Here is a 115343-nt window from a genome sequence, read left to right on the forward strand (position 1 = left end):
ATAATATTTGATTTTCTTCGACATTTTTGTCTCCTAAAAAGGAGCTTTTTAATGTCCGTTTTTTGGTAGGAACTCCAAAAATCCCCCACCCGAGTTAGGGTGGAGGGGAGTGGCTCGTGGGCAGTCCCCCTTTCCCCTTAGCAGATTCCTTCGTTTAGGGCAATTCGGTTTGTTAGCTTCGAAAAAAAATTTCTTTTTCTTTCACCTTTTTGCCAAATCAAGCCACTTCTCCACCGCAACTAGAGCCGGCACCAGCAGTGCATCCGAAGCAGTGGTTGGCAGTGACGATGGTTCGATTCAAAAAGGTTTCGTAATCGAAGTTGTCAATATGCGAAATAGGTTTTGCTTCCAATTCCAACATTTGGTTGAAATCGCAATCGTAGATTTTTCCGTCATATCCTACTGAAATTTGGTGCCTACACATCAAACCCTCTAAGGTCATAGGATTGTATGCGTTCACCAAAGTTTCCATATACGTTTCAAACTTTCCTGCCCGCACCAAAGCACCTAAGTATCTGTTGATGGGCATATTATTGATGCAAAATAAATTATTGAAAACAATCCCAAACTTTCTTTCTAAGTTTTCCTTAAATTCCCTTTCCAACTGCTTTTGACCGGAACTTAGAAAAATTCCGACAGGATTATAAACTAAGTTTAATGTAAGTTTGGTTCCATAACCGAGCTTGTTTAATTTTTGCAATGCAGCGATGGATTTTTTAAAAACACCATCTCCTCTTTGCTGATCTGTTCGGCTTTCTGCAAAATAAGGAAGAGAAGAACAAATCTCTATTTCGTTATCCGCTAAAAACTTATATAGGTAATCGTTTCCTTCCTCTTCCAAAATAGTAAGATTACAACGATCGATCACTTTTTTGCCAAGTTTTTTAGATTCTTCTACCAAATAACGAAAATTAGTGTTCCCTTCGGGAGCCCCTCCAGTGATGTCCACCGTTTGGATGGATGGAAGGGACCGAATGATATTCAAACACTTATCGATCGTCTCGCGGCTCATCATCTCCTTTCGGATAGGAGAAGCATCCACATGACAATGTTTACATGCTTGATTGCACCATTTTCCCACATTGATTTGGAAAGTGGTTAATGTTAATCCGGTTAAAGGATTTTTCCCTCCGTATCCCAATCCGATTTGTTTTCCAAAGGAATCGGGATAGGCTCTAAGGACATTGATCTGTTCTTGAATTAACATAACTTTTTCTCCTAACCGAAAGGTCTTCTATTAAATAGACAATGAATCGATTTTGTTATTCATTTGTATGCTGTGAACCAAGTTGATTCCTGCTGCCATCGCTGCGGCAACATGAACTGCTTCATTCAATTGTGCTTCATCTGCACCTTTTTCCAAACTAGTGGAAGTATAAGCATCGATACAATAAGGACATTTTAATGCATGGGATACAGCCAAAGCAATGAGAGCCTTTTCTCTTTCACTCAAAGCTCCTTCCGCCATAACGGCACCGTAGTAAGCGAAAAATTTATCCGCCAAGTCTTTGTTAACTCTTCCAATTTGCGGAAATTTTGCAAGATCACTTGCATTGTAATAATGGTTTTTTTCACTCATATCTCACCTCTGAAATTCAGTCGTTTTAGTTTCCTTTGCCCAATTTCTTATTCGAATCTTTTCCTTCAACGCTAAGATAACAGAAGAGATGATCGCAATATTAAATATTTTCAGACATACAAAAAATACTGTCCAAATGATACAATATTTTAGATCAATATTCGACTCAAAAAAACCGTATAACAAGGATTTTAAAATATTCTGTATGTATCCTTCCTGTCTCCCTCGCAAAGATTCTAAAGCACATGCTTTAGAAGTATCAGTTCATGAACTGGTACGACAAACCCCTTCCTTTCCCTTACAATTTTAAGAATTCAAATGTCACTTGGTTGGATTGATTTCGAATCCATCGATCGAAATCGAATGATCAGGACAGGAGACAAAGGGAGCAATATGACAAAATTCAGCCAAATCACACGAATCATAAGTTTATACCTTCTAGGCGTATTCTTTTCTTTCTCATGCAAATCCTCTTCGGACAAACTCGATCCTATTTTAGCTATCGGTTTATTTTTAAGCACACAGGTAGGAGCTTCTGGGATCGTTCAAATCGACAATACGGGCACCAAAGAATGGACCAAACTTTTAGGAGTAACAGGACAAGCTACTTTGTCATCTGCCATTGCCAGTGATTCTTCTGGAAATATATATACTTCCGGTAATACGGCGGGTAATTTAGACGGGCAAACTAAAACAGGATCGCAAGATATGTTTGTAGCCAAATACGACAACAACGGTAATAAACAATGGGTTCGTCTTTTGGGAGCGGCAAGTGCTTCCTCCTTAGGAAAAGGAATTACCGTTGATTCTTCGGGGAATGCATATATTTCCGGTTATACGACAGGAAACATGGACGGACAAACTAAAACAGGAACAAACGATTTGTTCGTAGTCAAATACGATAGCAGCGGAAATAAACAATGGACTCGTCTCTTAGGAGTCACTGGAGTAAACACACAAGCTTTGGCAATTACAAGTGATTCTTCTGGAAATATATATGCTTCTGGTTATACGGAAGGCAATTTAGACGGACAAACTAAAACGGGAGCTAGCGATTTGTTCGTAGTCAAATACGATAGCAACGGCAATAAACAATGGACTAAGCTGGTAGGGGTGACTGGCGGCGGTGCCCTTACTAGGGCCATTACAAGCGATCGTTCAGGGAATTTGTATCTCACCGGAGAAACGAATGGCAATTTAGGCGGGCAAACCAAAACAGGATCGCAAGATATGTTCGCGATCAAATTAGGCGGCGACGGCAATGTACAATGGACTCAACTTTTAGGAGGAAATGCAAGTGCAACAACCCAAGGATTAGGAATTACAAGAGATCTTTCAAATAACGTATATATTACGGGGATTACCACTAACAGTTTGGACGGACAGACTGTTACAGGAGGAAAGGATCTATTCGTTGTTAAATATGACACCAACGGAAACAAACAATGGACCAAACTGACGGGCATAACCGGAGGACATTTTACGGAAGGATTCGCAATCACAAGTGATAATTACGGGAATTCGTACGCGGCAGGAAGCACTACAGGCAATTTAGACGGACAATCCGGTTCTGGAGGTAAAGACCTAGTAGTTATTAAATACGATACCAACGGCAGTAAACAATGGACCCGCCTTTTAGGAGTGTCCGGTTCAGCCTCAATCATCTACGGAATCGTCAGTGATATTTTTGGAAATTTATATGCCACAGGGGAAACATCCGGCAATTTAGATGGAGTTACAAAAACCGGCGGACAAGATGCATTCTTAATCAAATACAAATAAATAAGGTATCCTCCTCTCGTTGTTTCGAGGGGAGGAAAGATTTTGTTCCATCAGTTCGATTGTGTTTTGAATTCAGCTTTTTCCTCAGGTATTCGAGGAATCTCTCCTATGGCCACACCCAAAGCGATACGGTTTAACAATCGTTGGTAGTGAACCTTTTTAAAAGTAATCTCAGCATTCAAGGTACTCAACCGGGTGGCAATCACATCCACCCAACTGGTTCGTCCGATCCGATAGCCGGACTCCTGACTCGCAAGAGTGTCTTTGGCGTATTGGTATGCCTTTTCATAAATGGAATACATCTTTTCGGAATTCTGCAAACTTTGGGTCGCATTTTGAATTTCTTGAATTGCCGCCCTTCTCGTCTGGGAAGCCGTCAACTTCGCCTGTTTGGTGGCAGATTCCGCAGCCTGTAGATCTGCGATTTGAGTCAAAGGAGTCAAAGGCATGGTGATAGCCAACTGAGCGACAACATCCTTGTTTCTCGCCTGGCCGGCAGTAGGAAACGTATAATATGTGTTTACTGCGACATTAGGAGCAAATCCGAACATAGCTTTGCTTTCATTCGCTTTCGCAACTTCAATGCTTTTTTCCGTAGAGATGACATCGTATCGTTTCGCTAAAAATTCATCCGCCTTTCCGGAGTTAATCGAATCCAAATTTTCGGAAAAAGAAGCAAGTTTGATTTTCGATTCTGCTCCGATCATGGTTGATAGAGTAATTTTAACTTGTTCCAATTGGAATTGAGTGTCTTCCAAAACGGCTTGCGCATTGGCAAGGCTCGTTTCCGCATTGAGAAGTTCGGAACGCATGATTCTTCCCAAGGAATACAATCTTTTTCTTTCTTTCACTGACTCAGCATTCACTTCCAAAGCTTCTTTCGCATACTTCAAACTCTCTTCCAATTGCAGCACATTGAAGTATCCTTGCGCTAATTCTAAGTACATTCTGCCCGCTTCGAATTTAGCTTCCATCCTTCTTTGATCCGCAAGACTTCTGTATGCCTTATAATCTTGGTAAGCAGTGAGTCCCCCCGTAATCGGAAAACTGAGAAGAAGACGAGAACCGGCTCCCACGGTTGGAGGCAAAGAAGATGTTGTCGTTGTAGGAACCAAAGAAAGATAATTCCCGCTTTCGACTGCCTGATATGTTTTATAGTTATCGATTAAACTCGGTTCGTTGGTATGTCCTGGAATGGAATAAAACTTATTGTAAACGTAGGATAAAGTAGGAAGAAAACCGGCAAAAGCCCGATCCTTCCCGGCTAATGCCTGATTCGTGGCCTCTTCTTTCAGTGCGATCCTTTCCGTTCTTTCCACTGCCAACACGAACAAATCGTCCAAAGAAAGAGCTTCTTTGCCGAGAGCCTTTTCCAAATCTTTCGTGGTCACACCGGTGATTTTTTTCAAACTTTCTTCAACAACACCGTCGCTCAGTTTCACCTCCGGAGAGGACGAACAAGTTTGGAAAATCAGTGAAAACAAAAAGACGATAAAATGAAATTTCAAAAAGATTTTGGTTTTGGATCGGGACACATTCATTTTTCTTTTTCCATCAGATAATAGGCGGCGGGAACGACAACAAATGTCACCAAAGTAGAAAGAATGAGTCCCCCCAAAATGGTGACTGCCATCGGCACTCTCGTTTCCGCACCTGGCCCGAGGGCGAGTGCGGGAGGAATGGCGGCGGCGATGGATGCAAAAGAAGTCATAAGAACGGGCCGCAATCGAACAGGGCATCCTTCTCGAATTGCATCCGTTACATTCCTTCCTTGCGTCCTCACATGGTTCACAAACTCAACAAGCAAAATCGAATTTTTTTTCACAAGACCTAGAAGCATAATCAAACCGATAAAACTGTACATATTGAAGGACTGACCGGTGATAAACAAAGCGATCAATGCCCCGGAAAAACTGAAAGGCATGGATAAAAGAACATACAAAGGTTGTTTCAAACTGTCGAACTGACTTGCTAAGATCATATAAGAAACGACGATTCCCATCACCAAAGCGAATAGAAGTCCGTTCGTCGATTCGTTCGCAGTTTTGGCGGAACCGGAAACCTGAACGGAGTAACCTTCAGGTAACATTCCTTTTGCGATTTGAAGCGATTTTTCCATACTCACATTCTGACCCATTTTTACGGGAGGATTTCCGAAAACCTTAATGGCACGATCCCGATTTACTCTTGTTATGCTCTTCAAAGTTTTTTTCGTCTCCAGAATGAGGATGTCTTTCAACCTTACGAATTCTCCGTAAACATTCCGAACCTTTATATTCGGAATCACATCCGCACTTCCTCCCTGGTCTTTATTGATTTTAACTCGAATGTCGTAACTTCTTCCGTTTTCCGTAAAACGACTTACTTTTTTTCCACCCATCAAAGGACCGATCGTATTTCCGATATTGGCCATACTCACTCCCCTTGCCGCAGCGGCTTCCCGGTCAGGTAAGATTCTCAGCTCTTCCTGACCCAGTACATAGTCCGTGTCGATATCCTGCAGAACTCCTTCCTCTTCCAACTTTTCCCGAATGCGGTCGGAAGCATCTGCTAAAATATCCCAATTCGGACCGGTTAATACGAGTTCAACGGGATATCCTCTTCCTGCACTGAATCCTCTTTGGGAAATATCTATGATCGAGAATTTAGCTTCGGGAACGATACCTTTCAGATCTTTTCTTAAATCGGCAAACACTTCCGCCTGAGTGATTTCCTTTCCTGTGGCTTGCCGGATGGGTCGTTTTCCCATTTCCTTGATGGAAACGAAAAACATAGCCCCGTTCGATTCAGTTCCGTCGAAACCTCCCACCGTTCCCATATATTTTTCAATCTCTGGGCGGGTCATAAGATAGGATTCCACCTTTTTCATAGCATCGTTCGTTGCAAAAATGGAAGCACTGACAGGCATCTTTGCCCGCAGAACGAAACGACCCAAATCTTGAGGTGGAATGAATTCTTTTTTCAAACCGAAAAAGAACGCCAAAGAAAACACGAATATGGAAGTGGAAAGTAAAAGAATGGATTTCGGATAACGAATCACATATTCCAAAACCATAGAATAAAGGGATTCTGATTTTCGAAGGAATCTTTCCACCAAAGGATCTAACACCTTAAAGACGGAAAACGGAGCTAAAATGCGAAGTGCCAGATCTTTCCAAGGGGATTTTTTTTCTTCGACAGGTTTCTCTTTATACCTAGAAGCTCTCATAGGAGTGAAACTAAGGGCTTCAAACAAAGATAAGGCGACAGCCACAGCGACAGTAATTCCGAATTCAAGAAAGTATCTTCCTATGACTCCCGACATAAAGGCAACCGGAAGAAAGATAGCGATGATGGCCAAGGTGGCAGCTAACGCAGCAAAACGAATTTCGGATGCACCTTCCAAAGCGGCATCGTACCAGGTTTTTCCCATTTCCCTATGCCTGCTGATATTCTCCAAAACCATAATGGCATCGTCCACGACGATCCCGACTGCCAAGGATAAACCCAATAGAGTGAAGGTATTTAAGGTGAATCCTGCCGCATAAAGAACAAGAAAAGTTCCGATGATGGAAGTAGGAATGGCTAACAATACATTGGCGGTGCTCCCCCAACTTCCCAAAAACAATCTACATACGAATCCGGTAAGAAGGATGGAAAGAAAAAGAGTGAACATCAACTCGTCCACGGATTCCTTGATAAAAGTGGTATTGTCATTCGCAATGGAAAGATTATAACCGTTCGGCAAAGAAGGTCTTAACTCCTCCATTTTTTGTTTCACTTTGTCCGCAACTTCTACTGCATCCGTGCCTTTGATCTTTTTGATCCCCAAACCCACGGAAGGAGTCTGATTGAACCTTCCTATTTTTTTGATTTCATCTAATCCATCTTCTACGGTTGCGACTTCTTTCAATTTTACGGGACGGAACATGGCCGCACCGCTTCTGGAATTGATGTAAATCTCTGAAAGTTGGTCAACCGTGGGAACGTCTCCTACCGCTCGGAGTGAAATTTCATTCTTTTGATTCTGAAGTTTTCCGGAAGGAACTTCTATGTTTTGTTCCTGAAGAGTATTCGTAATATCATCTACGGTAAGTTCTGCTCTGGCCAAACGGATAGGATCCAAATATACGTTGATTACCCTTTCTACGAATCCTCCTAAGATGATCTCTCCTACTCCCGGTATCTCTTGGAATTTATCCTTCAAAACAGATTTCACATAAATCATCTTCTCCTGTTCCGTTTTTCCTTCCACGGTCAAAGCCACCCAAATGATGGGGTTATCGTCCGGATTGGATTTCAAAAGGATAGGAGGTTCGAGAGCGAGAGGAAGTTTGTTCTGAACTTGGGCGATTTTAGTCTGGATTTCCTGAAGCGCCACATCCACATCTCGATCTAACTCAAGTTCAACGGTGATTGTGGCGGAGCTATCCGTAGATGTGGAACGGACTTCCGCAATCCCTTCCACTGTGAGAAGAACTTCTTCGATAGGATCGACCACATCCGTCTCCATAACGGATGCATTGGCTCCTTGCAGAGTCAGAACGATATTGACAACGGGAAAATCCACATTGGGCATCTGAGACAATCCCAAACGGGAAAGTCCGATGCAGCCGAGCAGGATGATTCCGATCATCATCATCCACGAAAAAACAGGGTTACGGATGGAAACTTCGGATAATTGCAAATGACCTCATGGGCGGTTCACCCACTGTCAATTAGACCCAAGAAAAAGGGTCAGGGTTCCCGGGGAAGTACCGCCTAAGTCGAAAAATTAGGTCTTCTCTTTTCGATCAAAGATAAAAACCCTTCCTGCCCATCGGGAGAAAGGATGGTTCTGGTAAAACACTCCACATCCGAAGCAAAAACATGTTGTTCCGTAGATCTATAATGTTCTCGAAGAGCCGTTTTCATCCCTCTTGCGGAGTTATACGTAAGTTTCGAAAGAGTTTTAGCAAGTTTCATTCCTTCGCTAAACAAGGATTCTGCGGAAAAAAGTTCATCCACAAGTCCGATCTCTTTGGCATCCGGACCCTTTAATTGTTTTCCAGTGTACAAAAGATCTCTGGATGCGGAAACACCCACTAAATCTTTCAAAACCATAGTAGGAAAAGAAGGAAAGTTGAGACCGACGATCGCTTCCGAAAAACCGATACGGGCACCTTTGTCCACCATATAACGGTAGTCAGAGAATAGAGCGAATACCGCACCTGCTGCCATACAATGTCCGTTGAGAAGAGCGATTGTAGGAACAGGGAAATGGAAGTAAACTCCTGCCGCACGAAGGATCAATGTGACCGCTTCTCGAACTTCCGCTTCCGTTTTTCCATACATCAAACTGGGTTCGATCCCGTTGGAAAAAAACTGAGTCTGAGCGGAAGTGAAAAGCAGAGCCTTTATTTTTTCGCTCTTTGCATGTTTCAGAAGCAATTGTTCAAAACCGGCAAAGGCTTCGAAGTTGAATGTGTTTTTTTCATTGGATTGCATCTTGATTTCCAAGATGCAATCGTCATGAATGATTTCAGCGAAAGGAGCAGTCATTAGCTGTTTTTATACAAATCGAGAATGCGGTCTTTGTATTTTTCAGTAATAACGTGACGTTTCATCTTCATCAAGTTGGTCAATTCGTCCCCTACCTCGAAAGGTTTTGTGACTAAGGTTACGTATTGAACTTGTTCGAAGTTTTTGAATCCTGTTTTTACGCTGTTGAAGTTTCTCACTTCTTTCTTATAGAATTCAAGAACCTTAGGGTTGGTGATGAGTTTTTCGGGTTTGGATTCGGAAACTCCGTTGTCCGCAGCCCAAGCGCTCAAAGCGTCGAAATCGGGAACGATAATGGCACCTAATACTTTCTGATCCTGACCGACTACCATCGATTGTTTGATGTAAGGTGATTCGTCGATTTTGTTTTCGATCGGAACCGGCTCCACGTTTTCTCCGCCTAACAGTACGATGGTATCTTTCGCTCTTCCCGTCAGAGTCAGAGTTCTTTTGAAGTTGATCATACCGATGTCTCCGGTATTCATCCAACCGTCTACGATCGTTTTGGCGGTAGTTTCCGGATTTTTATAGTATCCTTTCATCACTTGAGGGCCGGAAAGATGAACCACTCCCTTCACTCCCATTTTGCCGGAAATGATGTTTCGTTTATCGTCTATATGGCAGAGAACCTTTCCAGAATCGTCACGAATTTGAACTTGAGTCAAAGGAACGATGTCTCCTACGGAACCCATGATCGGTCTTTCAAAGGAACGTACGGAAATCACAGGACCTGTTTCCGTCATACCGTAACCTTCCAAAACGGTGATCCCGATATCCATAAAGAAAGCATCTACGTGTTTCTGAAGAGCCCCTCCACCGGATAAAGTCGCTCTCAAATGCCCGCCTGTCGCTTGGCGGATTTTAGCAAGAACCACTCTGTCCAAAGTAAAGGAATTGAAAAGAAGTCCCAAACCGGAAACTACATAGGCAACCGTGGAAAGAGGATTTCCTAAAGTTCCCAGATAATATCCCAAAGCTCCGAATAAAACGGTCAAAGTGAACGGTCCGGTGATCAAAAGTTTCACTAGAGAAACAACTCCACCTAATAAAGACTGTATGATATTTCTGGATTCGTAATCCACTTCTAAACCTTTCAAGAAACGAGTTGAAGCATGGTAATGTTTCGAGAAGAAATAAGCGATGTTGAACAATCCCCTTCTGAGAGGAGGAGTTTGTTTCGGATCGTTGATCTTCGTATAGATGCCGTTATAAATACTTTCCCAAACTCTAGGCGCAGATGCCATAAAGGTAGGACGTGCTTTTTGGATATCGTTTCTAAGATCGGTCACCTTAGTATAGTAAGTGGCTCCTCCGTTTACGATCGCGAAATATTCCACAACTCTTTCGAAGATGTGCCATACCGGCAGGATCGACAACATACGATCGTTAGGAGATACGTTTGCCACTCTTGTAACTACGTAATGCAACTGGTGGATCATATTGGAGTGCATAAGCATCACTCCCTTAGGCATACCTGTGGTACCTGATGTGTAGATAAGAGTGAAAAGATCGTCGGGTTTGATGTCTGCGATTCTTTTCTCGGCTTCTTTTTTGCCTTTTGCTCTAAGCTCTTTTCCCTTTTGAATCAAATCGTGGAAAAGAAGGATGCCCGCACCTGATTTCAGCTTGGTTTCCTTATCCATGATGATGACGGTTTTCACGCCTTTGATTTGGGATTTATTATTTTTGTACTTTTCGTACACTTTATCGTTTTCAATAAAAACGATCTGAGCACCCGAGTGATTGAGGATGTATACGATTTCAGAATCCGTAATATCGGAACCACGAGGGACATTGGCAGATCCCGTCAAAAGAACGGCACAGTCCGCAATGATCCACTCAACGCGATTGTCTGCAAGAACTCCTATGTGGTCTCTTGCTTTGACTCCTAAATCAATCAGGGCTTCCGCCAAGGCCAATCCGTCTTCATAGAGTTCTTTGTAAGTGATGGCTTGGTATTCTTTGGCAGCATTCTTATACCAGAATGCGGGATAGGATCCGAATTTCTCCGATGATTCTCTGTAAACTTCTGCTAGGTTATTTGCCATATCTCTCCATCTAAAAGCGGTCTTTATGATAGACCAGACTTTCAGATGGTCAAGAGATTTTTAGACTTAGTCCCAATTGAACTTTTGGAGTTGGTGACCTTTTTTCAGATGTCTCTTTCTGATTTCCGCCAATTTCGCCATTTGTTGGGAATTGAGCAGATTTCGGGCTTTTAGCCCCAATTGAGGAAGAAGAGATTCGCTCTCCATGCTGGAAAGGAAGTGATTTTCTCTAATAAAAGAGCTTTTGAGCTCAGTGCTCATTTCTGGGTAGAAATCCATGTCGGCCTCCGTGCGTCCTGGTTTCCGGGGTTTTTTATTTCTTGAAGGGCTCACCATCCGTGGCGAGTAGCCTTCCCCCAATATTTATATCGCTCGAAAAAGAAAATCCTGAAGCAAAAAATTTCGCTTGTACTTTTTTTTTTGAAAGTTTTTCTGGTACTCGTTTATGACGATTCGGATGATCAACTCTACTGGAAAACGAAACGGGCGTTTCGTTGCCTACGAATACGGGGAAGATTTGTTCGGAACTATCTATTTGGACAAATTCTCCGGAAGAGACAGAAGCAAACTCATCGACAAATGGAGATTAAATGATCTAGGAAGCCTCATTCGGGTTTTAGATCTGGAAATCAGCAGAAGAGAAGAAGAAAATTACGAACGACCCATCTTCGCTTAAATTCCCCTTTTCCTTTTTATCTTTTCGCAAAAAAAGATATGCCTCTCTCATTCCTAAGAAGAAATCCCAGTTACGCAGACTTTCTTTATACAGACTTGCATCCTTTACATCCGTTTTTGTTCTCTATTTTTCCCTTTATTTAAGCAGAGTTTCCCTCACAGGATATCTATGGCTGCTGCTTCCTATTCTCGTTTTTGCGGTTCTTGTTTCTCTCTATCAAAAAAGAAAAAAGAACTTAGAAAAATTAGAAAATACTGAATTTCTAATTTCTAGGGAACTGTTCCGCCAAGAGGGAGATCTAAAAAAAATCAAAACCAGGGAAACTTGGGAATACCCGGAATGGGTGAAAAACCATCCTCTTTCCATCGATTTGGATCTGACAACAAAACACGGGCTCATTGCTTATCTAGACACAACAGTTTCTCAGGAAGCTTGGGATTTATTTTTAAACAGACTTCTGAGAACCAAACAAGAAAATCCTAAGATACTTCAAAACGAAGTACTTTCTATTTTAAAAAACAGGACTTTAGGATACCATCTGCTTCGAAAATCCATGAGATCTGGCGACGATAGGGATCTCAAAACGGAAATCTATGAAAGCAAAACCGAATTTCGATTCTGGGAAAAAAGAAAATTCTTAAAACTAATCTATAGATTGTTGGGAATCTTCACTCCTCTTTGGCTTTTGGTCAGCACGGTTTTTAATTTCCCACTGGCGGCCTCTCTTCTATTTCTAAATATTCTAATATTTATAACTTATAGAAAAGAATCTCTCAAACATTGGAATCAAATCCGCAAATTAAAGAACAATTTGGATCATCTCGAATCCGCCTGGAAAAGGCTTCATCCTGGCCGCAGAAAAGAGATTTTTTCTCTCGCAAAGCCGATCCATAGTTTGGGAGACTCTTCCGAATTTTTAGTTTCTCCGATCCCTCATTTTTTTCTGAACGCAATTTGTCTTTGGGATCTTTGGAAGTTGGATACATACGGCCATTGGTTAAAACAATGGGAATCCGTATGGAATGAACTGAGAGATTCTTGGATTCGAACGGATTCCCTTTTGCCCTTGGCTCATTTCTCTTTTTTGCATCCTGAATTTGCTTTTCCGAAATGGAACGAGACGGGAGAAATTTCCGCCAACGACCTCGGCCATCCTTTGATCAAAGAATCAGCAAGAGTGACGAATCCCTTGGCGAATCTCCAACGGGGAGATCTATTCATCATCACCGGCTCCAATATGTCCGGTAAAACCACTTATCTTAGAGCGATTGCCGTATCAATTTTGTTAGCTGGATCCGGAGGACCGATTGTAGGATCGTCGATGAATCTTCCCGAATTCAAAATCCACACACTCATTCGTTCGCAAGATTCCCTCGAAGACGGAGTTTCCTTTTTTTATTCGGAAGTAAGAAGACTTTCCCAAATCATCAGAGAATCGGACTCGGATTCTGCAGTTTCCATACTGTTTCTGGACGAAATATTGAAAGGAACGAATTCCAAAGAAAGACAAATCGCAACTAGGGAAATTTTGGAAGCGTTGAGAGATAAAGGCGCCATCGTATTTCTAACCACTCACGATCTGCAACTTGCGGAAATTCCGAACGCAAAACTATTTCACTTCACCGAACTGGAAAAAGACGGAGAGATGATTTTCGATTATAAAATCAGAGAAGGAATTTCCAAAACTACGAACGCTCTTCGCATTCTAAAAAAAGAAGGAATCCCCATTCGAGGGGAAGTTTAATCATTTATTAGGATTAGGCGATTTAGGAGGAGGTTCCTGTTCGGAAGAAAACAATCCTTTTAAGGATTTCCATCCGGACTGCACAGTATCTGTCACATTGTCCACCGCCTTACCTACATATTCCGAAACGGCGGATCCTGCGATCCCTCCCACAGTGGCCCCTGCGGGGCCTGCTAAAAGTAAAGTGCCCGCATAAACGGAACCGAGCCAAATCGGATCAATCAGAGGTGCGGAAACTCCATACGTCCCTTTGTAAATGATGGGAAGTTTCAGAACTTTACCGGCAACTCCCGGCAAGGCGATCGTGAATTTCATATCTATCTTTTTATCCAAATTGATGTTCCCACCGCCGGATCCTGCGATGCCGTCCGCTTTGAGAGAAAAATTAGAGAATTGAAACATTCGATTATAATAATGCATATCGACATTGATTTCCGTATAAGGAGTCGCTCTGTTGAAATCGAATTTTTTCAAAGAGATCAAACTTCCTATCGAACTGATCGGTTTCAAAATGTTCGTGTAACTGAGAAGTTCTCCGTTTTGGGATTTGAAACTTGCGTTGATTTTCATGTTTCGAATCAACTCATCTTCATCTGCGCCGGGAGAAGAAACTTCGAAATTGGTTTCCAAAGTGCCCGTGATGGGAGAATTGCCGAAACGATCGTCGATCAAATCTCTCAAAGATACATCGGTGGATTTTCCGGACAAAAACAATTGAGGGTTCTTTCCCCATTGGTAAGAACCTGTGGCATTCAAAATTCCACGATAAAACAATAAATGCAATTTGCGGATCTTCATCACAGACTTATTATAATGAAGAGAGAAATTCATTTGATCCGCAAACACTCCTCTCAAATTTACCCTTCTCAAATTAAAATCCAGATATACGTTCATTCTGTTCACATAACCAGTACTGGGCATATTTCTCGTAATCAGTGATTTTTCCAGATCTGCATCAATCCATAGTTTGGTGACATTGATCGTGGTATCTGCGTCCAAATAGTCGGATCTACCTTCGAAATAAATGGTGGGCGATAAAGGAGGAGGAACGAAGGTAATGAATCCCGATCCGGCAATACGGATTCTCCCTTTCCATTCGGCGCTGATGTCCGTAAAACTAAGTTTAGTTTCTTTCGTATCGTAAGAAATATTTGCGCTGATGTAAGCATCTCCGAAAGGAGTGCCTCCTTTTTTCGCCAAATCCCTGATATTAACCCTTTCCACTTTCGCATAAATAACATTAGATGTTCTTTTGTAAAAAGGAATCACTCCAGTCAAATGCCCGTATTTGAATTCTGCATTGGGAAATATTACCAGGATATCTTTTAAGTTTTCCCCTCCGAAATGATCGAAATGAGCGGAACCTTCCAAACGCATATTCTCATAACTCAATTCGTCCTCGAGAAACAAAACATCCGTATAAAGCTGAAAAGTTTCCTCGTTGATTTTTCCATAAAGAGAAAGATATAAGCTGTGTAAGGCTTTATCCAATTCGATTTTACTTTCCCAAACATAAAAATTGATTTTTCTATTATAAAGTTTATCTTGAAACTCGATCATGATATTATTCAGATCGAGTCCGTTGGGGATAGGAGCGAACACTTCGGAGAACAACAATTTATCGACAATCGTATTCTCATCCTTGCCCGGAACTTCCGGCTGTGTATCTTTACCGATGAACTTTTCCAACAAAGGAAAAGATTCGTCCTTTTCCCGAACCAGTTCTATCTTTCCGGTGTTCAGGTAAATTTTCCTGATTTCCAAAGCTTTGCCTAAGAAAATTCCGAAATAAATTTCGATCTTCAGCTTTTGAACCCGAATCAACTGCTCTTCATTTTTAGAAACGGTTACGTTTCTCAGTTCGATTCCAGGAAATGGAAAAAAGGTAGGATTCGATTCAGTATAATCAAACGAAAGATTGGTGATCTTATTTGCTTCGCTGAGGATTAAATTTTTATAATAGTCAGGCTCGGAGATCAAAGGATACAAAAGAAAGAAAAGGCCGGTGGATCCGATCACGATAGATCCGAGCAAAGTTTTTCCTACGAAACCTTTGAGCCTTTCTCCAAACGTAATTTTCATCAGTGGATAAAATTTATTGAGCTAGTGGGAAATGGCAAGCCACCTTTCTAGTTTCCCCGATCGTTTTTTCCAAAGGCCGCTCCGTTCTGCAAATATCTTGCACGAAGGGACATCTGGTATGAAAATAACAGCCCTTTGGCTTGTTCATAATACTGGGGATTTCTCCCGACAAAGGAGTTTCTTTTTTCGTCCTATCCTTGATGTCGAAGCTTGCGGAGAACAATGCTTTCGTATAAGGATGAGAAGGGGAATTGACGATCTCCCACTTCGTACCGATTTCCACGATTTTGCCTAGATACATGACTGCAATGATATCGGAGATATGTTTTACGATTCCCAAATCATGGGAAATGAACAGATAAGATAAATGAAATTGGTCTCTGAGATCCAATAAATTATTGACTACTTGCGCCTGTGTGGAGATGTCCAATGCGGATACGGCTTCATCACAAATCACAAGCTCCGGTTCCAGAATCAAAGCTCTGGCGATGGCGATCCTTTGTCTTTGTCCTCCGGAGAACTCATGAGGGTATCTGGTAAGAATCGAATCGGGAAGATTCACTTTAAACAATGCGTCTTTCGCCTTTTCCCATCTTTCCGTCTTGGTGAGATTTTTATGATGAACAAGCAGACCTTCCATCACGATCTCTCCGACCGTCAAACGAGGATTCAATGAGGAATACGGATCTTGAAAAATGACCTGGATTTGTTTTCTAAGGCGCAGGGATTCTTCCGAATCCAAAGAATGAATGGATTTTCCATCGTAAGAAACCTTTCCGGAGCTAATCGGTGTTAATCGGAGGATAGCTCTACCCAAAGTGGATTTTCCACAGCCGGACTCTCCCACAAGACCTACGATTTTGCCTTTGGGGATCGTGAGAGAAAGTTCCTCTACTGCGACCGTTTTCTGGCTTTGCAAGGAAAAAAGTTTTCGATTCGAATAAGAAACCGTCAGATTTTCAACTTCTAACATCATTCCCTCCGATCGTATAACAAAATGCTTTTTGAGTTTCGGAAAAAAATTTCTCCGGTGGTTCGTTCGATTCGCAGACCGCTTCTTTTTTGGTACATCTTTTGTAATAATGACAGCCCTTAGGATAATCGGCAGGAGAAGGCACCATCCCTTCGATGATCTCCAATCTTTTTCCTATTTTATCTCCCGTAGGATAAGCATTGATGAGGGCCTTAGAGTAAGGATGTTTGGGAGAATCGATCACTTCCTCGACCGTTCCCATTTCCACGATTTTACCTGCATACATGACTGCGATTCTTTCCGCAAGATGAGACACCAAACCGATATCATGCGAGATGAATAATATGGACATATTGATGTCTTTTTTCAACTGAAGCAGAAGATCTATAAGTTGCAGTTGTATAGTGACATCGATCGCACTTGTGGGTTCGTCCGCAATCAAAAGTTTAGGGTCGCACATAAGTGCCATTGCGATGGAAACTCTCTGCAACATCCCGCCTGAAAACTGATTCGGATATTGATTCAATCGAAGTTCTGCGTCGGTGATCCCTACTTTCTTCAAAAGATAAATAGCTTTCTCAATGCCTTCTTTTTCGGTCCCTAAACCGTGCAGAAGGAATCCCTCTATCATTTGTTTGCCGACCCTCTGTAATGGGTTTAAAGAAGAAAAGGGTTCCTGGAAGATATAAGCGATTTCCCTGCCTCTGATTTTACGAAGATCTTCCTCATTGATTCGAATTAAATCCTGGTCTCGAAATAAAACGGAACCGGAAGGATATCGAACTTGATTCGCAGGAAGAAGCCTAGTTAGCGCCAAAGAAGAAATCGATTTTCCACAGCCGGATTCACCTACGATGGCAAACACTTCCCTTTCTCCGATTTCAAAAGAGATGTTTTCAATGATGGTAAGAAGGCCCGCTTCCGTTTTCAATTGAACGGAAAGATCGGAAACAGCTAACAATGGTTTCTTGAAACTCATTCGTAAACCACCTTCTCTTTAGGATCGAAAGAATCCCGCAGACCTTCTCCCACAAATGCGGAAAACAAAATCGTAAAAAACAAAGCTGCAGAAGGAAAGGAGATGAGCCACCAAGCGGTGAGTCTTTCTCTTCCTTGCCCGATGAGTTCTCCCCAAGAAGGATTCGGTGCAGGAATTCCGTAACCCAAAAAGTCGAGAGCGGATAAAACGGAAATCGCAGAGATCAGGATAAAAGGAAAAAAAGTGACAAGAGGAGTCAATGCATTCGGCAAAAGATGTTTGAGAATGATGGTTCGGGAAGGGACTCCCAAACTTCTGGCAGCATCGACAAACTGCTGGTTCCTTAACTTCAAAAACTCTCCTCGCATATAATTGCTGAGACCGATCCAAGCCAATGAACCGTAAGTTATCAAAAGAACGGTGAACCCTCTCCCGAAAAAGGAACCCATAATGAGGATGAGATATAAAAAAGGAATGGCAGCCAAAACCTCTATGATTCTTTGCAAAATCAAATCCACCTTACCTGCGTAATACCCTTGTATCCCTCCGATCAAGGAAGCTAGAAAGATTTCGATCACGATAAGAATCAAACTGAAGGTCATGGCAAGTCTGTATCCGTAAACGATACGGGTGAATACATCCCTTCCCCGATCATCCGTTCCGAACCAATGAGTGAAAGAAGGTTTAGAAGGGGGATTCACTCCTTCCTCCAAACTATCCAAATTGTCTTCGTTCACTCCGTAAGGAACCAAAGGAAAGATCATAAAATTTCCTTCCTGAGAAAACACTTCTTTCTTCGCCAATCGTTTGTAATTCGGTTCGGTCTGGTTTTCACCTCCGAATTTGGACTCAGGATAGAAGAAAAAGATGGGGAAAAAACTTTGATTCTGATAATGAACCAAAAGAGGTTTGTTGTTGATAAGAACGGGAGAGAACAAAGAGAGAGCGTAACTGTAAAAAAGAATCAAAAGGGAATAATAGGCCCTTTTATTGGACTTGAATTTTTTCCACTTACGTATGTTTGCCGGATCTGTAAAAAAACTCATTCGAAATTGATCCTCGGGTCGATGGCCACATAACAAAAATCGGAAATGATTTTCCCGATCAAACCTAAAAGACTTTGCACGAGAAGAAGCCCCATCATCAAATCGGTATCTCTTTCCCGAATGGCTTCGAAACTCAAAAGTCCCATTCCGTCTATATTGAAAACAAGTTCGATAAACAAAGATCCGGAAAAGATCAAAGTAAGATTGCTTCCGAAGCCAGTAGCGATGGGAATGAGTGAATTTCGGAACGCATGACGAAAGACGGCATCAGGAAATTTCAGTCCCTTGGAAACGGCAGTACGAAGGTATTCTTTTGCGATTTGATCCAACAAACTGTTTTTCATAAGCAAAGTGAGAACTGCGAAGGAACCGATCACATAACAAACAACAGGAAGGAACATATGAGTCAAACGATCGTTGACCTTCCCCCAAAAACCGAGTTCTTCGTAATAATCGGAAACTTCGTGCCCCAAAGGAAAAAAGGAAAACACTTCTCCGGAAGCGAAAAGATACAAAAGTAACATCGCAAAGGCGAAAACGGGAATGGAATAAGTGAAAAAGATGATAAAACTGGTATAAAAATCGAAATACGTTCCTTCTTTCAGAGCTTTTTTGATCCCTAAAGGAATACAAATCAAGTAGGTCAGAAAAAAGCCGGATAACCCGAAGATGAGTGACACGGGAAGTTTTTCCCAAATCAAATCGGATACTTTTTTGGAATGAAGTCTCGATTCTCCCAAATCGAAACGAACGATTTGACCCAGCCAATACAGATAGGCGATAGGGGCTGGTTTGTCCAAATGAAGCCTTTTTTTGATGAGTTCTATTTCTTCGGCAGATACTTGTTTGGTGGAAGCGCCGGAGAGATTGGCGGCTCCTTTGATTTTCGCAATCTCACTGTTCAAGGGACCGCCCGGCGCAAAATGAGAGATCAAAAAAACCAAAAAAGTGATTCCTAAGAGTGTAGGAAAAATCAAGAGAAATCTTTTTAAGAAATATCTCCACATATTACAGCTCCCACCATTTCTTCTTGGGAGAATATCCCTTCAATTCTAAATAACCTTTTGCGGTCGATTTTTTCCCCAACACTTCTCCTTCCGCTTTCACCATACCTTCCCAATACACAATTCCCGTACTTTTTCTACCATCGAATTCTTGTTCGCTGAAAATAGGTTCTACATTCCAATACCCTTCCGGAAATTCGATCCTCCAATGCAAAGGATATTCGATGCCGGATGAGGGACTTTTCCACTGCTCTTTTTTAGGAATCATTTTCACTTCTTTTTCTTTCCGATAAGATATAATTCGACTCTTTGCATTTCGAAAAGTTCCGAAACTTTCCGGATCAGAGTTGGATTTTTCCTTAAATGAGAAAAAAACGAAATCGTCCCCCTCTTCTCCGTGCAAAGAAATCCAATCCCAGCCGGTGCCTTGAGAAACTAAGGAATCGTTTGTATTCCCTTTTTCACTCCATTCATGATCCATCCAAGAGAGTCCGGAAACAACGGAATGTTCCTTTCCTCCGAATACGATTTTTCCGGAAGATTCCAATCTCGGATAACTATAATAATACGAAAAAAGGTTTTGATTTTTTCTGGATTTTCGGGAAAGACCGTTTTCTCCGTGTAACAACGTTTGTCCCTTTCCTTTCAGATGCAGATCTAAGGAGAAATCTTTGAATTTGGGAAATGCAGTGATATGAAATTCGTTTGCGGAAAGAATTTTGAGTTCATATTCCCCGCTCCAGATTCGGCTCTTTTCGAATCCTGCAAGCCCTGCCATTTTTCTCTGAATTGTTTGCGATGTTAGGTGAGTTTGAGAAAGAGGATGAGAAATTGCAAAATGAACGGGAAAAACTTCTATCTTAGATGTCGTTTTTTTATCTTCATGACTCAACCGGAAAAAAGAAAGTTCGTATCCGAAAACTTCTCCCGTTTCCGTCCGCAGATGTCCCACAAAATAACACCACTCCAGGGAATGATCCGGATGGAACGAGTGTTCTTCGGGAAATTGAAATGCGCTGAAACAGAAAAGAAAAAAAACTAAAATGAATTTTCTAAACATTTTGGAACATAGATTCCCATTTTTTTTCCAACGGGAGAATGTTTTTATATTTGGGATCTATCTTCTTCATTCTTCCCAGTATATCTTTCATCTTAGACTTATTTTTCAATTTCAGATAAACCATGGCCAGATTGTACAATACGGAAAGATTTTCGTCGTTGAGAGAATGGGCTTTTTTCCACTCCGATTCCGCCTTATCGAAAATATCCAGCTTGAAATAACAATAACCTAACACTGCATGAGATAGATAATTATTCGTTTTAAATCGGTTGTAAGATTCCAAAAGAGAAACGGCTTGTTCGAACTGTCCCGAATATGCAAGCGATCTTCCGTAATAGAATTGAGTACTCAGTTCTCTCGGCAAAATCTCAAACGCCTTTTGATAATTGGCACAAGCTTCTTTATAGTCTTTCGCTTTATAGTAAACGTCTGCGGAATATTTGTATTCGTTGAATTCGGGAAGTTTAGGAGAAACCTGCCAACCTAACAAAGTAATATCGTCCATAGGATCGGTTCCCATAGTGAACTCTTTATGACTTTGCATGATGAATTCTATCGTTTCTTGAATGGTAAGATGAGAGGAAGATTCGATCAACGCAAGAAACCTGTCGTCGCCGAAAGAAACCCCTTTGTCGTTTTCCGCTTCCGTGATTCCGTCGGTATAAAGAAAAAGTTTGTCTCCCGGTTCCATCTGAACGCTGTAGTCTTCGTAGGTATCGCCTCCTTCGGGAAACATCCCCAAAAAAGTTCCCGCACCGTCTAACACTTCGGCTTTGCCCGTTTTGGCACGAAGAAGGATGGGACGAGGATGACCCGCCAAAGAATAAATCACTTTAAAATCGTCCTGGATCAAAGCATAAACGCAGGTGGTGTATCCTTGTTGTTTGACCAGATCCAAAAGATCCCTATTTACGAATTTGAAAGTCTCCGAAGGTTTTCCCTTTTGATAATTCATAAAAAGCATTTTGGACAAAGCTGTGATGAAGGCGGCAGGAACTCCATGCCCGGATACATCGCAGACAGCGACACCTAACGTATCCGTGGTGAAAGGAAAGTAGTCATAGTAATCCCCGCTCACTTCCTGCATGGGATGATAAGCCGCCCAAAATTGAATCCCTCTCCAATCGGGGATGATCTCCGGAATGAGTCCTTGTTGGATGTTTTTGGCCAGGCGTAAATCTTTAGCGATGGAAAGTTGTTTTTTTTCCAGCTCGTATTTGAACGATTTTAATACTTCTACCGCGGCTTCCAAATCCCTGTTTTCGATGGCAAGTTCTCTCGACTTGTCCACTACATCGTTCACATCGATGATGGAGATTTGTTCGGTATCCGTGTCTCCTTTGGAGACGATCATCACCTTATGTCTGTTTGACATTTCATCTTTCGTCATTTTGGAACGGGAAAGATAAAAAGGCTCTTCTTTCCATTTGAATTCGTATTCGTTTACATCCGCACCGAATTGGATTTCATCTCCCAGATCTTTATGGGCAACATGGATCCCGAAGAGTCTGGTTTTAGTCATTTTGATGCTGTAGTCTTTGAGTTCGAAAAGTACGGCTAGACCGTTTAACATTCCTTGAAAGAAAATCGCATCGAACCATTTTTCCTGATGTTGCGTATGATATTGAAAATGAAAAAGGGCAGTTTTGGAATCGGAGAACTGTATGTTTAAAAAAACGGTTCTTGTTAGTCGGTTGATCAGAATGGGGATTCTATGGATGAGTTCTGCCAGATTGATCCTACTGTCGTCCAAAGGAAGCAAATCGTAAGCGTTCGTAATCAAAGTTTCCGTTCCCAAATGATAGAGAACTGCGGAGATATCGACGGATTGCGATATGGTGGAAATGAGTTTGTCTTCCAATTCCTGAGAAATCCAAAAATTGGGATCTTTTAGGATTTTGAGATAGGTAACCTCGTCCATAATATCCGGAAAAGGATTGGATGCGGATACGGTTTGATTGTCCTGCAGATAGAGTTGGATGAGACCGGAGACCCGTCTCGATGAAATTTCCCTCCCGGAAAAAAGCTTAGATCCTTCCAAAGACATATTCATGTATCGGTAAAAACTAAATTTAAATCGATCCTTAGGCAATAGATTTTTATATGGAACAAATGATTTGGTTTTTGCGGTCACTCATCTTATTTCTTGCATTCCTAGGAATATTTATTTTTTCCCAATCGAATGCAGTCATTGCACACAGCACAAAGACTTCTCTCAATTTCGATCAGAGTGCGAAAATCTTACTGCAATCCTACTTTCCCAAACTTTATAAGATCCCGAATCCAGGTGAAACATTAGACATCCAACTCTACGGAGAAGATCTGAAACTTACCGTCATCGAGTTCGTTCCTAACGAAAAAATTTCCTGGAAAATAGAAGGATTCGCAAATTATGAATCTTTAAAGGAAATTTATTATTTCCGAAGCGTAGAGAATCAAAACTTGGTGGAAGGTTCTGCCGAATTGACTCCTAAATCGAATTTGAGTTCCAGAGTGATTTTCGCTTTTTTCGGAAAACACTGGATGCAGTCGGAAAACGAAAAAAACCTAAAAAAACTTTGATACAAGGGATTTTGTGGTACCTACCGCAAAATCAAAATCCTTTCCTTTTAATTTTTAGATTTCTCTAACAAAGCGGTCGCCATCACCATCACACCTTCGCTTCTTCCCAAAGCACCCATCCCCTCGGATGTGGTGGCTTTGATCGAAACACAATCTTCCGGTAAGTACAAAATGGCCGCCAAAGAAGAAATCAATTGAGCACGAATAGGATTGATTTTAGGAAGATCTCCCACATAGGTGCAGTCCACATTCACCAAACTCCAGCCTTTTTCCTTCGCCAAACTCAAACACTTTCGAACGATGATGGAGGAACTGATATTTTTGATGGAAGCGTCGTTGTCAGGATAGTGCTGACCTATATCTCCCAAAGAAAGTGCACCTAAAATGGCATCCGCAACAGCATGCAAAAGAACATCCGCATCGCTGTGACCGAGAAGCGCATATTCGGAAGGAACCTCTACTCCAGCTAACATAAGCGGACGGAAAGGTTCGTGGATGAGTTTGTGAAAATCGATTCCGTTGCCGACTCTGAACATTATTTTTTATAACTCAATTCCAACATTCTGTTCACGGATTTTTGAGCGAGAAGAATCACTTCTTGGTCCAAAAAGATTTCGAATTGTTCGTAGAGAAGAGCATCCCTTACTTTCTCCAAAGTGATCTTTTTCATATGAGGGCAGGTTTGACATGTGGATACGAATTCCTTCTCGGGAAATTCCGCTCTTAGGTTGTCTCCCATAGAACATTCCGTCACGAGCATGATTTTATCCGTTTTGGAATTTTTGATGAAGTCCACCATTTGGGAAGTGGAACCGGCAAAGTCGGATTCCTTCACCACATCCTCGTGGCATTCCGGATGTGAAATCACGGTAAGATTCCCGGAGAACAAACGTTTTGCGGTACGAATGTCTTCCGGAGTGTACATTTCGTGCACCATACATTTACCGGGATGAGAAATGATTTTTTTAGTAGTTTGATTGCGGACGTTTCCCGCTAAATATTCATCCGGAAGAAAAATAACAGTATCGGTTTCCATCGCATTCACGATTTGGACTGCGTTCGCGGATGTACAACAAACATCCGTTTCCGCCTTCACTTCCGCAGAACAATTCACGTAAGTGACAACGGGAACGCCTGGATACTGTGCCTTTAATTTTTTAACATCCTCTCTTGTGATGGATTCCGCAAGAGAACATCCCGCTTTAGGATCGGCAATCAACACTTTCTTGTTAGGGGAAAGAATTTTGGCGGTTTCTGCCATAAAATGAACCCCGTTGAAGACGATCATATCCGCATTTGTTTCTTTCGCCATTTTGGAAAGATACAAAGAATCGCCGATGATGTCGGAAACTCCCCAGAACACATCCGGGGTCATATAATTATGGCCTAATAGAACCGCATTTTTTTCCTTCTTCAAACGATTGATTTCTTCCACGAGAGGAAGAATTCTACCGTCGATCTCATGATCCAAAAAAATAGGTTTTAGTTTAGCAACTAATTCGTCTTTGGTTACTAGTGATGGCATTACATTCTCCGTATCGTATCTATGAATCGTTAAAAGAACGGATCACCGCTCAATTTGGTTTCAGTCTCCCTTAGACCGGAACTGGCAGGAGGAATCCCGTTTTCCAAAGAAGCGCAATTATTAAATTGAGTTTTCCAGGCCGCCACAGCATTCTGAGAACTTCCGGAAGAAGTCCCTCTCTGCGCCCTGCGGTAATCCGCAGTGGTGTTGAATGAAGTTTTTTGGCAGTTGATCCCCTGATTATAAACCAAATTCACATCCGTAAAACAGTTAAAATAAAGTTCTGCGATCGCATCCGTGTTTTTCTCCGTAGGTAAAATCTTAGACCTGAGGTTCGCCACTAAGGAAGGACAAACCACCACGGAATTATCAGGTGCGGAAATGCAGTAAGATTCGCTTAAAAGAAATTTTTGACAGGCACCTTCTGCGCCCGTTTTCTGAGTAAGTAAATAAGAAAGAAGCTGAGGATCGACTTCATCCTTCTTCTTTGGCTTGCAAAGTGGGAGGATGAGAAAAAGAATCAAAATGATGAATAAGCGAAAAAGTATCTTTTTCATTCTACTTATACTTCTCTTTCTCATTTCCCTTGCTGTCTATTTCCTTTTTTTTCGAAAAGAGACAGAATTGACTAAGGACAAAACCCGTCCTTCCGAGCCAAACATCCTTTGGAAACAAATAGAAAGCAGACCCGAAATCTTAAAATCACAAGGATATCCTGAAAACCTAAAAGATTTTTTGGATGAACTTTCCGGAAAGGAAAAATACGAATGGGGCGGGGATCGTCAGGCCACTTATGATCATCTGATCTTACATTTTCCCGGAGAAATCTCTTCCGTACTTTATGCAATTTTCACTGCTTATTCCGAATTCAAAAACGAAGTAGCCGAATTGGAAAAAAAAGAGGAATTGAGTTCTTGGGAAAAATTAGAAAAAACGAATTTACTAAGAAATTATTTTTTTCCAAAACCCATTCAGGAGATCCTATTTCCATTTCATCCGAGTCAAAAGACGGTCGAATTTTTTTATTACTCGGAAGATTACGTCCGCAAAAATCCATACACTTTTGCCAGAGAAAGAAAGAAACATTTGGGCAAAAAAAGAACGGAACTCTACGGCAAATCCGCAAGAGAAATTTCCCAATGGGAAGATGACGCCTTTCGGGAAAAAATTCTATCTCTTATCTACGAAAGAGAAATGGAATCGATGAATGAAATTGAGAAACAACAGTTTACGGAAAGGATAAAAAGAGACGAAAAGGAAGGGGATTTTTGGAATTGACAAGGGTAACGAAATCAATTCTCATTTAGAGAACATTTAACTCCCAGGGAGCTTTCATGAACAGAGCTTTGATCTCGATTTTCAGCATCGCATTTTTACTCAGTTGTTCCAGCAGCGCGAAACGATTGGACAACAACCTTGACATAATTGCAGACTCAGGTGGACTCACCAGCCAAGAATTAGTACGAGCGGCAGACAAATTAGCGGATGAAATCGGAGTGTTTTTTAAAGAAAACCCTAGAGAAGAAGGAGTTTTCGTCGCGCACTACCCAACCAGAAACGATACTTCCGAACAAATCCAAACGGAACTTTTCGACAATGCATTCGTAGCAAAACTCATCAAAAATAAAGTTTATACGGTTCGAACAAAAACCAGAGAACAATCATTAAACGAAATTCAATTCAGCCTTTCCGGTCTGACTTCCAACAGATTATCCATCGGGAAACTCAAGTCTCCTAATTTTTTCGTTCGTTGCGACATCAATGAGAATATGTTCACGGCAGACGGAGAAAAAATCGTAGAACAATCGATCAATATCGAACTTGTCGAAGTGGAAACTACGATTGCCGTTTGGTCCGAAAAAGTATCTTACCGCAAACAAGCGGTTCGTGGAAATAAAGGTGTTGGCTGGTAATTTATCTTTTACTTTTAGGAGCAAAACTTTGTTTCCCAACCCTACAAAACTACTCGTAAGCATCAGCCTTCTACTTTTAGGCTGTGCTTCCGATTACAATAAAATCATCGAAGCGACGGAAACCGCCTACTATCGACAAGACTATAACAGCGCCATCCCTTCGATCCGAGCTTTGTATGAAGACTCCGCTTCCAAAGACAGACTTTTGTTTTTAATGGAAGCGGGAATGATCTTCCACTCCAAGGGAGATTACGAGACTGCGAACAAAGTCTTCAAAGAAGCGGAGGACATTTCCGAAAACATACGAACCAGCATCACAAAAGAAGGTTTAGCCTTTTTACTCTCCGACAACGAATCCAATTACACTGGTGAAGATTTCGAAAGAGTGATGATCAAATACTACATCGCATCCAACTATCTTATGCTAGGTGATTTAGAGAATGCGAAGATTTATTTCCGAAGACTCGATTTCGAATTGAAAGAAATGAGATTCACCACCGCACAATACCGCCAAAACAATGCGGCTCGCCTCATCGACGCCTATGTTTCCGAAAAACTTGGCCGCTACAACGACTCCAGAGTTCAGTACAAAAACATGGAACAGTTGATCGCAAACAGCCCTACCGTCATGAGCGATCGTTATGTGCTTGCCGTCAAAGAAGGTGATTCCAGAGACCAAGGAAAATATGCGAAAGGCGCCGGTTTTGTCCAAGCATACAACCGTTCGATGCAAAGAACTGATGTGAAATCGGACAATCTGTCCGAAGTCGTCATCATTCACGAAGCAGGCAAATCTGCGATCAAAGAATCCAGAGGAAAACTCTTGGAGGATGAATACTTCGCACTGGCTCTCCGAGGAGCCATCGAGATCGCCATACGAACAGAAGGTGCAGGTGCCTCGGTATCCGGTGTTCTTGCCACTCTCAGCACTGCGGAAAATCCTATCCCTATCTATAAAGAAAGAGATCCTTCCGGAAGCAGAAAACGTCATTTTTACATCAACGATGTGGATGTGGGAACTGCGGAAATCATGAACAATTATTCCGAAACTGCGATTAAAAACTTCAACGACAACTACAAAGCACTCATCACCAAGAACCTAACATCTCTTGCTGTGAAGATCGTAGCTGCTGTAATTGCTTCTGAAGCTGCTGCGAAAGCGATCGAATCCAGTATGGGAAGAAAAGAGAAAGACGATTTGGTTTCCAGTTTGGTGAGAATGGCAGCAGGTGCAGCCGCAGGACTTGCGACGGCACAAACCATCGGACCAGACTTACGTTGTTGGAGAACCATTCCTTCCAACTTCCAAGTGAAAAGAATCTTCTTAGCACCGGGAGAATATTCCTTCGCAATGGAATCCGATTCCAATACGATTTCAAACGCTCCTTCCTCTATCACTGTGGAAGAGGGAAAGTCCCTCTACCTCAGCATTCGTTCCTACTCCAACTAACTTTACTTGAACTAATCCGCCTTTCTTCTGAGAAAGGCGGGAATGTCGTAATCTTCTCCGAAGTTTTGGTATGGAGAATTTTGCGATTGTTTGCCGGTTCCGAAATTTCTATTCCCGTTTCCGGAAGATCTGAAATTTCGATTCGTTTCCGTTTGAGAATTCATCTGCGGTTTTTCTCTGTCTTCCGGTTTGCGGATGTATACCATCGGAGAAACTGTCTCCTCCGCTCCCACCGCTTTCGATTCTTTCATTGTGTTTCTATGAAATCCTCTTTTTTGGAATCCAGTAGCGATGACTGTAACTCTGATTTTATCTTCCAGATTTTTATCTTCATTGAGACCGATGATGATGTTGGCGTCAGGATCCGCTTGAGCAGTGATGATTTGAGAAACTTCGTTCCATTCATGAATGGTCAAATCACTTCCCCCAGTCACGTTGATCAAAAGGGATTTTGCGCCTTGGATGGAAGAATCTTCCAAGAGAGAATTATTGATCGCCTGTTCTACCGCTTCGACGACTCTGGTTTCCCCTCTTCCTTCCCCTACTCCTAAAATAGCGTCTCCCGTATCTTTCATGATGGTTTTTACATCCGCAAAATCCACGTTGATGATTCCAGGATGATTTACGATATCGCTGATCCCTCGAACACCGTTTAACAATATATCATCGATTACACTGAAGGCCTGGTCGACCGGAGTCGTTTTATCCACCACTTGAAAGATGGAATCGTTTCGAATCGTGATAAGAGTATCTACGTTCGCTCTCAATTGATCTACGCCTTGTTTGGCGAGATCGGCTCTTCTTTTTCCTTCGAAAGAAAAAGGAACAGTGACAACTCCCACAACCAAACATTTCAATTCTCTGGCGATCGCTGCGATCACTGGAGCGGCACCCGTTCCTGTTCCGCCACCCATACCTGCAGTGATGAAAACCATATCCGCACCTTTGAGCGCTGCGACGATGCGGTCTTTATCTTCCAAAGCCGCTTTTTGGCCTAGATCGGGATCTCCTCCGGCGCCCATACCGCGGGTGACTTTGGTTCCCAATTGAATTTTATGTTCTATAGGAGATTTTAATAATACTTGTTCGTCGGTGTTCATCACAAGAAAGTCGACACCTTTCATTTGGGAATGAATCATTCGGGTTACCGCATTCATTCCGCCTCCGCCGACACCGACTACTTTAATGATGGCAGGGCTTGTTTTTTCTTCTTCCAAATATAACATAGACTTTCCTTAGAGATTATTCTCCATCCAACGACGAACCTTTTTGACCCAACTGTCTTGCTCGGAACCGGAACGTATATTTCTCTGTTCCAAGTTCTGTAATTTTGAAGCATATTTGATGAGACCGACTGCGGTAGCATATTCAGGAGAGGAGATTTTATCCACAAGCCCGCTGAGTCCTGCTGGTTTCGCTCTTCCTACGGACAGTCGGAACACTTCCTCTGCCAAAGTATCGATCCCGTAAAGAAGAGAAGTTCCTCCCGTAAGAATCACTCCTCCAGCTAACGCAGATTTGTATCCTGAGCGGATCAATTCATGATCGATCATTTCTAAAATTTCGCGAACTCTAGGTTCCATAATCTCCACCAACTCTTGGCGGAAAACGGATCTGGCATTTCTTCCTGAAATAGCGGGGATTTCGATTTTTTCGGTAGGATCGATTTGATCCACCCTTGTATGCCCGTATCTTTTTTTGAGGATCTCTGCCGTTTCGATCGTTGTTTTAAGACCGATGGAAAGATCACTTGTGATATGAAATCCCCCGAAAGGAACGACGGAAGAAAAAGCGATCCCCCCGTCCACATAAACGATGATGTCGCAGATCCCGGAACCGATGTCTACAACTGCGGTCCCCAAATCTTTTTCTCCCGAAGTCAGAACCGCTTCGGAAGAAGCGAGAGAAGATAAAACACGATCCAACTGCATCAAACCGGATTGTTCCACGCAACGATCGATATTGTTCAAAGCGGTAGAGCCGCAGGATACGATATGAACCTCGGCTTCTAACCTAACACCGGTCATACCGATCGGATCTTTGATATTCACCTGATCGTCCACTTTAAACTCTTTGGTAAGAACATGAATGACTTGTTGATCGTTGGGAACATGAACGGATTGAGCCGCTTCCACAACCCTCATAATGTCCATTTCCGTAACGATCCTTTCCCGGTTGGTGACTGCGATGATTCCTTTTTCGTTGAAACCATGTACAGACTTTCCGGAAACATTCACTACTACGGCGCCTATCTCCTGGCCGGCCATTAGTTCCGCATCTCCGAAAGCTTCTACGATCGATTTGGTTGTGGTTTCTATATTAACAATGGAACCGTTTTTGATTCCGCTGGAAGGATAAGATCCAGTACCTATAATTTCAATTTCATATTCGTTGATCAGTCGTCCAATCACGACTTTCACAAGAGAAGAGCCTAAATCCAAAGCGGTTACTATCGGTGCTTCTTCCATATCAGTGATAGACTGCGTCTTCTCCTCTTAAATCGATGATGGAAGCGGAAATATTTTCGGTTTCCAAATAGGCAAGAGAGGCGTATAACTTACGCATACGAAATAAATCCAATTTATCTCCCAAAAAAACTTTTGCGCGGAAAGGGGATTTGAGATAAACGACTATGTCTCCGTCCTGTTCCAAACTCACTTCGGAAATTCTGGTTTTGAGTGCAGGATAAGCGGAAACCGTTTGTCGCATTTCTTTTGTTACATCTTCAATTTGAGTGCCCAATATCTGATGGGAGGATACAGGAAAATTTCCGGAAATGACGATGAGGTTATCCGCCAAAACTTGGTTTTGCGAAATGATGTCCCTTTTTTCGTCTATTTCGTATAACATATCTCCTACGTGCACTACAAACTCAGCGACTTTCTCCTGTAAGGTGATAACTAAAAACCCTTCTCTATCTCTGCTCACCCTGACTTTTCGAATTCGGGTGTGAGTGATTAATTTTTTCTCCCAATCCTTCCATTCCAATTTTTCAGGATCGAACTGTTCCGGATTCACATCCAAAAACTGCATCAGATCCGCAGGTTTGAGCACTACCAATCCTTCAAACACCAGCTTCTGTACCGGCTTAGGAGTCTTGGCCCAATGGAAGATAAGAACTAAGGCGATCAGCCCGGAGACAAATAAAGCCGCCGGCACGATGTACCTTCGATTTGGTCTTTTTTCAGTGTTTTCCGGGCTTATGTCAACCATATATTGATTATGTCACATAGCTAGGTTAAGAAAGGCAGGGGGAGGATGTCGATTGGTAAAAACTGCGAGTACAAAAAAAGGCCAGACTGATGTCTGGCCTTCCGCTACAAATCAAGTTGGATCTTGATTTAGTTGCTAGCGACTTGTTTTCCTTCTGCCGCTAAACCCATAGATACGTTTTTGTATTTTTGAGCTTCTTTTTCAAGAGCCTCTGCTCTGCGGATTAACTCTTTTTTCTCGTTGTTTTGAGCGACGATTTTGCCACCACGAGTCACATTTGCTCTCTCACGAAGAGCTTGTGCGAGTTCAGTTTTCTCTTTTGCTACGCTAGCAAGGTATTCTGAAACGGCAGATTTTTGAGCAGGTGTAGATGCTTGTTCGATCATAGCAGCTTCCAAAAGCTCGATTCTTTCGTTTGTGTCCAGTGCATAGAGATTAGCAGTTGCTAATCCTAGTCCTAAAATCCCTACAGCGATTGTTTTTTTTAGTTTCATGGTTTTTACTCCTCTCTAGAGTTTGGAACCCTCTTTGTGGTTCCTTTCTTTTATCTTTATGACTCTATTACACGAACAAAAGGATTAAATTCAATCGAAAATTATTGAAAATTTTCCCAATCCAGGCTCCAAACGGGAAAAAAACGCAAAAAATGCAGAAATTTAATCTATTTTTGATTAAATTTAATCTTAAGAGACATAAAGGATCAAATTTTCCCACAAACTAACTCTTGAAATTTCAAAATGATCCTGAAAACTAGTCAGTCTAATATCTAAATGTGGACCAAAACGCTCATTCTGGTTTTGACAGCGTATCTTGTTTTCCCCCCTTCCAGCGGGTCAGAACGACAAGGAAGATCCTCTCATGCCCAAGTTTTAGTTTATGATTCCTTTCCTTGCCTTTGGGCGAATTTTGCAGGGGTAGAAGTCCCTATAGCGAAGAAAGCTCAGTGTGGTACCTCCCACATCGCAGACGATTTCACAGGAAAAGGCGGGATTTTTTTCTTTTCCACCCTACTTTCTCCTGCAGCTCCCTGCTCTATACTCAATTTTTCGTTTTATCAACCCTTAAAGACGATCCGACTTCTGACCTAAAATCCTAAGTAGATTTCTTTCCCTTTAGAAACTTACTTACAGCTATTTTAGGAGATTATAAAATGCGCAGTTTATTTACATATATCGTTGCTTCTTCCGTGATCGGTGCTCCCGTTGAGGAAAAATTATTGGAAAGACTTCACCAATTTCAAAAAAACCTAAGTTCCACCCAAGGTCCTGTGAACACAACAGGGATCGTGGATTTAGTGAAAAGGCTGGAGACAAGTGCTTTGGAATCCAAAGTGCTTGTGGCTAAAATATTAGTATTTGCTGAAGAACTGGAGAAAGAAACAGGGAGAGAGTCGCAGGAACGGCTCTATTCCTCCATCTCCTCCATTTTAAAAGACAGAGCCCCTCATTTCAGATTCCATGTGCTCACTTGCCCGGTGACAAAAAAAACTTGGATTGCCAAGGGAGAAACAGGTGTTAATCCTTATCTTCTCGGTGCGGAAATAAAGGCTCACCAATTAAGTTAAACATTAAAGAGAGACTGGATGGAATTTGAACTCAATATTTTCGCACTGTCTTCGCTCATCATCATCAGCATAGGTTTGCTGAGGGTGTCAACGAAGTTCGGTGTGCCTTCCCTAATCATCTTTCTTACCATCGGAATGCTCGCAGGTTCCGATGGTATTTTAGGAATTCCTTTTACGGATGCGGATCTGGCCCAGAAAGTCGGTTCCATTGCGCTCGCATTCATTTTGTTTTCGGGCGGTTTGGAAACAGACTGGTCCAAGGTGCGTCCCATTCTCTGGAAAGGAATCTCCCTAGGAACGATCGGAGTGCTTCTCACCTGTCTGATCGTAGGAAGTTTCACTGTTTACGTTTTGAAATTCCCTCCTGTCGTAGGTTTTTTGCTAGGTGCCATTGTCTCGTCTACGGATGCTGCAGCGGTTTTCAACGTTTTGCGAACAAACAAAACGGGGATGAAAAAAGAACTCACTTCCTTGCTCGAATTCGAATCTGGAAGTAACGATCCTTTGGCGGTTCTACTCACGACCACTATTTTAGGATTTGTGGGAAGCACCTCTCCTAATATGATAGATATCGCCAAAGAAATCGGTCAGCAGTTTTCATTAGGAATCATTCTGGGAGTCGTTTTCGGTTATCTGATCTATAGAGGGATGAACCGAATCAAATTGGACTACGAAGGATTGTATCCAGTTCTTCTTTCCGCTTCGATCCTATTCGTTTACTCCGCCACCCAATTGGTAGGAGGAAACCCCTTCCTTGCGGTTTATATCGCAGGTATGGTGCTGGGAAACAGATCCTTCGTGCACAAACGAAGTAACGTGCGTTTTATGGATGGAATCGCTTGGTTGATGCAGATCATCATGTTCCTTACCTTGGGACTTCTAGTGTTTCCTTCGAAAATACCCGCTGTGATCGGAATTGGAATCGCATTCTCAGTATTCATCATGGTTGTTGCCAGACCTGTGGCAGTGTTTCTCACACTCTTAGGTACGAAAATTCCTTGGAAAGAGAAGGCTTTGATCTCCTGGGTAGGACTCAGAGGAGCCGCTCCGATCATCCTGGCCACATTCCCTTTTGCGAAGCAGCTGCCCGAATCGGAGATGATTTTCAATTTGGTATTCTTCACCGTAATCACCTCACTTGTGTTACAAGGATCAACCATTCCGATCGTAGTTCGATTTTTGGGTCTGGAAACTTCCTTGGAACAAAGAGCGTCTTATCCTTTCGAATTCGAAAACAAAGAACAAAGCGGAACCCAACTTTTGGAATTCATCGTTCCATACGGTTCCTCTTCTGTAGGCAAATTCGTTTACGAATTGGATTTTCCGGAAAACTCTCTCATCACTTTGATCTATAGGGGAGATTCACATATTGTCCCTACGGGTAAAACGATGATGGAAGACGGAGATGTGCTTTTGGTATTGACTCCGAACGGAGCCGAAAAAGAGATACAGACGATATTGTCTAAGATGAAAGCCCCTTCCCCCGCTGCCGTATCTTAGGCGGCAGTGGGTTCAGAAGCGAAAGTCCTGAGTTGTATTAATACTTGGTTTTAGTGTAACTCAACTTTTTATTGAGGATGATCTCCACTTTGGTGACTTCTCCCGAAGTCACTACGATCTCAGCATTTTCCAATTTCATTTCTTCCATGAAGCTGGCTCTGATTTCATATTTACCCGGTTTCAAGTTTGTGAACCAGAAGTATCCGTCTTTATCGGTAGTTACCTTAAAGATTTGGTTGGTAGATACCACAGTAGGCATATAGATCGGATGTTTTTCGATCGGATTGTCCAAAGTTTTGAAGAAAACTCTTCCTTGGATCGCACCATATCCGTCCATAGAGTTGATCGTATCCAAAGTAGTGGTCTGCTTTGGAATTACCGCAGCTGCCGTTTTATAAATCGGATAGTTATCTGCTCTAATTTCAATTTGGTGAACACCTGCAGGAAGTTTATCGATACGAATATTGTAAATATCGCCTTGAACTAAAGTTCCCATCTTAGTGATGGAGCCCCAAATTTTGGATTTTTCCGTAGTGATTTTGGAAGTATATTCCTGATCATCCACCAATACTTTGATCTTTCGGATCGTATCTTCCGGTGTGGACTTGGAAGATAACAGTTTCCCTTGTTTCTCCAAAAGACTGTAAGGCGACTTAGATGCGGAACCACCGTACGTTTTGTCTTTGATGATTGTCGTTTTGATGAGAATGTCTCCCGTTGTGACCGAAGGCACTACAGGAGGTTCCGTTTCCGTAATCGGAGGAATGACCACAGTCGTAGGATTCGAAGGAACCGGTTCAGGATCCGGAGGAACTACGATCGTAGAAGGATTGTTTGGTGTAGGAGGAACAATCGGCTGATTGATAACGATGTTCGGCGGAGGAGGCGGAGGAGTGACTGGCGCCGGTTTTCCAGTAAGGATGATCCCCGCTGCATTTCCTGACACTTGAGGAGTCTGCTCGTGATTGAATTTTTTGGCCATCTTTACTGTTTCTTCTTTAGCAACGAAGAAAGCTTCCAATGCGGTGACAACTGAGTCGTTGTTTAGATCCGCCTTTTCCAAAGCATTTCCGAAGTTGTAAGTAAAGATACCGTGATTGATGGTTCCTCCGACTTCGATCGAAGTTTGGTTGTCATCGGAAGAAGATATGATGGCTTTATCTTGGAAATAATAGTCGTCCGCATTTTGACGCACAACTCCGTCATTCCCTTGAGCAATCGGAATCTCTGCGGCACCTTTCGTATTTTTTCCTTTTTTCGAAATCCCTCCCGAATAACAGCAGTCAAGTACGAACACCGTCTTTGTGGATTTAATTGCGGAAAGAAACTCGTTCAATTCCTCATCGGAAATATGAGGTCGATCGTAACAAATCAAATGGTTACGTGTTCCGTTCTTTGTTTTAGGGTCGGGAGTTGTCATCCCATGGCCGGAAAAATAAAGAAAAACGGAATCTTCTTTGCCGACTTGTTTTCCCAAAGCGGAGATTGCGTTTTTTACATTATCCCGAGTTACCATCTTACCGAGTAGCACTTGGATATCTTTAAAATTACCTTTCTTTTGGATTTTATCCTTTAGGAAAGTGGCATCTGCTTCACAGAGCTCAAGCTCAGGAATTTTGGCAGTATTGCCTTTGTAGTTGGTTCCGATAAACAATGCGTATCGGTTTTGTCCAAATACGGGAACAGTCAATAAACACCCTAAAATTAGGGAGGAAAGAATGTTTCGAAAAGAAAACATGAATGAAATTCCTCTCAGTTGAGTTTTAAGTGTTATATCTTTCACCTATGAAAACGGAAATCAATTGGATTTTTCCTTTTTTTGCAAAAAACGAAAGACCTCGGGAAGCACGATTTCATGGAATTCCCCATTGATACGGGATTCTCCTCTACAGTCGTAATGAATATTATCAACAAACATTTGGGAAGGATAACCGGACTCGGGAAAGAAAAACACTCCTACATCCTGGTTTTTGGCAAAAAATTTCTTCAATTCACCTAACTTATATTGAACTTCAGGAGTTTTTTCCCTTTCCGCAATCCAAGGCATGTACACGAAACCGAAAACGATCTCTTTGCTTCTAGCGTATGTGATTAGATCTTCCAGAACTTGATAGTCCGGTTTTTCCCAAGAAGAAGGATCCGTATTCACGATTTCTTTAGATGCATCCTCTTTGAATTTTTCTCTGGCGAATAGAACCAGTTCCGGTTTCAAACGATTGGAAATATTATATTTACCGAGATGTCTTTCAATTTGATCCTGAATGATGAGATTGTCTTCCTTTTGAGAAGAAGGAGGAACGCACAAACCGGCTTCCACATTCTCGCATTTCTCACATAACTTCGATTTTTCGAGATAATTAGGGGAAACTTTCCAATGAGTGGCACTGAGAGCGTTTCGAACGGCTCCATGAAACCTGTAGGATTCGTAAAGAAGGGGAATCGCTTTTGTGACGATGAAAATCCTTTCCACTCCTTCGTATTGTTCCCAAAGTTCGGAAATGGAAAATTGATGCAGATATCTATGTCCGAAAAATTCCCAAAGGATTTGATCGAAATCATCCTGTTTGCCGCTGTAGCTGATTATATTTTCCTTTTTGGGAGATTGGAAAATATTTTTTTCCCAGCCTTCGTTCCATCTTCTTTTCAGATAGTCCGCCAAAGATTCGTTCGTATTTACTACTTTTCCGCTAGGATCATACAAAGGAGGGCCGTAACCGGAAGAATACAATTTCGGTGAACCGGCAAATAAGATCATTTTAGGTTTCACATTTCCCTTTCGGATGTACTTATCCAAAAAGAAACGATAGTACTTCGGTCCCATCGCAGGAAGACTGTGATTGTAAACGGAATATTCTCCTTCCGTTTTTTTGGAATAACCTTCCAGTGCCATAGAGCGGGAGTCTCCGATGATGACTATGTCCGCATTTCCCTTCCCTGATTCGACATATCGTTTCTTCAGGTTTACGAAAAAAATCTCAGGCTGTTCGAAATAATAAACATCAGTGATTCGAACAACTAATTCTAATAAGGCGAAAAAGGAAAGTGCCAGTAATATTCCGATAAACTTAGAACGCAAAGTAGATTACCTCTTTTCCAAAGATCCCTTTGGTCAAAATCAAAAAGCCGACGAATATGAATACCGCAGCCTGAATCCAATAATGGTATTTATATATCCAGTATCTGTCGTTTTTAAAATAGGTGAACGCATCCAAAATAAAAAGAGGAAGAGTGATTTTAAACACTTCTTGAAAGAGAGGCCATGCATCTTTCACTCCGTTGGCCGGCGAAACGTTCCAATCCCAGAAATAAATCAACTTTTGGTAATATAACAACATCATACTTCCGTCGTAACTTCGGAAGGCCACCCCGCTCATCGCTACCAGAAAATAAATGAACATTCTGGATGTGGTACCTGTCAAAAAACGAAGAGGGGTGATTTTGGCAGGTTCCGTCGATTCCCCCTCTTTCGCTTTTTTAGGAGCGAAAAAAGCCAAATAAATGACAGTGTAAATCCCCTGTAAAGTTCCCCAAGTCACGAAAGTCCAATTGGCTCCGTGCCAAAATCCGGACACCACGAAAATGACGAACAGGTTGCGTAGTTGTTTGATCTTCCCGAATCTGCTTCCGCCCAATGAAATATAAATGTAGTCCCTAAACCATCTATTGAGAGTTACGTGCCATCTGTTCCAAAACTCGATGGGGTTTCTGGAAAATTCGGGAGTTTCGAAGTTCACAGTAAGTGTCACACCTAACAAACGAGAGGTTCCCAAAGCGATAAAGGAGTATCCTGCAAAGTCGCAATATACCTGCATAAGTAAAGCGAGACAGGCAACGAATACCTGGCTTCCATCTACGGTTGTTATGATTTCCGGATTGGAAAGATACACTCCTTTCCCCGCCAAAAATACCTGATCGATGAATATCGCCAAATTGTCCGCAACATAGACCTTCATGAAATATCCCAGAAGGATATCCCATGCCGCTAACTGCACTCCTTCCAGAGTGGGAAATTTCGGTTTCTTTAACTGAGGAAGAAGATCGACGGCGCGTTCGATAGGCCCTGCCACCAACTGAGGAAAATAATTTACGAACAGTGCGAAATCGAAAAAGTCTCTTTCCGCTTTGATTTGTCCACGATAGACATCGATCGTATAGGACATGGTTTGGAAGGTATAAAAACTGATTCCTACGGGAAGAACGAAGTTTTGCAAAACAAAGATGGAACTGGCACTGAGAGTGGACCCTCCCCAGATTGCCACCAAACCGTTATAAGACGAGATGAAGCTGGATGTGAAAAAGTCGAAGTACTTCATCGTAAAGAGAAGTCCCAGATTGGCGATTACGGAGAAGGCTAGAAAAAGTCTTCTGCTGATAAGAGTCTTTGATTTTTCGATTCCTATGGCTGCAAAATAATCTATGAATGTGCTCGTAAAGATAAGAGTGAGAAAGAACCATTCCCACCAGCCGTAGAAAAAATAAGATGCAAATAGAAGCCAAAGATTTTGACCTCGAAGCGCCCATTTGTGTTTTCCCGCCAGAAGACCGAATGCCAGAAACACCGCATAAACTGCCAGAAAGAAGACTAAGAATACGAATGTATTAAAGAGCATGAATTTTTATTACAGTTTTCGAATCTGTTTTATATGTAAAAGTGAAAAACGTAGATAGAAACGGATTAAATCCCCTTATTGTATGTTTAGGTATTGACCTGTAATCGATTGCCTGTATCTTCATCCTTGTTTGGATCTTTTACCTCTTCTTAAATCTCAATTCGGTTTCTCCGGCTTTCGTTCCGGGCAAAGGGAAGCGATCGAATCCGTTCTTTCCGGAAAAGACACTCTTGCCATCCTTCCTACGGGTGCCGGCAAATCGTTGATCTATCAATTTCCCGCCAGCCTCCAGAAAGACAAACTAACTCTGGTTATTTCTCCTCTTATCGCCTTAATGAAAGATCAAACGGAAAGCCTTCTCGCCAAAGGAATCCCTGCTGCGTTCTGTAATTCCACTTTGGACGAGTTGGAGCAGATGAAAATTCTTTCCGATGCGGTAAAGGGCAATTTGAAAGTCCTTTTGGTATCTCCCGAAAGAGCCTTGTCTCCCGGCTTTTTTAAAATATTCAAAGAGATGAATCTATTCGCTTTGGTCGTAGACGAAGCTCATTGTGTTTCTCAATGGGGACACGACTTCCGCCCCGAATACCGCCAAATCCATCTTTTGCGGGAAAGACATCCTCGTCCCCAGTTTCCCGTTTTGGCTCTGACTGCCACCGCTACGATGAAAGTGAGAATCGATGTGCAGGCAGCTTTGGGGATGCGGTCTCCTAACGTAATTTTATCCACATTCTTTCGTCCCAATTTAAAATTCTCTGTGGAATACCCTTCCACGGAAAGAGACAAAGCGGATCGGCTTCTGGAACTATTGGAACCTTGGAAAGAAAATAGAAAATTCGCAGGCCGCACCATCGTTTACTGTGCCACTAGAAAAAAGACGGACGAAGTGTTCGAACTTCTCAAAGATTTCGGTTTCTCCGTAGGCAAATATCATGCTGGGAGAACGGACGGGATCAGGGAAAGAACACAAAACGCATATTCTACGGGAAAAGTTCCTGTCCTTGTGGCAACGAATGCTTTCGGAATGGGAATGGATCAGCCTGATGTTCGTTTGGTGATTCACTACCAGGTTCCCTCCTCCTTAGAAGCCTATTACCAAGAAGCGGGAAGAGCGGGGAGAGACAATGAACCTGCTTCCTGTGTATTGTTTTATAAAAATGCGGATGTGGCGACTCAAGCGTTCATGTTGTCCAAAGAAACTAATTTTAAGGGAGGAGATACTCTCTTAAAACACATCAAAGAATATGCGAACAAGGAAGAATGCAGACAGGTTCAACTTTGCGCTTATTTCGGAGAAGAGATCAAATCTTGCGGAACATGCGATATTTGTCTGCAATCCGGCAGCTCTGCGGACAGAGAAAAATTCATCCGCACAGAAGAAGCCAAGTTGAGGAAAAAAGAAGAAAAAAGAAATTATGACTTCGATGAATCCGAAGAAAGTTCCATCCTGCAATTTCTTTCCCAGTTTCCTGCTACTTTCGGAAAAAATCTGATCGCAAAAACATTAGCGGGAAAACTTACGAAAGACGTTCTTCGTTACCGCTTGGAAAGAAATCCTTTCCATGGACAACTGAAACAAATTCCGGAAGAAGCGATTGTTGCAAAATTGGAATTTTGGGTGGAGAACAAAAAGGTTTTGGTTTCAGGAAACAAATATCCTAAATTGTATCTTTCCGGAAGCTCTCCCGTAAAACGAAAATTAGGTTCCGATTCGAGCGAAGGGCAAACGAAAGTAAAAAAGCCACCCACTCTCAATTCTCAAATCCTGAGAGAACTCATGAACTACAGAGACAGAAAGTCCCGCCAGCTCAAATGGAAAAAATTTATGGTCTTTCAAAATCCCGTCCTGAAACGAATCGCAGAGAGAAAACCGTCCACTCTTGGGGAATTGGAGGCAACCAAAGGGGTTGGTCCTGCCAAAGTGGAAAGATTCGGAAATGAAATCTTGGAGATCCTCCAAAAGTTCCAATAGGGTTGCCTGGAAATACGGTCCATAAAATCTATCGTTAAGGCATAGATTGTATGGGAAAAATTTCAGGAAGAATCATCACTCACGAAAAAGAATTTTTAGGAACGATCGAATTCGACTCAAGTTCCGGTTTGATCACAAATGTGAGTGAATCCATAGAATCCGATTCCAGAAAATTTTCAGAAGACTGCATCATTTTTCCCGGGTTTGGCGACATTCACATTCACGCAAGAGAAGATGTGAGCGGAAAACATTGTTATAAGGAAGATTTTATCTCTGCGGGAAAAGCGGCAGTGGGCGGTGCCGTCCTTCATGTGGCAGATATGCCGAACAATCCTGTTCCTCCCATAGACGATTCCAGTTACGATTCTAAAAACGCACTCACTAAGAAGTCCGCCATCCATATCACTTTGTATGCGGGCATCGGACCGAATACGAAACCTCTTTCCAAAAAAGTTCCCTACAAAGTGTTTATGGGTCCTTCCATCGGGGAACTTTTTTTCGAAGACAATGCCGGTTTGGAAAATGTGATTCGGCATTATAAAGGGCAAGATGTAAGTTTTCACTGCGAAGATCCCGAAATATTAACAGCTAACAAAGAGAAGCCGACTCACGAAGAAAGAAGACCGAAAGAAGCCGAAACCTTAGCCACCGACTTCGCACTTTCTCTTATCGAAAAATACGAATTAAAAGGAAAACTCTGTCATTATTCCACAAAAGACGGTCTGCAAAAGATCATCGCCGCAAAAAAAAGAGGAATCAATGTTAGTTGTGAAGTGACTCCTACCCATTTGATGTTCGATACGGACATGTTGACAGAAACAAATCATAAGTGGTTTCAGATGAATCCTCCTTTAAGAGGAAGAGAAGACAGAGAAGCGATGGTGAAAGGGATTTTAGACGGGCACATCGATTTTCTAGCAACGGATCATGCGCCTCACAGCATCGAAGAGAAATTAAAAGGAACCAGTGGGATTTCACAATTGGATACTTACGGTCTTTTCGTAACTTACATGATTCTAAAATTAGGAATTCCGCTACAAACGATTGCGAAAATTTGCGCAAAAAACCCGGGAGATTTCGTAAAACCTTATTTACCGGAGAAATACGGCAAAGGATTCGGTGAAATTAACAAAGGTTATGCGGCAAATTTTTCCATTCTCAATTTAAAAAAACCTTTTGTCTTTCAGAAAAGTATGATAAAAAGTAAATCCGGTTGGTCCCCCTTTGAAGGATTCGAATTTCCTGGATCGATCGAAGCGGTTTATTTTTTAGGCGAAGAATTGAATGCGGAAAGAATCTGACATAACATCGAATGAATTAGGAAGTTCGCTTTATCCCATACTCTCCCAATTTCCGAACAGCTTTCAGATCTTCAATTGGGACGGAGATTTCATTTCCGTTACCGAACGTTTCGCACGCTTTTTAGGATATTCTCCTTCCGAACTCAGTGGTAAAAACCTTTTGGACTTCGTGCATCCTGACGATCACGAACAATCCACCAATTCTCTTCACGATTTGAAAGAGAAAAAAACGATCATCAGCTTCGAGAACAGATTGGTCACCAAATCAGGTGAAGATGTGTGGATCATGTGGCTTGCCATTCCTTTGAACGAATCCAGAGTGATTTTGGCAATCGATAGAGACATTACCATCCAGAAAGATATTTCTTTTGAATTCATCCTGCAGCAGCAAAAATACAAATCGATATTCGACAATCTTCCTATGGGCATCGCAATCACAGACTCCAAAGGAAAAATCATAGAAACCAACAGAACCGCCAGGCAATATTTCGACATTCAAGACGGAGAAACATTAAACAGGTCTCTCAACCTGCGAAAATACACTCTCATCCAGCCGAACGGAAGCAAAATCTATCCTAGAAAATCCAGTTTGATGAAAGCACTTCGTTACAAAGAAGTGATTCGCAATATGGAACTGGGAATGATCAAACAAAACAAAATCACTTGGTTCGAAATCTTAGCAACTCCCATTCCACTGGATAACTTTGGTTTGGCGGTCGCATTCGTGGATATCACCCAAAGGAAACAAGCGGAAGATAAAATCGCCTATATGGCGTTTTTCGATCAACTCACCAATCTTCCAAACCGTAACTCTCTCATAGACAAATTGTTCCCTATCTTCGAAGAGGCAAGAAGGCACGGCAACTTGGTAGGAATTCTCGCAATCGACTTGGACAATTTCAAGTTCATCAACGATTCCAGAGGCCACGAGTTCGGAGATAAAATCATCAAACTGGTCGCTTATCGCATCCGAGAAAGCATTCGAGTTTACGATTTGATTTCCAGACAAGGAGGGGACGAATTCAATGTGGTTCTCCCCGACTTAACCAACGAAAGAGATGCCGCAATCGTAAGCGAAAGCATTTTGGATGCGATGACTCATCCTTTCATTTTGGATAACGAAAAAATCTTCGTAAACATCTCCATCGGAATCGCAATTTATCCTACGGACGGAAAAGACTCGAACACTCTTTTGAAAAATGCGGACAGTGCTCTCAACCTTGCCAAACAACAAGGAAAAAGCTGTTATACTTTTTTTACGGAAGAGTTACAAACATTAGTCGCAGAACGTCTCGAAATCGAAAACAGAATGAGGGTGGCCCTCATTGAAAACCAATTCACTCTGCATTTCCAACCTAAGATCGATTTGGTGAGCCTCAAACCGGTAGGAGTGGAAGCACTCATTCGTTGGAAACATCCCGACAGAGGACTCATCTCTCCCGATATATTCATTCCCATCTCGGAAGAAACAGGGATGATCCTTGCCATAGGAGAATGGGTCATCAAAACTGCGATCCAAACGCTACGTCATTGGAGAGAAGCGGGAATTCACAACATTTCCATGGCAGTCAATATCTCTACCAAACAGTTCAAACACGAAAGACTCATCTCTACGATCGCCGAAAACCTAAGACTCTTCCGAGTCGATCCTAAAGATCTGGAAATAGAGATCACTGAAAGTTCTCTTATGGAGAACACGGACGCAGCTGTTCGCACTATGCAGGAAATCAGAAAACTGGGTTCCACAATCGCCATCGACGATTTCGGTACAGGTTACAGTTCTCTGGGTTATCTCCGTAGACTCCCCATTTCCTCTTTAAAAATCGACCGTTCTTTCGTTTCCGAAATCGCTACTGATAAAGATTCCGACACGATCATCCATGCGGTTGCGAACCTAGCACATAACCTTGGTTTGAGTGTTGTGGCGGAAGGAGCAGAAACCAAAGAACAAGTGGAGCAGCTTTCCAAAAGCGGGATCGATATGATCCAGGGATATTATTTCTCCAAACCCCTTTCTTCCGAGGATTGTCTTAAATTTCTCAAGGAGGGGCTGGGAATTTCCGATTGACCCCTTTTTTAACCCGACATTTCCTACAATTAAGGAAACCGCTTGAAACTTTCACTAAACTGGCTAAACGACTTTCTTCCGTTACACTCTGTTCCTTTGGAATCGGTGATCGAAAAAATCAACACTTCGATCTGCGAGATCGATGACATAGAAGAATTCCAGCATCACCTAAACTCCGTTATTACTGCAAAAATCACTTTTATCGAGAAACACCCTAATGCGGAAAAGCTCCAAGTCACGAAATGTACGGATGGCAAAAACACGCACCAAATCGTGACAGGTGCCACGAATGTGAATGTGGGAGACATCGTTCCTCTCGCACTTCCGGGAACAAAACTGGATGGAAAAGAAATCCAAGCCTCCGAACTCAGAGGAGTGCCTTCTGCAGGAATGTACTGTTCCGAAAAAGAATTGGGATTGGCTCTTTCTTCTTCGGGAGTGATGATTCTTCCCGCTTCGACCGAACTTGGAATTTCCATCCGCAAGCATCTGCATTGGGAAGATACCATTCTCACCATCGACAATAAATCCATCACTCATAGACCCGATCTATGGAGCCATTTCGGTTTTGCCCGAGAACTTTCCTCTCAATTGAATCTTCCTCTAAGTTTCGAACCTCTCAAAACGGAAGAAAACTTCAAAGAAGGAAACAACGGAATCTCGGTTGTTTCGAATGACAATGCACATGCCTACTACGTTACTTCCATTCCAGGAGTGAAGATTGCCCCTTCTCTTCCTAAGTTCAAATCCAGATTGGAAAAATGCGGGATTCGTTCCATCAACAACGTTGTGGATGTATCCAACTATCTTCTATTGGAAGTGGGACAACCGACTCATTTCTTCGATCAATCGAAGTTAGTTTCCAAAGAATTCAAAGTCGACTTTGCGAAACAAAAAGAAAGTTTTCCTCTGTTAGATGATTCTTCTCCGGAACTGACGGATGAAACCCTTTTGATTCGTAACGGAAAAGATCCGGTTGCGATCGCAGGAGTGATGGGAGGAAAAGAAAGCGCAGTGAACGATTCCACAACCGACCTAGTGATGGAATCTGCGGTTTTCAAAAGAGAAAATGTACGTAAATCGATCCGTAAAACGGGAATCCGTTCCGAATCCGCGGTTCGATACGAAAAAGGGCTCGATTCCCACACCTGTCTCCCTGTCATTAAACGAGCATTACATCTACTCAGAGAGAATGGAGTGGAAGGAGCTTCTGCCTTTCAACCGCAAGGTTTCAATCATACCTCTTCCAAAAAAGAAATCATTCAAACAAGCCTTTCCTTTTTAGTCAAAAAATTGGGAAAACAAATCAGCTTCTCCGAAGTGAAATCCATTTTAGAAAAATTAGGTTTTACTGTCGCAAGTAAAGACGAAGAAAACTTAGAAGTGGAAGTTCCTAAGTTCCGCCACAACTACGATGTCACCATTCCGGAAGACTTGGTGGAAGAAATCGGAAGAACCATCGGTTATGCATCCATCTCCACTCTTCCTCTTTCCTTGGCGGTGGAAACTCCGATCAGAAATCCTCTCAGAGAATTGGAAAGAAGAGTGAAAGCTTTTTTCTCTGCGAACCTTTCCTTTCATGAAGTGTACAATTATTCTTTCTCTTCTCTTTCCGATTCCGGAATCGAAGGCGCGAAAGAAAATACGATTTTGGCGATTGCGAACGAAATGCCCGAAGAACATTCCGTTATGCGGGCAAGTTTGTTTCCCGGCCTTATCAAACAGGCTGCCTCCAACCAAGATAGATTCGACACCGTGAATCTTTTCGAATTGGGAAGAACGTATCACAAGGAAGGGAAAAAGGAAGAACTTGCTTCCGAAAAAAGATGGATGGGTTTCATCAGTCTTTCCGGTGCAAAACCTAACGACTTATATGCGATCGATTCGGAACTTTCCGAATTACGCCAAAAGATCTCCGAACTTTTCTCCGTTTTAAATCTCAAAGGAGGAGAGTGGAAAAAGGAAGGTCATGTTTATCTACATCCGAACGCTTCTCTTTCCTACGTTTTAGAAAGCGAAACGATCGTGGAATTCGGAATCCTGCATCAGAGATTCGCCGATCAATTCGATCTCAAAAAACGAGCGTTTGTCGGGAAAATCGATATGCTTAAACTTTCGGAAGTTTGGGAAAAATGGGGAAGAAAAGCCCATTTCAAAATTCCTTCTTCTTTCCCGCAAGGCCAGTTGGATCTTTCCATTTTACTCCGAGAAGAAGAACCGACCGAAAAATATCTTTCTTTAGTGCAAGGTCTGAAGATTCCTGAGATGGATTCTTCCTGGGTTCACACTATTTTCCGAGGAGAAAGTTTGGGAGAAGGCAAAAAGTCTGTCACTTACAGATTCAAACTTATGTCTTATGACAAAACTTTCACTCAAGAGAGATTCAAAGAACTTTCCGACGAGCTAGTCAAACTGGCGAAAGATTCGGGATTCCAACTCAGATAAAATGTTTTTGACAAAGCCTCTTTGATGATTTCAATCAATGAGGCTTATGCGCTGCCTCGCTTTTCTTGTATTTTTCTGTTTGGTTCCGGTTTCCTGTTCCAAACTACAGATTCAAAAATACATGAAAGAGGACAGCTTTACTCCGACTAAAATCAGTTATACGAAAGGGGATTTTTCCCCTGCGGAACTCAAATCCCTTCTTTTCGGTACAACTTCCCAACTCCCTTTCACTGTCGTTTCCAAAAACAATATCAGTTTGGGGTTTCAATCGAAACCGGTTTGGCTTCGTTTGGAAGCAGTGAACCAAACGAACTCGCATAAAATTCTTTTGGATCTGGGAAACGCCCATCTGGATCATGTTACCGTTTACGAAACGAACAAAGAACTCCCTGTAAAAACGGGAGGAGATTTTATTCCTCATTCACAGTGGGATGCTTTTTCCAAAACGATCGCATTCGAGCTGGATTGGCCGATCGGAGAAACCAAAACCTTTTATATAAAAACGGAAACTTCATCAAATATAAGTTATTCGGTTCGATTCTTTTCCAAAGAAACGTTCTATCTGAAGGAGAATATAGAAAACACCACTTTGGGTTTTTTCTACGGAACCATCTTTATCATGGTGCTGTACAATCTTTTCATTTATTTCATTCTGAAAGACAAAGCCTACATCCTGTATTCTCTAGCCATCTTTTGTAATCTAATCCTGCAGATGTATTTGAACGGAATCTTAAATCAATTCATCACCATCGATCACCCTGAGATTCACAACCGTGTGGGGAGTGTCATCGTTTGTTTTGCAGTCGTTTTCGGATGGAGGTTTGCACAACAAACTCTAAATACGAAAGTGATCAATCCCTATTGGCATTTGATCATTCGAGGTTTTATTGTAGTTACGTTGTTTTATCTTTTCGTTTTACTTCAATTTTTACCTCTTCCTATTTTAATTCGTGTCGGAAATTTTTTAGCACAATTATTCGTTTTTTCCGTATTTACAGTCGCACTCTTCAATTACAATGCAGGAAACAGACAGGCTCGTCTTTTTTTATTAGGTTGGAGCACTTTATTATTCGGAATTTTACTCTACACTTTGATGCAAAACGGACTTTTGCCTGCGAATTTGATTACGATCTATTCCAATCAAATCGGCTCCACCTTGGAAGCGGGGATTCTTTCTTTGGCTTTAGCGAGTAAAATCAATCAATTGAAAGATGAAAAATCGAAGGCCCAGTCGGAAGCTCTTTCGACTTTAGAAGACAAAGTCAGAGAAAGAACCAAAAACCTGGACGCATCCTTAAACAGCATTCGAAAAGATCTGAGTGTTGCGAAAAGGATCCAACAAACTTTTTTTTCCCAAATCAAAGCCGAAGATCCAAGAATCAAATTCGATTCCTTTTATCAGTCCATGAACGAAGTAGGAGGAGACTTCTACGATTTAGCGCAAGTGAATCCCGACTACTATCGAATCTTCATTGCGGATGCAACCGGCCATGGAATCCAAGCGGCACTCATCACTATGGCGATCAAAGCGGAATACGAATCTTTAAAGATTATGTACGATCATCCTAATGATTTGATCTTTCATCTAAATCAAATTTTCATTAACAAATATAACAAAGTACAGACGATTTTTACCTGTGCCGTCTGCGATATAGATTTGAAGAAAAGAAAACTACACTTCGCCTCGGCAGGTCATCCGGATCAAATTCACATTCGTGCGGGAGAAAAAAAGATTCTGCCTCGTACGGGAAGAATCATAGGAATGGCAGATCACACGGAATACCGTTCCATCGAACATTTTTTGGAAGAAGGAGATCGAATTTATCTCTTCACGGACGGAATCTTCGAGCAGTTCAACGAATCGAGAGAGATTTTCGGAGAAAAAAAAGTTTACGAAATTTTGCAGGATATCGAAAAACATCCATTTGACGACAGCATCAGCCACTTAGTGAAGGAACTGAACAAATTTACGAATTTCAAAACCGATCAGGATGATATCACTCTGATCGGATGCGAAATCGAATCGTTCGGAAATTGATTTATTTTTACCTGGATCCGAAGGAAGTGAGGATCAAGGAATCGGTTTCGTTCCAAATAAATTCGGATTCTTCCGGAGCGGAAACCTCTTCCGCAGAGATGGTGCCTCTGTAGTTCGGAGTTTCGGAATTGAAACTCCAAAATTCGGAGACGCTGAAAATGAAAAAGACGACGGCAGCTGCAACATAATACCAAACCGCATGGTTCGAAGCCTTAGGCTGGGAACTGGCGGCCTTCAGTACATGGATGGCCGTACGTTTGGAAAAATCAGGATCTTGTATCAAACGATCAATCACTTGATCTAATTGTGACTTTGATTCTTCTTTCATAAATCCTGCTCCTGTTCTTTTTGATTCTTATTCATTATTTTTGCAAGCATTTCACGACCTCTTGCCAGCCGTGACTTTACCGTTCCCAAAGACACTCCTAGTTTCTCCGCAATCATTTCCAATTTATATCCCGCCAGTCGATAGGCTGTTGTTTGTCGATAAGGTTCGGGCAATTCGTCTACACTGACTCTCACCCATTTTTCTGTTTTTTCTTTTCCCGAAAGAGTTTCCTCTTCTTCGAGAAAGTTTGCCGCTTCTATGTCCGAAAAATCATCCGAGAAATGGAAAGGAAGACTCCCTTCTTTTTTACGAGCTCTCCATACGTTTCGACATTGGTTGCGCGCCACCACATACAACCATCTGTGTAAAGAATCCCCTTCCAAACAAGGTTTGTCTTTAAACGCCAGATAGTATTTTAAATAAGTTTCCTGAACAACATCTTCCACGAAAGAGGATAAATCCGCAGGAAGATTTTTTTGAATGGACCGCAAAACAGTGATTTTGCTGTTTTCGATCGCCCGAACCAAATCGTTTTCTGTCATAATTTAGGGGGAGGACATTCAAAACGATCGGATGGGAACCCCTTTTTAGGTTTTATTTGATCCATTCTTTTTTTATGAAGTGCTTTTAAATTCGTTCTTTGTTCTTTCGTCAACTGGGATTCAAACTCAAGTCTGCCTTGGATTTGGATCATCCTCAATTCCAATTGAATGTTGCTAATCTCCTGGAGTTTGGATCTAACGGAGGACAGCTCCACTTTTTCGGACTCTAAAATATTCCTCAAATCCTCATGAAGAGAAGGCATTCGCTCCATGTTTTCCTTGAGAAGTATTTCTCTTTTGTCCAAAGAAGTTTTGATTTTATCTTTCTGCTCTTTAGTTAACTTCAATTCGGTGGAAAGTTTTTCGAATTCTTTTCCCTCCGGATCGGGAAAAGGAAAGATAATTCCGATAGGCCCCATCATCATCGGTCCTGTAGGAGGGGGTGGAGGATCCGCTTTCAAACCCATGTAGGTGCACATGGTTAGAAGCAACATTCCTGTTTTTATGGGGATTTCTTTCATTTTTTCTCCTTTTATAAATTGAACGTTCTGAAAATAAAAAAGGTTCCCTTTTATTTTAAAAAACGGAGCTATGATTTGTATAAATGAAAGATCCAGGATGCAGATCCCTATGAACTTAGAAATCCCTCAATTTTCCTCCCCTTTTCTTCATCCTCAATCTACCAGTTTTGGAATGACTCGATTCGGAAGTTCCGTTTCCCTTTGGCCGGGAGCTGTGGTACGTGCGGATATGAACGAAATCAAATTGGGAGACTATGTAAACATCCAGGACAATTCCACTTTGCACACGGACTCCCGTTCTCCCATTTCCATTGGAGATTGGAGCCTTGTAGGTCATAACGTAATGATCCACGGTTGTTCGATCGGAAGAGGAGTTTTGGTAGGAATCGGTTCGATCGTTTTGGATAAAGCGGAGATAGGAGACGGCTGTCAAATTGCCGCCGGGTGTCTCATCCGAGGCGGTAAAAAAATTCCTCCTAGGTCTCTTGTGGTGCCAAAAAACGGAGACATTCAAATCTACGAAGGGAAAGCCAAACCGGAGTTAACCGTTGCAGGATGTATCGAATATGCTCATTTAGCAGTTCGATTCCAGAAAGGAATTTTCGGCCCTTTTACGGAAGAGGAAGAAACTCATTTTATAAAACAAGCCAAAGACATCATTTCCAAATTGGGAATATAAGGGAACGATCGATTCATATCTGAATCGAATTGAAATCGAACGGTTTCGAATCGCAGAAAACTAAAACCGATTTAGATAGCGACTAAACTTAGCTCTTGCAAAGACAAAGCTCTTGCGATTCTGGACATTAAACTGAGTTTGGTGATCGGTTTCATCATAAAAGAGGAAACGGAGATTTGGTGGATCTGTTCCAATTTTTTAGTGCAGTCCACTTTATCCAAAGCTGTGAGAATGATGACGGGGGTATCTCCTATATGAGGACCGGCTCCTTCTAAAAAAGTAAATCCGTCCATTTCGGGCATCATCACATCGGAGATGATCAAGTCGAAAGTTTCCCTACGAACGATTTCGGAAGCGACAATTCCGTTGTTCACATACTTGATGGAAAGATCGAACCGACGCAAACTATGTCGAATGATATCTGCCGAAAATTCATCGTCGTCAACCAGAAGGATTTTATACATGTCGATCACCCCTATCTAAATTTCTTTTTAAGAATAAACTGAAATGCTCTTAAAAAATTTTTCAAATTTTGCAGAAACCTACCATACTGCCAAAAAAGGATTTCGCGGATCGGAATCTCTTCCAGCTGCACCATCGCACCTGCATCAGTAGACGAAATTTCAGACGAATTAAACCAGGCAACCTTCCCTTTTCTTTTCGAAAATTCCTTTCCATAAATCCAAAAACTTACGGCCAGATTTCCTTTCAGAAGTTCGGGAGCATTCAAAGGTGTGTAAAAGAACTTTCCCGAGAGATGAAATACCACTGAATTCTCATAGAAAATATCATTTCCCAGACGAACAGCGTTCACTGACGGTACTTTCAAAATTCGATCTTGGAAAAACTTAGGATTGATGGAACGGGCAAAAAACAAACTCACCATAACAAAAAATGGATAATAGATAAAAATACATTCGTATTCCAAAAGCCGAATGGAAGGGAAAAGTTTATAAATCATCAAAGGATAAAACAGGAATAAGGTGAAAAAGAAAAGAATCAAAAGTAAAAGTAGAAAGATGGAAATAAATTTTCGTCTCGAAATGTTAAGGAAAAGATTTATATTCTTCCTTTTTACAAGTCCCTGACTCACTCTCAGCCAGGCATTTTGTTTTTGATAGACCGATTTCAATTGATAATCGTCGAACTTTAGATTTACGGAATCCAAAACTTCTTTGGAAGGAATGACTTTCGATTTCGTTACGAACCATTCCAAACGAACAAATGCGATGATAAGTAAAATCGGAATATAGGCCATCCTTTCATGAAGAGCCAATGCTGAGTAATTATAAAAACCGTGCAGTAGATAGGTGAAAGCGAGTCCTTTGATCAAGTACACAAAAGGATAATTATCCTTATTCGAATTCAAATACATCACAGTATAAGCGCCCAAAATTCCGGAAGTCAGCAAATGAAAAGGCAATGAAGTGACCGTTCTAAAAACCAAAGACCAAAACTCAAGTTCGGAGATATAAATAAAATTCTCCAATATACCGAAAGTCAATCCCAAGAAAATAGCATAACAAATGCCATCCGATAGATTGTATTCGATTCGATTGTTTCGAAATAAAAATAGTATGAATGCGAGTTTGCAGCTTTCTTCCAGAAAGGAAGATAGAAAAAAAGATCGGTAGAGGATGGAATCACCGGAGATATAAGAATCCAAAAGATTCCCTAAGATCAAAGAACAAGCAGCTGCGGCAAATCCGAAGATGACTGAAATCAAAGCGAGAGGTTTCTCCGGACGAAGAGAAAGAAGCCGCAGGTAATAGCGGCAATAAAGAAAGCCCAAACAGAAGTTCAGGCTTATGATAGTGAATAGGATAGACATTTTTTAAATGAAAATCTAAGAAATCTTTATTCGTTTTCCAGCTTAGGCTACCGTTGCAGACAGCCTCTTTTTCAAAGCGAAACCGACTCCCAAAGAAACCGCTAACACCAACAACACTCCCAGAATGAAGTATTTGTTTTTGATGACATTGATGAAACCGGCCAATGTTCCCGTAGCTGGAAGATTGTTATATACCGCAGATGTTTTGGTAACTTTTGTATACCAATCTCTAAAGGAAATTCCACCGGAATCCACCCATGCAGCATATTCCAAGTAACCGGTCTTAACCGAGAGACGAATGTCCAAAGTTTCCACTTGCCAATGCCAAATTCCAGGAACTACAATCGAGAAAGGATAGGATCCACTTGTCAAGATTTGCAGAATACTGGAGTTTTTTCCCGGCAAATGTGTTTCCGTTTCTGTAAAGTTCAAATTCAAAGGTGCGGTGTTTACAAGCACGATATAAGGGTCGTAAGGTGCATGTCCGATTTCCGCTCTGGCAACAGGAGTGTTGAAAGTAAGTTCCAATGCTGCTTTTTTACCGGGTTTGAAAGTGATGCTGTTCGTATTGTTCGCAGATTGGCTTGTCTGCGAACTATTTTCATTATATACGGAAATTCCGTTTTTCAGATCGTTCGCACTGAAAGTCGCATTGGTTTGAGTGACCACATTTGTGAATCCTGTCACTTTTCTTACCAAACCTGCTCCTGTCGCTGCGGCACCAAATCTCAATCGGAAAGTATGCACCAACAAAGTTCCTTTCGCAACATGTTGGTAATAGGTTCTCAGTTTTACGATTTTACCTTTTGCGTTCACATCCTCTTCGGATCTTCCCCAAGTCACATAGTCGTTTAAGTCTCCATCTCCTTCCAAAGGATACAGATCTTCATAAGCCATAGTGATTAGATCGCTCTCGGAACAAGTGATCGGAAAACAAATCTTAGATGCTCTAGTGGCATCATTCGGATAGGCATCATAGTCGTCAGGAATTTGATCTCCGTCCGCATCCGCCAACATCGCTTGCGGTTGGAAAGTTCCTGTTACCGCCAAAGTTCTATTTACTTGTGTCAACTCTTGTCCGTTCATCGGCAATAAGCTGATCGGGTGAGAAAGGATCTTACTTCCTAAGTGAACCACTGCCTGCACATTCGCTAATGTGGTAGCTACCGTAAATGTTCCTTGGATCTTTCCGTTGTTGTCCGTTACGAGCTGTGCCAAAACATTTGTGGTACCTGTTGTCGGATTCGTATCTACGATTCGCACCACTGCACCTGGTAAAAATCCGTTATCGTCTTTCACTACGATCGTTACAGGAGTTGTTTTGATGGTTTGAAGTGCAAAAGTCACTTGTCCATGTTGGTCTTGGTTGGTTGCAGTTACCGTAAAAGTAGGTTCTGCTGGAGGATTATTTCCTGTGCCACTGCCGGATCCTGAGCCAGAGCTACCACTTCCACTACCGGAATCACCGGACCCACTTCCTGAAGAACCGCTCCCTGATCCGGAACCACCGTCTGCGACTCCACCAGATCCTGAAGATCCACTGCCGGTTCCTCAGTCAGAGCTACCACTTCCACTACCGGAATCGCCAGATCCACTTCCTGAAGAACCGCTCCCTGATCCGGAACCAGATCCATTACCACCGTCTGCGACTCCACCAGATCCTGAGCCGGAGCTACCACTTCCACTTCCCGAAGAACCACTCCCTGATCCGGAACCAGATCCACTACCACCATCTGCGACTCCACCAGATCCTGAAGATCCACTACCAGATCCTGAAGATCCACTACCGGATCCTCCGTCAGAGCTACCACTTCCACTACCTGAGTCACCGGATCCACTTCCCGAAGAACCGCTTCCTGATCCGGAATCATTATTAGTAACTTGTGTTGCTACCGTCTGACCAGGGCTAGGTTCCGGGATCACCACGGTAGCCGGTCCGTCGTTTGCCGCTGCCGCCGTTGCAGCCAAGGCTGCTTCTAATCCACTGCTTTGCATCAAAGCTAAAAATGGGAGTATTCCTATCTTCTTTTTCCCGCTTCCACAATGATAGAAAAGGCCAAGAAAGAAAAGAAGTGTAAGTAACTTTCTGATAATCATATCACTACCTCAAATTGATGATATAAAGTTTGTTTTTAATTTAAGCTTTTCTAGAAAGTGAAACGACCCACATGTTACCCGTTTGCTGATTCACTGGAAAAGGAAGACGCAAAAAAAAAATAAAAATAAAACAAAACTTGTAAAGTCTAATTTTTTTATTGGAACTTTATATAAATTCCTACCGCAGAACACCTCTCACACTCATGTTTACCGTTAGCTTGTACCACTTTTCACGAGTTTGTTGGTAAATGCCTATACCAATTAAGACATATTTTCGGAATTTTCCTAATGAAATCGAACCAATACAATAACAATGTTCTTAATTAGAAAATACGAATTTTTTAATGATAAGAAAGAAAAAAGGAAGAAATGAGACATAACAAGAAAGAGGGAAGGAATCCGAACCGATCAGTCTGCCTGTGTTAGGCGGGAATTATTTACGGCTGTCCTTAATTTTACGAGCCAATTCTCTTGCCGTTTCAATTCTCAATCTACCTTCTTCGAAACGGCGAATTTCCGTAGGAGTTTCCAAAATCAATTCAGGGACAGCGGTCGGTTTTTTATTCTGATCCAAAGCAACGAAAGAAAGATAAGCGGTAGTCGCACGCACACTTTCCCCCGTAAAAGGATTCTCCTTATTCACCTGCACTCCAATTTCCATAGAAGTTTTTCCCACATAGTTCACCATCGCTTTCAAATGAACATGATCTCCGATCTGGATGGGAGAAATAAAATTGATCCGGTCGATGCTGGCGGTCACCGCCTCACAGGCAGAATGTCTTTGCGCCGCCATAACAGCAATTAAGTCGATCCAAGACATAATCGCCCCTCCGAAAGCGGTTCCATAATGATTGGCATGATCCGGCATCACAACATGGCGGGTTTCTACCGCAGAATCTTTCGGAGATTTAGGGCGCAAAGGTTCGGACATACTTCCATTTGAGAAAAAGAAACAAGTGTCGGGAACTATTTTTTAATGGGTGGTGGGGCGAACCCCGAAGGATCGGGGCCAGGCTGCTCCGGGGTCCGCTTCGCTCCCGTCGTCTCTCCCTTCTTCTGGATGCGAGACCAAGCCCTTCGCATCCTTTTCGCAGAATATTGCTACCAAATTTACATACCATCTCGCCCCGGATCGAGCGAGCGCCCTCGTCGAGGGAGAGCCGGAAAAGGCGCCCAAACGAAATACACTTCACGCTCGTTATGTAGGAGGTACTACATTCTTTAAGGGAAATAGGATAAAAGGAATCTATTGTGGGAGTTACCACATTTCTAAGATCAATTCAAATCCGGTGACCAAGGCGGGCGTAGGAGGTACTACATTTCTGGAACCAACCCAAATCTGGGGGTTCGTCCGCTAAGTAGGAGGTACTACAAATTTCGGCCAAAGTTTTTTAGCCTTGCGGAAGTACCACACAAAAACGAAAAAGATATTTCGTTTTCGACCTTGACTTCTAAGAGGGTACCAAAAGTCTTTCCCAGAGACCCTATTTCCTCGCATTTATATATATAAATTAGGTAATTTTCATGAAACGTACATTCCAACCGAGCAAAATCAAACGCGTAAGAACTCACGGATTCCGAACTAGAATGGCAACGCCAGGCGGAAGAAATGTGTTGAGCAACCGCAGAAAAAAAGGTCGTCATAAATTGACCGTTTCCGACGAGAAAATCGGGAGAAAGTTCTAGGATTAGGAGCTTCCTTCGGAGACTCTTTGCGATAAATCGAGGATCCAAGAACTCTTTCGTAACGCTCGTAAGGTAGGAACCTTCCCCTTAAGACTCCTTTCTCGTAAAAATGAGACAGGGAAGTCCTACTTTCTATTCTGTCCTGACAAGTCCCATAAACGCGCTGTCGACCGAAACCGAACGAAACGGCTCTTGAAAGAACTGGTTCGTACGCATTTGTCCCAATTCCCTGCGGGAATGGACTTTGCGATCCTAGCTCATATCGATTTTTCCAAAAAATCCCCCGAAGAAAGAGAGACGATCTTTCAATCGTTCTTTCAGAAACCCCAATGAACAGGCTCTTTCTTTTACTTATCTTTCTCTATAAGAAGCTTCTTTCTCCGTTACTTCCGCCTGCTTGCCGTTTTACGCCAAGCTGCTCCGAATACGCTAAAGAAGCCTTCGAAACCTATTCTTTTTTCAAAGCTCTAAGACTCAGTATTTCCAGAATCTCCAGATGCCATCCATTACATGCGGGCGGATACGATCCGCTTCCAAGACCAACAAACAAGAGTTAAAAAATGCAAAACGACAACTTTAACAGACAATTTAGGCTTCTTATCGCCATCTTCATCAGCTTCGCACTTTGGATGGGGATCAATTATCTTTTCTTTCCCCAAAAACCGAAGCCGAAAAAGAACGATCCTACTACAAACACGATTCAAGAGAACAAAAACGGTACAGAAACTAAAAAAGATCCTGCGTCTGTTAAAGAAACCAAAGTAGAAACCGCTTCCGAAAAACCACTAGCAGTTGTTAAAGCGGAAGACATCAAAACTTATTCCATCAAAACCGATTCTTTCTTAGTAAAATTTTCAAGCCTCGGCGGAAGAATCACGGAATACTACATCAGAAATCACAAAGAACCGGACGGTTCCGATTTCGTAATCGCCAGAGACCCTAAATTCGAAATCAATTTCGACGGACAAGTAGAACGTGCGGTAGAACTCAGCCGCTACCAAGGTTTCGACTTCAACCTAATCGAAGACAAAGAAACAATCCCTTTCTCTCCTTATAATAAGATCAACTTCGCTTCCTCTTACGATGACGCAACAAAAACGATCGTCTTCGAAGCTCCTTCGTTAGATGGTAAATATTCGATCCAAAAAAGATTTCAGTTTTTTCCTTCAGAGAACTATTTCAAATTCAATTTGGTTTTGAAAAACCTCACTAAGGATACGATCACTCTTTCTTCCTCCAATTCGGATATTTATTTCCGATCTTTCGGTTCTCTCGGGCCTCTCCTCAAAAACAGAGAAGATTTCAACGACAGAGACGTAGCTCACTACTTTCGTTATTTCTTCCTAGATGGAAACTTCAAAGACTATGTGGACGGAGCTCCTGCTTCCGGTTTCTTCGACGGAATCGGTTCTTGGTTCGGTGGCCTCTTCGGAACCAAAGAAAAGAAAGATGAAAGATTCGAAGTGAAAAAAGGTTCCGAAGACAAAGTAGACTTTGTAGGTTCCGGAAGCCGTTATTTCATCGGAGTTCTGGATCCGATCGGGGACAAACCGTCCGGTGTTCTTTTGGACAACCGCAAAGACAATGAAACAGGCGTTTTGCTAACTTATGACAACTGGAAACTAGGACCAGGAGAAGAAATCAAACTAGACTTCGCCGCTTACGTGGGAGTGAGAGAACTGGACGGAACCGCTTTCCGTAACAACAATCTTGATCCTAAAGTCACTCCTTCTTCTCCTTTCGCAGGTCTCAGTGAGTCTTTGGATAAATCCTTCAACCAAGGGATCACAACTCCTCTTAGAAACGGAATCATCTGGATCTTAAAGAAAATTTATCTGGTAGTTCCTAATTACGGTTGGGCGATCGTAATCTTCGCAATTCTTTTCAAACTGGCTTTTTATCCGCTGAACAAAAAACAGGCGGAGTCCATGAAAAAGATGCAGGAGCTTTCTCCTCAAATCAAGGCAATCAACGAAAAGTATGCCGACGATCCGAAACTCAAACAGGAAAAAACCCTGGAGTTGTACAGAAAGAACGGAACCAATCCTATGTCGGGTTGTTTACCGATGTTGGTTCAAATTCCCATCTTCATCGCTCTATATACCGCATTCTCCGACACGGTCGATCTTTGGCATTCTCCATTCCTTTGGATCCAGGATCTAAGCGAGCCGGACACTATTTTTAGAACTCCTAAAATCGCTCTTTTAGGTGCTTCTTTCGCAATCAATGTTCTGCCTCTCATCATGGTGGCGACCCAAATCGTTCAATCCAAAATGACCACCGTCAATGCAACCGATCCGAATCAAAAGATGATGTTGTATTTTATGCCTGTGATCATGCTGTATTTCTTCTGGTCCATGCCGGCAGGGGTCACTATGTATTGGACCATGCAGAACATTTTGTCCATCGTTCAACAGCTTTATACGAATAAATTCGGCTCCAGCAAAAAGGATGCTCTTGCAGCAAACAATGCGAATACGGCCGGAACCAAAGAGGTTCCCGTTTCCAAGAACGGTTTCAGAACCAAACCTAAAAATAAAAAATGAAATCATTGTCTAACAAGGAAGACCATAATGAATAATTACATCTTTGAAGCAGAAGGAAAAAGCAAATCGGAAGCGGAAGAATACACTTTAGAAACCCTCAGGTTGGAACCGGGGGATCTGAAATTCGAAGTAGTCGATTCCGGTAAATCCGGCTTTTTAGGAATCACCCAAAAGAAACCTGCCGTTGTACGCGCGTTTGTTGCCAACAACGACATCCCATCCGAAAAAATCATTCACGGTGTCATCATCACCATCCTGAAAAAAATGGGAATCCCTGCAGAAGTAGTGGGAATGGGAGACGTAGACGGTAAAGTTTACGTGGAACTTACCAGCAAAGAATCGGGACTCATCATCGGAAAAAGAGGAGCTACACTCGACTCTCTTCAGTTCCTAGTGAACTTGATGGTAGAGCCTCGCATCCGCCACAATCGTAAAATCGTTTTAGACATCGAATCCTACCGTGACAAAAGAGAACTTTCTCTCATTCGTTTGGCGAAATCCATCGCTGCTTCCGTCATCAAAACGGGACGTTCCAAACTTTTGGATCCGATGAATCCTTTCGAAAGAAGAATCGTACACATGGCCATCCAAGAAGACGAAAGAGTATTCACTCGTTCCGAAGGAAACGGCACTTTCAAAAGAGTTCGTGTGATTTCCGCAAAAGACAAACATAAGTACAAAGATCTGGAAGATCCGTCTAAAAAAGGTCTTCCTGTGGAAGACTTTGCGGATTCAGAAGAGCTTGATTGATACAATAGCAGCACTCTCTACCGCAACTGCCCCCGGAGCGATCGGCATCCTCCGGGTTTCGGGCAAAAACACTCTCTCCATCGCCACTTCCCTTTTATTTAAAAACAAAACTCCTCTTACCGAATCCTACATCCAAGAGAATAAACGACAGGCGATTCTTTGCGATTTCGTCTTTGAAAATAAACCGATCGATCAGATCGTTTTTCTTTACTTTCCGGCACCTAACTCTTATACAGGTGAAGATTTGGGAGAGTTCCATCTGCACGGAAATCCCATACTTCTGAAGTCGGCACTCTCCGCCATCTTCCAAAAGGGAGCAAGACCTGCGACCCAAGGCGAGTTTACGAAACGTGCCTTTCTCAACGGAAAACTTTCTCTCACAGCCGCAGAAGCCATCGGGAGACTCATTGAATCCAGATCCCGTTACGAACTGGAGTTAGCTCAAAAGAACGTATTCGGAGAAATTTCTCAACTCTCTTCCAAAATCAGAAGCGATCTCATCTCTCTCAAAGCCGAATGCGAAGCGGAGATCGATTTTTCAACGGAAGATCTTACCTTTGAAAGTTTGGATCAAAGAAAAAACAGAATGATCTCCCTCAGAGATCTTTGTTCCACCTTACTCAAAAATTCAGAAAGAGCGCAAAAGATGATTTTGCAGTCCACAGTCGTTCTCTTTGGAGCACCTAACACCGGAAAATCGAGTCTTATGAACCTTCTGATCGGAAAAGACAGATCCATCATCTCAGACATTCCTGGAACCACTAGGGACTATATTGCAGAAGAAATTTCCCTCGACGGACTTCCCATTCGACTTGTAGACACTGCGGGGATCAGAGAAACAAAAGATACAATCGAAAAAATGGGAATCGAAAGAAGCGAAAGAGAAGCGGATTCGGCAAACTTGCGTTTGCTTCTTTTGGACGCTTCTTTGCCTGTCTCTGTTTCCGAATTCATTTCCTTACATAAGGATCGATTGAACGGTTCCATCTTAGTCGCCAATAAAATAGACATCGCTCATTCAAATTGGAATCCGGAAGAATGGAAAAAATCTTCCGAGTCATTCGGATTCCAATTGGTGGAAATTTCCTGCAGATCCAAAGAAGGGATCAGCGAACTTCTAGTCAGTTTGAAACAAAGATTGAGTTCTGCGGAAAATACGGAAGATGTGGTTTTGCTGGAAGAAAGACAAGCCTTCCACATCACAGCGATTAAAAACCACCTAAGCGAAGCCATTCGTTTGTTGGAATCTTCCGCCCCTGCGGAAATTTATATTCAAGAAATCAATTATGCCCTGCATGAAATAGGCGAAGTGAACGGTCATGTGGACAATGAAGAAATTTTAGGGCGTATTTTCAGCAAGTTCTGCGTAGGAAAATAATCTTTCGAACCACTGAATTTTCTATTGTCGAATCTACGAACGGGTCTCAAATTGAGTCCACAATCATTCAGAGGTAGACAAATGAAAAAAATCCTAGCTGTACTTGCTATTTTCTCCTTCACAACTTTCGGCGTTTTCGCTCAAACCGCACCTGAAGCGGACGAAGAGCCTACAATGCAAAACGAAGAAACCGAAACAGTAAAACCTGAAAAAGCGGACAAAGAGAAAAAGAACAACAAAAAGAACGAGAAAAAAGGTAAAAAAGAAAAGAAAGGCAAAAAAGGAAAAAAATCTAAGAAGAAAAAATCCGAATAAGGTTTTTGCCATAAACCAAACCCCTGTCCCTCAGGGGTTTTTTATTTTCATTCCGTCCTTATAACAAAACCGAAACGACCGGTGCTCATCATGAATCCAACTAAATCACTTTTAATGTTTATCCTAATACCATCTTTTCTTTGTTTGTCGGGAGCCGGCTGCATTCTGAAGGATTGGTCCAAAGAGAAATTGGATCCTGTGACTTTATCCTTAATTTTAAAATTGGAAAACCTTCCCGCACTCGTAGCCAAAGAAAAGTTAGGTTTCAAAATCAGCGTCTATCATTGTACTGATCAGGAATTAAAATCGTATCAAATCCAGCCGAAAAAAAACATTCCTAACTGTTTAAAGAATCCGAAAGTCAGCCAACATGCAATTACTCCCAAGGAAACGAACATTTCCCTTTATATGACGGATGATTGGTCCCATCTTTCCATGGAACTGACAGGGATCGATGCGATCAAAGGAATGTATTCTCCAGGCCACAATCCATATTGGATCCGCAACCTAGGAGACGGTCAGGATTTTTCCATAGAACATACGTTCAAGTTCACCTCACAAGAAAATATGATTCCTGACGGGATTCAAAAGAAACTAGCGGAATCTTTTTCTCCCATTTTAGTCTATCATAAGAACAAAAAGGTGCTTCCTACCAACCTGGAAAAACATTACCCTCAATTCTCTGCGGAAGAATACCCTCTTCCCGAAAGAGACATCCGCAGATTTTCCGTCCGACAAGAATCCGGAAAATATTTGGTTCTTTCCGATGAAAAGGCGAACAAAGGAGACACTCATCTTTACTATCATGTTCGTTATGCAAAGTCTACAGTGTCAGGAACACAAAGAGAAGCCCTTCCCGGGTTCCGAGACAATTGGAACTATTGGTATGAGGAAGCAAACGGAGATATGGTGGTCTCCTATTGGATTTGGTACGACCAAAACGAAGGCCCTACCAGCTTCGGAAACGTGCACCAAGGCGATTTGGAATCATATTCGATTTTGGTTTCTAAAGAAGGAACTCCCAAAAGAATCCTTCTCACAGGACATGATCACGTCCTTTTAGACACATCTTTCCAAAACATAAACTCTCTTATGGGACACCCGATTCTGTACGTCGCCAAAGGTAACAAAGGCGCGGACGGAGGGAATCCCACATCAGCTTACGGAGGTTATACCGTAAAACTGGATGCAGGAAATTTTTTATTCAATTGGATCTCCGATCCGGAAGATATTTTTCCCAACTTTGATCCTGCCCTTTCCGTTCTGATCGTACCGGCGGAAATGGATGCTTCTCTTTTTGAAAAAGTAAAGATCGGATCAGGAAAAGACCAAGAGACTCGTTATGTGGACGCACGTAAGATGATTTTAAAAAGAATCGTGAAATTGGTCGCATGGGAAGAACCAGGCTGGATCAATCAAAAGGCGGACAAAGACCCGGATGGAAATCACGAAACAGCCGCCGACATTGAAAAGTTTTTGAAATTCGACGGACGCCTTGGCAAACATCCTAGAAAAACAATGGCTTGGACGGAGTTGAAACAATACGGAGAATCTCCTGAAAATGCCCCTTTCAAAACGAACATAGAACAACACTATAGCTTCGAAAGCCCCCGCACAGACAGGAGCCACACCGATCGCTTAGGAGATTACGGGCCTAAATGGCTGGGAGATGCAAAAACTCCTCAAAATTGAGGAGTTCAAACCAAATCGGATAGTTTTGCTCCAACTAACTCTGCTTGTGTGAGAGGTTTTTCCGTTTTCAAATAGAGAAGAACCTCTTCCCATTTGATTTTATCTTTTTCCTGATCTAACGATTTTAACCTTTGGTACAATTCTTTTTTCCAGATTTTAAACGAATGATGGAATTTCTCTCGATCGAAAAGGCGAGTGATTGATTCCCCTTCACCACCGTACACGAATAAGTTGGCTCCCGCTTTCAAAAGAAGTTCCAAAGATTCGGTAGCATCCGCTTCCGCCGCCAGAAACAAAGCGGTATTTCCCGATTCGTCCTTCTCCTCCAAAGGAAAAGAATGTTCCAAAAGAAATCGCAAAACATCAATTAGGTTTCTTTCCGAAGAAAGATGGAGGCCGTTTTTTCCTTCTCCGTCCTTTTCGAACTTCACATGAGGGAAGGATTCCCATAAAGAAGTCACGAAATCGGAATTTCCGGAAACAACCGCTTCCAAAAATACGCTGCGGCCCTCTTCGTTTCGAAGAGATATGTTTTCTAAATTCAAAAGATCGAATGTATGTTCCCATACATCTTCGTTCTCAGATTGAATGACGGAATGAAAGACCGTATTGCCGGATTTATCTCTCGTTAATAGGTGTTCCGACCCGCTCCATAAATTCTTTTTAGACAATAATATCTCGATGAAAGAAGTTTTATTCTGAGAAAGTAAATCTTGGAATACGGAGCCTCCCGTTCGATGGGGATACAAGGGATCTGCTCCCGTTTCCAAAGCCAAGGAAAACAAATCCAAATTGTCCATTTTTAAAATCCAAGCGAGAGGAGTGATTCCGTAAGAATCCAATTCGTTCGGATTTTCCCCTTCTTCTATCGCTTGTTTCCAATCTTCCGAAGAGCCGGATTTGATGATGTCTATTAAATTCAAACAGCCTACTTTCTGATTCCGTTCAAAGAAGATCGTATTTGTCTTTTAACGGGAATCGATTTGTATTTTAAGATAGAATCGAATCCTTTCTTTTTTTCGAACATAAAATATTGAATAGGCGCATCCATATTTTTAGGAGGAATCAAACTCATAGCTCTTTCCGACAAAGCAGTGATGGTCAAACTGGGATTCACTCCCAAATTGACAGTAAGCATAGAAGCATCGCAAACATATAGATTCTCGTAACCGAACACTTTATTGCGATCGTCGATCACTCCCGTATCCGCGGAATCACCCACGATGCATCCTCCCATAATGTGTCCCGTAACAGGAGCGTTGAGAAGAGTATCGTTCAAGGAACTGCGAGGAATCCCTCCTGCAATCTTCGCCAATTTCCTGGCGAATTCGTTCGCTATCGGAATATAAGTAGGGGTTCTTTCTCCCGTAGACAAGGAAGATGTCATAGATTTAGTAAACGGCCAAATGAATCGTCTTCGTCTAACTAAACGAACACTATTGTCGATCGTCTGCATTACAAGAAGTATGATCGATTTTTGAGCGAACCCGAAAGGGTTATGGGATTTCAAAAAATAGATAGGCTGAGTGAGTAGAATCCAAAAGAACTTTACCGGTCTTGGAATTTTTCCTCCTCCGTCCGCCATCACACTGGCAAGTAATCCCAAAAGATCGGAACCTTTTGAATAACGAACCGGTTCGATATGAGTGTTTTCGTCCGGATGGACGGAAGAAGTGATTGCGATCCCTTTGGAAAAATCGGCCTTAGGATCGGAAACGGTTACGGGCAGAACGGTTTCACTGTTCGTACGAACCGTATCACCTAACCGGTCCGAGAGACGGATCAGTTTTTCTTCCTGTTCCATCTTTAACAACAGTCCCACGGTTCCCATCACTCCTGCAGAGAGGATTACATTTTTAGCCCTGAATTTATGTTTTGGAAAGCCGAACCATCCTGTTGTGCTTTCCGTAGAGACTTCGTAACCGAAATCACCTGTAGCTTCCGGATCGGGAATTCCTCTTTCATTCAAAGGAGCAAGTCCGACCACTTTCGTTTCAGGTAGAATCTTCGTTCCTAACTTTTCGGCCAGGAATAGATAGTTCTTATCCAAAGTATTTTTTGCGTTATGCCTACATCCCACCATACAGCCGCCGCAGAAATTACAAGGTTCTCGATCGGGGCCCTCTCCTTGGAAATAAGGATCTTTGGATTCGTTTTTTGTTTTTTGTTTTTCATTTCCGAAATAAATACCAACAGGTGTTTTGCGGAATGTTTTTTCTTTTCCGAATGTTTTCGCAGTCTCCAAAAGCAATCTGTCAGGCTCCCAAAGTTGAGGATTCTCGTTTACTCCTAACATATACTTAGCGATATCATAATAAGGAAGGAGAGATTTTTCTCCTCCCATTTTGGAGTAAACGGGACTTGCGAAAAACTTACCGGGTGGAACATATAAAGTACAAGCATATACAAGAGAGCCGCCCCCCACTCCCGCACCGCTGACAAGAAGAAAATCATTGAGAAGATTCATTCTAAGGATTCCGTAAAATCCCAATTTAGGCATCCAAAGAAATTTACGAACCGACCAATTCGTTTTGGGAAACTCTTCCGATTTCCAACGTTTCCCTGACTCTATCACTAAAACGGAATATCCTTTTTGAGCCAACCGCAAAGCGGATACACTTCCTCCGAAACCGGAACCCACGACGATATAATCGAAGTCATACGGTAATGATTGGGGAATGTTTTGATTCATAGTTCTTTTTTCCTACGGCAATAATAAGAAATAGATGTTAAGATTTCGATTTTTTTGAATATCTGTCAATCTGCTCTTCCTATTTCCGCCAAAATGTTATAGCCAAAGAGTATCCTTATGAAGGATAAGATACAATGTCTGAAATCAAAAAAACGATCGCTCTGCTTACGGAACAAGGTTTGATCACGGAAGAAGGTTGGGCACGCTCCCCTCACTGGATCTATAATCGAGAAAACATCAATGCTCCTAAATGGAGGATTAAAGAATGGGATTACTATTCCGTTCTCTCTCCCGATCAGGAATTCGGAATCACATTCACTACATGTGATTTAGGTTATGTGGGACTCTTCGCTATTTGTTTTTTGGATTTTAAAACCAAGTCTTTCGAACAAATCGATACACTCACTTTTTTTCCTATGGGCAAACTGGGGTTTCCTTTGAAAAACAACGAAGGAAACATCAAGTTCTCCGATGCGAAAGTTTCTCTGGAACTGGATATGAAACCTGGAAAACGAATCCTGCGTTTTTCTTCTCCATTACTGAAAGCGGCAAACGGAACCAAAGGGATTCAAGGCGAAATCGAATTATCCGAACCGAAAGATTTGGAATCGATGAACATCGCCACATCCTGGAAAGAAAACAGAAACGCATTTTATTATAATACTAAAATCAATTCCATGCCTGCCTCGGGAGGGTTCGTTTACGGAGGAAAAGAATACAAATTTAATCCCAAACAAGACTTAGGTGCTTTGGACTGGGGACGAGGTGTATGGACTTATAAAAATCGATGGTATTGGAGCTCGGCCTCCGGTTATATCGACGGCAAAGATTTCGGATTCAATTTAGGATACGGTTTTTCAGACAGAACTCCCGCTTCCGAAAATGTTCTTATTTACGACCGCAAAATCCATAAACTGGATGAAGTGCAATTTCACATCAATACCAAGAACTATCTGGAACCTTGGAAATTCACAAGTAATGACAACCGATTGAATTTGGATTTCCAACCGATCGTAGATAGATCCTCCGCACTCAATCTTCTGGTCATGAAATCCATCCAACACCAGGTATTCGGAAAATTTTCCGGAACCGTGGTTTTGGATTCCGGCAAAAAATTGGAAGTAAAAGAGTTTTTGGGATTTGCGGAAGACGTATTAAATTGGTGGTGAAAGCATTTCTTTAAGCTGGACAAATTCAGAAACCGAATGAAATTTTTCGGTTATGAAACAAATCCACACCTTGCTTTTTTCCGTACTGTTCCTAGCCCTAGGCTGTGGAGGGCCTTATGTCAAAATTCCCTCCACGGTAGAGCTTGGGAAAGAATACCCTTTCCCTGATGAAGAGAATACAACCAAACGAACATTAGATTTAACTTTGACCTCTCTCAAAGAAAGTTATCAAGGTGGAGCTCTTGTAAGAAGAGATGCCCATCCGAAACACCACGGATGTATGGCAGCCACCTTTACGGTAAAAAAAGACCTAAATCCCGACTATAAACTAGGATTGTTCGTTCCTGGAAAATCATACACGACACTTGTGCGTTTTTCCAACGGAGCGCAAAAACCGAAAGCGGACAAAGAAGGAGACATTCGAGGAGTGGGTTTGAAACTCTTTGATGTTCCAGGCAAAAAATTATTGGCTGAGGAAAGCACAAGCACCACTCATGATTTCCTTCTCATCAACCACCCTATATTGCCTGTGGGAGCACCTGACGAATATTTGGCGCTCTTTGAAGCCGCTTTTGCAGGAAAACCGGCTTCTTATATTTTCGGATGGAACCCTTTCGGTTGGAAGTTAGGTGCTCTTTCCAAAGTAAGAGATATCCGCGGCAAAAAAATATCCAGCCCTTTGGAAATCAGATATTGGTCCACGACTCCTTATGCTTTCGGAGAAGGCAAAGCTGTAAAATATTCCCTCAAACCTTGTAAAGACAGCCGCACGGAAATTCCTTCCGATCCGAAAGACAATTATTTGAGAGAAACGATGGAGAAACAATTGAAGGAGTCTTCCGGTTGTTTTACATTTATGGTGCAGTTGCAGAAAGATGCTAGATCCATGCCTGTGGAAGATCCCGCAGTAGAATGGAACGAATCGGAATCTCCTTTTTATCCGGTGGCGGAACTCATCATTCCCAAACAAGAGTTTGCAAACGAAACAATGGATACTCTTTGCGAGAATGTATCTTACACTCCTTGGCACGCTCTCCCGGAACACAGACCGATCGGGGGAATCAATCGTGTGAGAAAGTCAGTATATGAAGCGATTTCAAAATACAGACACGACACGAACAAAACCCCCAGAAAAGAAATAGATAAGAAGAATATTCCTTCTAAACTACTTCCTTCCTCTTAATCGGTAGTATGCGGAAAAACTCGCTGGTATGAATATCAGCGAGCCGAACGTTCCGAAACCGAGTCCCCAAGCCAAAGCGAGAGTCATAGGAATGAGAAGCGGGTCGGATCCTCCGATTGCATACGCTGTAGGAACCATCCCTGCCATAGTCGTCAAAGTAGTTACTAAAATGGGTCTGAATCTTTCCGCAGATGCATTGATAAGTGACTGATAAAGCCCGTCTCCCTTTTTTTGAAATTCCTGGATCGTATCAACTAACACGATGGATGCGTTTACGATTACTCCCGCAAGCCCTATGATCCCCACCATTGCAAGGAAACTCAACGCCTTTCCTGAAATCAAAAATCCGAATACGACTCCGATCAGTCCTAAAGGAATGGATAGAATGATAAGAATCGGCTTCGTCAAACTGTTGAAAATAATCGCAAGGATCGCAAAAATTCCGAACATCGCCAAAACGGTAGTTACCAAAAGAGATAACATAGACTTGGCGGTCTCTTCCTGCTCCCCTCTGAATTTAATTTTATAACCGGGGAACTTGGCTCCTAGATTCTTATATCTCTCAAGGATCTTTTCATTCACAATGTTCGAGCTGGTGACCGCTTCATCCACATCCGCCAACACAGTGATCGCCTTTTCGTAATCGTTATGATAAAGAGCTTCGATTCCTTGCACGACCGTCTTTGTAGTTACGGCAGTAATCGGAGTGAGTAGTCCGTTTTTGTTTAGAATTTGAATCTCGTCCAAGTCTTCTACACCATCGCGGTATTTATCTTCGTTTTGGATGACGATTTTAATTTCGTCCTTTCCTCTTCTTAAATTGGAAGCTTCCACTCCTTCCATCGCAGTACGTACGTAATATGCAGTCAGCTCCGTATCGATCCCGGTCATTGCGGAAGCTTGGTCTTTCACACGAATTTGAATCTCTTCTCTTCCTCGTTTGTAATCATCACGAATATTGATGACTCCTTTTTCGGAACGAAGGAAAGTCTGCATCTCTTCCGAAATTGTCTTTAACGTTTGATAGTCTCTTCCTTCGATCGCAACTGTCACAGCAGCACCGATCGGAGGTCCGTTGACGATGAGTTCCACCATCACGGTAAGAGCATTCGGCATCATTTTAAGTTCCGATTCGATCTCTGCAAAAATTACCTGAGCGGTTCTTTTTCTTTCCGTTTCGGGAACGAGAATGATCTGCGCCATTCCTAATTGTTCTCCAATACGAGTCAAAGGATCTGTAGGATCTGTCTGCTGAATCCCTACTTTTAGAATGATGCTTTGCACTTCTTCCTTTGGAATTTTAGCAAGGATAGGTTCGAAGTACTCTAACTGTTTGGCGGTCTCTTGAGAGGAATAATCAGGAGGGAATTCCGCCTTCACCATTACATAATCGATTCCTTCTTTCGGGAATAGATTGAAGTTCATCAGTCCTAATACACCGAAGGATCCTAGAAAGATAAGAAAAATGACTCCCAATGTTATGAACGGCCTTGCAACCACTTTGGTAATAAAACGTTCAAAGCCGCCTTTCATGGATTCGAATCCGTTCTCCAAAACGGATCTCACTTTATTTCTAAAGTTCGATTTATTCTTTTTAGAATCATCGACAGCAAACAACGAATAACGTACAGGAAGAAGAAAGAAAGATTCGAACAAGGAAAGAGTCAATGCCACGATCACCATAAAAGGAATCTGCCAAATGAATTTTCCCATGATCCCTGACATAAACGCCATCGGTAAAAATGCAGCTACGGTAGTAAGATAGGATCCTATGATAGGAACCACAAGTTCACTGGCACCCTGTACGGCTGCCGACTTCGCATCCCAATTCTGGGATCGATATTTGTAAATATTTTCAGAGATGATGATACTGTTGTCCACCAGCATCCCGAGTGAGATGATGATTCCCAACATGGATACTAGATTGAACGAAATATCAAACAAAGGAAAGGCAATTGTAGTTGCAAGTAGTGTCAAAGGAAGAGACAAGCTCGTCAAAAGGGAATCTCTGGTATTGAAAAATACAACCAATACGATGACAACTAACATCAAACCTTGGAGCGCATTGTTGATCACAACATCCAATCTTTTTAAGGCACGTTCCCCTTCGTTGTTCAACTCACTAAACTGAATGTTCGCAGGAATTTGTTTTTTAATATCGCCCAACGATGCCTGAACCGCTTGTACAGTTCGGATGATATCCGCACTGTCCTTTTTAATGATCTGAAGCACATACGCTTCGCTTCCGTTCGAAATCGCCATAACTCTAGGTCTTTCGTAAGTATCTTTCAAAGTAGCGACTTGCGAAAGTAAGATGGAGTTTCCTGTTTCATTGGAACGGATAGGAATGTTTTTGATATCTTCGATTTCGTTGATCTCCCCAGTGACACGAATGTCTTGAGTGATCGGTCTGAGGAAAGACCCTGCAGGGATACTGATGTTTCTTTTAGCGATTGCGTTGATGATATCGGAGAAACCTAACGTATAACGGGATTTTAAATCCGGATCGACACGAATCCTCCATTCTTCTTTTCTTTTTCCGAAAGCATCCACTCTGGAAACACCGGAAACCTTACGAAGTTCGTCCTCGATGATTCTACCTACGACTTGAAGTTCCTTTTCATCGGCAGCACCGTGAACGGCAAGTTCCATCACGGGGAAGTTGGAACTTTTTTGTTCCGTAACAACAGGACGATCTTTGACTTGAATCGGAAGGCTAGTCACACGATCGACTGCCCTACGGATGTCATTCACCACTTTGTCAGGATCATCGTGTTCTAAGTCGATATTGATGCTGATGTCGGATTCCGTATTTCTGGAAATGGAACGAACTAAATCTAATCCTTCCACTTCCCTTAATTTTTCTTCTATGGGAATCGTTACTTTTTTTTCCACATCCACAGGACTGGCTCCGGGATAAATCGTAAGGATTCTTACTTGGCGGAAATTCACCCTGGGGAACGCCTCTCTTTTCATCAGAATGGCACAAAGAATTCCAGCCAAAAATAGAAATACGAAAATGAGGTTTGCAACTAACGGTTTATAAACGAAATAATGTATGATTTTTTTCATAACGGTTGGAGAATTTGATGATCAAAATCCCCTCCCATTTTGACAACCAACAACTGAGCCGATTCATCAATTTCGCTCTTTTTCTAGCTCCCAAAACAAGAACTATGTGCTTATTTATCGAAATTAAAACCCTCTTACAACTCTGTGATTGCATCCTCCTCCCATCACTCTGGGAGAAAGACATAACATAAAACTAGGATGCTTTTTTTTGTACCACATCATCAGATATTCGACCGTATGTGCAATTGCCAGCTCTGCAGCGAATTCGTGGTACGTCTTACCTAGATTGTCGATTACAGTACCTCCTCGTATGGTAAAATTGCTGTCTTTATTCATACAAGCATGGCTGGCGCCTGCCAAAACGTTTTTCCAATCCCCTTCCGGTGCCACAAAACAGTTGTATTGGTCTTCAATGGAGTCATGAGAATAAGGATACATCCCCGATTGTATATTAGGTACCACAAGGAAATGTCGGAACTCTTCAATAGGAGCTAAAATCGGAGCAGGTACCACATTTTCCGCCCAATTGCTGTGTGCGTAAAAATCTTGTAATATATGAGCGGCTCTTCCCATCACAAAAAGATAATCGGGCCCGCCGATTTCCGCTCTTTGCACCAATTTTCTGAAGTTGATGCTACAGCCTCTGAAATCGGAATTGTCACAATGATATTCCGCTTTGTCAGGAAATAAAGTATCTGCCTGCAAGTTACCTTGCATAAAACTCTCAGCACATACGGCGTTAAGCTCGAATTTGGTGGATCTTGCAAATTCTTCCAAGGCTTGGAAAGTAATTTCCCTATGAGTATAAGGCCCTCTGGAACCGAAACTTCTCAAAGGCAAAAGAGAGATTTGATTCAGAAAAACGAAAAGAAGTAAAAAACCGAAAACTCTAAACATAGAACAGAAATTGACCGCTCGGTCAAGATTATGACCATTAGACTGACCGAATGGTCAAGATCGAGCTAAATAAAAATAGATTTCTGCGGTTTTTTCGTAAGAGAAACTGCTACCTAATTTGCATGAAAGGATCTCGATCCTTCCTCTTCGGGAAGCAAAGGAAGGATGAAATAGGCGATGAAATCCAACTTACCCTTAGTGCCGGATTTTTGATAGATCGTGTATGTTTGTGTCTCTACAGTGCGAAGACTTGTCCCTCGTATTCCTGCAATTTGTTGGTTGGAAAAACCTCTCAGCACATAGGTTGCGATTTCTGATTCGGTTTCACTGAAGCCCCAACCCTCATATTGTTTTTGCACTCCCTTCCAAAACTCTTCTCTATCGGATTTGCTCAAAAGATTTTTGTGGTTTAACTTTTCGATCAGAAGTTTGGATTCGAAAATTTCTTTCCGCAAAGATTTCGATTCCCGAAAAACAAGATAAACGATCACTAAAGAAGAAAACCCGATACAAATTTCAACAAATCCGGTCAATTTAGATATAGAGTCTGTTAAGTGGACCTTACCGAAAAATTCGATTAGCTCCAAACTCATCCAGACCATAATCACGAAAGCATAGATTAAGAAAAATTTAGACCTTTTAGGTAATAATGAATGAAAGCTCATACGTAGTTCCCGTAATTACGGGATCCTCTTATAGATTAAATTTAAAAAAAGGATAAACTAAATCTCAGTCGCTTCTATAGGATACTGCCGGATGAAGTTTATGTTTATTAGATTCATTCGATCTACTAAATGAAAGATAAAATAAATCAGGCCTCCTATTTTCTTCATAAATATTTTTTCCACTGCATCATCGTATCTTACTGGATCGGAGGAATGTTTCCTAGATTCGGATTATGGATCAAAGATACCAACTTAGGAACGTTCACCTTTATGGACGGAAGCAAAGTGAAAGTATCACTGGCCCTTATTTTACTATCTATGCTTTTGTTCAACGCAGGATTCGGGGTCAAAACATCCGAATTAAAAAATCTATTTCAAAAACCTAAACTGCTTCTTGCAGGACTACTTGCGAACCTTTCCATCCCTATATTTTTTACGTTCTTATTATCCATCACCATGATTTTTTGGCACAACCAGAATGAAGTCCAAAACATATTGGTAGGATTAGCATTGAGTTTAGGTTTGGTTTTATTTTCCACAATGCTCAGTCCGATCACCACGCCACTCGGCTTACATTCGATCGGATTTATGACTGAAGGAGATTATTCAAACATATTAGCGGAAATTTACTGGCAAATTTATTGAATAGTTCGGAATCGGAAAAGATATCCTTAGGACTTGCTATGAACAATAACGGAACAGGGTTATTGCTCGCATCTTTGAGTTTGGCGATATATCCTTCCGTGATGCTCCCGATCCTTTTTTATAATTTGATTCAGCATATCGCAGCAGGATACGTAGAGAAAAAATGGATCGGCAATTAGCCGGCGCTCCCCTCATCTTCTCTCAAAATAGTTTCGATCACATCGACAAACACTTCGGGGTTCTGAGCGCCGCTGACAGCATACTTTCCTTGAAAAATATAATAAGGAACTCCGCTGACTCCGTTCTGTCTGTAATACGATATCTCTTGAGTGATGTCAGCCGTACCCATTCCCTTTTCCCATACGTCCAAGAAGATGGATTCATCGGAAATAAATTCTTTAACAATGTTCCAAACAACCGTTTTATCGGTGAGGTCTGCACCGGAAACGAAATGAGCCTGAAACAAGGCATCCACCATCTGACCTTGTTTGGAAGGATCTTTCATCAAACTGACGAATGTATGAAGGCGCAGCGTATTAGGAGCCTTTTCTATTTTCTCGAAATGAAAAGGGATTCCGATATCAATTCCTATTTTCATGATCCTTTCCCAAGCAGCATCTAACCCTCGTTCATTTCCGAACTTTTGAACCAGATGTTCTCTATAAGGAACTCCTTCTCCCGGAAGTTCCGGATTCAATTGATAAGGCCTCCATTGGATCTCAGGATTCACTTTGTCTTTTAATTTCTCCAAAGCGATTTCCAATTTCCTTTTTCCAACGTAACACCAAGGACAAACTACATCGGATACAATATCAATTTTGAGTGGAGGCAAAGAAGGATTCATATTTATTTAGACTTTTACAGGGGCAAAAAGGAACGACCCATTTTTATGAAACAAGACCGTTTTTCACGCAAAAGTTTTTTACAAAAAGGTTTCCGAACGGGAGCGATCGTTTCATTGGCTCCTCTTGTAAGTGAGATTTTCGCCTACGGAGAAGAAGATGCCGTTTCTTTCCGAGAAAACCCGATTCTCTATGCGGAAAAAATAGGTCTCAAAAGACCGATCGAAAAAATCATCCTAACGGCAACACTAGCGCCAAATTCACATAATACGCAGCCATGGAAAATCAAAATCGAATCCGACTCTTCCTTTCTATTGTACGGCGATCCGAAAAGACAACTTCTTTCCATCGATCCAGTCAATCGTCAATTTTATCATACACAAGGATGTTTTTTAGAATTAGCGAAGTTAGCTGCCGATTCTTTGATGTTCGATGCTAAAATCAATTTGTTTCCAAAAGGAATCGATTCCGTATCCAAAACAGGTTCCTCTCCTGTGGCAGAGTTCCGCATCTCTCCCAAAGATCTTTGCGTACACGATTTTCTATTTCCATCTCTTCCCAAAAGACAAATGAATCGAAGCGTATATTCGGGCGATTGGATCACAAAAAAAGAAACCGACAAACTATTGCATTTAACAAATGCAAGTTTTTTAGACATACGATTCGTTCTCGGAAAAAAAGAGATCGAATCCTTCCTGCCTACTCTTCAAAATTCCTTCGCACAGGAAACGAATCTTACTGCACAAAATGAGGTCACAAGAGTTTGGTTTCGAAAATCGAAAGAGGAAATTTATTCAAAAAGAGACGGACTCACTCTGGAAGGAAACGGAATTTCAGGGATCAAAGGATGGGCTGCCAAAAAATTCTTTTTGGATCTAAGTTATGATGGTTGGCATTCGGAAGCCTCCAAAGCGGCATCCATTGATTTATTCAAAAACCAATCCAACTCAAGCAAAGGTTTAGTGTTCTTTGTCACGAAGGGCAAAGACGATGCGAAAGAATGGGTCAAAACGGGAATGGATTTTATGAGATTCACTTTGGCCTGCGCGGGAGAAAACATCGCCTTTCATACAATGAACCAAGCACTGGAAGATTATCCCGAAAGTTTAGTGTTCCACGAAGAAATCAAAAGCCTTCTCGGTTTGAAAGGAACGGAAAGAGTTCAGCTTCTGGGAAGATTGGGAAGAAGCAGTTATAAATACGATTCCACCAGAAGAGGATTGGAAGAGATACTGATTTAAAAAACTACAAACGAAGTAGTTTTCCCAAAATATACCAGCTTACTACGATTAACTGAGAAGAACCTAGAACCATCAGAATCGTGTAAGGTCTTGTTTGAACTGCTTTCAAAGAACCGACTCTTGCTCCGAAAAAACCTCCTATGGTTCCCACCAAAGCGAGATCCAAATGCAGTTTTCCTTCCAGATAAAAAAGTACGGAAGTTCCGAAAGAAGTAATGAAGATTCCCAAAAAGGAAGTAGCTACCGCCTCTACAGGCTCCATTTTGAAATAATAAACGAAAAGAGGTACCGCCAAGAACCCTCCCCCGATTCCCAATATGGAAGAAAAAAGTCCGAAGGCGACTCCGGTAGCCAACACTACCAGTATGGGACGAAGGGAAAAAATCAGATCCGGATTGTACGATCGTTTGGCGGTCTTTTCCTCAGGAGGCAGATCTTTCTGCAAATACCATTGTTTTCTCTTTCGAAAGGCGGAAAGTAAATTATAAATCCCTAATATTCCTAAAAAAACAGTGAATACGAACAGATATACCAATTCGGAGACAGGCATTCCGTAATAGATTGTTCTTCCCAATTCGGTATCTTCGAATCGTCCGAATTTCCAAGCGATGTATTGCGCGGAAGGAATCGAAGTCACAAGAAGAAGCAATCCTTCTCTCCACCTTACTTTATCGTTCTTAAAATAAACGATCAAACCAGAAAGAGCGGAAAGAGGCATTTGAGCCAAAGAAACAGCTACTGCCTGTACGGCGGATAGATGGAAAAAACTATGAAAGAAAGGAGTATATACGAAGCCTCCGCCGATTCCTAAGAAGGAAGCCAAGTAACCAACGAAAAAACCTACTAGGAGAACGGCAAAGATCCCCGGGTAAAAACCCAGGGAAAATTCATGGAAGATGGAAAAATCCAATGTTAAGACGATTTAAAAGTGAGATTTTGCATCTTCGAAAAATTGATTTGTGATTCTTTCGAAAACTTCTTTCTCTGTCGCAGTCTCACTGTTAAAGAACGCAAACACTGCTAGAACGATCCACTGGGAATAATTTCGAAATACATGGTATTCATAAACTCCCACTTTGTTTCCGTTTTTGTAGAGATGGTATTCGATATCGTATCCGTCTTGGTTCGACCAAGCAGGGAGAAATGTAGCGGTCAAAGTGGAAAGGCCTAAAAACACAACGGCAGGAGTGGATGGACTTCTATAGTTCACCTTCACATTTACCAAATAACCGGCCTTAGGTACGTTTTCTCCTTCCGATGTTTTTTTAAATTGAGTTTTGTTGTCGAAGTAATTCTTTAACGCCTCTCTTCCTCCCAAATTCAATTTAGGGAAAGAAGGAAGTGCATACACAAACTCTGCATCGGAAGTTTTTTCGTGAGCAGGAACGGGAGGGATTTTCGGAAAATCCTTATAGCTGATCAAACAGTTGGAAAAAGCAAAAACAAACGTAGTGATTAAAATAGTTTTCGTAAATTTCATAACAAAGTCCTTAATTTTGGCTGTGGTCGTGATGACCTTCCGCATCGTGTCTTCTTTCCAATTCATCGTATAACTCTTGTTGATCTTCATCGAAATAGAGTTCATAACCGATGCGCAGACAGACGGAATCTTCTCCGTTTTCCATCTCTCCTGCGAGAATTACATTCATGGCAAAAAAAGTATCCGATTCCGCTTCCTCTAAGAATGCATCCGCAGCTTCCCATTCTCCGAAATCCGCTACGGATTCCTTTCTAAAAGGGGCAACTACTTCATCGAACTCGTCCGTGATGTAATTGTATTCGCCCGACTCACTGTCAATGATGAATTGAACATGATGGCAACCAGGCCCGCCGTCTTCCAGCGGAGATAAAACCATTGTACCGCACGCAGGGCAATGAATACGAGGGTCAATGGCACCGTGAGGCCATGTGATGTTGATGGTTTCGATCATAATGTACCGCTCCGATTCAAGGGGATAATATGATTGTTTCAATTGTGCCGGATCTGAAAAGAAGATTCCTGTTTTTTTCTTTCAATCTTTTCCGAACAAAAGATTCTTTCCCTACGGCTGTCATAAAAAGGAAACAAATTTTACAAAACTAACGATGGATATAGACCAAGAATTTGGTGAAGCCTTTCACTCATCCTTTCGTGAATTTTTCGGAAACGAAAAAGAATCCGGTTGGGAACTTTACAACCTCATCTCCAATAATGAAATCACTCATCAATCCTGGATGACATTCACAATCAGAAATCCTTTGGCGGGAAGAGCCATTGTATTTCGTTACGATCGTGCGGAACAGAAGTTCTACGCAATGTTGAAAGTCCAAGTCATCCCGGGAGAAGAAGACTGGAATTTAGACCTTCTCTTCAAAAAAAAAGGTTTCACTCAGTTAGACTCCATGGAAGTCATAAAAGACAGCGGAGAATGGATGTTTCATTCTTTAGCGCGCCATTATTTCGGAATTATACTTTCTTTTTGCCCCAGAATCTTGGAGCCGGATTTCCTAGTAGAATGATACAAGTCTGTTTCTCCAAAATCGTTTTCTAAGAGAAACAGCATTTAACAAAAACTAGTTTTTATTTTTTATCATCGGGTTTTGGGATCACCCTCGTTTGGTTCCACACATAGCCCCAAATAAAGAATGTGGAATTAAAATAAGCATACAACATCAATACGACCATTTTGGAAAGAAGATCGTATGCGAAGGAATAGTTTACTCCTACGTTTTTAAACCTAAGATACAATTGAAATCCGAATGTTAAAATAAGCCATAAGGAGGCAGCAATGATAGCGCCCGGCAAACTTTCCCGAATCGCAGTTTTCTTTTTGGAAATAAAAGAATAATAAAAACTAAACAAACTAACAATGATTAAAAATGCAAGGACGGATAAAAAAACGGCAGGATACTTTCTGAAAAAACCAATCTTCCAAGTACGAAATAAAAATCTTTCTATATGGAACAATCCGAAGCTGACATAAAAATAAACCAGCAGAAGACCGGAAGAGATAAAGAGCAGGCGTAAGTTGATCCACTGGCTTCTCCAAAATCCGATTTTGGTGGAATCGTCACTGATGAACCGCAAAGACTTTCCGATGGCTCCGAAAATGGTAAGACTCGAAAAGAAAGATACTACCAAACTTACTGCTAGAATTTTATAGCTCTTAACTTTTGTTAAATTTTCAATACTTTTGTCTATGGGATGAAAGATCGGCTGAGGAAGAACCTTTCCTACTTGGTCCGTGAGAAGATTGATCATTTTGGGATCTTGAGTGATGCTTAAAATCGAAACGAACACCACCAAAAGAGGAAACAAGGTCAAAAGAAACGTGAAAGACATCTCTGAAGCGAGACCGTGCACATCATAATCGTACACTTTGCGAAAAAAACGAACCAATCTCTGCACAAAGAAAAGAGTCGCTGGAGAAGAGTTTTGTGGCAATTACGTTTTATTCCAGGGAACTCACTACAAGCTGATCCTAGAATAACGGGGAATATTCGGATTTGATGATATAGACCCGTAAATAGAGAGACAGAAGCCTAAACCAAACAGGCCCTCTCCTGCAAATAAATTGCGAAAGAAGATCTGGAATTTGGGGATTGGGAAATATTTTCTCTTGCCCCTCCACAGGGTACATCAACCCTGGAAGAATCCTAGTGATGTACCTATAAGGGGAAAACTTCCATGTCAGAAGAAAAAGAAAAGAAAAACAAAAAGATTTCAAAAATGACGATCGATGAAATCGATCAGGCCATTAAAAAATCAGTAGAGTCCATGAACGGCCAATCCAGCCTTTACGTAAGACATCTACGTGAAAGAAAAGAGGAACTTTTAGCCAAGAAAAAGGGTTAATTTTCCTAAATCGCCCGCCGCAGGCGGGCACTCCTTCGACCTTCCTTGATCCAATTCATACAAATCCACCAACACTTCGGTCCCAAAGTCTTATTTGAAGGATTCAGTTGGCATATCAAACCGGGGTGCAGAGTTGCGCTCGTAGGTCCCAACGGTTCCGGAAAAACGACACTGTTCCAAATGGCTTCCGGCAAATTGAAGCCCGAGTCAGGAGAAGTAGTTCGTTCCAAAAATACGGTTCATTCCCTTTTCCAACAGATTCCCGAATTCGATCCGAATGCGAAAGTAGTCGAGACAGTACTCGATGAGAACAAACTCTATCATGATTATTCGAAAAAAAGATCCGAGATCGAACATAGATTCGAAACCACCGATCCTGATTCCCCTGCATTCGAAACTTTACTGCACGACCAAAGCGAATTGGAAGAATTCGCTCACAACCACGACTTACACGGATTAGAAGCTCGTGCAAAAAAAATCCTGTCCGGATTAGGATTCGCACAAGCGGACTTCGAAAGAAAAACGAAAGAATTTTCTCCAGGATACCACCATAGAATCGGTTTAGCCATTGCATTACTCAACCCTCACAACTTACTTTTATTAGATGAGCCGACCAACCATTTGGATGATAAAACCAAAACTTGGCTCGCCGAATATCTATTAGATCAAAATCAAGCATTTGTATTGGTAACGCACGATCCAGAGTTTTTGAACAAAACGGTTTCTACCATCGTAGAGATCAATCCTCATGGAGTTTTTGAATTCGAAGGAAGTCTGGAAGAATTCTTCGAAGCCAAAAATGAAATTCAGGAAAAACTAAGAGTCCAATTCGAAAAAGAAGAAGCCTACTTAAAAACCAGGATGGAATGGGTGGATCGGTTCCGTGCGCAAGCAACAAAGGCGCGTCAGGTGCAATCCGTATTGAAACGTCTGGAAAAAAGGGACAAGGTAGAAAACCCGGAAGAATCCTTTTGGAACCAAAAACCGGACTATCAATTCCAGCATGTCCCTTCCAGTAACATCATCCTTCGCTTAGAAAACGGAAAGTTTTCTTACCCGGATAAAAATACGGGAGAAAAGAAATTAATTTTTGATCATGCGGAAATCGAAATTTCCGCAGGGGATAAAGTCGCTTTGGTAGGCCCGAACGGTGCCGGAAAATCCACGATGATGCGCTGTCTTCTCTCCCGACATAAATTGGATTCAGGAAATTTATACTACGGACCCAAAACACTGCTCGGATATTTTTCCCAAACACACGGAGAAGATTTAGACGAGTCTCTCAACCTTGTCGAAACAGTTGTCAAAAAATATCCGGATCTAAGTGATGAAAAGGCAAGAACTCTACTGGGCCATTTTTCATTCCCGGGAGACGGAGTTTTTAAGTCGGTAAAACATCTCTCCGGAGGAGAACAAAGTAGGCTGCGTCTGGCGCTTCTGGTAAATCAGCCTACCAACTGTTTGTTCCTGGACGAGCCCACAAATCACCTTGATATTGTTATCCGAGAAGCATTGAAACGTTCTTTGTACGATTTTCCGGGCTCCATGCTCATCATCAGCCACGATCCTGATTTTATGAAAGGGCTATGCAATCGTACGTTCCAACTTTCAGGAGGAGTACTAAAAAATCTAAATTGTAGCTTCGACGATTACCTGAAATTTCACAAGGAAGACGATGAAGAAGAGACTGCTTCTTCCGGCAGTAAGGCCAAAAAAGAAACGAAAAAAGAATCTACACAGGCCAGCAAAAACAAACGTAAAAAATTAGAAAAAGAAATTTCGGAAATTGAAGTCAAATTAGATAGATTGGAAAAAAACAAAAAAGACAAAGAAGAACTTCTACAGAACCCTGAGTTCTATAAAAACAGAAGTTTTCAATTGGAAATGGACACTTATAACGATATTAAAAATGAGATTGCGAGCCTCACCTCAAGATGGGAGCTTGCCACTCAAGAATTAGAGGAAATCGGAGGCGCAGTTTAAACATGGGAGTCCCAGAAATCGACGTACAATCTTTTAAAGCACGTTTGGATGCCAGATCGCAAGGAAAAGATCAATTTTTTGTCTTAGACGTTCGCAACCCAAATGAACAACAAATTGCCCTCATTCCCGGAACCGACAAATTGATTCCCGTCGGAGAACTTGCTGCCCGCATCGGAGAACTGAAAGACCAAATAGACAACGAAATCCTCGTTTATTGCAGATCAGGTGGAAGGTCAGGAATGGCATGCGGGATTCTGGGAGAAGCCGGTTTCAAATCTTATAAAAATGTGGCAGGAGGTGTGTTGGCCTATTCCGACTTAGTCGATCCAACCATGCAAAAGTATTAATCGAATGAAAAAAACAGATAATTTAAGAATCCTCGAGCAACACAGCCTTATCCCAGCTTCCGTAATTATGGAAGAACTCCCTCTTACGGACAAAGCCTCCGAAGTAGTCACGAAAGCCCGAACAGAAATTTCCGATTTGATTCACGGCAAAGACAACAAACGATTATTAGTTGTTGTGGGACCTTGTTCCGTTCACGACATAGGTGCCGTGATGGAATATGCAGGTAAGCTTTTACCGATGATCGAAAAGTATAAAAACGAACTTTTGATCGTGATGAGAGTTTATTTCGAAAAACCAAGAACCACGGTAGGATGGAAGGGACTCATCAACGATCCGAACTTGGACGGATCTTTCCATATTAACAAAGGTTTACATACTGCCAGAAAACTTCTTTCCGATCTAAACAATATGGGTGTTCCTTGCGGAACTGAATTTTTGGACGTGATCTCTCCTCAATATATAGCCGATTTAGTGGCTTGGGGAGCGATCGGAGCGAGAACTACGGAAAGTCAAGTTCATAGAGAACTCGCTTCCGGTTTATCCGCTCCGATCGGGTTTAAAAACGGAACGGATGGGAATGTACAAATCGCAATCGATGCCATTCGTTCTGCGGGATCTTCCCATCATTTTTTATCCGTAACGAACCAAGGGACCAGCGCCATTTTCAAGACCGCAGGGAATACGGACACACATGTAATCCTCAGAGGAGGAAACAAAGGTCCGAATTACGACGAACAGTCAATCAACGAACTCGGTGCTCAAATAGAAAAAAACAATCTTCCTCCCAAAGTAATGATCGATTGTTCTCATGGAAACAGCCAAAAGGATTTCCGTAAACAACCGTTAGTTTTGGATTCCGTAGGAGAACAATTTTCAAACGGTTCTAAATACATTTTAGGAGTGATGATCGAAAGTCATTTGCAGGAAGGAAGCCAATCCATCGATGCAAAACCTTTGGTGTATGGGAAATCGATTACGGATGCTTGTGTCTCTTGGGAAACGACAGTCCCCATGTTAGAGAAACTAGCGGAAGCTGTTAGAAAAAGAAAAGTTTAATTTGATTTAGGCAAGCCTTGCTTGCCGCCGAGGTAGTCGGCGGTTCTGCAACAATACAATGCCCGGATTCAAAAGCTTGCTTTGAATCCGGCGGCTTAAGAAAATACGTTCGATTCGCCAGGATAGGTACGTTTTGTAACTTCTTCATGATACTGCTGCACGGCAATATTGACATCCTTTGCCAAGTTAGCAAATTTCTTCAAAAACTTAGGATTAAATTCCTCGTTTAAACCCAATAGATCCTGCATCACCAAAACCTGTCCGGAAGTATATCTTCCTGCTCCGATTCCAATCGTAGGAATAGAAATAGCCTCGGTGATTTCTTTGCCCAGAGATTCAGGAATCAGTTCCAAAACGATTCCGAATGCCCCTGCATCCGCCAGCTCTTTGGATTTTTCAATCATCCTTTTTCTGGATTCTTCCGTTTTGCCTTGGACACGGTGTCCGCCCAAAGTATGAACCGATTGAGGTGTGAGTCCTAAGTGGGCGAAAACAGGAACTCCCATTTCCGTCAAACGATGAGTGAGCTCGATCACAAGATTGGAGTCCCCTTCCAGTTTCACACAATCCGCCGTAGTCTCTTTCATAATTTTACCAGCGGAACGAATCCCTTCTTCGATCGAAGTTTGGTAAGAAAGAAAAGGCATATCTGCAATGACCGTTTTTTCAGGAGCACCTTTACAGACGGCTTTCGTATGATAGATAATATCTTCCAAAGTGACAGGAATGGTAGATCCATGACCTTGGATGACGTTCCCCATAGAGTCCCCTACTAAGATGGAATGAACATCCGTTTTTGCAAACAATCGGGCGAATGTATAATCGTAGCAGGTGATGACCGAGATCGGTTCTTTAGCTTCGTATTTTTTTCTAAACTCTAGAATGATATTTTTCATAAACAGACTCCTGGTAGAGTGAATAAACGCCTACTTCGCCCATCTCGACTAATATTTGTTTAATGAATGGTCTGGTAAATAAGGAATGATGAGGAAGAGTTAAAAAATCAGTAGTCATCACTACGGATTCATAGGATAAAATATCGATATCGATTTCTCTGGGTCCTTTCCAGGATCTGCGTTTTCTACCCAATTTGTTTTCGATGCTTTGGAGCGACTCCAATAGGCAAGGCAAAGTGAAAGAAGGAGATACGTGTACCTTGATGATTTGATTGAGAAACATCGGTTGGTTCGTATTTTCTAACGGAGCTGTTTCCAGAGGTTTCGATTGAGATAAAACTTGAATTTCGGGAAGAAGAGAAATTTCCCATACCGCCTGTTCCAAATAGTGATGTCGATCACCCATATTGGAACCTAAAGAAAGGTAGGCGGTATTCGAATATTTCATCCCACTTTCTCCGGCGCAAATTTCATCCGATAGTCGGGACATTTGAGCTGAATCTCCTTCGTCATTTCCATTAGACGGGAGTAAATGCGGCCTTGGCCTCTTTCCCTCCATTCGTCCAAAGGATGATTGGAAGTAAGAAGGGTGATTTTTTCCTGCTCGTAACGGCTATCGATCAGATCGTATAACTTTCTATTGTTGAATTCGGATTCTTTTTGCACTCCGAAATCGTCTATGACCAAAACATCTACATTTGCAAATTCTCTTTCGATGAAACGTTCCTGTCCGTGGGTTTCACTGTCGGATTGGTAAGTATCCCGAATGGCGGACAAAAAGTCCTTATTCACTTTAGCATATTTGCATTTAATACCGTATCTAAAAATAAGTTCGTTCAAAATAACACAAGCAAGTAAGGTTTTGCCGGATCCGGTTCCTCCCCAAAGATAAAAACCTTGTGGGGAAAATGCAGGATCAGCCCAACTATGAACCAATTCGTTGGCCCAATCATGCGCCACCATAAAGGAAAGATCGGGATCGTTCTTAGTGTTTCCAATATCGACAGTAGACAAAAATTGAAATCGGTAGCGTGGAGGAATGTTCGCATTTTCTACGAGAACTTCCAAATTACGAACATGGAGCCTTGCATTATGACAAAGGCAGGGCATCATTTTATTTTGGGATCGATCGAAGACTAAAAAAGGAGGTTTTCCTTCCGACTCACACTTGTTACAGTCATTACCGACACAGAAACAGAGAGAAAGAGCGCCGGATCTCGAGCCTCTTACTTGTTCCGCTAAGGTAAATCCGACTCCTCCGCAGTTTTTGCACTGCTGGTTTCCGTCTCGGATTGATGTGATTTCAGAAAGATTCATCCTTAAATGCAGTGTTCCTAATGTTTCCAGCCTGTCAAGAATTGAGATTTTGGAAAGTCCGGGCGATTTATGTCTCTTATTTCGGCACTTCCTGCCTCTTTTTCCTAAATAAAAACCTTTTTTTCGGCTTTAATTCGTTATTATTGACTTAGAGGTTTCCGATACTTTCATTGAAGAAATAGATTTATATCCTTTCTTCAAAATATTGAAAGAGACAAAAGGGTCACACGACTATGAAGATTTTTAAATATCTCCTCATTCTCCATCTGGTGTTGAGCACTGGTGCAATTTTCGCCCAAGATGCTACCACTGCACAGGAAAGCCAAGCGGCAAAAGAACAAGTCAACGAACTATTGAAAGGTGAACTTGTTCCGGAAAACGATGACGCAGAATTAACTCCTGCCCAGAAGGAACTTAAGAAAAAGACCATGGAGGATGAAACTCTATGGAAAAACCCTGACTACAAAGGGTATAACAAAACTTTCCAAGAGTTACACCAACTTTCTAAAACTTTCGCAAACAACCAGTTCCGTTTGGCTCTTTCAAACTACCAATCTGGCGTAAACACAGTTCTCAAAAATAGAGACTGGGTAGAGCAGTTCAGAAAAGAAGAAGCTGAGAAGAAGCGATTGGATGAAAAGTGGTATTGGCAAAAAGTAGACCGTCGTGCTAGAGAAGAACGAGTGGTTTACCGTGAAAAAATGAAAGCAAAACAAGATGCTCTCAATTATTTCTCAAAAGCAATCAATCACTTAGATGAAATTAAAAACCCTGACCTAAGAGAAAGACCAGAGTTCAAAAGACTTTTGTCCGATGTATATCGCTCTTGGATTATGGCAGAATACGATCTTCAAAATCTTCCTCAATGTATCCCAATTCTTGAGCTTTACATAGAGATTGATGATAATGAAAAAGAATATCCTGCTCACAAATATCTTGCAAGTGCATATTCTTTCGAAGAGAACATGATCAAAAAGACAAAAGGTCCGGATGACATGCTTTTCAAATACAGATACAAGAAGAACGTTCACCTTCTCCGTGCTACTGAGTTAAAATATGGAAAAGATTCTCCTGAATACAAACATATTGTTAACATCATCAACAAGGATGAGGTAATTTCGGTAGCTCAATAATCCCGAAACATCTCTTTCAATAAAAGGCCCGGCCGAAAGCGCCGGGTTTTTTTATTTCTGATTCCATAACTTCCCCCTCCGACTCGATTCGTTTTTTTGCAGCAAGACTAGCCTTGGTATCTGTTGGCTTAATATTTTTGGTTTTAAGCTATTAAGAGTCTACTAGATGAGTGATTTTGACTCTATATTCTGCGATTTTCGTGTAAGTGGTTCTGTCGAATCGTTGGTTTGATTCGAGTATCTTTAAGGATGTGGTATCTCTTGCTAAACCCGCTCCACGCACAATATCGAGCCAGCCAGTTACTTCCCATTCCAACATAAGACTCAATAAAGCAGAACGAGAAATCCCCAAAGCGTGAGAAATGATGTCCATTTCCATCAAACTTTGACTTACAACCCTACAGCTTACTTTCTTTAGATTTAAGCCTTGAGATTGATACGTTCGTGTGATCTTGCGCCTACGACCGGTAATCATTCCTTGGTAAATTAACGATGCAGAATCTTCTAATAGATTTCGAATCTTTACGGAAAAGGTACAAGGCTTTCCATCAATATACTTTAATCTATCACAAAGCTCTTGAGGAACCATGAAAGATGTATTTGAAGAGTCTTCGTCATCTTGGAAATCGTAATGATTCTCTTCAGGAAGTTCACTAAAAATTCTCTTTCGGACGAATTCCCAATTTTTAAAATCTAGACCATTGATTAAGATTTCATTCTTTTCCATTCTAAAGAATGGAGGTTCACAATAATAATTCTTGGCCGAACTTATTGTAAATAAGCCGGATTTAATTTCTGGAACAAAAGTAAGTAATCATTACCCTATCCCTGCGCCACCTAACCTAACAAAAAAACTTCATTACTCAGTATAGGACAAGGATAGATAATAATTCGAGGGAGATTGAATTCTATTTAACTTCCTTGAGTAAAGTTTTAGAAGGAAGTTTAAAGAAAGAATACAGCCCACTTGCATACAACAACAATGTAGTTACCACAACAATCCCAAAGATCCAAATAAGGATTCCCCATGGCACAATGCTAGTAAGCTCCAAAATGAAACGGTTTAAAATCTCGTTGGCGAGTAAGGAATAGGCCAGCCCAATTGTAAAAGACACCACAGCGATCAATATAGCTTCTCTTGCAAAGTATGAGGAAAGATAACTGCTTTGAGCCCCAATCACGCGAAGAAGTGCGAATTCTTTTTTTCGCTCCAATTGGCTTGAATACAATGCTGTAAAAACCAATAATAAAGAAGAAGCCAAGATAAATCCTGTCATCAATCGAATCATCTGAGTTACTTTTTCCAATATTCCCATAAAAGCTTGTATCGCTTTTTCCGTATCGACGACTGTTATATTCGGATATTTTGAAACGATTTCTTTTTGGAGAGAGTAACGATCTTCACTCTTATCAAGAAGCAAAGAGGATATATAAAACTTAGGTGCCTTCTCCAATCTTCCTTTGGAAAATAGGACGACAAAATTAGGTTTCATATCTGACCAATTTACGGAGCGAAGATTTGTGATCTTTCCGATCACCTCTACTCCTTGAACATTGAATGTAAGACGATCTCCTACCCCTGCTCCCAAATAACCGGAGAAATCTTTCTCTAAGGAAATTTCATCCTGGCCGGAGTCGTTCCACCAATCTCCTTTTGTTACCTTTTCCGTTTCATACATCTCTTGCCGATAAGAAAGAAAGTACTCCCTTGTTCGGGCAGTTGCCCTCCAATTTCGATCCATTGCATTTCGAATCGTATCTTCTTTTTTGATCGGTTCATCATTGATTTTGGCGAGCCTAGCTCCAATGATAGGGGCGATGTATTTTTTCTCCAAAGGGTATTTGGAAAATATCTCTTCCAAAGAAGGCAATTGATCTCCCTTAATATCTAACATAAACATATTCGGGCGGCGTTCTATTTCACGGGCTCCGCTTAATTCCATCAGACTTTCTTGCAAGATGAGAGAAAGGCAAAGTATAAATAAGGCGGAACCCAATCCCAATATAGACAATCTCATCGAGCCTGATTTACGAACGATCTTCTTGGTTACTAAACTCCACTCCTTGGAAACCAAACCTAGACTTGTCAATTTTACAATGCCTAATCCGAAAAGTTTAAATAATAGGAAGACGAGTAATGGCAAACTAACAAGAACTAAAGCAAAAACTCCTCCTTTTAGAAAGGACTGAGTCTCATAGGTTGCCAGCACAAAGAATAAAAGATATATCCCCAAAGAAGATAATACCATCATTCTTTTATCTTCATTATTTTGTTCTTTCGATTCGATCTCTTTCAATGCGGAGAGAGGTTTCACTTTTCCCGATTCTACCACCAAAGGAAATGCAACAAGCATTGGCACTGCAATCCCCAAAAGTAGACTCCACAACAAGGAAGAAATGCTGATACCTGGTTCTATCGTTCCTAAAAACTCGGAACCGGTAAAACGAGGAAGCAATGCTTGGATCTCATATCCAATCCCCAATCCTAACATGGTTCCGAGCAAAGAAACGATCAGGATCTCACTTACAACTAAAACAAGTATCATTTTAGGTTTCGCACCCAGGCACATCAATACAGCAATCTCGTTTTTCTTTTCCCTCAGCCGGGTGCGGATTGCCGTATAAACAGAAATCGCTCCTAAAAAGAAACCGGCTAATGCCAATAAGGACATATAATCGAAAGTATTCGTCAAAAATTGTTGGGATCCTGAATTGACTTCCGTATTATGATACACAGTAAGATCGTTTCGTATCAGCTCCTCGAAATGTTTCTCCTTCCACTCCAAACTATCGACGGAACCTGGAAGTTTTGCAAAGATCGTATAACGAATGCGGCTTCCTCTTTGCACAAGCCCTGTAGCAGCAGTCGCCTCATATAAAATGACTGAAGTAGGAGCGGCGCCTACGAAAGAACCTACAGACCCGGGTTCCTTTATGATCCATCCTGCAACCTTCAGTCGACTCTCGCCCAATTGGATCCAATCCCCTATTTTGAGCTTCAAGTTTTGTCCTAAATTCTTTTCCAAAAGGATTTCATTCTTTGTTAAATTAGAATAAGCCTCTTTCGGCTCAGTGATGAATTCTCCGTAAAATGGATAGGACTTCTCTACCGCTTTGATATAACTGAGAGAGTTTTCATTCTGATCCGAATTGGCTACCATAGATAAAAACTGGATGGAAAGAGACTTAGAAGAACCGGAAGGAAGCAATTGTTCCGTAAGTTTCGCAGCTTCCTCAGTGATTTCTTGAGGAGACTGCAAAGCAAGATCCGCACCCATGATATTCTTGGCTTCTTTTTGAATCGCCGATTTGATGTTATCTTTATAGGAATGGATTCCAATGACGGACCCTACTCCCAAGGCAACGGATAAAAGAATCAAAACGGAAAACTGGAACCGGGAAAATAGCTCCCTTTTCAGGTAGAATTTAAGTAATTTGAGGTTCATTTTCTCTTCTTTTTTGCAGCTTTCGCTTTCTTAGCGGGTTTCAGAGATTTCACCGATTTCGAAGCAGAAGATCCTTTGGTACCTAATCCGCTAGTCGAAACAATCTCACCGTCTTTCATTTCCAACACTCGATCCGCTAATTTTGCTACGGAAGGATCGTGCGTTACGATAACAAGAGTTGTATTTTGTAGCTTGTTTCTCTCCAAAAGAAGATCCAAAACAACACGACTGTTTTTAGAATCCAAATTGGCAGTGGGTTCATCGGCGAAAATAATCTTAGGATCGTTGACAAATGCCCTAGCGATAGCGACTCTTTGCTCTTCTCCACCTGACAATTGTTTTGGGAAATGATTGGCTCGATGATCCATTGAAACGGATTTCAACAAATTCATCGACTTTTCCAAAATTTGTCGTTCACTGAGCGACGATTTTAAGTAGAGAGGAATCCCTACATTCTCTACAGCATTCATTCCTGGCAGCAATTGAAAATTCTGAAAGATAAAACCTATCTTTTCCGCACGCAATGAAGCCAAACTTGTTTCGTCTTCCTTTGTTAGGTCAACATCATCCAGAATCACACTGCCTTCATCCGGCTGATCTAATCCTGCTGCGATTCCCAAAAGAGTGGATTTACCGGAACCGGATGGTCCCATGATCGCTACAAATTCTCCCGATTGCACTTGAAACGATATTTTTTTAAGTACTTCGATCGACTCCGGTTCACTTTGAAACGATTTATAGACATTTAAAAAACTTAGCACTAGGTTTTTCCCCCACAAATTTTACCATATAACACATAACTGATGACTAAGAACGGGCATTTATCATTTTTCCCATCGCATAACGTAGATAATATCCATTCTTCCAAAGCAAATGTTTTTTTTTCATTCTGTACTTTCGTTCCAAAACTTTTGCACAGGTTTAAAAAAAAACTCACAAAAAAATATCACTCTTTTGAGCTTGTATCCTAATTTTTTTTGACCCAAAAGGGAGGGTTTCATATAAAGTAACTTCATCGTAGTGTTTTCCCGAGCCGCTTTCGAATCGATTTTCGGAAGTTATGAACAGCACTGTCGATAAGCATAGAAGTTTTAGGTAGAAATAGAATGCTGGAATGCGATACAGAAATAGAAAATGCAGCCGATATCAATGTGAAAATAAATAATGCTAAACCATGTGCAGAATGTGGCACAATTACCATACTATACCAAAATGATGTTTGCAAAGTTTGTCTCTCAAATAGTTTCAAAAAGCTTGTAAAAATCATCGATTCCGTGAGAAAGTAAATATATTGCACTTTCCCACGTTAGTCGATGAGTTATCCCTTCCAAAATATTGAACCAAAATGGCAAACTTATTGGGACGAAAAGAATACTTTTCGCACCAATCCCCGCTCTTCCAAACCTAAATACTATTGTTTAGACATGTTTCCGTACCCAAGTGGTGCAGGATTACACGTAGGCCACCCGGAAGGATACACCGCCACGGACATTCTATCCCGCCTCAAAAGGATGCAAGGCTTTGAAGTGCTTCATCCGATGGGATGGGATGCTTTCGGCCTGCCTGCGGAAAGATACGCTATGACCACCGGGGTTCACCCCAGAGTTACCACAAAAAACAATATTGATACCTTCCGCAGGCAAATCAAAATGCTTGGCCTATCCTACGATTGGTCCAGAGAGATTTCCACTACAGACCCGGAATACTATCGTTGGACCCAGTGGATCTTCCTGCAAATCTACAATTCTTACTTCGATCGCACAGAAAAGAAGGCTAAATCCATCTCCTTTTTGGTGAAAGATTTAGAACAAAATGGATCCAAATCCTACGAAGAAATCGAACTTCCTAAAGGTGTTTCCTTCTCAGGAAACGACTGGAAATCAAAATCCAGAAAAGAAAAAGAAGATATACTTTCCTACTTCCGTTTGGTTTACGAAGCCAGCATCCCAGTCAATTGGTGTGAAGCTTTGGGAACCGTTCTTGCCAACGAAGAAGTGGAAGAATGGACTTCCAAAGGTTATTCCGTAGAAAGAAAACCGATGCGTCAGTACATGATGCGCATCACATCCTACGCAGAACGCCTCTTAAACGATCTTTCTCTTTGTGAATGGCCCATCTCCACTTTGGAAATGCAAAGAAACTGGATCGGAAAATCCGAAGGTTTGGAAATCGAATTTCCTTTGGAAACAGGAAACAAAGGAATTGTGGTATATACCACAAGACCGGACACCATCTTCGGAGCCACATACTTAGTTCTAGCACCGGAACATCCTCTCGTTCCTGAAATCACTATATCCGGCCAAAAAGCCGCAGTAGAAACTTATCAAAAAGACTGCGCACTGAAAAGTGATCTGGAAAGAACAGAACTCAATAAAGATAAATCGGGAGTTTTTACGGGGGCTTATGCCACCCTTCCTACAGATCCAAGTAAAAAAATCCCGATCTATATTTCCGATTACGTTCTTTATGGTTACGGAACAGGCGCCATTATGGCAGTTCCTGCACACGACCAAAGAGATTACGACTTCGCCGTTAAATTCAAATTGCCCATCATTCCAGTAATCCAAGGAGAAATGGAAGACGGAAAAGCATTCGACTCCAAAGATTCCGTTTGCATCAACTCTTCCTCTTCTTTGATTTCCTTAGACGGCAAGGCATACAAACAAGCGTTTGATGCAATGTCCGATTGGGCACAATCCAAAGGAATCGGCAAAAGAAAAATCCAATTCAAATTGAGAGACTGGCTCTTCGCAAGACAAAGATATTGGGGAGAACCCATCCCTTTGGTTCATTTCGAAGATGGAACTCCGAAAGCACTTTCCGATTCAGAACTTCCTTTGGTGCTGCCCGACCTAGAAGAGTTTAAACCTTCCGGAACGGGAGAGTCCCCACTAGCACTTGCTAAAGATTGGCTGGTCTATAAAGATCCTGAAACGGGAGAGATCGCCAAAAGAGAAACCAATACCATGCCTCAATGGGCAGGATCCTGCTGGTACTATTTAAGATATATTGATCCTAAAAATACGGAACGTTTGATAGATCCTGAATTGGAAAAAACATGGATGCCTGTGGAAATCTATGTAGGAGGAGCGGAACACGCCGTCTTACATTTACTTTATTCCCGTTTCTGGCATAAAATTCTTTTCGATTTAGGACATGTTTCCACACCGGAGCCTTTTCAAAAATTAGTCCACCAAGGCCTTATCCTCGGCGAGGACAAAGGCAAGATGTCTAAGTCCAGAGGTAACGTGGTCAATCCGGATGACGTAGTGAACGAATTCGGTGCAGACACACTTCGTCTTTTCGAAATGTTTATGGGTCCGTTCGAAATGTCCAAACCTTGGAGCAAAAACGGAGTGGACGGAGTGTTCCGATTCCTAAACCGTGTTTGGCGATTGTTTCACTCGGGACCGGACGAAAGTTTCCTAGTACAAGATATCGAACCCAACGAAGCAGAACTCAAAACTCTACACCGCAGCTTAAAAAAAATCAAAGAAGACATAGAAGGTTTTGCCTTCAACACCGCTGTGTCTCAAATGATGATTTTCGTAAACGAATTCACATCCAATCCCAGAAAGCCGAAAGCGATTCTAGAACCTTTCATTTTGGCTCTTTCCCCTTTCGCTCCTCACCTAGCGGAAGAAATATGGGAAAAACTAGGACACAAAGAATCTTTAGCTTACGAACCGTACCCTTCCTGGGATGAAAAATATCTTGTGGATTCCACAATCACAATCGTCGTCCAAATCAATGGAAAGATGAGAGGGGAATTTACAGCGCCTAGAGACGTGAATGAAACAGATGCGATCTCTCTTGCCAAACAGGTAGAAAAAGCTCTACCCTTTTGGCAAGGAAAGGAAATCAAAAAAGAGATCTATGTGAAAGGCAAACTTGTGAATCTTGTAGTTACAGGATAAACATCACAAAGATCAAAACGCCGACCAGAACAATCGCAACGAAAGCGCCCATCAGAGCGACTAAGTTTCCGCCGCCGCCTTTCTTTTGTTCTACGACACCACCTTTTTTCTTTGCCGCTGCTTGTTTATCGCCTGCAGTCGGCACAGTAGCTCCTTTCGGAATCGCAACCTTTACGGGATGTTCTTCTATGGAATGAAACAGATATTGATTCGGACCTTCTGCAAAAATATGAAATTCGTTTTTAGAAGAAGCGATCCCCAAAAATTTACCCACAACCGGCTCTTTAGAAACATTCCCGGCTGCGTCTATCAATCCTAAAAGACCTGCGTTGGCCATACCTTCCGCAGTATCCAAAGGAACTCTGAATAAAATTTCCTGACCTTCAATCAAGTTGTCGAACTCGACCCCGCTAATAGGAGAGATAACTGTCTTCATGGAAAATTCTTTAGAACGACCTTGTCGAAAAATACCGATTTGGCGATCCAAAGGATTTGCTTCTCCTCTGGCAAGATTCGTAGGAGCGATATTCAAATCGGGAGCAGGAGTCTCTGTCTCATCCGCAGGTTTCATAATAGGAGAAATGTATCCCTTCATAGGATTTTCGTATCTGAATTTTGCGCTGGAGAGTTTATCGATTTCAGCCTGCAGTTTAATTCCCTTCGCTCTTGTAGCAGTAAAGAAAGGAGTTTCTAAAAGTTCAGATATACGAGAAGGATCTTTTTTCTGCCAAAGAGGAAGAAACTCTTCCAATTTCTCTTTCGTAAACACACGATGCAAAGTTCTTCCTAAATTTTCGGAGAGAGGTAAATCCACTCCTCCTGTTTTTCCTACATCCGCTAAGTCTTGAGAGATTTGAAGATAGTCGGCGAAAGTTCTGATCCTTCGGAAGATAGGAGAGTTGCCTACGACGGCATAAATTTCCATAATCTGTTTTCTTATGGAAGAAACCAGAATGAGAAGCATTCCATTTTTATTTTCGATATCGATTTTGATTTTTACCAAATAAGCATCGGTAATTTTGCCTTGAAGAACTTCTTTTGCTTGTTCGTCGGTAAATACCGCTTCCATAGTCAAACCTAGAAGATCTGCTTGTTTTTTTAACTGTTCTGTTTTTGAGTCTATATCGGACATTAAATTATTCTACAAACAACTGTTCTATGTTAGAATTTCCGTTCACCGAACCGCCCAATGGAACCTCTACACGCGCAACTGTTTCCCTTTTTCTTTCTGATGAGTATATGGAAAATAACCTTCTGTCGAAGCCGGATTGAGACAGCAGGATCTCTACCATAGTGATTCCCATCCCGGCTCCTTCCGTATTATCTCCGTGCTCCATAAAAAATTCAAATAAATTGTCGTATTTTTTAGCATTTAGAAACTTTTCTTTGATTCTTTCCGCTTCTTTGGGGATCAAAGGAAAATTATTTCTAATTTCAATATCTACCTTCTCTGGAGTATGAATACAAGTAATTTTAACCTGATATCCGTGTTCTTTCATTTTTTGTTTGTAAGCGGGAAACTTTCTTTCGTTTAGATTCGTTTTGAAAAGCTTCATACCTTTTTCATAATCTTCTAAATTACGAATATTTAAACGCATTTCGTCGAAAATCATCCTTTTGATGGCGGCTTTCGTGGAATTTACGATGAGTTCCTTTGCGGAAGTGTAAAAAAGCTCCATAAGATCGGGCCTTCCCACTTTATTCAAAACCGCAGATAAAATGTACTTTAATTTGTTTTCCCCTGCATCTCCCAGTACATAGGTGATGAGGGATATTTTTTTACCCTCAAGAACGCCTCTATCAACGGCTTCACGAAAAATAGGGTCGAGGCTGGCATCCATGGGCTTGATTCAGGTTAAACTTACGAAAAATGCCACATGGGAATAGTTTTGTCTACTTATTTATGATTCGCTAGTTCTTTCCCTAAAATTTCTAAAACGCTGCTCAGGTTCGCCGGACAAGGCAGGATCGAATTTTTCATCTCCCTGTTTGTGCCAGGAATCTTTCCTTCGTGATAGTTCACTTTGAATTCGGTGAATTTCAAACCGTTCGCAGTGGAGATCACCACAACCTTTTCGCCTTTTTTGACTTCTCCCCGATCGATGGACTTCAAGAGAGCCGCCAAAGCCACTCCCGTATGAGGATCATTGTACAATCCGTATAGGTCTCCCCTTGCTGCGGCATCTGACAATTCCTCTTCCGTTGCCACTTCGACGATCCCTTCGAACTTTTTCAAAACGCGAATCGCCTTTTTGACGGAAACAGGATCTCCGATTTGGATGGCGGATGCCAACGTCTTCTGCGCCGTAACGGATTGGAAGTTCGTAAAACCGGTCTTAAATGAATCGTACAGAGGGCTTGCGTTTTTCGCCTGTGCCAGAATGATTCTAGGCAGTCTGTCGATGAGACCCAGCTCTTTCATCATTTCAAAGCCCATTCCCAAAGCGGAAACGTTTCCTAAATTTCCTCCTGGGATCACGATCCAATCGGGCACTTCCCAGCCTAACTGCTGTGTGATTTCAATTGAAATGGTTTTTTGGCCTTCGATTCGGAGCGAATTCATTGAATTTGCCAGATAAATCGACTTCTCTTTGGTCACTTCCTTTACGATCGCCATACAACCGTCGAAATCAGTATCCAAAGCCAGCACTTTTGCTCCGTTAGAAACAGGTTGGATCAATTGTGCAGTCGAAACTTTGTTAGCTGGTAAAAATATGATAGCAGGGATTCCCGCTTTTGCGGCATAAGAAGCAAGAGCCGCAGATGTATCTCCCGTGGAAGCGCAAGCAACAGCACGAATAGGAACTCCGTCTGCGATCATCTGCTTCACCTGGCTGACAAGAACCGTCATCCCTAAGTCCTTGAAAGAACCTGTGTGGGAGATACCACATTGTTTGATATAGAGGCCGCCCAATCCCAAATCTTTCGCCCATCGGGAAGCATCGTAAAGATGGGATCCGCCTTCTCCGGAAGTGACTATGTTTTCCTCGGAAATTCCAGGAAGCACCCACTCCTTTTTCCCCCAAACGCCGGACTGATAGGGAAACTTTTGAGAGCGGAATCGGGAGTCAAAAGTATCTTTCCATTCCTTTGCGGAAATTTTCTTCAAACTCTCCAAATCATGTTCGACAGAGAGCAGCTCTCCCTCATTTTCACAAGAGTAAACGACCTCTCCCAGTGAGTAGGTTTTCCCACAAGTTTCATGGGTGCAGCGAAACTGCGCTCGAAATTCATTTTTTGTAAGTGACATAGAAATTCTCTTAGGATGTGGTTTATGATAACTTCCTTTTCCATTCTGGAGAAGGGAGGAAAAATCACGAATGATTTTTATTTTAGAGCAACCTAATGGATAAAGAAAGAGAAAAGCTTCCCTGGAAGACAAGAATCAAACGTTATTCTAAAATCTCTCTTCTCGTCCTCCTTTTAGGGGTTCTATTGCTGTTCACCCGCATTTTTCTATTCCAAGTCTATTCCATCCAAGGCAACTCTATGTATCCTACCTTGGAAAACGGTTCCATCGTGTTCGTCTGGAAGGGAGGTTTTGCGCTTTCCGCCAAACTCTTCGGAACAGGCTGGCTCTATACGGAACCGAACATCCAAAAGCTGGATTTGGTTTTGTTCGTCAGCCAGGATGACGAGCTCGTAGTAAAAAGAGTCATCGGACTTCCGGGAGAATTTTATTCCATCGAAGCGGGAAGAGTCGTCATCGACTCACAAATGTTAATTGAAAATTACTTACCGATGGGAAGTCTCACTTCGGAGCCGAATAGTTCCGTTTTTCTAAATTTGAAAAACTCTCCGTTTCTAGCCATGAATTCCCAAGGTAGGATTCCTCCCGGTTATTATCTTCTGCTAGGCGACAATCGGGAATATTCTACGGACTCCAGAAGTTTCGGCTTGGTTCCCGTCGAAAAGATCAAAGGAAAAGTTTTTTTATATTTCTAAAAGATGAACGAAAGCAAACAAAGACTGACCGTAATTTTTTACTTCATCTTGGGGCTCTTCGCCATCCTGCTCGGCCGAGTCGTTTATCTCACCTACTTCAACGACAATATCATCAATCTAAAATCGAATAAACTCGTACAAAGAGGAACCATATACGATAGAAGAGGCATTGAACTTGCGTTATCCCAAGAATCGGGAACAGTAGGAATTGATCCTCCTAATATCTACGATCTGGAGCTTACATCCCAGGAACTCGCTCCCATCTTAGGACAGTCTTCTGACAAACTTTTCCATGCCATTCGGGAAAAACAAAATTACTTCCTCCTAAAAAGGGAAATCGACATCAAAAAGGCGAATCAGATCAAAGCTTTGTCCCTTCCAGGAGTCAGAGTAGAAAAAGAATTCAAAAGAATTTATCCGCAAAGTTCCCTTGCCTCCAATCTCATCGGCTTCACAGGTTACGACGATGATAAGGCACTCTCCGGTTTGGAAGCGATTTATAATTTGGAGATGTTGTCCACAGGAGATGCGGAATCAACGAAAGGAAACAACATCCACCTAACAATAGACAGTATCATTCAATACAGATTGGAAAAATCCTTGGGAAAGGCGTTTTTAGAAACACAATCCAAACGAGGAATCGGAATTCTCATGGACATCGATTCCGGAAAAATTCTGGCGATGGCATCTTTTCCTAATTTCGATCCCAATCATTTTCAAGATTATCCTGCGGACTCTCACACGAATTGGGGGATCAGACATGTTTATGAACCCGGTTCCACGATGAAGATCTTTATCGCACTGATGCTGTTAAACGAAGGTGCGATCCTTCCTCACGAAAAGTTCAATTGTCCCGGTTATATAGAAGTGGGGAAAACGGTCATTCGATGCACGGAACAACACGGTCCCGTAAATTTAGAAGAGATCCTTCAGTATTCCTGCAACGTAGGAATCATCAAGGCGGCGCAGAAAGTTTCCGATGCGACTTTCCATCGTTATCTGGATCATTTCAACTTCGGGAAAAGAACCAACTTCTCTCTCCACGAAGCGAGAGGATATCTCACTCCTCTTTCCAAATGGAACAAAAGTACTCATTATTTTCTTCCTATCGGCCAGGGACTTTCCGTAACTCCCATCCAACTCATCACTTCCGCTGCTGCGGTAATGAACGGAGGGATACTCCATGAACCTTCCGTAGTTTCTCACATAACAAACTCATACGGAGAGCTTGTACACGAATTCACTCCCAGGAACGAAGCCTTGGGTGTGAAAAAAGGGGCTGCAAAAAAAACATTGGAAGCCATGAGCAAAGCGGTGCGACTGGGAACAGGGAAAAAGGCTTATATAGAAAACTACTTTATCGCAGGAAAAACGGGAACGTCTCAAAAGGCGAGAGCGGGACAAGGATACCAAGAAGGTCTTTTTACCGCCAGCTTTCTCGGTTTTTTCCCTTCCGAAAAACCAAAGTATGTTGGACTCATCGTTTTTGACGAACCCGGCGGCGCCTCACACACAGGAGGTGGAATTGCAGCTCCCGTTTTTAGAGAGGTTGTGGAAAGCATCATTCCTATCGTGGAAAAAAGTGAAAAGGCACAAGTGTATGCTCTCAAATCGAGAAAGGAAAAGATCTTCAAATTCGATCTGAATACGGTTCCTGATTTCACGGGAATCACCGCTTCGGAAAGCATTCAAATTCTGAAAAAATTAAACATACCTTATCAAATCATAGGCTCGGGTTTCGTAGTAAAGCAGGAACCGAAACAAGGCACTCCCATAAAAGGCATAACAGAAATTAAACTATTTCTGCAAAATTAAATACAGTTTCGTGAACTCCGAATTTTTAAAATCGAATTTATCCGCAGTTTCGGAAGATCTTGCCGAAGAAATCGAATCCTGCGAACTTCCTTTCCCTTTGGTTTCTACAAAATCGGGAGACTACACGATCGAAGCGGATGGAATTTTTCTCCACAGCAAACATGATCCTAAGAAGGAAGCTAGCCGATTCATCAAAGAATTACCGGATGACGGAGACAAAAGAGTTTATCTTTTGTTTGGTGCCGGTTTAGGGTACATCCTTCCCGAAATTTTGGAAAAAGAGAACGTATCCGTAGTTTGGATGGAACCGCATTTATTCCTAATCAAATATGCGTTTTCACTTTTCGACTTCAGCCGCCATCTAACTTCGGAAAAACTCATCCTTATCACGAATGCAAAAAACGAAGAAGCTCTGGCCTATGCTTTCAAAGGGAAAGCCACGATTCCGATCACATTCGTTCCTCATAGAAGTTCCTGGCTGTGGAAAGAAAAAGAATATTCCCAATTGAGGATGATCGCAGAACAAAACTTTCATAAAAAAGACGTAAACCTAGCCACACTCACTCGTTTCGAAAAAATCTGGGCAAAAAATATTTCTTTCAACCTTCCCGATCTCTGCCGACTAACTCCTATTCATGAACTTTTCGGAATTGCAAAAAACGCAAAAGTTCTGGTAGCTGGTGCCGGTCCCAGTCTTTACGAAAGTGTTCCGGAAATCAAAGAATATAGGGAACATTTCGTACTCATCGCAGTGGATACTGCCCTTCCCATACTTCATCATTTCGATATAGAACCCGATTTGATTTACTCCGTAGATCCTCAGGCACTGAACAGCCAGTATTTGGAAAGTTATACCGGTAAAGGAATTTTGGTGTTTGATCCTACTTCCACATACCTCAGTCTTCGTTTGGAAAAAGGACCTGTCAGAGGTTTTTTCACATCTTCTCCCTTTCCTATGATCAAACTCATAGAAAGCATCGCAGAACAAGAGATTGGTTCCGTTCCTTTCGGAGGTTCCGTATCCACGAATGCGGCAAGTCTGGGAACCCTAATGGAAGCGGAAACCACTTATCTGGTAGGACAAGATCTAAGTTTTACGAAGGGATGGGCTCATTCCAAAGGCGCCATCATGGAAGAGAGACTGAACTATAAGGAATCCAGAAAGTTCCGAAGAGAACTTCATAATTACCGTCAACTTTCCGCCCTTCCTCCCAAACAAGTAAAAGGTTACGACGGAACAATCCACCTAACAAATGAAAAAATGCTGATCTTTAAAAAATGGTTCGAAGGAAACGCTTCGGAACATAAGTGGATCAACTTAACTTTATACGGCGCAGCTCTGGAAGGAATCTCCCATTCCGTTTTTTCGGAAAGTTTCGGGAAAGAAGACATCGCCAACGCAAAACAAGTCAGAGAAAAAATCAGAAATTTTTTTCCTTCGGAAGAAGGAGTCTGTGATCCGAAAGAACTCGCTTCTCAATTATCCGAAACCATCAGACATCTTACAGACTTCTCGATTCCGGTGAAAAAGGGGCTTACTCTTTCCCAAAAGATCTACGAGCAAATCAAAAGAAATCAAATCGAACCACAAAGATTCCAGAACGATTTGAATCAAATGAATGCGATCGACGAAATCGTTTCTTCTAAAAAAGGTTTGAATGAAATTTTAAGTTTGGGAATTCAAAGAACCATTCTTACGATCACGGAAGGATACGAAGATCAGCTTTCTTTGGAGGAAAGAGAGAATGCTCAATTGGGAATCGCACGCAAATCGGTTTTGTTGTACGAAGGACTGCATGAATCCCTCGTTACTACTCGTAAAAACCTGAAAAAGAGTTATTACCGTTTAACGGAAAATTAAAGGTTATTTCTTTCTTTTTTTGATCGGATCTACGGACAAAACGGAAAAGTCAACTCTTCTGTTTAAGATTCTTCCTGATTCGGTATAATTGGAAGCTACGCTTGTTGTTTCGCCAAACCCGCGATAATCCAATTGAGAAGAATCCACTCCTTGTTTTTCCAATTCATCTTTGATGAACTTCGCTCTTTCATCGGATAAAATCTTATTTTCATCCAATTCACCGATAAAACAAGTATGTCCTTTGACTCTGATTTTGATTCCTGGGTAGGACTTCAATGCGGAAGCAAGAGTAGCGATTTGGTTCGGAGCCTCTTCGGACATCTCCAAAGAATGTTTGATGAAACGAATCTGAAGATGATTGATATAATGGATCGCTTCCGGTCTTGACTTAAATTCAGAAGTCACCTTTCCCGTTTCTACTTCCTTTCTTTCCAATTGAATCACGGAAGGTTTAGAAGAATCGGTTTTTACAGTTTTAGATGTTTCCGCTCCTTTTTTGGAAGAAGAACTGCTGCACATACGAAATAAAAATATAAGCAGAAGGATCCCGACCAAAATTCCTGCAACGATGATCCATCTTTTATTATTGGATTTTTGAGAAGAACCGTAACGATTCAATTCAACTAACTCTTGATATTCGGGAGTAGGAGCGATTTCCTCTTCGGATTCTTGTTGATAAGGATGATAAAAATCGGAATCACTGTCTTCGTAAGGAGACGCTTCTTTTTTCGTTCTTTTAGCGGTTTGTTTTTTGGAAGAAGTTTTTTTAGAAGGTACGGATATCTTAGCCGCCCATTTTCTAATCTCAGTTCTGAGGTATTCGTCCGCTTCCGGGCTGAATGCAAAATTATCTCGGATGTATTTTACTGTGCGCTTTTCGATTTCAGTGTAGTCGTTCCCGTCCTTGATCGCCTCAAACAGGTTTTTCGCTACGGTTTTACTGATAGGAGCCTTAGTACGTTTAACCGCTTTCTCAACGATCTCCAGTAATTCACGATCGTATTGTTTACCTTTGATGGTTCGGTAATAACTTTCAGCCACAATAGTACTCCTAGGAAAAGTATCGACCCTTCCGGTCCATGAATCCAGGACTTTTTCGGGTCTTATGGGGGCTTAGGAGTTATATCCTGCCAGAAATTGGTTGTTTTTGATCTTATATTGGAGGGCACCTCGGCTGATCCCCAATAACTTGGCCGCTTCTTCCTGTGTGGTAACTCTTTGAAACGCTTCCTTGATCCACATAGCTTCCAGTCTTTCGGTGGCGATTTTCAAAGATAGATTGTCGTTAGGAGTGAGAATGTCGGAGGGAATAGTCAAATTTCCCGCAGAAGGGGTAAGATTGGCAATGGATTCCGTCTCACCTTTACCTACAATGTTTCCTTGAGAAAAAGAACTAGGCTCCAACTCCGATTCGGGGGCGACCAGAACCGCATATTGGATCACGCTCTGCAACTGACGAACGTTACCGCCCCAAGGCATGACGGACAAAGCACGAATCGCATCGTTAGAGAAAGTTTTTTCTCTCCCGTATTGGCGGTTGTAAATATATAAAAAATGATGAGCTAACAGAGGGATGTCGCCTCTTCTTTCTCTGAGAGGAGGAACTCTTAGAGGAACTTCCGCTAGTCGGTAGTAAAGATCCATAGAGAACTTTCCCTTTTGAATCTCGTCCAAAAGATCCCGTTTGCTTCCCGTAAAAACCCGCAAATTGAGAACCTGCTCTTCGGAGTTGGTAGGATTAGGAACTTTTTTCTCGTTCAAAGTTCGAAACAAACGATCCTGCAAATCGAGAGGAAGATCACCGATCGATTCTATGTAGATGGAGCCTCCGTTCGCTTGTTCCAATTTTCCCGGATTAAAAATTTTACCGGAGAAAGATCCGAAAAGTTCGGCCTCTAACAATTCATAGCTGAGGCCGGAACAATCGACGGTGAAAAACGGTTTGGACTTTCTTTGAGAAACGAAGTGAAGAGACTTCGAAACGAGTTTTTTTCCCGCTCCCTCTTCTCCTATGATCATTACGGAAGTATCTGAAGGACCCACTTGACGAATTCTATTCTTCAAAAATAAAATCAGAGGATCGTAACCTAAAATTTCCTCTACAGGGTCTTCTTCTCTTTTCGACTTTTCGACAGCTTCTTTTGCGATTCTTTCTTCCAAAATAACAATCGTAAGCTGAGAAGCGAATAGATTCGCCTGATTTACGATGGAAGGAGAGAAAAAGTTCACTTTGTCCGATTCGAGGTTCAAAACTCCGATGGTGGTGTCCCTAGTCAACAAAGGAATGGCAAGCTCGGAACGAACAGATTCGATCAGTTTAATGTAACTTGGATCTAAAAAAACGTCCGGAACATAAACGATTTCTCTGGAGGATGCCGCTCTTCCAGTCACACCCAAATTGAACGGAAGTTTGGCGGCAATTTTCTTTTCCCAATCCATTCCCTTCGCCGCTACGATAGTAAGCACATGTTCTTCGTTGTCTGCGATGGAAATACTTCCCGTTGTGGCTCCGAATAAAGCGAGGGTCGCGTCCAGAATAAAATTCAAGCGGTCCGTAATATTAGGAAGAACGTGAATTTCTTTCTGAATTTTTCGGATCGTGCCTGAAATGTCCTGAGGTTGCGCCATGATTTACGTTTTTACGCCGGAACGAAGATTGGTGATGTATTTCAGATAAGCGATGATAAAACCTTCCAAATCTCCGTCCATAACACCGTGAACGTTTCCCGTTTCGAAATCGGTTCTATGATCTTTGACCAGATTATAAGGATGGAACACATAACTGCGAATTTGTGAACCCCAGGCAATGTCTCTTTTTTCGCCCGACTTTTTTTCGTTCTCTTCTTCCGCCTTCTGCTTTTCCATTTCGTAAAGTCTGGCCTTAAGCATCTTCATCGCAGTGTCCCTGTTTTTGATCTGGGATCTTTCCATCTGACAGGAAACTACGATTCCGGTAGGGATATGAGTGATACGAACCGCAGAGTCGGTAGTGTTGACGTGCTGTCCCCCTGCACCTGACGAACGATAGACGTCTACGCGGAGGTCTTTTTCTTCGATGACGATCTTAATGTCGTCGTCCACTTCGGGAGTCACATAGATGGATGCGAAAGAAGTATGTCTTCGTTTATTGGAATCGAAGGGAGAAATACGAACCAGTCGATGCACTCCGGACTCACATTTTAAATACCCGAAAGGATGATCTCCTTGGATATAAAGAGTGGCGTTTTTGATTCCCGCTGTCTCACCTGGTTGGTAGTCGACCAAAGAAGCTTTGTACCCTTTTTGCTCACAATAACGAGTGTACATCCTCAAAAGCATATCCGCCCAATCTTGGGATTCTGTCCCACCTGCGCCCGGATGGATATTGATGAATGCGGCTTTGTTGTCGTCTTTGCCAGCAAGAGCATCTAACATCTGTAAATTCTCAAAGGCTGCGAATAATCGTTCGAAGTCTCCGTTAAGAGTGGGTAATCCTGCATCACCTAATTCTTCTGTGGTGAGTTCGATGAGATCGGGGAGTTCCATCAGCTCTTTTTTCAATTCGAGCCAAGGATCTAATTTAAGTTGAAGTTCGTTTCGTCTTTGTGTGACCGACTTTGCCTGATCAGGATTGTCCCAAAGTTTAGGGTCATTCGCCTTTTCGATAAAAGACAATAGGCGGTCGTAGTCTTCCTGCATATTGTGCAAGTCCCAGTAGTCTTGGAAATTGGTGATGACTTCTTGGGTTTGTTTTTTGAGCTCTTTTAAGGAACGATCCATGGGTACAATAGCAACTTATTCTGCGAAGGGATTATTAAAAGCGAAAAATCAGAACAGGGAATCTTTGCGGATTCTTTCCACTTCCCATTGAAATATGGTTTCTCTCAACTGAGGAGTGTTTCCTTCCACAGTGGAAACGAGAGAATAGGAGGTTTCTTTTCCATAAACATCGGGAAGTTTTTTAAGAATGAATTTCCCCGCTTTGATGAGTTCGATGACATGAAGTAAAAAAGGATCTTTTTCCCTTTTACTCATTTCTTCCATAGAGTAATAAAAGCAGGAAAGCCCTTTATAAAACCAATCCAGATATTCGTTTTTTCCGTAAGGCCAGATTTGATTCAGTTCAATCTCGGATTCTTGAACGAGTGATTTTCCCAAAAAAGGTTTTTGCAAAAGTCGACATTGGAAATAAATTTCAAAATTAAGATCTCTGTCTCCCCCTTTTTCGAAATCGACTCCCATCCACCTAATCCATGCTTTTTTCTCTTTGATAGGAAGTGCAGGAATCAGTGCGAATAGATATCCCTGGTCTCTGAAAATTCTTTCATGAGCGAGATATTCCAAAATTTCGAGAGGGATCATATAATGTCCCTTCTGCCATTGCACCACATAAGGAATGGCTTCCACCTGCATATATTCTGCAGGAGTTTCCGAACGGATTGTATCACCGAACTGTGTTAATACGAAAATAAAGGAAAGGAGTTCTTGTCTGCTAAGGCCGCTGAGAACGCTTACGGAACCTCCCAGATGTTGGAGGGCTCTGCGGATCATCAAATGCTGCTGCAAATGGGGCTGGTTTTCGGATAAAATGATTCCTAATTGTTTTTCAAAATTACGAAGAGTACCTTTTTCAAAGACTCCTACATTTCCCGAAACGGCGAACGGCATTTAGATAGCTCTCTTTCCTATATCTCTTCTGTAAAAAGTGTTAGGTGCGTTGATTTTATCCAAATGAGAATAACATTGCTGCAAACTGTCTTTCAGATTTTCCGAAACGGAAGTGATTCCTAAAATTCTTCCTCCGGAAGAAAGAAGTTTCCCTCCGTCCCATTTCGTTCCCGCATGAAATACCAATACGGAACCTTCATTCGGAGGAACTTCCAAAGGTAGACCCTTCATAGGAGCATCGGGATATCCTTTTGCGGCAAGAACCACGACCGCACTTGCAGCATTCTTAAGTTTGATATTTCTGGATTCCAAACTGCCTGTGGACGCTTGATGGAAAATAGGAAGAATATCTTCATCTAACAAACGCAATACACACTGTGTTTCAGGATCTCCGAATCTGCAATTGAATTCCACTACATTAGCTTTCCCTTCCGGAGAAATCATAAGTCCCACATAGAGAAGTCCTTTGTAAGGATGTTTCGCCTCTCTAAACTCACGTAACATTGGAATGATGACGGATGATTCTACTTGTTTTAGAATGGAAGGAGTGAGGATCGGAGCGGGAGCATAGGCTCCCATTCCCCCCGTGTTCGGACCGATATCGCCGTCGAAAGCTCTTTTATGATCCTGTGCAGCGGGAAGACACATAAAGTTTTTTCCGTCTGTAATAACAAACAAAGAAGCTTCATTTCCCTCTAAAAAAGATTCGAGGACCACTTTTGCGCCGCTTTCACCGAACTTTTGTTCAATGAAAATGTCGTTCAAAGCCTCTTTTACTTCATCCATTGTAGTGGCGACAGTGACACCTTTTCCTGCGGCAAGACCATCCGCCTTTACAACTAAAGGTAAAATCTGTTTTTGCGCATAGGCCCAGGCGGAATTATGATCTTCGAATACTGCAAAAGATGCCGTAGGAACATGTGCCTTCTTCATCATCTCTTTTGCAAAATGTTTAGAACCTTCGATTTGAGCGCAGTATGCGGAAGGACCGAAACATGGAATGTTTACTTCTTCACACCAGTCCGCAATACCGGCAACTAACGGATCTTCGGGTCCAACAACTACGAAGTTCGTTCCTGAATTTTTCAAATAAGATAAAAACGATTCTTTGTTCGTAATGGAAATTTTTTCCGAAGGAAGAATCAAAGCAGGATCAAATCCTCCGTTTCCGGGGAACACCTTCAATTCTTCCAATAAAGGAGACTGTAAAATGGAGTGGGCCAAAGCATGTTCTCTTCCCCCGCTCCCGATCAATAAAACTTTAAATTTAGTTTCCAATTTTCTCTAACGCTCGCAATGTGCTATCCAACTTTTCTTTCCAAGTCGCATACTTCTCTTTTTCTTTTTCCACAACTTCGGGTTTTGCTTTTTCCACGAAAGCGGGGTTATTGATTTTAGCTTCCAGTTTTTCCATTTCCAAAACGATTTGTTTTTTCTCTTTTTCCAATCTTTGTTTTTCTTTTTCAAAATCAAAGATGCCCGCCAAAGGAAGAACGATTTCCCCTATGGAAAAGGCTCCCACAGAATCGGTATTCGTTACCTCATGAGCATTGTCGAAGAGAATAGAATCTGCTTTTGTTAGCTGAAGAAGGGATTTATATTCTTTTTCTATCATCTGAGAAACAAAAGCTTCAGACGACTTCAGAATGATTTGGCATTTTTTTTCAGGCTTCACTCCTAATTCCGCCCGCATATTTCGAACCTTGGTTACGATCTCCTGCAGAACTTCCATTTTTTTAACCGCAGGATGATCGGAAGAAACTCCATACTTCACCGGGAATTTGGTTCTTACTAAAAGTTCGTCGGAAAGAAGAGAATGAATCTCTTCCGTCAAAAAAGGCATAAAAGGATGGAGCAGTCCCAAAGATTTGTTTAAAATACTAACAAGAACTTGGCGGGATGCCTCTTGGGATTCAGGAGTTACGTTTCCGTAAATTCTTGCTTTGGAAAGTTCTATGTACCAATCACAGAAAGATCCCCAAATGAATTCGTACACCAAGTTTGCCATTTCGAAGAAATGATAATCGGCATAAGCTTTTTCATACGCCTGTAAGGTTTTATCGAATTCATGAAAGATCCAAAGGTCGGTCTCTTCCAATTTGGACAAATCGGGTTCCTGGACTTTAAAATCTTCGGGAAGATTCATGAAAATGAATCTGCTGGAATTCCATATTTTATTACAGAAAGATCTATAACCGTCTAACCTAGATTCATCGAACAAGATATCTTTTCCTTCCGGAAGAACAGCTGCCAGGAAAAAACGAAAAGAATCAGTTCCGTATTTGGTCATCATGTCCAGAGGATCCACTACGTTGCCCAAAGACTTGCTGAACTTTTTACCGTCTTTATCTCTCACTAGTCCGTGAATCAAAACTTTATGGAAAGGAACATCTCCCATAAACTTCAATCCACTCATGATCATACGAGCGACCCAAAAGAATATGATGTCGAACCCGGTAACTAAAACAGCAGTAGGATAATAATTTTTTATTTCCTTTGTTTGTTCCGGCCATCCGAAAACCGTAAACGGCCAAAGTCCGGAAGAGAACCAAGTATCCAAAACGTCTTCGTCTTGAGTGATCTCACCATCTTGGAAAGTTTTACCTTGTTTTCGAAAAAGAGATTTCGCTTCTTCCAAAGATTCCGCAACGACCAAAGAACCGTCAGGAAGATAATAAGCGGGAATTCTATGTCCCCACCACAATTGCCTGGAGATGCACCAGTCTTTGATGTTTTCCATCCACTCGAAATAAGTTTTTTCCCACATCTTAGGTTGGAACTGAACTTTACCGGAACGAACAGCATCGATCGCAGGTTTGGCGAGACTTTCGATTTTCACAAACCATTGCGTAGAAAGCATCGGTTCGATCACCGCCCCGCCTCTTTGGTTGTGTCCTACACTGTGAGTATGATTTTCTATTTTTTCGATATAACCTAAGGATTCAAGTTCCTCGACCACTTTTTTACGTGCTTCGAAACGATCCATTCCTGCGAATTTCCCCGCTAATTGGTTGAGGGTCCCGTCCAAATTCATCACAAGAATAGGAGTGAGCCCGAGGCGCAATCCCGCCTCATAGTCGTTAGGATCGTGTGCGGGAGTGATTTTTACTAGTCCCGAACCGAATTCTTTATCCACGAAAGAATCGTAAAGAAGAGGAATTTCCTTATCCACCAAAGGAAGAATTAGATTTTTGCCTTTGAGAGAAGCATATCTGGGATCTTCCGGATGAGCGCATACCGCTACGTCCCCGAACATGGTTTCCGGTCTTGTGGTAGCTACCACAATATAGTCGTCTTTAGAAAGAGATTGAATGTTTTTTCCGGAACGAACCGCTTCCGCCTTGGGATAACGAATATGATAGAGTTTGCCTTGTTTTTCCTTATACTCCACTTCTATGTCTGAAATGGCGGTTTTAGTGACAGGGCACCAGTTGATGATTCTTTCCCCTCTGTAAATCAAACCTTCTTCATATAACTTCTTAAATACAAGAATGACCGCTTTGGAAAGTCCTTCATCGAAGGTGAACCTTTCTCTGCTCCAATCCACTGACTCACCTAACAAACGTTGCTGGCGAGTGATCATTCCACCGGAATGAGCTTTCCATTCCCAAACTTTTTTATTGAACTCGTCTCTGGTGAAGTCGGTTCTCTTTTTTCCTTCTTTAGCTAACTCTCGCTCTACGACTACCTGAGTGGCGATTCCCGCATGATCCATACCGGGAACCCAAACTACGTTTTTACCTTTTTTCCGTTCGATACGGATGATGATGTCTTGGATGGTGTGATTTAAAGCATGTCCGATATGCAAATTTCCCGTTACATTGGGAGGAGGAATGACTATGGAAAAACTTTCTTTCGCAGTCTGATCGGGAGAAAACGCTTTCGCATCTTCCCATTTCTGAATCCATTTTGATTCTACGGATTCGGGTTCGTAACGGTCGGAGAGTTGTTTGTTCATAGTAGCCGGAAATTTCTAGGTCTTACTATGTTTCTGCGCAGGGTTAGGGGTCAAGGAATCTGTGACCCCTAAAAGCCTATTTTTTACGCAAAGCAATCATTGCCACGTCATCGGAGAGTTGGGAAAGTCCCGGCTTTTTCAAATCGTAATTCGTATGAGTCTGTAGGTCGGAAACAACGATTTGGATCAATTCTTCGGGAGATTTTTCTCCGTTTTCCCGAATGAGTTTGGCCACTCTTTCCTTGGTGTACATACTTCCGTCGGGAGAACGGGCTTCATCCAAACCGTCCGTATATTGAAAAAACAAATCTCCAGAGTCCAAATTCAAAGCCCTTCTTTCGACTGTGGTTTCGAAGAAAGAATTTTCATCCATACCGATAGGAAGTCCTCCTGCGGGAAGAAGATGGATTTTTTTCTCGGAAGCATCGTAAAACACCGGTTTGATATGACCTGCGGAAATATATTCGATTCGTGAATTTACGGAATCGAAAATTCCCATAAAAAAAGTAACGAAGATATGATCGGGAGTATCGTCATAAACATGAGCATTCACTTCCAAAAGAATCTTTTTCAAATTCCTTTCCCCTCTTCTCAAGATGGAACGGATTTGAGCACGGAACAATGCCATGATGATGGCAGGCCCCACACCGTGATTCGAAACGTCCCCGATGCAAAAGGCAACTTTCCCATTTTCTAATTCAATGAAATCGTAATAATCGCCGCCTACTCCTGCCATCGCTTTGTAAAAGGCACCGAATTCCACTTGGTCTTTCAAATGAGTGGGAAGGGTTTCGGGGAGAAGTCGTTTTTGAATCTCTTCTGCGGCAAGAAGTTCACCTCTCATTTCCTCGCCTTCCTTCAAACCTTTCACCATATCATTCAATGATTCGCTTAAAATTCCTATCTCATCATAACCGGCTCTAGGAAACTGCACTTCCAAATTTCCTTCTCCGATTTCTTCGGCTTTTCTGCTGATGAGGCGAATTCGTCTAACGACAAACGAAGCCAATACATAAGCTAACAGAATAGCGATGATTCCGATAATTGCAGTGAATTGAAGAAGTTCTTCTCTGTTTTTGCGCATCTGTCTTGCGCCGTCCGTTCTATCGATGAGGACAATGTTGTAGCCGAGAAGATCTTTTCTAAGAAGATCATAAACCAAACCTTTTCCGATTTTTTCTTCCAACATGGAAAGAGGAGCTGAGTCGAGCGCCCACATCATTTCTTCCGCTTCGCTTCTGCTGCGTACTAAAATTCCGGAATCCCATTTGTTTTTCGTAAACTTAGGGAGTTCGGTTTCGGAATCTCCGGAAAGAATCCAATCCCGCAAAAGTTTCCATTTAACTTGTGTTTCTTTTCTTTCCGGAGCTTCTTTATAATATCTTCTCAAGCCCGAAGAACCGGTTTGGAACGAAAGAAAAGCAAAATCTTCCAACGCGGCTTCTCTCAAACCGTAAAAAGAATCTTCTATCCTTCTTTCTGATATGGAACTCCAATCTTCCTTAGTTCCTTCCAGTTGGAGCAACGCATCTCTCAGTTCTTCCTCTGCCGCTTCCAGACTTTTGATTTTGTCTTGGATTTCTTCCGCTGATAGTTGTTTTTCTCCTTCCTTAGGAGGAGTTTTGGAACGTTTCTGCCAATCCGTAATCTCTTTGGATTTTTCAGAGATTTTGTTCGTAACGGATTCTTTTTTCTGTTTCCAGCCTTTTTCTAAATCGGAATAAACCTGTTTATAAGGTTGAAGAGATTCCAGTTTGATTTCTCTTTTCTTCAATAATTGTCGATAAGCAGCCGTTAGAGATTTATATTCCGCATCCGAAGAAGGTTTTACCTTTCCTTCTTTTCTCAAAAAGGAAATTCTAGCTTTCAACTTCTGGGACAATTCACCGATCTCTAAGGATATTTTTTTATCCTCTTCCAAGTAAGATCTCCAAATGCTATCCTCTTTCGCCAATTCTTCCGCGATGAGCCTGGATCTCTCCGCAGTGATGGGGCTTCTGAAAACGGGGCGGTACACCACTTCGAATTGCCTCCCCCCTACTTCGTAACTTTCCGACTCAGATTTGTTTTGGATCGTATTCAGAACGTCCTTATCCTGAAAGAGAGAAGCTTTACTTGCCTTAAATTCCTGATTTTGAAATAATTTTTTTCCGGTTTCAGAGGAAACGGAAAACAACAAACCGGTATCCAAAGTTTCTTTTCCGTTTCTATCATAAGCTAAAATTCTGATTTTATCCGGAACCAAACCCAAAGAAGAAATTTTATCCTTATACGAACCACGGAAAAAAGCCTGTAAGGCCTTAGCCAAAGCGGTTTCTCCCGATTCTATTTTTTTCTCATTGATAGGAATGTTTTTTTCGGAAGTTTTTCTCTCTCTTTCCAGCTTATCTTTGTTTGCTGTTAGTTTCTTCTGATCTTTAGGAGCCAAACCTTCCTTGAGCAGTTCTTCCTCTATGGCTTTTTTCTCTTCTTCGATTTCTTCCATTCTGGATTTGGAAGTTTCGATGCCGATTCGGGAAGAAGCGATTTTCTCAGCTAAAACTCTGATTCTCTCATATTGAACAGGATCTATCGGCGCTCCGTTTTCTTTGCGAAGACGGTTTTTTACATTCACTTCGAAATCTACGATTTCCTTTTCGGAAAGATAACGGGAAAAATAAGTATCTACGGAATGATATACGTTGCCTCGTTTCACATTGAGGCCTATGGACTGCCCGAAAGATTTTAAGGCTCCGAAAAAACCTTTTTCTTTGCTGACGACCGTCCTTTTGAATTTACTGAGTTCTTTTTTCTTTTCTTTAACTCTGATTTTATATTCTTCGACTAACACTAAACTGCGGCTTAGATTTTCCAGATCGACTACGACTGAGCTCACATATTCGAGAGGACTTTTAAGCTCCATTCCCAGTTTTTCTTCCAAGGCGGAACTCTGTTGCCTGTAATGAATGACCGAGGTGATGGATAAGATCGTAATAACTAGAATTGCAGTGAAAAAAGAAAGTTTGGCACGGATTCCGGGCAGAACCGCTCTTAAAAATTTATTTTTGATCATAAGGTTTCTCTTGGATAAATCAATGTTAACTGGTTCTTTTGGGAGTCGGAAAGATACTGATAACGAAGAGACATGATGTTTCGAATCGACTGAAGTCCGAATCCTCCATCTGCGCCTTCTTCATAGAGTTTCTCCAAATCTTCACTTTCCTTTAGGGTGGGATCGAAGGGAATTCCTTCATCCGTAATTACAAACAAATAACCTTCTTCGTTTTCCGACATTTTCAGTTCGATTAAGGAAAGTTTTTTTTCAGGAAAACCGTGTTCGATGACATTCGTAGCGGCCTCATCCAGACAAAAAACGATTCTAGATTTGACCAGATCGGTACAATCTTCCCCTAAAAAATGACGAACCTTTTCTCTAATGTTTGTTAGTTCCCCTAAGTCGTTCGGGAAACGGAAGGAGGTTTCCGGTCTGAACTTCAAATCCCGGCCAATGCTTCCTCTAAATTTCCGAAGATCTTGACCTTTTTCGTGAAGTACATAAGTTCCATCGTATCTTTCACTTCCTTCTTCAAATGACAGAAAACGATTTCTCCCGATTTTTCCTTCAAAAATTTCTGCATTGCATTGAGAACTCCGATCCCTGCCGAAGCGATATAAGTTAGAAGAGTGCAATCGCAAACGATTAGATTCACTCCGTTATTTACAGCTAACTCTAGTTTTAGTTTCAAATCGGGAGCCGTTTTTGCGTCCAACTCTCCTCCGATTTTCAGAATCAAACGATTGCCGTCCAACTTCTCGCTCAATGTAAGATTTGCCATTTCATAATCCTTTTTTTAAGTCTTTCATCAAATCTTTCGCTTGTATGATTCCGTACAGTTTTCTTTCCAAGGAATCGATCTCGTAATAATTTTTGATATCCGGATTTCCTTCGAAGATATGCGCATACTTACGAATCCCTTGGATCGCCTTTCTTGCGTTACCTTCCAAAATTCCTTTTGTAACGGAATAATAAAGATCAATAGCTAGAGAATCCATCACATTCTGTTTGAAGCCGGGCTCTCTTTTATCCACAGCGGAAAGTAATTTTTCCACCTCTGATTCGTTATATGAATCGGAATCGCTGTAATCGATGATGTATTTGGATAAAAGTTTTTTGCAGCGGGAGAAATTATTCGTTTTGCTTGCCGCAAGAATCTGCTGGTAAAGATTATGAACTTCCTTTTCCAGATATACTTTTTGATGAGCCGTATCCAATTTCACAGGCTCGAAAGCGGATCTCAATTCGTCTCCCGTAAAGTTACGAATCGTATCTTCAAATAGTTTTTCGTTTTTTGTCTGAGTGAGGACGGAAAAATCTTTCAAAGACTTTTCGATTGCGGAAACGAAATCCAAAGCTTCCGGAGTTTGAGCAAGTTTCTGATCTTCCTGAATTCTTTCCAAAAAAAAGATGCAGGAATCACCTAATGCGGACAAGGTTTCGGACAAAGCGTTCGACACCAAACGTTTGCACTGCGGACCGATCGTATTTTGATAGGCGGGATCTTCAATATCCTCTTTCAGCTTGTCCATCATCTTCCCTGCGGAGAGACTCGACTGCGCCTTGTCTTTTTCCCATCCGGCATAAGCCAAAGGGTCATAGAGATATTTTCTAAAATGAGATTTTCCGGACAATGCCAGAAGGCGGATGGTTTTTACCAATTCCTGAGCCAGAGCTTGGGAGATAGAGATTCTTCTTTCAAACATGGATTAGAGATTAAAAACAGAAAGGAAATGGAAATCTCCCAATTGCTTCTATGCCTCAGATTGGCCGCATCAGCGCTCCCAGTAAAGCAAAAGATGGCGCAGGAAAGGGGAAGAAACACCAAGAAAAAAACCCAACAGAAAAGCAATGGAGGATGGAAAAGATGATAAAGGACAGAGAATTGGATTTGAAGACTTATAAATTATGTCCCATAGAAATGGACCAAAGGCAGATCCTTTTGGATGTACATTGACAGGAAAAACCCGAAGGAGAACCTGACACGCATGAACTCAAAAACAGCAAAAATTCTCGGAAAATTCGCAACTCTGAAAGGTGTTTCTGAAAAACAGCTTAAAAGAGAGTGGCTTGCGCTTTCTCATGTTGACAAAGACAAAAAAAGACAAGAAATCCTCAAAGAACTAGTTAAAAAATAAAGAGAGGCCTTCTGGCTTCTCTAACCTTTTCCTTCCCGAATCTTCCTTTTCCTTAAAAACGCACTTCTCCTCTTTTCCACCCGTCTAAAAAATAACATTCATGAAACTTCTTTGTTCCTTGGCTGTCGCATTCAGCTTGCTTATGTTTGGTGGATTCGGATGTTCCGAGTCACCTCGTTCCAGCATATTACCTCTATTTCAAGATTCTTTGCAGATGGCAGGAAAAGAAAATAAAAAGCTCATCGTACTTTTCAGTGCCGACTGGTGCCCGGACTGCAATGCACTGGACCGCATTCTTACTTCGGATTCCCGAATCAAAGAACTGATCACAAATCATTACATCATTTTGAAAGTGGATGTAGGAAGATTCGATCAAAACTTGGATCTGGATGAACGATTGGAGCATCCTATTGGAAAAGGAATTCCTGCACTTGTGATTTTGAATCCTTCCGAAACGATCATAGCTACTACCAAAGGCGGGGAATTTTCCAACGCCAGCAAAATGAGCAACGAACAAGTATTAAATTATCTAAATCGATTCGCAAATTAAATCAATTGAGGAAACAATGTCTCGCAAACTCTCTATCCG

The 115343-nt window shown here is 41.8% G+C and carries 101 protein-coding genes and 1 pseudogene (1 of these 102 running past the window's edge); 41 read left to right on the forward strand and 61 right to left on the reverse strand.

What is annotated here, in order from left to right:
- Positions 1-217: 217 nt before the first annotated feature.
- Both arsS and EHS15_RS01160 read right to left on the reverse strand, forming a co-directional pair.
- Positions 218-1207: an arsenosugar biosynthesis radical SAM (seleno)protein ArsS gene (gene arsS / locus EHS15_RS01155; protein ID WP_135758705.1), complete on the reverse strand. Its 990-nt coding sequence runs from the start codon at positions 1205-1207 to the stop codon at positions 218-220.
- Between the two features lie 30 nt (positions 1208-1237).
- Positions 1238-1579 carry an arsenosugar biosynthesis-associated peroxidase-like protein gene (locus tag EHS15_RS01160; RefSeq protein ID WP_135758706.1) on the reverse strand — a complete coding sequence of 114 codons (342 nt, stop codon included), beginning with the start codon at positions 1577-1579 and terminating at the stop codon, positions 1238-1240.
- A 318-nt stretch (positions 1580-1897) separates the two neighbouring features.
- Between EHS15_RS01160 and EHS15_RS01165 the strand changes: the two genes are divergently transcribed.
- Positions 1898-3361: an SBBP repeat-containing protein gene (locus EHS15_RS01165; RefSeq protein WP_246051838.1), complete on the forward strand. Its 1464-nt coding sequence runs from the start codon at positions 1898-1900 to the stop codon at positions 3359-3361.
- 50 nt (positions 3362-3411) lie between these two features.
- On the opposite strand, the gene EHS15_RS01170 is transcribed toward EHS15_RS01165, so the two are convergent.
- From EHS15_RS01170 to EHS15_RS01190, 5 genes are all read right to left on the reverse strand, one after another.
- On the reverse strand, positions 3412-4902 hold the full coding sequence (locus EHS15_RS01170) for a TolC family protein (RefSeq protein WP_135758707.1): 1491 nt from the start codon (positions 4900-4902) through the stop codon (positions 3412-3414).
- A complete protein-coding gene (locus EHS15_RS01175) occupies positions 4899-7982 on the reverse strand; it encodes an efflux RND transporter permease subunit (RefSeq protein WP_246051853.1) in 3084 nt (1027 codons plus the stop codon). Before EHS15_RS01175 ends, EHS15_RS01170 begins: the two co-directional genes overlap by 4 nt.
- 119 nt (positions 7983-8101) lie before the next feature.
- Entirely contained in the window at positions 8102-8881 is a 780-nt protein-coding gene (locus EHS15_RS01180) for an enoyl-CoA hydratase/isomerase family protein (RefSeq protein ID WP_135758709.1), read from the reverse strand.
- Positions 8881-10929 carry an AMP-dependent synthetase/ligase gene (locus EHS15_RS01185; RefSeq protein ID WP_135758710.1) on the reverse strand — a complete coding sequence of 683 codons (2049 nt, stop codon included), beginning with the start codon at positions 10927-10929 and terminating at the stop codon, positions 8881-8883. Before EHS15_RS01185 ends, EHS15_RS01180 begins: the two co-directional genes overlap by 1 nt.
- Before the next feature lie 66 nt (positions 10930-10995).
- On the reverse strand, positions 10996-11208 hold the full coding sequence (locus EHS15_RS01190; RefSeq protein WP_210416275.1) for a hypothetical protein: 213 nt from the start codon (positions 11206-11208) through the stop codon (positions 10996-10998).
- 166 nt (positions 11209-11374) lie between these two features.
- Here EHS15_RS01190 and EHS15_RS01195 point away from each other — a divergent pair, with 166 nt between their 5' ends.
- Complete coding sequence (locus EHS15_RS01195) at positions 11375-11605, forward strand: hypothetical protein (RefSeq protein ID WP_135758711.1); 231 nt, start codon at positions 11375-11377, stop codon at positions 11603-11605.
- Positions 11606-11948: 343 nt separating this feature from the next.
- The gene (locus EHS15_RS01200; RefSeq protein WP_246051840.1) at positions 11949-13349 is read left to right on the forward strand and encodes a MutS-related protein; all 1401 of its coding nucleotides are present in this window, start codon (positions 11949-11951) and stop codon (positions 13347-13349) included.
- On the opposite strand, the gene EHS15_RS01205 is transcribed toward EHS15_RS01200, so the two are convergent.
- Genes EHS15_RS01205 through EHS15_RS01235 form a run of 7 tightly spaced genes read right to left on the reverse strand, consistent with a single transcriptional unit; the run spans position 13350 to position 22534 of the window.
- Complete coding sequence (locus tag EHS15_RS01205) at positions 13350-15431, reverse strand: AsmA family protein (RefSeq protein WP_135758713.1); 2082 nt, start codon at positions 15429-15431, stop codon at positions 13350-13352. It lies immediately after the preceding gene.
- 13 nt (positions 15432-15444) lie between these two features.
- Positions 15445-16404 (reverse strand): ABC transporter ATP-binding protein, encoded by a 960-nt coding sequence (locus EHS15_RS01210; RefSeq protein ID WP_135758806.1) that lies wholly within the window; start codon positions 16402-16404, stop codon positions 15445-15447.
- Complete coding sequence (locus EHS15_RS01215) at positions 16391-17383, reverse strand: ABC transporter ATP-binding protein (RefSeq protein WP_135758714.1); 993 nt, start codon at positions 17381-17383, stop codon at positions 16391-16393. The genes EHS15_RS01210 and EHS15_RS01215 overlap by 14 nt, the downstream gene beginning before the upstream one ends.
- Entirely contained in the window at positions 17380-18429 is a 1050-nt protein-coding gene (locus tag EHS15_RS01220) for an ABC transporter permease subunit (protein WP_135758715.1), read from the reverse strand. The genes EHS15_RS01215 and EHS15_RS01220 overlap by 4 nt, the downstream gene beginning before the upstream one ends.
- Positions 18426-19436, reverse strand: coding sequence for an ABC transporter permease subunit (locus tag EHS15_RS01225; RefSeq protein WP_135758716.1), 1011 nt, complete (start codon positions 19434-19436; stop codon positions 18426-18428). The genes EHS15_RS01220 and EHS15_RS01225 overlap by 4 nt, the downstream gene beginning before the upstream one ends.
- Before the next feature lies 1 nt (position 19437).
- Entirely contained in the window at positions 19438-20493 is a 1056-nt protein-coding gene (locus EHS15_RS01230; RefSeq protein ID WP_135758717.1) for a lipocalin-like domain-containing protein, read from the reverse strand.
- Positions 20486-22534: a SpoIIE family protein phosphatase gene (locus EHS15_RS01235; RefSeq protein WP_246051841.1), complete on the reverse strand. Its 2049-nt coding sequence runs from the start codon at positions 22532-22534 to the stop codon at positions 20486-20488. Before EHS15_RS01235 ends, EHS15_RS01230 begins: the two co-directional genes overlap by 8 nt.
- Positions 22535-22596: 62 nt before the next feature.
- Here EHS15_RS01235 and EHS15_RS01240 point away from each other — a divergent pair, with 62 nt between their 5' ends.
- Positions 22597-23055 (forward strand): hypothetical protein, encoded by a 459-nt coding sequence (locus EHS15_RS01240; protein ID WP_135758719.1) that lies wholly within the window; start codon positions 22597-22599, stop codon positions 23053-23055.
- Between the two features lie 47 nt (positions 23056-23102).
- On the opposite strand, the gene ispF is transcribed toward EHS15_RS01240, so the two are convergent.
- From ispF to EHS15_RS01255, 3 genes are read right to left on the reverse strand one after another with little or no spacing between them, the layout of a single operon-like run.
- The gene (ispF, locus tag EHS15_RS01245) at positions 23103-23591 is read right to left on the reverse strand and encodes a 2-C-methyl-D-erythritol 2,4-cyclodiphosphate synthase (RefSeq protein WP_135758720.1); all 489 of its coding nucleotides are present in this window, start codon (positions 23589-23591) and stop codon (positions 23103-23105) included.
- Positions 23591-24580 (reverse strand): quinolinate synthase NadA, encoded by a 990-nt coding sequence (nadA, locus tag EHS15_RS01250; RefSeq protein WP_135758721.1) that lies wholly within the window; start codon positions 24578-24580, stop codon positions 23591-23593. The genes ispF and nadA overlap by 1 nt, the downstream gene beginning before the upstream one ends.
- A 29-nt stretch (positions 24581-24609) precedes the next feature.
- A complete protein-coding gene (locus EHS15_RS01255) occupies positions 24610-25137 on the reverse strand; it encodes a hypothetical protein (protein WP_246051842.1) in 528 nt (175 codons plus the stop codon).
- Between the two features lie 67 nt (positions 25138-25204).
- Between EHS15_RS01255 and EHS15_RS01260 the strand changes: the two genes are divergently transcribed.
- Genes EHS15_RS01260 through EHS15_RS01270 form a run of 3 tightly spaced genes read left to right on the forward strand, consistent with a single transcriptional unit; the run spans position 25205 to position 27943 of the window.
- Complete coding sequence (locus EHS15_RS01260; protein ID WP_135758722.1) at positions 25205-25858, forward strand: hypothetical protein; 654 nt, start codon at positions 25205-25207, stop codon at positions 25856-25858.
- Positions 25859-25914: 56 nt separating this feature from the next.
- Entirely contained in the window at positions 25915-26493 is a 579-nt protein-coding gene (locus EHS15_RS01265; RefSeq protein ID WP_135758723.1) for a penicillin-binding protein activator LpoB, read from the forward strand.
- A 28-nt stretch (positions 26494-26521) separates the two neighbouring features.
- Complete coding sequence (locus tag EHS15_RS01270; protein WP_246051843.1) at positions 26522-27943, forward strand: COG3014 family protein; 1422 nt, start codon at positions 26522-26524, stop codon at positions 27941-27943.
- 11 nt (positions 27944-27954) lie between these two features.
- Here the strand turns inward: EHS15_RS01270 and ftsZ are convergent, their stop codons facing one another.
- The 4 genes from ftsZ to EHS15_RS01290 form a co-directional block, all read right to left on the reverse strand.
- A complete protein-coding gene (gene ftsZ, locus EHS15_RS01275; protein WP_135758724.1) occupies positions 27955-29169 on the reverse strand; it encodes a cell division protein FtsZ in 1215 nt (404 codons plus the stop codon).
- A 9-nt stretch (positions 29170-29178) separates the two neighbouring features.
- Positions 29179-30411: a cell division protein FtsA gene (ftsA, locus tag EHS15_RS01280; protein ID WP_135758725.1), complete on the reverse strand. Its 1233-nt coding sequence runs from the start codon at positions 30409-30411 to the stop codon at positions 29179-29181.
- 1 nt (position 30412) lies between these two features.
- Complete coding sequence (locus EHS15_RS01285; RefSeq protein ID WP_246051844.1) at positions 30413-31102, reverse strand: cell division protein FtsQ/DivIB; 690 nt, start codon at positions 31100-31102, stop codon at positions 30413-30415.
- Between the two features lie 182 nt (positions 31103-31284).
- On the reverse strand, positions 31285-31650 hold the full coding sequence (locus tag EHS15_RS01290) for an LIC_10421 family protein (protein WP_135758727.1): 366 nt from the start codon (positions 31648-31650) through the stop codon (positions 31285-31287).
- Positions 31651-32306: 656 nt separating this feature from the next.
- Here EHS15_RS01290 and EHS15_RS01295 point away from each other — a divergent pair.
- Both EHS15_RS01295 and EHS15_RS01300 read left to right on the forward strand, forming a co-directional pair.
- The gene (locus EHS15_RS01295; RefSeq protein ID WP_135758728.1) at positions 32307-32720 is read left to right on the forward strand and encodes an LIC13259/LIC11441 family protein; all 414 of its coding nucleotides are present in this window, start codon (positions 32307-32309) and stop codon (positions 32718-32720) included.
- Between the two features lie 18 nt (positions 32721-32738).
- Complete coding sequence (locus EHS15_RS01300; RefSeq protein ID WP_135758729.1) at positions 32739-34220, forward strand: potassium/proton antiporter; 1482 nt, start codon at positions 32739-32741, stop codon at positions 34218-34220.
- Between the two features lie 37 nt (positions 34221-34257).
- Here the strand turns inward: EHS15_RS01300 and EHS15_RS01305 are convergent, their stop codons facing one another.
- Genes EHS15_RS01305 through EHS15_RS01315 form a run of 3 tightly spaced genes read right to left on the reverse strand, consistent with a single transcriptional unit; the run spans position 34258 to position 38830 of the window.
- On the reverse strand, positions 34258-35958 hold the full coding sequence (locus EHS15_RS01305) for a caspase family protein (protein WP_135758730.1): 1701 nt from the start codon (positions 35956-35958) through the stop codon (positions 34258-34260).
- Positions 35959-36018: 60 nt separating this feature from the next.
- Complete coding sequence (locus tag EHS15_RS01310) at positions 36019-37296, reverse strand: DUF1574 family protein (protein WP_135758731.1); 1278 nt, start codon at positions 37294-37296, stop codon at positions 36019-36021.
- Positions 37286-38830 carry an MBOAT family O-acyltransferase gene (locus tag EHS15_RS01315; protein ID WP_135758732.1) on the reverse strand — a complete coding sequence of 515 codons (1545 nt, stop codon included), beginning with the start codon at positions 38828-38830 and terminating at the stop codon, positions 37286-37288. Before EHS15_RS01315 ends, EHS15_RS01310 begins: the two co-directional genes overlap by 11 nt.
- 130 nt (positions 38831-38960) lie before the next feature.
- Here EHS15_RS01315 and EHS15_RS01320 point away from each other — a divergent pair, with 130 nt between their 5' ends.
- Genes EHS15_RS01320 through EHS15_RS01340 form a run of 5 tightly spaced genes read left to right on the forward strand, consistent with a single transcriptional unit; the run spans position 38961 to position 48654 of the window.
- A complete protein-coding gene (locus EHS15_RS01320) occupies positions 38961-40802 on the forward strand; it encodes a RecQ family ATP-dependent DNA helicase (protein ID WP_135758733.1) in 1842 nt (613 codons plus the stop codon).
- Positions 40803-40852: 50 nt separating this feature from the next.
- Positions 40853-42103, forward strand: coding sequence for an amidohydrolase family protein (locus EHS15_RS01325; RefSeq protein ID WP_135758734.1), 1251 nt, complete (start codon positions 40853-40855; stop codon positions 42101-42103).
- A complete protein-coding gene (locus EHS15_RS01330; RefSeq protein WP_135758735.1) occupies positions 42087-44171 on the forward strand; it encodes a sensor domain-containing protein in 2085 nt (694 codons plus the stop codon). The genes EHS15_RS01325 and EHS15_RS01330 overlap by 17 nt, the downstream gene beginning before the upstream one ends.
- A gap of 42 nt (positions 44172-44213) precedes the next feature.
- Positions 44214-46616 carry a phenylalanine--tRNA ligase subunit beta gene (pheT, locus tag EHS15_RS01335; RefSeq protein ID WP_135758736.1) on the forward strand — a complete coding sequence of 801 codons (2403 nt, stop codon included), beginning with the start codon at positions 44214-44216 and terminating at the stop codon, positions 46614-46616.
- A 46-nt stretch (positions 46617-46662) separates the two neighbouring features.
- Entirely contained in the window at positions 46663-48654 is a 1992-nt protein-coding gene (locus EHS15_RS01340) for a SpoIIE family protein phosphatase (RefSeq protein ID WP_135758737.1), read from the forward strand.
- A 7-nt stretch (positions 48655-48661) separates the two neighbouring features.
- Here the strand turns inward: EHS15_RS01340 and EHS15_RS01345 are convergent, their stop codons facing one another.
- From EHS15_RS01345 to EHS15_RS01355, 3 genes are read right to left on the reverse strand one after another with little or no spacing between them, the layout of a single operon-like run.
- Positions 48662-48982 carry a hypothetical protein gene (locus tag EHS15_RS01345; protein WP_135758738.1) on the reverse strand — a complete coding sequence of 107 codons (321 nt, stop codon included), beginning with the start codon at positions 48980-48982 and terminating at the stop codon, positions 48662-48664.
- Entirely contained in the window at positions 48979-49524 is a 546-nt protein-coding gene (locus EHS15_RS01350; protein WP_135758739.1) for an RNA polymerase sigma factor, read from the reverse strand. The genes EHS15_RS01345 and EHS15_RS01350 overlap by 4 nt, the downstream gene beginning before the upstream one ends.
- Positions 49521-50045 (reverse strand): Spy/CpxP family protein refolding chaperone, encoded by a 525-nt coding sequence (locus EHS15_RS01355; protein ID WP_135758740.1) that lies wholly within the window; start codon positions 50043-50045, stop codon positions 49521-49523. The genes EHS15_RS01350 and EHS15_RS01355 overlap by 4 nt, the downstream gene beginning before the upstream one ends.
- A 109-nt stretch (positions 50046-50154) precedes the next feature.
- Between EHS15_RS01355 and EHS15_RS01360 the strand changes: the two genes are divergently transcribed.
- The gene (locus EHS15_RS01360; RefSeq protein WP_135758741.1) at positions 50155-50724 is read left to right on the forward strand and encodes a gamma carbonic anhydrase family protein; all 570 of its coding nucleotides are present in this window, start codon (positions 50155-50157) and stop codon (positions 50722-50724) included.
- Between the two features lie 71 nt (positions 50725-50795).
- Here the strand turns inward: EHS15_RS01360 and EHS15_RS01365 are convergent, their stop codons facing one another.
- The 5 genes from EHS15_RS01365 to EHS15_RS01385 form a co-directional block, all read right to left on the reverse strand.
- On the reverse strand, positions 50796-51188 hold the full coding sequence (locus tag EHS15_RS01365) for a response regulator (protein WP_135758742.1): 393 nt from the start codon (positions 51186-51188) through the stop codon (positions 50796-50798).
- A gap of 11 nt (positions 51189-51199) precedes the next feature.
- Positions 51200-52555 carry a PrsW family glutamic-type intramembrane protease gene (locus EHS15_RS01370; protein ID WP_135758743.1) on the reverse strand — a complete coding sequence of 452 codons (1356 nt, stop codon included), beginning with the start codon at positions 52553-52555 and terminating at the stop codon, positions 51200-51202.
- A 42-nt stretch (positions 52556-52597) separates the two neighbouring features.
- Positions 52598-53902 carry an LruC domain-containing protein gene (locus tag EHS15_RS01375; protein ID WP_167884121.1) on the reverse strand — a complete coding sequence of 435 codons (1305 nt, stop codon included), beginning with the start codon at positions 53900-53902 and terminating at the stop codon, positions 52598-52600.
- 29 nt (positions 53903-53931) lie between these two features.
- On the reverse strand, positions 53932-54426 hold the full coding sequence (locus EHS15_RS01380) for a hypothetical protein (RefSeq protein ID WP_167884122.1): 495 nt from the start codon (positions 54424-54426) through the stop codon (positions 53932-53934).
- 659 nt (positions 54427-55085) lie between these two features.
- Complete coding sequence (locus EHS15_RS01385; protein WP_135758744.1) at positions 55086-55583, reverse strand: acyl-CoA thioesterase; 498 nt, start codon at positions 55581-55583, stop codon at positions 55086-55088.
- A 593-nt stretch (positions 55584-56176) separates the two neighbouring features.
- Here EHS15_RS01385 and rpmH point away from each other — a divergent pair.
- The 8 genes and pseudogenes from rpmH to EHS15_RS01425 all read left to right on the forward strand — a co-directional run bounded on the left by rpmH (position 56177) and on the right by EHS15_RS01425 (position 63019).
- Positions 56177-56338 carry a 50S ribosomal protein L34 gene (gene rpmH, locus EHS15_RS01390; RefSeq protein WP_135758745.1) on the forward strand — a complete coding sequence of 54 codons (162 nt, stop codon included), beginning with the start codon at positions 56177-56179 and terminating at the stop codon, positions 56336-56338.
- A 27-nt stretch (positions 56339-56365) separates the two neighbouring features.
- Positions 56366-56671, forward strand: a pseudogene (rnpA, locus tag EHS15_RS01395) (ribonuclease P protein component); the annotation flags it as partial.
- A complete protein-coding gene (gene yidD, locus EHS15_RS01400) occupies positions 56668-56895 on the forward strand; it encodes a membrane protein insertion efficiency factor YidD (protein ID WP_135758746.1) in 228 nt (75 codons plus the stop codon). The pseudogene rnpA and the gene yidD, both read left to right, overlap by 4 nt.
- 3 nt (positions 56896-56898) lie before the next feature.
- Positions 56899-58884, forward strand: coding sequence for a membrane protein insertase YidC (gene yidC, locus EHS15_RS01405; RefSeq protein WP_246051845.1), 1986 nt, complete (start codon positions 56899-56901; stop codon positions 58882-58884).
- A gap of 27 nt (positions 58885-58911) precedes the next feature.
- Positions 58912-59634 (forward strand): RNA-binding cell elongation regulator Jag/EloR, encoded by a 723-nt coding sequence (gene jag / locus EHS15_RS01410; RefSeq protein ID WP_135758747.1) that lies wholly within the window; start codon positions 58912-58914, stop codon positions 59632-59634.
- Entirely contained in the window at positions 59627-61012 is a 1386-nt protein-coding gene (gene mnmE / locus EHS15_RS01415; protein ID WP_135758748.1) for a tRNA uridine-5-carboxymethylaminomethyl(34) synthesis GTPase MnmE, read from the forward strand. Before jag ends, mnmE begins: the two co-directional genes overlap by 8 nt.
- 81 nt (positions 61013-61093) lie before the next feature.
- A complete protein-coding gene (locus EHS15_RS01420; protein WP_135758749.1) occupies positions 61094-61327 on the forward strand; it encodes a hypothetical protein in 234 nt (77 codons plus the stop codon).
- A 90-nt stretch (positions 61328-61417) separates the two neighbouring features.
- Positions 61418-63019: a hypothetical protein gene (locus EHS15_RS01425; RefSeq protein WP_135758750.1), complete on the forward strand. Its 1602-nt coding sequence runs from the start codon at positions 61418-61420 to the stop codon at positions 63017-63019.
- 5 nt (positions 63020-63024) lie between these two features.
- On the opposite strand, the gene EHS15_RS01430 is transcribed toward EHS15_RS01425, so the two are convergent.
- Complete coding sequence (locus tag EHS15_RS01430) at positions 63025-63942, reverse strand: ankyrin repeat domain-containing protein (protein ID WP_135758751.1); 918 nt, start codon at positions 63940-63942, stop codon at positions 63025-63027.
- A 5-nt stretch (positions 63943-63947) separates the two neighbouring features.
- Complete coding sequence (locus tag EHS15_RS01435) at positions 63948-65711, reverse strand: GMC family oxidoreductase (RefSeq protein ID WP_135758752.1); 1764 nt, start codon at positions 65709-65711, stop codon at positions 63948-63950.
- 134 nt (positions 65712-65845) lie between these two features.
- Here EHS15_RS01435 and EHS15_RS01440 point away from each other — a divergent pair, with 134 nt between their 5' ends.
- Both EHS15_RS01440 and EHS15_RS01445 read left to right on the forward strand, forming a co-directional pair.
- The gene (locus tag EHS15_RS01440; RefSeq protein WP_135758753.1) at positions 65846-66880 is read left to right on the forward strand and encodes a DUF2804 domain-containing protein; all 1035 of its coding nucleotides are present in this window, start codon (positions 65846-65848) and stop codon (positions 66878-66880) included.
- 52 nt (positions 66881-66932) lie between these two features.
- Positions 66933-68063, forward strand: a complete 1131-nt coding sequence (locus tag EHS15_RS01445) for a catalase family protein (protein WP_135758754.1) — start codon at positions 66933-66935, stop codon at positions 68061-68063.
- On the opposite strand, the gene EHS15_RS01450 is transcribed toward EHS15_RS01445, so the two are convergent.
- From EHS15_RS01450 to EHS15_RS01460, 3 genes are all read right to left on the reverse strand, one after another.
- Positions 68046-71135 (reverse strand): efflux RND transporter permease subunit, encoded by a 3090-nt coding sequence (locus EHS15_RS01450; RefSeq protein WP_135758755.1) that lies wholly within the window; start codon positions 71133-71135, stop codon positions 68046-68048. The genes EHS15_RS01445 and EHS15_RS01450 overlap by 18 nt on opposite strands.
- A 123-nt stretch (positions 71136-71258) precedes the next feature.
- Positions 71259-72032: a hypothetical protein gene (locus EHS15_RS01455; protein WP_135758756.1), complete on the reverse strand. Its 774-nt coding sequence runs from the start codon at positions 72030-72032 to the stop codon at positions 71259-71261.
- A gap of 113 nt (positions 72033-72145) precedes the next feature.
- The gene (locus EHS15_RS01460; RefSeq protein ID WP_135758757.1) at positions 72146-72697 is read right to left on the reverse strand and encodes a helix-turn-helix transcriptional regulator; all 552 of its coding nucleotides are present in this window, start codon (positions 72695-72697) and stop codon (positions 72146-72148) included.
- A gap of 129 nt (positions 72698-72826) precedes the next feature.
- On the opposite strand from EHS15_RS01460, the gene EHS15_RS01465 reads away from it, so the two are divergent.
- On the forward strand, positions 72827-73342 hold the full coding sequence (locus EHS15_RS01465; protein WP_246051846.1) for a hypothetical protein: 516 nt from the start codon (positions 72827-72829) through the stop codon (positions 73340-73342).
- A complete protein-coding gene (locus tag EHS15_RS19285; protein ID WP_246051847.1) occupies positions 73339-73521 on the forward strand; it encodes a hypothetical protein in 183 nt (60 codons plus the stop codon). Before EHS15_RS01465 ends, EHS15_RS19285 begins: the two co-directional genes overlap by 4 nt.
- On the opposite strand, the gene EHS15_RS01470 is transcribed toward EHS15_RS19285, so the two are convergent.
- Complete coding sequence (locus tag EHS15_RS01470) at positions 73518-74186, reverse strand: DsbA family oxidoreductase (RefSeq protein WP_135758758.1); 669 nt, start codon at positions 74184-74186, stop codon at positions 73518-73520. The genes EHS15_RS19285 and EHS15_RS01470 overlap by 4 nt on opposite strands.
- 45 nt (positions 74187-74231) lie before the next feature.
- On the opposite strand from EHS15_RS01470, the gene EHS15_RS01475 reads away from it, so the two are divergent.
- Positions 74232-75425 (forward strand): Acg family FMN-binding oxidoreductase, encoded by a 1194-nt coding sequence (locus tag EHS15_RS01475; protein WP_135758759.1) that lies wholly within the window; start codon positions 74232-74234, stop codon positions 75423-75425.
- A gap of 4 nt (positions 75426-75429) precedes the next feature.
- Here the strand turns inward: EHS15_RS01475 and EHS15_RS01480 are convergent, their stop codons facing one another.
- From EHS15_RS01480 to EHS15_RS01490, 3 genes are read right to left on the reverse strand one after another with little or no spacing between them, the layout of a single operon-like run.
- Positions 75430-76335 carry a sulfite exporter TauE/SafE family protein gene (locus EHS15_RS01480; protein WP_281277617.1) on the reverse strand — a complete coding sequence of 302 codons (906 nt, stop codon included), beginning with the start codon at positions 76333-76335 and terminating at the stop codon, positions 75430-75432.
- 12 nt (positions 76336-76347) lie between these two features.
- Entirely contained in the window at positions 76348-76905 is a 558-nt protein-coding gene (locus tag EHS15_RS01485) for an LIC12231 family lipoprotein (RefSeq protein WP_135758761.1), read from the reverse strand.
- 10 nt (positions 76906-76915) lie between these two features.
- Positions 76916-77356, reverse strand: coding sequence for a hypothetical protein (locus EHS15_RS01490; RefSeq protein WP_135758762.1), 441 nt, complete (start codon positions 77354-77356; stop codon positions 76916-76918).
- Between the two features lie 154 nt (positions 77357-77510).
- Between EHS15_RS01490 and EHS15_RS01495 the strand changes: the two genes are divergently transcribed.
- Positions 77511-77924 carry a hypothetical protein gene (locus EHS15_RS01495; protein ID WP_135758763.1) on the forward strand — a complete coding sequence of 138 codons (414 nt, stop codon included), beginning with the start codon at positions 77511-77513 and terminating at the stop codon, positions 77922-77924.
- A 61-nt stretch (positions 77925-77985) separates the two neighbouring features.
- On the opposite strand, the gene EHS15_RS01500 is transcribed toward EHS15_RS01495, so the two are convergent.
- On the reverse strand, positions 77986-78849 hold the full coding sequence (locus EHS15_RS01500) for a YihY/virulence factor BrkB family protein (protein ID WP_246051849.1): 864 nt from the start codon (positions 78847-78849) through the stop codon (positions 77986-77988).
- Positions 78850-79092: 243 nt separating this feature from the next.
- Here EHS15_RS01500 and EHS15_RS19005 point away from each other — a divergent pair, with 243 nt between their 5' ends.
- From EHS15_RS19005 to EHS15_RS01515, 4 genes are read left to right on the forward strand one after another with little or no spacing between them, the layout of a single operon-like run.
- Entirely contained in the window at positions 79093-79260 is a 168-nt protein-coding gene (locus EHS15_RS19005; protein ID WP_167884123.1) for a hypothetical protein, read from the forward strand.
- Between the two features lie 45 nt (positions 79261-79305).
- Positions 79306-81243: an ABC-F family ATP-binding cassette domain-containing protein gene (locus EHS15_RS01505; RefSeq protein WP_135758764.1), complete on the forward strand. Its 1938-nt coding sequence runs from the start codon at positions 79306-79308 to the stop codon at positions 81241-81243.
- Positions 81244-81245: 2 nt separating this feature from the next.
- On the forward strand, positions 81246-81590 hold the full coding sequence (locus tag EHS15_RS01510; protein WP_135758765.1) for a rhodanese-like domain-containing protein: 345 nt from the start codon (positions 81246-81248) through the stop codon (positions 81588-81590).
- Between the two features lie 4 nt (positions 81591-81594).
- Complete coding sequence (locus EHS15_RS01515; RefSeq protein WP_135758766.1) at positions 81595-82647, forward strand: 3-deoxy-7-phosphoheptulonate synthase; 1053 nt, start codon at positions 81595-81597, stop codon at positions 82645-82647.
- 95 nt (positions 82648-82742) lie between these two features.
- Here the strand turns inward: EHS15_RS01515 and panB are convergent, their stop codons facing one another.
- The 3 genes from panB to EHS15_RS01530 are packed head-to-tail and all read right to left on the reverse strand — an operon-like array spanning position 82743 to position 84860.
- The gene (panB, locus tag EHS15_RS01520; protein ID WP_135758767.1) at positions 82743-83543 is read right to left on the reverse strand and encodes a 3-methyl-2-oxobutanoate hydroxymethyltransferase; all 801 of its coding nucleotides are present in this window, start codon (positions 83541-83543) and stop codon (positions 82743-82745) included.
- Complete coding sequence (folK, locus tag EHS15_RS01525; RefSeq protein WP_135758768.1) at positions 83518-83991, reverse strand: 2-amino-4-hydroxy-6-hydroxymethyldihydropteridine diphosphokinase; 474 nt, start codon at positions 83989-83991, stop codon at positions 83518-83520. The genes panB and folK overlap by 26 nt, the downstream gene beginning before the upstream one ends.
- The gene (locus tag EHS15_RS01530) at positions 83988-84860 is read right to left on the reverse strand and encodes an ATP-binding protein (RefSeq protein WP_167884124.1); all 873 of its coding nucleotides are present in this window, start codon (positions 84858-84860) and stop codon (positions 83988-83990) included. Before EHS15_RS01530 ends, folK begins: the two co-directional genes overlap by 4 nt.
- A gap of 233 nt (positions 84861-85093) precedes the next feature.
- Here EHS15_RS01530 and fcpA point away from each other — a divergent pair, with 233 nt between their 5' ends.
- A complete protein-coding gene (gene fcpA / locus EHS15_RS01535; RefSeq protein ID WP_135758769.1) occupies positions 85094-85993 on the forward strand; it encodes a flagellar coiling protein FcpA in 900 nt (299 codons plus the stop codon).
- 151 nt (positions 85994-86144) lie between these two features.
- Here the strand turns inward: fcpA and EHS15_RS01540 are convergent, their stop codons facing one another.
- From EHS15_RS01540 to EHS15_RS01550, 3 genes are all read right to left on the reverse strand, one after another.
- Entirely contained in the window at positions 86145-86720 is a 576-nt protein-coding gene (locus EHS15_RS01540; protein WP_135758770.1) for a DUF1564 family protein, read from the reverse strand.
- Positions 86721-86901: 181 nt separating this feature from the next.
- Positions 86902-89439 (reverse strand): ABC transporter permease, encoded by a 2538-nt coding sequence (locus EHS15_RS01545; protein WP_135758771.1) that lies wholly within the window; start codon positions 89437-89439, stop codon positions 86902-86904.
- The gene (locus EHS15_RS01550) at positions 89436-90200 is read right to left on the reverse strand and encodes an ABC transporter ATP-binding protein (RefSeq protein ID WP_135758772.1); all 765 of its coding nucleotides are present in this window, start codon (positions 90198-90200) and stop codon (positions 89436-89438) included. The genes EHS15_RS01545 and EHS15_RS01550 overlap by 4 nt, the downstream gene beginning before the upstream one ends.
- A gap of 552 nt (positions 90201-90752) precedes the next feature.
- Between EHS15_RS01550 and leuS the strand changes: the two genes are divergently transcribed.
- On the forward strand, positions 90753-93356 hold the full coding sequence (gene leuS, locus EHS15_RS01555) for a leucine--tRNA ligase (protein ID WP_135758773.1): 2604 nt from the start codon (positions 90753-90755) through the stop codon (positions 93354-93356).
- On the opposite strand, the gene EHS15_RS01560 is transcribed toward leuS, so the two are convergent.
- The 3 genes from EHS15_RS01560 to thrC are packed head-to-tail and all read right to left on the reverse strand — an operon-like array spanning position 93346 to position 96606.
- Positions 93346-94488 (reverse strand): LIC10486 family protein, encoded by a 1143-nt coding sequence (locus EHS15_RS01560; RefSeq protein ID WP_135758774.1) that lies wholly within the window; start codon positions 94486-94488, stop codon positions 93346-93348. The genes leuS and EHS15_RS01560 overlap by 11 nt on opposite strands.
- Positions 94489-94492: 4 nt before the next feature.
- The gene (locus tag EHS15_RS01565; RefSeq protein WP_135758775.1) at positions 94493-95197 is read right to left on the reverse strand and encodes an ATP-binding protein; all 705 of its coding nucleotides are present in this window, start codon (positions 95195-95197) and stop codon (positions 94493-94495) included.
- A gap of 56 nt (positions 95198-95253) precedes the next feature.
- Entirely contained in the window at positions 95254-96606 is a 1353-nt protein-coding gene (gene thrC / locus EHS15_RS01570) for a threonine synthase (protein WP_135758776.1), read from the reverse strand.
- Positions 96607-96701: 95 nt separating this feature from the next.
- On the opposite strand from thrC, the gene lepB reads away from it, so the two are divergent.
- The 3 genes from lepB to EHS15_RS01585 are packed head-to-tail and all read left to right on the forward strand — an operon-like array spanning position 96702 to position 100977.
- Positions 96702-97301 carry a signal peptidase I gene (gene lepB / locus EHS15_RS01575; RefSeq protein ID WP_135758777.1) on the forward strand — a complete coding sequence of 200 codons (600 nt, stop codon included), beginning with the start codon at positions 96702-96704 and terminating at the stop codon, positions 97299-97301.
- Positions 97302-97304: 3 nt separating this feature from the next.
- Complete coding sequence (locus tag EHS15_RS01580) at positions 97305-99116, forward strand: penicillin-binding protein (protein ID WP_135758778.1); 1812 nt, start codon at positions 97305-97307, stop codon at positions 99114-99116.
- A gap of 10 nt (positions 99117-99126) precedes the next feature.
- On the forward strand, positions 99127-100977 hold the full coding sequence (locus tag EHS15_RS01585; RefSeq protein ID WP_135758779.1) for a motility associated factor glycosyltransferase family protein: 1851 nt from the start codon (positions 99127-99129) through the stop codon (positions 100975-100977).
- 3 nt (positions 100978-100980) lie between these two features.
- Here the strand turns inward: EHS15_RS01585 and EHS15_RS01590 are convergent, their stop codons facing one another.
- From EHS15_RS01590 to EHS15_RS01635, 10 genes are all read right to left on the reverse strand, one after another.
- Entirely contained in the window at positions 100981-102018 is a 1038-nt protein-coding gene (locus EHS15_RS01590; RefSeq protein WP_135758780.1) for an OmpA family protein, read from the reverse strand.
- A gap of 72 nt (positions 102019-102090) precedes the next feature.
- Positions 102091-103605 (reverse strand): sigma 54-interacting transcriptional regulator, encoded by a 1515-nt coding sequence (locus EHS15_RS01595; protein ID WP_135758781.1) that lies wholly within the window; start codon positions 103603-103605, stop codon positions 102091-102093.
- 3 nt (positions 103606-103608) lie between these two features.
- Positions 103609-104736 (reverse strand): peptide chain release factor 2, encoded by a 1128-nt coding sequence (gene prfB / locus EHS15_RS01600; protein WP_135758782.1) that lies wholly within the window; start codon positions 104734-104736, stop codon positions 103609-103611.
- 48 nt (positions 104737-104784) lie between these two features.
- The gene (locus EHS15_RS01605) at positions 104785-105624 is read right to left on the reverse strand and encodes a hypothetical protein (RefSeq protein ID WP_135758783.1); all 840 of its coding nucleotides are present in this window, start codon (positions 105622-105624) and stop codon (positions 104785-104787) included.
- A complete protein-coding gene (gene purD, locus EHS15_RS01610) occupies positions 105625-106902 on the reverse strand; it encodes a phosphoribosylamine--glycine ligase (RefSeq protein WP_135758784.1) in 1278 nt (425 codons plus the stop codon).
- Positions 106892-109582 carry a valine--tRNA ligase gene (locus EHS15_RS01615; protein WP_135758785.1) on the reverse strand — a complete coding sequence of 897 codons (2691 nt, stop codon included), beginning with the start codon at positions 109580-109582 and terminating at the stop codon, positions 106892-106894. Before EHS15_RS01615 ends, purD begins: the two co-directional genes overlap by 11 nt.
- Before the next feature lie 76 nt (positions 109583-109658).
- The gene (locus tag EHS15_RS01620; RefSeq protein WP_135758786.1) at positions 109659-112634 is read right to left on the reverse strand and encodes a PP2C family protein-serine/threonine phosphatase; all 2976 of its coding nucleotides are present in this window, start codon (positions 112632-112634) and stop codon (positions 109659-109661) included.
- Positions 112631-113059, reverse strand: coding sequence for an ATP-binding protein (locus EHS15_RS01625; protein ID WP_135758787.1), 429 nt, complete (start codon positions 113057-113059; stop codon positions 112631-112633). The genes EHS15_RS01620 and EHS15_RS01625 overlap by 4 nt, the downstream gene beginning before the upstream one ends.
- Positions 113056-113397, reverse strand: a complete 342-nt coding sequence (locus EHS15_RS01630) for an STAS domain-containing protein (protein ID WP_135758788.1) — start codon at positions 113395-113397, stop codon at positions 113056-113058. The genes EHS15_RS01625 and EHS15_RS01630 overlap by 4 nt, the downstream gene beginning before the upstream one ends.
- A gap of 1 nt (position 113398) precedes the next feature.
- On the reverse strand, positions 113399-114322 hold the full coding sequence (locus EHS15_RS01635; protein WP_135758789.1) for a hypothetical protein: 924 nt from the start codon (positions 114320-114322) through the stop codon (positions 113399-113401).
- A gap of 282 nt (positions 114323-114604) precedes the next feature.
- Between EHS15_RS01635 and EHS15_RS19010 the strand changes: the two genes are divergently transcribed.
- From EHS15_RS19010 to EHS15_RS01645, 3 genes are all read left to right on the forward strand, one after another.
- The gene (locus tag EHS15_RS19010; RefSeq protein ID WP_167884126.1) at positions 114605-114754 is read left to right on the forward strand and encodes a hypothetical protein; all 150 of its coding nucleotides are present in this window, start codon (positions 114605-114607) and stop codon (positions 114752-114754) included.
- Between the two features lie 100 nt (positions 114755-114854).
- Positions 114855-115304 (forward strand): thioredoxin family protein, encoded by a 450-nt coding sequence (locus EHS15_RS01640; RefSeq protein WP_135758790.1) that lies wholly within the window; start codon positions 114855-114857, stop codon positions 115302-115304.
- Between the two features lie 16 nt (positions 115305-115320).
- Positions 115321-115343: the 5' portion of a hypothetical protein gene (locus tag EHS15_RS01645; RefSeq protein ID WP_246051850.1), read on the forward strand. Its footprint extends 502 nt past the window's final position; 23 of the gene's 525 nt are visible here — the first part of the coding sequence; its start codon is at positions 115321-115323; its stop codon lies off the right edge, out of view.

The organism is Leptospira idonii (assembly GCF_004770995.1).
Lineage (GTDB): Bacteria > Spirochaetota > Leptospiria > Leptospirales > Leptospiraceae > Leptospira_A > Leptospira_A idonii.

Coding starts and splice junctions, on each gene's coding strand:
- EHS15_RS01490 (WP_135758762.1), bottom strand. CDS start 77,356: ATGATCGAAACCATCAACATCACATGGCCTCACGGTGCCATTGACCCT.
- EHS15_RS01455 (WP_135758756.1), bottom strand. CDS start 72,032: ATGTTTAGAGTTTTCGGTTTTTTACTTCTTTTCGTTTTTCTGAATCAA.
- EHS15_RS01560 (WP_135758774.1), bottom strand. CDS start 94,488: ATGTCCGATATAGACTCAAAAACAGAACAGTTAAAAAAACAAGCAGAT.
- EHS15_RS01640 (WP_135758790.1), top strand. CDS start 114,855: ATGAAACTTCTTTGTTCCTTGGCTGTCGCATTCAGCTTGCTTATGTTT.
- rpmH (WP_135758745.1), top strand. CDS start 56,177: ATGAAACGTACATTCCAACCGAGCAAAATCAAACGCGTAAGAACTCAC.
- EHS15_RS01355 (WP_135758740.1), bottom strand. CDS start 50,045: ATGAAAGAAATCCCCATAAAAACAGGAATGTTGCTTCTAACCATGTGC.
- EHS15_RS01210 (WP_135758806.1), bottom strand. CDS start 16,404: ATGTTAGAAGTTGAAAATCTGACGGTTTCTTATTCGAATCGAAAACTT.
- EHS15_RS01515 (WP_135758766.1), top strand. CDS start 81,595: ATGAAAAAAACAGATAATTTAAGAATCCTCGAGCAACACAGCCTTATC.
- EHS15_RS01255 (WP_246051842.1), bottom strand. CDS start 25,137: ATGAAAAAGATACTTTTTCGCTTATTCATCATTTTGATTCTTTTTCTC.
- EHS15_RS01540 (WP_135758770.1), bottom strand. CDS start 86,720: ATGGAAAAGAATGAAATCTTAATCAATGGTCTAGATTTTAAAAATTGG.
- EHS15_RS01565 (WP_135758775.1), bottom strand. CDS start 95,197: ATGGATGCCAGCCTCGACCCTATTTTTCGTGAAGCCGTTGATAGAGGC.
- lepB (WP_135758777.1), top strand. CDS start 96,702: ATGGATAAAGAAAGAGAAAAGCTTCCCTGGAAGACAAGAATCAAACGT.
- EHS15_RS01225 (WP_135758716.1), bottom strand. CDS start 19,436: ATGTGGAGATATTTCTTAAAAAGATTTCTCTTGATTTTTCCTACACTC.
- EHS15_RS01215 (WP_135758714.1), bottom strand. CDS start 17,383: ATGAGTTTCAAGAAACCATTGTTAGCTGTTTCCGATCTTTCCGTTCAA.
- EHS15_RS01290 (WP_135758727.1), bottom strand. CDS start 31,650: ATGAAACTAAAAAAAACAATCGCTGTAGGGATTTTAGGACTAGGATTA.
- yidD (WP_135758746.1), top strand. CDS start 56,668: ATGAACAGGCTCTTTCTTTTACTTATCTTTCTCTATAAGAAGCTTCTT.
- EHS15_RS01170 (WP_135758707.1), bottom strand. CDS start 4,902: ATGAATGTGTCCCGATCCAAAACCAAAATCTTTTTGAAATTTCATTTT.
- EHS15_RS01445 (WP_135758754.1), top strand. CDS start 66,933: ATGAAACAAATCCACACCTTGCTTTTTTCCGTACTGTTCCTAGCCCTA.
- panB (WP_135758767.1), bottom strand. CDS start 83,543: ATGAAAAATATCATTCTAGAGTTTAGAAAAAAATACGAAGCTAAAGAA.
- EHS15_RS01160 (WP_135758706.1), bottom strand. CDS start 1,579: ATGAGTGAAAAAAACCATTATTACAATGCAAGTGATCTTGCAAAATTT.
- EHS15_RS01300 (WP_135758729.1), top strand. CDS start 32,739: ATGGAATTTGAACTCAATATTTTCGCACTGTCTTCGCTCATCATCATC.
- jag (WP_135758747.1), top strand. CDS start 58,912: ATGAATAATTACATCTTTGAAGCAGAAGGAAAAAGCAAATCGGAAGCG.
- arsS (WP_135758705.1), bottom strand. CDS start 1,207: ATGTTAATTCAAGAACAGATCAATGTCCTTAGAGCCTATCCCGATTCC.
- EHS15_RS01545 (WP_135758771.1), bottom strand. CDS start 89,439: ATGAACCTCAAATTACTTAAATTCTACCTGAAAAGGGAGCTATTTTCC.
- EHS15_RS01385 (WP_135758744.1), bottom strand. CDS start 55,583: ATGTCCGAACCTTTGCGCCCTAAATCTCCGAAAGATTCTGCGGTAGAA.
- EHS15_RS01495 (WP_135758763.1), top strand. CDS start 77,511: ATGGATATAGACCAAGAATTTGGTGAAGCCTTTCACTCATCCTTTCGT.
- EHS15_RS01635 (WP_135758789.1), bottom strand. CDS start 114,322: ATGTTTGAAAGAAGAATCTCTATCTCCCAAGCTCTGGCTCAGGAATTG.
- EHS15_RS01370 (WP_135758743.1), bottom strand. CDS start 52,555: ATGTCTATCCTATTCACTATCATAAGCCTGAACTTCTGTTTGGGCTTT.
- EHS15_RS01360 (WP_135758741.1), top strand. CDS start 50,155: ATGAACTTAGAAATCCCTCAATTTTCCTCCCCTTTTCTTCATCCTCAA.
- EHS15_RS01295 (WP_135758728.1), top strand. CDS start 32,307: ATGCGCAGTTTATTTACATATATCGTTGCTTCTTCCGTGATCGGTGCT.
- EHS15_RS01630 (WP_135758788.1), bottom strand. CDS start 113,397: ATGGCAAATCTTACATTGAGCGAGAAGTTGGACGGCAATCGTTTGATT.
- thrC (WP_135758776.1), bottom strand. CDS start 96,606: ATGTCACTTACAAAAAATGAATTTCGAGCGCAGTTTCGCTGCACCCAT.
- EHS15_RS01165 (WP_246051838.1), top strand. CDS start 1,898: ATGTCACTTGGTTGGATTGATTTCGAATCCATCGATCGAAATCGAATG.
- EHS15_RS01265 (WP_135758723.1), top strand. CDS start 25,915: ATGAACAGAGCTTTGATCTCGATTTTCAGCATCGCATTTTTACTCAGT.
- EHS15_RS01185 (WP_135758710.1), bottom strand. CDS start 10,929: ATGGCAAATAACCTAGCAGAAGTTTACAGAGAATCATCGGAGAAATTC.
- EHS15_RS01345 (WP_135758738.1), bottom strand. CDS start 48,982: ATGAAAGAAGAATCAAAGTCACAATTAGATCAAGTGATTGATCGTTTG.
- EHS15_RS01530 (WP_167884124.1), bottom strand. CDS start 84,860: ATGAATCTTTCTGAAATCACATCAATCCGAGACGGAAACCAGCAGTGC.
- fcpA (WP_135758769.1), top strand. CDS start 85,094: ATGAAGATTTTTAAATATCTCCTCATTCTCCATCTGGTGTTGAGCACT.
- EHS15_RS01315 (WP_135758732.1), bottom strand. CDS start 38,830: ATGCTCTTTAATACATTCGTATTCTTAGTCTTCTTTCTGGCAGTTTAT.
- folK (WP_135758768.1), bottom strand. CDS start 83,991: ATGAAATATTCGAATACCGCCTACCTTTCTTTAGGTTCCAATATGGGT.
- EHS15_RS01510 (WP_135758765.1), top strand. CDS start 81,246: ATGGGAGTCCCAGAAATCGACGTACAATCTTTTAAAGCACGTTTGGAT.
- EHS15_RS19010 (WP_167884126.1), top strand. CDS start 114,605: ATGAACTCAAAAACAGCAAAAATTCTCGGAAAATTCGCAACTCTGAAA.
- EHS15_RS01485 (WP_135758761.1), bottom strand. CDS start 76,905: ATGAAATTTACGAAAACTATTTTAATCACTACGTTTGTTTTTGCTTTT.
- EHS15_RS01180 (WP_135758709.1), bottom strand. CDS start 8,881: ATGACTGCTCCTTTCGCTGAAATCATTCATGACGATTGCATCTTGGAA.
- EHS15_RS01435 (WP_135758752.1), bottom strand. CDS start 65,711: ATGAATCAAAACATTCCCCAATCATTACCGTATGACTTCGATTATATC.
- EHS15_RS01470 (WP_135758758.1), bottom strand. CDS start 74,186: ATGAATCCTTCTTTGCCTCCACTCAAAATTGATATTGTATCCGATGTA.
- EHS15_RS01420 (WP_135758749.1), top strand. CDS start 61,094: ATGAAAAAAATCCTAGCTGTACTTGCTATTTTCTCCTTCACAACTTTC.
- EHS15_RS01205 (WP_135758713.1), bottom strand. CDS start 15,431: ATGAAAATTACGTTTGGAGAAAGGCTCAAAGGTTTCGTAGGAAAAACT.
- prfB (WP_135758782.1), bottom strand. CDS start 104,736: ATGGATCGTTCCTTAAAAGAGCTCAAAAAACAAACCCAAGAAGTCATC.
- EHS15_RS01460 (WP_135758757.1), bottom strand. CDS start 72,697: ATGAGCTTTCATTCATTATTACCTAAAAGGTCTAAATTTTTCTTAATC.
- EHS15_RS01475 (WP_135758759.1), top strand. CDS start 74,232: ATGAAACAAGACCGTTTTTCACGCAAAAGTTTTTTACAAAAAGGTTTC.
- EHS15_RS01305 (WP_135758730.1), bottom strand. CDS start 35,958: ATGTTTTCTTTTCGAAACATTCTTTCCTCCCTAATTTTAGGGTGTTTA.
- EHS15_RS01615 (WP_135758785.1), bottom strand. CDS start 109,582: ATGAACAAACAACTCTCCGACCGTTACGAACCCGAATCCGTAGAATCA.
- yidC (WP_246051845.1), top strand. CDS start 56,899: ATGCAAAACGACAACTTTAACAGACAATTTAGGCTTCTTATCGCCATC.
- EHS15_RS01230 (WP_135758717.1), bottom strand. CDS start 20,493: ATGTTTAGAAAATTCATTTTAGTTTTTTTTCTTTTCTGTTTCAGCGCA.
- EHS15_RS01450 (WP_135758755.1), bottom strand. CDS start 71,135: ATGAAAAAAATCATACATTATTTCGTTTATAAACCGTTAGTTGCAAAC.
- EHS15_RS01340 (WP_135758737.1), top strand. CDS start 46,663: ATGCGCTGCCTCGCTTTTCTTGTATTTTTCTGTTTGGTTCCGGTTTCC.
- EHS15_RS01240 (WP_135758719.1), top strand. CDS start 22,597: ATGGAACAAATGATTTGGTTTTTGCGGTCACTCATCTTATTTCTTGCA.
- EHS15_RS01595 (WP_135758781.1), bottom strand. CDS start 103,605: ATGGCGCAACCTCAGGACATTTCAGGCACGATCCGAAAAATTCAGAAA.
- ftsZ (WP_135758724.1), bottom strand. CDS start 29,169: ATGTTATATTTGGAAGAAGAAAAAACAAGCCCTGCCATCATTAAAGTA.
- EHS15_RS01380 (WP_167884122.1), bottom strand. CDS start 54,426: ATGATTCCGGATCAGGAAGCGGTTCTTCGGGAAGTGGATCCGGTGACT.
- ispF (WP_135758720.1), bottom strand. CDS start 23,591: ATGTTCAGAGTCGGCAACGGAATCGATTTTCACAAACTCATCCACGAA.
- EHS15_RS01580 (WP_135758778.1), top strand. CDS start 97,305: ATGAACGAAAGCAAACAAAGACTGACCGTAATTTTTTACTTCATCTTG.
- EHS15_RS01620 (WP_135758786.1), bottom strand. CDS start 112,634: ATGATCAAAAATAAATTTTTAAGAGCGGTTCTGCCCGGAATCCGTGCC.
- EHS15_RS01220 (WP_135758715.1), bottom strand. CDS start 18,429: ATGAGTTTTTTTACAGATCCGGCAAACATACGTAAGTGGAAAAAATTC.
- EHS15_RS01365 (WP_135758742.1), bottom strand. CDS start 51,188: ATGTATAAAATCCTTCTGGTTGACGACGATGAATTTTCGGCAGATATC.
- EHS15_RS01350 (WP_135758739.1), bottom strand. CDS start 49,524: ATGACAGAAAACGATTTGGTTCGGGCGATCGAAAACAGCAAAATCACT.
- EHS15_RS01330 (WP_135758735.1), top strand. CDS start 42,087: ATGCGGAAAGAATCTGACATAACATCGAATGAATTAGGAAGTTCGCTT.
- EHS15_RS01195 (WP_135758711.1), top strand. CDS start 11,375: ATGACGATTCGGATGATCAACTCTACTGGAAAACGAAACGGGCGTTTC.
- leuS (WP_135758773.1), top strand. CDS start 90,753: ATGAGTTATCCCTTCCAAAATATTGAACCAAAATGGCAAACTTATTGG.
- EHS15_RS19005 (WP_167884123.1), top strand. CDS start 79,093: ATGTCAGAAGAAAAAGAAAAGAAAAACAAAAAGATTTCAAAAATGACG.
- EHS15_RS01425 (WP_135758750.1), top strand. CDS start 61,418: ATGAATCCAACTAAATCACTTTTAATGTTTATCCTAATACCATCTTTT.
- EHS15_RS01605 (WP_135758783.1), bottom strand. CDS start 105,624: ATGCCGTTCGCCGTTTCGGGAAATGTAGGAGTCTTTGAAAAAGGTACT.
- EHS15_RS01190 (WP_210416275.1), bottom strand. CDS start 11,208: ATGGATTTCTACCCAGAAATGAGCACTGAGCTCAAAAGCTCTTTTATT.
- EHS15_RS01175 (WP_246051853.1), bottom strand. CDS start 7,982: ATGATGATGATCGGAATCATCCTGCTCGGCTGCATCGGACTTTCCCGT.
- EHS15_RS01440 (WP_135758753.1), top strand. CDS start 65,846: ATGTCTGAAATCAAAAAAACGATCGCTCTGCTTACGGAACAAGGTTTG.
- ftsA (WP_135758725.1), bottom strand. CDS start 30,411: ATGGAAGAAGCACCGATAGTAACCGCTTTGGATTTAGGCTCTTCTCTT.
- nadA (WP_135758721.1), bottom strand. CDS start 24,580: ATGCCATCACTAGTAACCAAAGACGAATTAGTTGCTAAACTAAAACCT.
- EHS15_RS01325 (WP_135758734.1), top strand. CDS start 40,853: ATGGGAAAAATTTCAGGAAGAATCATCACTCACGAAAAAGAATTTTTA.
- EHS15_RS01465 (WP_246051846.1), top strand. CDS start 72,827: ATGAAAGATAAAATAAATCAGGCCTCCTATTTTCTTCATAAATATTTT.